This is a genomic window from Nonomuraea sp. NPDC048901 (assembly GCF_040649695.1).
In the GTDB taxonomy this organism is placed as follows: Bacteria; Actinomycetota; Actinomycetes; order Streptosporangiales; family Streptosporangiaceae; genus Nonomuraea.
Genome location: NZ_JBEZFW010000027.1, coordinates 1 through 113375 on the forward strand (window position 1 = coordinate 1; position 113375 = coordinate 113375).

107 protein-coding genes and 2 pseudogenes (1 of these 109 running past the window's edge) are annotated in these 113375 nt (G+C 70.1%); 57 read left to right on the forward strand and 52 right to left on the reverse strand.

Features of this window, described 5'->3' with window-relative positions; translation table 11 throughout:
* The 4 genes and pseudogenes from AB0C30_RS52265 to AB0C30_RS52280 all read right to left on the reverse strand — a co-directional run.
* Positions 1 to 357 (reverse strand): annotated as a pseudogene (locus tag AB0C30_RS52265) (hypothetical protein); the annotation flags it as partial.
* Positions 358 to 414: 57 nt separating this feature from the next.
* Positions 415 to 756, reverse strand: coding sequence for a TraR/DksA C4-type zinc finger protein (locus tag AB0C30_RS52270; protein ID WP_357958594.1), 342 nt, complete (start codon positions 754 to 756; stop codon positions 415 to 417).
* A 32-nt stretch (positions 757 to 788) separates the two neighbouring features.
* A complete protein-coding gene (locus AB0C30_RS52275; protein WP_357958596.1) occupies positions 789 to 1562 on the reverse strand; it encodes a rod shape-determining protein in 774 nt (257 codons plus the stop codon).
* 288 nt (positions 1563 to 1850) lie between these two features.
* The gene (locus AB0C30_RS52280) at positions 1851 to 2228 is read right to left on the reverse strand and encodes a hypothetical protein (RefSeq protein ID WP_357958598.1); all 378 of its coding nucleotides are present in this window, start codon (positions 2226 to 2228) and stop codon (positions 1851 to 1853) included.
* A 122-nt stretch (positions 2229 to 2350) separates the two neighbouring features.
* Between AB0C30_RS52280 and AB0C30_RS52285 the strand changes: the two genes are divergently transcribed.
* The gene (locus AB0C30_RS52285; RefSeq protein WP_357958601.1) at positions 2351 to 2683 is read left to right on the forward strand and encodes a hypothetical protein; all 333 of its coding nucleotides are present in this window, start codon (positions 2351 to 2353) and stop codon (positions 2681 to 2683) included.
* A gap of 37 nt (positions 2684 to 2720) precedes the next feature.
* Positions 2721 to 5012 (forward strand): protein translocase subunit SecD, encoded by a 2292-nt coding sequence (secD, locus tag AB0C30_RS52290; RefSeq protein WP_357958604.1) that lies wholly within the window; start codon positions 2721 to 2723, stop codon positions 5010 to 5012.
* Positions 5013 to 5101: 89 nt separating this feature from the next.
* Here the strand turns inward: secD and AB0C30_RS52295 are convergent, their stop codons facing one another.
* Complete coding sequence (locus AB0C30_RS52295) at positions 5102 to 5245, reverse strand: hypothetical protein (protein WP_357958607.1); 144 nt, start codon at positions 5243 to 5245, stop codon at positions 5102 to 5104.
* Positions 5246 to 5402: 157 nt separating this feature from the next.
* Between AB0C30_RS52295 and AB0C30_RS52300 the strand changes: the two genes are divergently transcribed.
* The 6 genes from AB0C30_RS52300 to AB0C30_RS52325 all read left to right on the forward strand — a co-directional run bounded on the left by AB0C30_RS52300 (position 5403) and on the right by AB0C30_RS52325 (position 13039).
* The gene (locus AB0C30_RS52300; protein ID WP_357958611.1) at positions 5403 to 6320 is read left to right on the forward strand and encodes an ATP-binding cassette domain-containing protein; all 918 of its coding nucleotides are present in this window, start codon (positions 5403 to 5405) and stop codon (positions 6318 to 6320) included.
* A 34-nt stretch (positions 6321 to 6354) separates the two neighbouring features.
* Positions 6355 to 8598, forward strand: coding sequence for an alpha/beta fold hydrolase (locus AB0C30_RS52305; RefSeq protein WP_357958614.1), 2244 nt, complete (start codon positions 6355 to 6357; stop codon positions 8596 to 8598).
* Between the two features lie 371 nt (positions 8599 to 8969).
* Complete coding sequence (locus AB0C30_RS52310) at positions 8970 to 10391, forward strand: alpha/beta fold hydrolase (RefSeq protein ID WP_357958616.1); 1422 nt, start codon at positions 8970 to 8972, stop codon at positions 10389 to 10391.
* A gap of 1 nt (position 10392) precedes the next feature.
* The gene (locus AB0C30_RS52315) at positions 10393 to 11466 is read left to right on the forward strand and encodes a sensor histidine kinase (RefSeq protein ID WP_357958619.1); all 1074 of its coding nucleotides are present in this window, start codon (positions 10393 to 10395) and stop codon (positions 11464 to 11466) included.
* Entirely contained in the window at positions 11463 to 12119 is a 657-nt protein-coding gene (locus AB0C30_RS52320; RefSeq protein ID WP_357958622.1) for a response regulator transcription factor, read from the forward strand. The genes AB0C30_RS52315 and AB0C30_RS52320 overlap by 4 nt, the downstream gene beginning before the upstream one ends.
* Before the next feature lie 203 nt (positions 12120 to 12322).
* On the forward strand, positions 12323 to 13039 hold the full coding sequence (locus AB0C30_RS52325; RefSeq protein ID WP_357958625.1) for an alpha/beta hydrolase: 717 nt from the start codon (positions 12323 to 12325) through the stop codon (positions 13037 to 13039).
* A 103-nt stretch (positions 13040 to 13142) separates the two neighbouring features.
* On the opposite strand, the gene AB0C30_RS52330 is transcribed toward AB0C30_RS52325, so the two are convergent.
* Positions 13143 to 16013 (reverse strand): BTAD domain-containing putative transcriptional regulator, encoded by a 2871-nt coding sequence (locus AB0C30_RS52330; RefSeq protein ID WP_357958628.1) that lies wholly within the window; start codon positions 16011 to 16013, stop codon positions 13143 to 13145.
* 158 nt (positions 16014 to 16171) lie between these two features.
* Here AB0C30_RS52330 and AB0C30_RS52335 point away from each other — a divergent pair, with 158 nt between their 5' ends.
* The 3 genes from AB0C30_RS52335 to AB0C30_RS52345 all read left to right on the forward strand — a co-directional run bounded on the left by AB0C30_RS52335 (position 16172) and on the right by AB0C30_RS52345 (position 19416).
* On the forward strand, positions 16172 to 16624 hold the full coding sequence (locus AB0C30_RS52335) for a carboxymuconolactone decarboxylase family protein (protein WP_357958631.1): 453 nt from the start codon (positions 16172 to 16174) through the stop codon (positions 16622 to 16624).
* A gap of 257 nt (positions 16625 to 16881) precedes the next feature.
* A complete protein-coding gene (locus AB0C30_RS52340) occupies positions 16882 to 18186 on the forward strand; it encodes an FAD-binding oxidoreductase (RefSeq protein WP_357958634.1) in 1305 nt (434 codons plus the stop codon).
* 12 nt (positions 18187 to 18198) lie between these two features.
* Positions 18199 to 19416: an SGNH/GDSL hydrolase family protein gene (locus AB0C30_RS52345; protein ID WP_357958637.1), complete on the forward strand. Its 1218-nt coding sequence runs from the start codon at positions 18199 to 18201 to the stop codon at positions 19414 to 19416.
* Positions 19417 to 19453: 37 nt separating this feature from the next.
* Here the strand turns inward: AB0C30_RS52345 and AB0C30_RS52350 are convergent, their stop codons facing one another.
* Positions 19454 to 19912 (reverse strand): rhodanese-like domain-containing protein, encoded by a 459-nt coding sequence (locus tag AB0C30_RS52350; protein WP_357958640.1) that lies wholly within the window; start codon positions 19910 to 19912, stop codon positions 19454 to 19456.
* A gap of 98 nt (positions 19913 to 20010) precedes the next feature.
* On the opposite strand from AB0C30_RS52350, the gene ftrA reads away from it, so the two are divergent.
* Positions 20011 to 20979, forward strand: coding sequence for a transcriptional regulator FtrA (gene ftrA / locus AB0C30_RS52355; RefSeq protein ID WP_357958643.1), 969 nt, complete (start codon positions 20011 to 20013; stop codon positions 20977 to 20979).
* Positions 20980 to 21084: 105 nt separating this feature from the next.
* On the opposite strand, the gene AB0C30_RS52360 is transcribed toward ftrA, so the two are convergent.
* From AB0C30_RS52360 to AB0C30_RS52370, 3 genes are read right to left on the reverse strand one after another with little or no spacing between them, the layout of a single operon-like run.
* The gene (locus AB0C30_RS52360; RefSeq protein WP_357958646.1) at positions 21085 to 22014 is read right to left on the reverse strand and encodes a superoxide dismutase; all 930 of its coding nucleotides are present in this window, start codon (positions 22012 to 22014) and stop codon (positions 21085 to 21087) included.
* A 12-nt stretch (positions 22015 to 22026) separates the two neighbouring features.
* The gene (locus AB0C30_RS52365; RefSeq protein WP_357958649.1) at positions 22027 to 22911 is read right to left on the reverse strand and encodes an SDR family oxidoreductase; all 885 of its coding nucleotides are present in this window, start codon (positions 22909 to 22911) and stop codon (positions 22027 to 22029) included.
* A gap of 2 nt (positions 22912 to 22913) precedes the next feature.
* Positions 22914 to 24197, reverse strand: coding sequence for an MFS transporter (locus tag AB0C30_RS52370; RefSeq protein ID WP_357958652.1), 1284 nt, complete (start codon positions 24195 to 24197; stop codon positions 22914 to 22916).
* Between the two features lie 79 nt (positions 24198 to 24276).
* Between AB0C30_RS52370 and AB0C30_RS52375 the strand changes: the two genes are divergently transcribed.
* From AB0C30_RS52375 to AB0C30_RS52385, 3 genes are all read left to right on the forward strand, one after another.
* On the forward strand, positions 24277 to 25176 hold the full coding sequence (locus AB0C30_RS52375; RefSeq protein ID WP_357958655.1) for a LysR family transcriptional regulator: 900 nt from the start codon (positions 24277 to 24279) through the stop codon (positions 25174 to 25176).
* Positions 25177 to 25301: 125 nt separating this feature from the next.
* On the forward strand, positions 25302 to 25550 hold the full coding sequence (locus AB0C30_RS52380) for a hypothetical protein (protein WP_357958658.1): 249 nt from the start codon (positions 25302 to 25304) through the stop codon (positions 25548 to 25550).
* Positions 25551 to 25807: 257 nt separating this feature from the next.
* Entirely contained in the window at positions 25808 to 27445 is a 1638-nt protein-coding gene (locus AB0C30_RS52385; RefSeq protein ID WP_357958661.1) for a phospholipase A2, read from the forward strand.
* A gap of 61 nt (positions 27446 to 27506) precedes the next feature.
* On the opposite strand, the gene AB0C30_RS52390 is transcribed toward AB0C30_RS52385, so the two are convergent.
* Entirely contained in the window at positions 27507 to 28202 is a 696-nt protein-coding gene (locus AB0C30_RS52390) for a CGNR zinc finger domain-containing protein (protein ID WP_357958664.1), read from the reverse strand.
* A 67-nt stretch (positions 28203 to 28269) separates the two neighbouring features.
* On the opposite strand from AB0C30_RS52390, the gene AB0C30_RS52395 reads away from it, so the two are divergent.
* The 4 genes from AB0C30_RS52395 (at position 28270) to AB0C30_RS52410 (ending at position 32929) form a co-directional block, all read left to right on the forward strand.
* Positions 28270 to 28659, forward strand: a complete 390-nt coding sequence (locus tag AB0C30_RS52395; protein WP_357958668.1) for a RidA family protein — start codon at positions 28270 to 28272, stop codon at positions 28657 to 28659.
* Between the two features lie 119 nt (positions 28660 to 28778).
* A complete protein-coding gene (locus AB0C30_RS52400; RefSeq protein WP_357958671.1) occupies positions 28779 to 29114 on the forward strand; it encodes a hypothetical protein in 336 nt (111 codons plus the stop codon).
* Positions 29115 to 29297: 183 nt separating this feature from the next.
* Positions 29298 to 32258, forward strand: coding sequence for a glycosyl hydrolase (locus AB0C30_RS52405; protein ID WP_357958674.1), 2961 nt, complete (start codon positions 29298 to 29300; stop codon positions 32256 to 32258).
* Between the two features lie 137 nt (positions 32259 to 32395).
* The gene (locus AB0C30_RS52410) at positions 32396 to 32929 is read left to right on the forward strand and encodes a MarR family transcriptional regulator (RefSeq protein ID WP_357958677.1); all 534 of its coding nucleotides are present in this window, start codon (positions 32396 to 32398) and stop codon (positions 32927 to 32929) included.
* A 61-nt stretch (positions 32930 to 32990) separates the two neighbouring features.
* On the opposite strand, the gene AB0C30_RS52415 is transcribed toward AB0C30_RS52410, so the two are convergent.
* Positions 32991 to 33740, reverse strand: a complete 750-nt coding sequence (locus AB0C30_RS52415) for an NAD(P)-binding domain-containing protein (protein WP_357958679.1) — start codon at positions 33738 to 33740, stop codon at positions 32991 to 32993.
* Positions 33741 to 33838: 98 nt separating this feature from the next.
* Between AB0C30_RS52415 and AB0C30_RS52420 the strand changes: the two genes are divergently transcribed.
* Entirely contained in the window at positions 33839 to 34453 is a 615-nt protein-coding gene (locus AB0C30_RS52420) for a TetR/AcrR family transcriptional regulator (protein ID WP_357958682.1), read from the forward strand.
* A 131-nt stretch (positions 34454 to 34584) separates the two neighbouring features.
* Here the strand turns inward: AB0C30_RS52420 and AB0C30_RS52425 are convergent, their stop codons facing one another.
* Both AB0C30_RS52425 and AB0C30_RS52430 read right to left on the reverse strand, forming a co-directional pair.
* A complete protein-coding gene (locus tag AB0C30_RS52425) occupies positions 34585 to 35766 on the reverse strand; it encodes an erythromycin esterase family protein (RefSeq protein ID WP_357958684.1) in 1182 nt (393 codons plus the stop codon).
* Positions 35767 to 35838: 72 nt separating this feature from the next.
* A complete protein-coding gene (locus AB0C30_RS52430) occupies positions 35839 to 36561 on the reverse strand; it encodes a haloacid dehalogenase type II (protein ID WP_357958687.1) in 723 nt (240 codons plus the stop codon).
* Positions 36562 to 36810: 249 nt separating this feature from the next.
* Here AB0C30_RS52430 and AB0C30_RS52435 point away from each other — a divergent pair, with 249 nt between their 5' ends.
* Positions 36811 to 37692: a nucleoside hydrolase gene (locus tag AB0C30_RS52435; protein WP_357958690.1), complete on the forward strand. Its 882-nt coding sequence runs from the start codon at positions 36811 to 36813 to the stop codon at positions 37690 to 37692.
* A gap of 17 nt (positions 37693 to 37709) precedes the next feature.
* Here AB0C30_RS52435 and AB0C30_RS52440 read toward each other — a convergent pair whose 3' ends face one another.
* Entirely contained in the window at positions 37710 to 38666 is a 957-nt protein-coding gene (locus tag AB0C30_RS52440) for a helix-turn-helix domain-containing protein (RefSeq protein WP_357958693.1), read from the reverse strand.
* 258 nt (positions 38667 to 38924) lie between these two features.
* Here AB0C30_RS52440 and AB0C30_RS52445 point away from each other — a divergent pair, with 258 nt between their 5' ends.
* On the forward strand, positions 38925 to 39569 hold the full coding sequence (locus AB0C30_RS52445) for a carbonic anhydrase (RefSeq protein ID WP_357958695.1): 645 nt from the start codon (positions 38925 to 38927) through the stop codon (positions 39567 to 39569).
* A gap of 81 nt (positions 39570 to 39650) precedes the next feature.
* A complete protein-coding gene (locus tag AB0C30_RS52450; protein ID WP_357958698.1) occupies positions 39651 to 40334 on the forward strand; it encodes an NmrA family NAD(P)-binding protein in 684 nt (227 codons plus the stop codon).
* A gap of 91 nt (positions 40335 to 40425) precedes the next feature.
* Here the strand turns inward: AB0C30_RS52450 and AB0C30_RS52455 are convergent, their stop codons facing one another.
* Positions 40426 to 40800, reverse strand: coding sequence for a nuclear transport factor 2 family protein (locus AB0C30_RS52455; protein ID WP_357958701.1), 375 nt, complete (start codon positions 40798 to 40800; stop codon positions 40426 to 40428).
* Between the two features lie 138 nt (positions 40801 to 40938).
* Here AB0C30_RS52455 and AB0C30_RS52460 point away from each other — a divergent pair, with 138 nt between their 5' ends.
* Together AB0C30_RS52460 and AB0C30_RS52465 are read left to right on the forward strand one after the other, a co-directional pair.
* Positions 40939 to 41946 (forward strand): YafY family protein, encoded by a 1008-nt coding sequence (locus AB0C30_RS52460; RefSeq protein WP_357958704.1) that lies wholly within the window; start codon positions 40939 to 40941, stop codon positions 41944 to 41946.
* Between the two features lie 129 nt (positions 41947 to 42075).
* Positions 42076 to 42300, forward strand: a complete 225-nt coding sequence (locus AB0C30_RS52465) for a hypothetical protein (RefSeq protein WP_357958707.1) — start codon at positions 42076 to 42078, stop codon at positions 42298 to 42300.
* Positions 42301 to 42337: 37 nt separating this feature from the next.
* Here AB0C30_RS52465 and AB0C30_RS52470 read toward each other — a convergent pair whose 3' ends face one another.
* Positions 42338 to 43486, reverse strand: a complete 1149-nt coding sequence (locus AB0C30_RS52470; protein WP_357958710.1) for a hypothetical protein — start codon at positions 43484 to 43486, stop codon at positions 42338 to 42340.
* A gap of 168 nt (positions 43487 to 43654) precedes the next feature.
* Here AB0C30_RS52470 and AB0C30_RS52475 point away from each other — a divergent pair, with 168 nt between their 5' ends.
* Entirely contained in the window at positions 43655 to 44608 is a 954-nt protein-coding gene (locus tag AB0C30_RS52475) for a DUF5829 family protein (RefSeq protein WP_357958712.1), read from the forward strand.
* Positions 44609 to 44658: 50 nt separating this feature from the next.
* Here the strand turns inward: AB0C30_RS52475 and AB0C30_RS52480 are convergent, their stop codons facing one another.
* A complete protein-coding gene (locus tag AB0C30_RS52480; protein ID WP_357958715.1) occupies positions 44659 to 45678 on the reverse strand; it encodes a saccharopine dehydrogenase NADP-binding domain-containing protein in 1020 nt (339 codons plus the stop codon).
* Between the two features lie 96 nt (positions 45679 to 45774).
* On the opposite strand from AB0C30_RS52480, the gene AB0C30_RS52485 reads away from it, so the two are divergent.
* Positions 45775 to 46770, forward strand: coding sequence for a helix-turn-helix domain-containing protein (locus AB0C30_RS52485; protein WP_357958718.1), 996 nt, complete (start codon positions 45775 to 45777; stop codon positions 46768 to 46770).
* 44 nt (positions 46771 to 46814) lie between these two features.
* On the forward strand, positions 46815 to 49505 hold the full coding sequence (locus AB0C30_RS52490; RefSeq protein ID WP_357958721.1) for a caspase family protein: 2691 nt from the start codon (positions 46815 to 46817) through the stop codon (positions 49503 to 49505).
* A gap of 9 nt (positions 49506 to 49514) precedes the next feature.
* Here the strand turns inward: AB0C30_RS52490 and AB0C30_RS52495 are convergent, their stop codons facing one another.
* The 4 genes from AB0C30_RS52495 to AB0C30_RS52510 all read right to left on the reverse strand — a co-directional run bounded on the left by AB0C30_RS52495 (position 49515) and on the right by AB0C30_RS52510 (position 51436).
* Positions 49515 to 49925: a VOC family protein gene (locus tag AB0C30_RS52495; protein WP_357958724.1), complete on the reverse strand. Its 411-nt coding sequence runs from the start codon at positions 49923 to 49925 to the stop codon at positions 49515 to 49517.
* Positions 49926 to 49935: 10 nt separating this feature from the next.
* Positions 49936 to 50376 (reverse strand): helix-turn-helix transcriptional regulator, encoded by a 441-nt coding sequence (locus AB0C30_RS52500; protein ID WP_357958727.1) that lies wholly within the window; start codon positions 50374 to 50376, stop codon positions 49936 to 49938.
* Positions 50377 to 50444: 68 nt separating this feature from the next.
* Positions 50445 to 50651, reverse strand: coding sequence for a tautomerase family protein (locus AB0C30_RS52505; RefSeq protein ID WP_357650494.1), 207 nt, complete (start codon positions 50649 to 50651; stop codon positions 50445 to 50447).
* Between the two features lie 50 nt (positions 50652 to 50701).
* Positions 50702 to 51436, reverse strand: coding sequence for an SDR family oxidoreductase (locus AB0C30_RS52510; RefSeq protein WP_357958730.1), 735 nt, complete (start codon positions 51434 to 51436; stop codon positions 50702 to 50704).
* A gap of 110 nt (positions 51437 to 51546) precedes the next feature.
* Here AB0C30_RS52510 and AB0C30_RS52515 point away from each other — a divergent pair, with 110 nt between their 5' ends.
* Entirely contained in the window at positions 51547 to 52236 is a 690-nt protein-coding gene (locus AB0C30_RS52515; RefSeq protein WP_357958733.1) for a TetR/AcrR family transcriptional regulator, read from the forward strand.
* Between the two features lie 244 nt (positions 52237 to 52480).
* Positions 52481 to 52930 (forward strand): hypothetical protein, encoded by a 450-nt coding sequence (locus AB0C30_RS52520; protein ID WP_357958735.1) that lies wholly within the window; start codon positions 52481 to 52483, stop codon positions 52928 to 52930.
* 21 nt (positions 52931 to 52951) lie between these two features.
* Here the strand turns inward: AB0C30_RS52520 and AB0C30_RS52525 are convergent, their stop codons facing one another.
* Together AB0C30_RS52525 and AB0C30_RS52530 are read right to left on the reverse strand one after the other, a co-directional pair.
* Entirely contained in the window at positions 52952 to 53275 is a 324-nt protein-coding gene (locus tag AB0C30_RS52525) for a hypothetical protein (RefSeq protein WP_357958737.1), read from the reverse strand.
* 27 nt (positions 53276 to 53302) lie between these two features.
* On the reverse strand, positions 53303 to 53743 hold the full coding sequence (locus tag AB0C30_RS52530; protein ID WP_357958740.1) for an Lrp/AsnC family transcriptional regulator: 441 nt from the start codon (positions 53741 to 53743) through the stop codon (positions 53303 to 53305).
* A 79-nt stretch (positions 53744 to 53822) separates the two neighbouring features.
* Here AB0C30_RS52530 and AB0C30_RS52535 point away from each other — a divergent pair, with 79 nt between their 5' ends.
* Together AB0C30_RS52535 and AB0C30_RS52540 are read left to right on the forward strand one after the other, a co-directional pair.
* Positions 53823 to 54566 carry an AzlC family ABC transporter permease gene (locus tag AB0C30_RS52535; RefSeq protein ID WP_357958744.1) on the forward strand — a complete coding sequence of 248 codons (744 nt, stop codon included), beginning with the start codon at positions 53823 to 53825 and terminating at the stop codon, positions 54564 to 54566.
* Positions 54559 to 54885, forward strand: a complete 327-nt coding sequence (locus AB0C30_RS52540) for an AzlD domain-containing protein (RefSeq protein ID WP_357958746.1) — start codon at positions 54559 to 54561, stop codon at positions 54883 to 54885. Before AB0C30_RS52535 ends, AB0C30_RS52540 begins: the two co-directional genes overlap by 8 nt.
* A gap of 993 nt (positions 54886 to 55878) precedes the next feature.
* On the opposite strand, the gene AB0C30_RS52545 is transcribed toward AB0C30_RS52540, so the two are convergent.
* Both AB0C30_RS52545 and AB0C30_RS52550 read right to left on the reverse strand, forming a co-directional pair.
* Positions 55879 to 56505 carry an NAD(P)H-binding protein gene (locus AB0C30_RS52545; RefSeq protein ID WP_357958750.1) on the reverse strand — a complete coding sequence of 209 codons (627 nt, stop codon included), beginning with the start codon at positions 56503 to 56505 and terminating at the stop codon, positions 55879 to 55881.
* 43 nt (positions 56506 to 56548) lie between these two features.
* Complete coding sequence (locus AB0C30_RS52550; RefSeq protein ID WP_357958753.1) at positions 56549 to 56992, reverse strand: SgcJ/EcaC family oxidoreductase; 444 nt, start codon at positions 56990 to 56992, stop codon at positions 56549 to 56551.
* 91 nt (positions 56993 to 57083) lie between these two features.
* Here AB0C30_RS52550 and AB0C30_RS52555 point away from each other — a divergent pair, with 91 nt between their 5' ends.
* Entirely contained in the window at positions 57084 to 57539 is a 456-nt protein-coding gene (locus AB0C30_RS52555) for a MarR family transcriptional regulator (RefSeq protein ID WP_357958757.1), read from the forward strand.
* A 116-nt stretch (positions 57540 to 57655) separates the two neighbouring features.
* On the opposite strand, the gene AB0C30_RS52560 is transcribed toward AB0C30_RS52555, so the two are convergent.
* Both AB0C30_RS52560 and AB0C30_RS52565 read right to left on the reverse strand, forming a co-directional pair.
* On the reverse strand, positions 57656 to 58318 hold the full coding sequence (locus tag AB0C30_RS52560; protein WP_357958760.1) for a response regulator transcription factor: 663 nt from the start codon (positions 58316 to 58318) through the stop codon (positions 57656 to 57658).
* On the reverse strand, positions 58315 to 59679 hold the full coding sequence (locus tag AB0C30_RS52565) for a histidine kinase (protein WP_357958763.1): 1365 nt from the start codon (positions 59677 to 59679) through the stop codon (positions 58315 to 58317). Before AB0C30_RS52565 ends, AB0C30_RS52560 begins: the two co-directional genes overlap by 4 nt.
* A 115-nt stretch (positions 59680 to 59794) precedes the next feature.
* On the opposite strand from AB0C30_RS52565, the gene AB0C30_RS52570 reads away from it, so the two are divergent.
* Genes AB0C30_RS52570 through AB0C30_RS52580 form a run of 3 tightly spaced genes read left to right on the forward strand, consistent with a single transcriptional unit; the run spans position 59795 to position 62435 of the window.
* Positions 59795 to 60706 carry an ATP-binding cassette domain-containing protein gene (locus AB0C30_RS52570; RefSeq protein ID WP_357958766.1) on the forward strand — a complete coding sequence of 304 codons (912 nt, stop codon included), beginning with the start codon at positions 59795 to 59797 and terminating at the stop codon, positions 60704 to 60706.
* Positions 60703 to 61230 carry a hypothetical protein gene (locus AB0C30_RS52575; protein ID WP_357958769.1) on the forward strand — a complete coding sequence of 176 codons (528 nt, stop codon included), beginning with the start codon at positions 60703 to 60705 and terminating at the stop codon, positions 61228 to 61230. The genes AB0C30_RS52570 and AB0C30_RS52575 overlap by 4 nt, the downstream gene beginning before the upstream one ends.
* 23 nt (positions 61231 to 61253) lie before the next feature.
* The gene (locus AB0C30_RS52580; protein WP_357958772.1) at positions 61254 to 62435 is read left to right on the forward strand and encodes an alpha/beta hydrolase; all 1182 of its coding nucleotides are present in this window, start codon (positions 61254 to 61256) and stop codon (positions 62433 to 62435) included.
* Positions 62436 to 62487: 52 nt separating this feature from the next.
* Here AB0C30_RS52580 and chrA read toward each other — a convergent pair whose 3' ends face one another.
* From chrA to AB0C30_RS52600, 4 genes and pseudogenes are all read right to left on the reverse strand, one after another.
* Complete coding sequence (gene chrA, locus AB0C30_RS52585) at positions 62488 to 63693, reverse strand: chromate efflux transporter (protein WP_357958774.1); 1206 nt, start codon at positions 63691 to 63693, stop codon at positions 62488 to 62490.
* Positions 63690 to 64376: a TVP38/TMEM64 family protein gene (locus tag AB0C30_RS52590; protein WP_357958777.1), complete on the reverse strand. Its 687-nt coding sequence runs from the start codon at positions 64374 to 64376 to the stop codon at positions 63690 to 63692. The genes chrA and AB0C30_RS52590 overlap by 4 nt, the downstream gene beginning before the upstream one ends.
* 539 nt (positions 64377 to 64915) lie before the next feature.
* On the reverse strand, positions 64916 to 65194 hold the full coding sequence (locus tag AB0C30_RS52595; RefSeq protein WP_357958944.1) for a hypothetical protein: 279 nt from the start codon (positions 65192 to 65194) through the stop codon (positions 64916 to 64918).
* A 172-nt stretch (positions 65195 to 65366) separates the two neighbouring features.
* Positions 65367 to 65903: pseudogene (locus tag AB0C30_RS52600) on the reverse strand (FAD-dependent monooxygenase); the annotation flags it as partial.
* A gap of 59 nt (positions 65904 to 65962) precedes the next feature.
* On the opposite strand from AB0C30_RS52600, the gene AB0C30_RS52605 reads away from it, so the two are divergent.
* Positions 65963 to 66550, forward strand: coding sequence for a TetR family transcriptional regulator (locus AB0C30_RS52605; RefSeq protein WP_357958780.1), 588 nt, complete (start codon positions 65963 to 65965; stop codon positions 66548 to 66550).
* A gap of 9 nt (positions 66551 to 66559) precedes the next feature.
* Here the strand turns inward: AB0C30_RS52605 and AB0C30_RS52610 are convergent, their stop codons facing one another.
* From AB0C30_RS52610 to AB0C30_RS52620, 3 genes are all read right to left on the reverse strand, one after another.
* The gene (locus AB0C30_RS52610) at positions 66560 to 67129 is read right to left on the reverse strand and encodes a hypothetical protein (protein WP_357958783.1); all 570 of its coding nucleotides are present in this window, start codon (positions 67127 to 67129) and stop codon (positions 66560 to 66562) included.
* A gap of 258 nt (positions 67130 to 67387) precedes the next feature.
* Positions 67388 to 68563 carry a winged helix DNA-binding domain-containing protein gene (locus AB0C30_RS52615; protein WP_357958786.1) on the reverse strand — a complete coding sequence of 392 codons (1176 nt, stop codon included), beginning with the start codon at positions 68561 to 68563 and terminating at the stop codon, positions 67388 to 67390.
* A gap of 6 nt (positions 68564 to 68569) precedes the next feature.
* A complete protein-coding gene (locus AB0C30_RS52620; RefSeq protein WP_357958789.1) occupies positions 68570 to 69187 on the reverse strand; it encodes a DinB family protein in 618 nt (205 codons plus the stop codon).
* 61 nt (positions 69188 to 69248) lie between these two features.
* Between AB0C30_RS52620 and AB0C30_RS52625 the strand changes: the two genes are divergently transcribed.
* The 3 genes from AB0C30_RS52625 (at position 69249) to AB0C30_RS52635 (ending at position 71157) form a co-directional block, all read left to right on the forward strand.
* Complete coding sequence (locus AB0C30_RS52625; RefSeq protein ID WP_357958793.1) at positions 69249 to 70253, forward strand: YafY family protein; 1005 nt, start codon at positions 69249 to 69251, stop codon at positions 70251 to 70253.
* A 114-nt stretch (positions 70254 to 70367) separates the two neighbouring features.
* Positions 70368 to 70781 carry a ribonuclease domain-containing protein gene (locus AB0C30_RS52630; RefSeq protein ID WP_357958796.1) on the forward strand — a complete coding sequence of 138 codons (414 nt, stop codon included), beginning with the start codon at positions 70368 to 70370 and terminating at the stop codon, positions 70779 to 70781.
* Between the two features lie 7 nt (positions 70782 to 70788).
* Positions 70789 to 71157, forward strand: a complete 369-nt coding sequence (locus tag AB0C30_RS52635) for a barstar family protein (protein WP_357958799.1) — start codon at positions 70789 to 70791, stop codon at positions 71155 to 71157.
* Between the two features lie 74 nt (positions 71158 to 71231).
* Here the strand turns inward: AB0C30_RS52635 and AB0C30_RS52640 are convergent, their stop codons facing one another.
* Positions 71232 to 72752: a helicase HerA-like domain-containing protein gene (locus tag AB0C30_RS52640; RefSeq protein WP_357958802.1), complete on the reverse strand. Its 1521-nt coding sequence runs from the start codon at positions 72750 to 72752 to the stop codon at positions 71232 to 71234.
* A 415-nt stretch (positions 72753 to 73167) separates the two neighbouring features.
* Here AB0C30_RS52640 and AB0C30_RS52645 point away from each other — a divergent pair, with 415 nt between their 5' ends.
* A complete protein-coding gene (locus AB0C30_RS52645) occupies positions 73168 to 74331 on the forward strand; it encodes a Cmx/CmrA family chloramphenicol efflux MFS transporter (RefSeq protein ID WP_357958805.1) in 1164 nt (387 codons plus the stop codon).
* A 174-nt stretch (positions 74332 to 74505) separates the two neighbouring features.
* Positions 74506 to 79968, forward strand: a complete 5463-nt coding sequence (locus AB0C30_RS52650) for a carboxyl transferase domain-containing protein (RefSeq protein WP_357958808.1) — start codon at positions 74506 to 74508, stop codon at positions 79966 to 79968.
* Here the strand turns inward: AB0C30_RS52650 and AB0C30_RS52655 are convergent.
* Positions 79965 to 80828, reverse strand: coding sequence for an NAD(P)H-binding protein (locus AB0C30_RS52655; RefSeq protein ID WP_357958811.1), 864 nt, complete (start codon positions 80826 to 80828; stop codon positions 79965 to 79967). The genes AB0C30_RS52650 and AB0C30_RS52655 overlap by 4 nt on opposite strands.
* Positions 80829 to 80958: 130 nt before the next feature.
* On the opposite strand from AB0C30_RS52655, the gene AB0C30_RS52660 reads away from it, so the two are divergent.
* From AB0C30_RS52660 to AB0C30_RS52685, 6 genes are all read left to right on the forward strand, one after another.
* Positions 80959 to 81672: a TetR/AcrR family transcriptional regulator gene (locus AB0C30_RS52660; protein WP_357958814.1), complete on the forward strand. Its 714-nt coding sequence runs from the start codon at positions 80959 to 80961 to the stop codon at positions 81670 to 81672.
* A gap of 619 nt (positions 81673 to 82291) precedes the next feature.
* Positions 82292 to 83140: an oxidoreductase gene (locus AB0C30_RS52665; RefSeq protein ID WP_357958817.1), complete on the forward strand. Its 849-nt coding sequence runs from the start codon at positions 82292 to 82294 to the stop codon at positions 83138 to 83140.
* Positions 83140 to 83754, forward strand: coding sequence for a TetR/AcrR family transcriptional regulator (locus AB0C30_RS52670; protein WP_357958820.1), 615 nt, complete (start codon positions 83140 to 83142; stop codon positions 83752 to 83754). Before AB0C30_RS52665 ends, AB0C30_RS52670 begins: the two co-directional genes overlap by 1 nt.
* A 638-nt stretch (positions 83755 to 84392) precedes the next feature.
* Positions 84393 to 85577, forward strand: a complete 1185-nt coding sequence (locus AB0C30_RS52675; protein WP_357958825.1) for a DUF2786 domain-containing protein — start codon at positions 84393 to 84395, stop codon at positions 85575 to 85577.
* 560 nt (positions 85578 to 86137) lie between these two features.
* Complete coding sequence (locus AB0C30_RS52680; protein WP_357958828.1) at positions 86138 to 87427, forward strand: cytochrome P450; 1290 nt, start codon at positions 86138 to 86140, stop codon at positions 87425 to 87427.
* Between the two features lie 89 nt (positions 87428 to 87516).
* Complete coding sequence (locus tag AB0C30_RS52685) at positions 87517 to 87870, forward strand: hypothetical protein (RefSeq protein WP_357958832.1); 354 nt, start codon at positions 87517 to 87519, stop codon at positions 87868 to 87870.
* Here the strand turns inward: AB0C30_RS52685 and AB0C30_RS52690 are convergent.
* The 6 genes from AB0C30_RS52690 to AB0C30_RS52715 all read right to left on the reverse strand — a co-directional run bounded on the left by AB0C30_RS52690 (position 87867) and on the right by AB0C30_RS52715 (position 93318).
* Positions 87867 to 88688, reverse strand: coding sequence for a penicillin acylase family protein (locus tag AB0C30_RS52690; RefSeq protein ID WP_357958835.1), 822 nt, complete (start codon positions 88686 to 88688; stop codon positions 87867 to 87869). The two genes, AB0C30_RS52685 and AB0C30_RS52690, sit on opposite strands and share 4 nt — an antisense overlap.
* Positions 88689 to 89035: 347 nt before the next feature.
* Entirely contained in the window at positions 89036 to 89380 is a 345-nt protein-coding gene (locus AB0C30_RS52695; RefSeq protein ID WP_357958838.1) for a penicillin acylase family protein, read from the reverse strand.
* 7 nt (positions 89381 to 89387) lie between these two features.
* A complete protein-coding gene (locus tag AB0C30_RS52700) occupies positions 89388 to 91607 on the reverse strand; it encodes an FtsX-like permease family protein (protein WP_357958841.1) in 2220 nt (739 codons plus the stop codon).
* Positions 91604 to 92296 (reverse strand): ABC transporter ATP-binding protein, encoded by a 693-nt coding sequence (locus AB0C30_RS52705; protein ID WP_357958844.1) that lies wholly within the window; start codon positions 92294 to 92296, stop codon positions 91604 to 91606. The genes AB0C30_RS52700 and AB0C30_RS52705 overlap by 4 nt, the downstream gene beginning before the upstream one ends.
* Positions 92293 to 92820, reverse strand: a complete 528-nt coding sequence (locus AB0C30_RS52710; RefSeq protein ID WP_357958847.1) for a PadR family transcriptional regulator — start codon at positions 92818 to 92820, stop codon at positions 92293 to 92295. The genes AB0C30_RS52705 and AB0C30_RS52710 overlap by 4 nt, the downstream gene beginning before the upstream one ends.
* Positions 92821 to 92871: 51 nt before the next feature.
* A complete protein-coding gene (locus AB0C30_RS52715; RefSeq protein ID WP_357958850.1) occupies positions 92872 to 93318 on the reverse strand; it encodes a MarR family transcriptional regulator in 447 nt (148 codons plus the stop codon).
* 86 nt (positions 93319 to 93404) lie between these two features.
* Between AB0C30_RS52715 and AB0C30_RS52720 the strand changes: the two genes are divergently transcribed.
* A complete protein-coding gene (locus AB0C30_RS52720; RefSeq protein WP_357958853.1) occupies positions 93405 to 94406 on the forward strand; it encodes a zinc-binding alcohol dehydrogenase family protein in 1002 nt (333 codons plus the stop codon).
* Between the two features lie 178 nt (positions 94407 to 94584).
* Positions 94585 to 94977: a hypothetical protein gene (locus AB0C30_RS52725; protein WP_357958856.1), complete on the forward strand. Its 393-nt coding sequence runs from the start codon at positions 94585 to 94587 to the stop codon at positions 94975 to 94977.
* A 36-nt stretch (positions 94978 to 95013) separates the two neighbouring features.
* On the opposite strand, the gene AB0C30_RS52730 is transcribed toward AB0C30_RS52725, so the two are convergent.
* Positions 95014 to 95598, reverse strand: coding sequence for a MerR family transcriptional regulator (locus AB0C30_RS52730; protein WP_357958858.1), 585 nt, complete (start codon positions 95596 to 95598; stop codon positions 95014 to 95016).
* A gap of 24 nt (positions 95599 to 95622) precedes the next feature.
* On the opposite strand from AB0C30_RS52730, the gene AB0C30_RS52735 reads away from it, so the two are divergent.
* Both AB0C30_RS52735 and AB0C30_RS52740 read left to right on the forward strand, forming a co-directional pair.
* Entirely contained in the window at positions 95623 to 97140 is a 1518-nt protein-coding gene (locus AB0C30_RS52735) for an MFS transporter (protein WP_357958861.1), read from the forward strand.
* A 102-nt stretch (positions 97141 to 97242) separates the two neighbouring features.
* A complete protein-coding gene (locus tag AB0C30_RS52740) occupies positions 97243 to 98367 on the forward strand; it encodes an AI-2E family transporter (RefSeq protein ID WP_357958864.1) in 1125 nt (374 codons plus the stop codon).
* Between the two features lie 17 nt (positions 98368 to 98384).
* On the opposite strand, the gene AB0C30_RS52745 is transcribed toward AB0C30_RS52740, so the two are convergent.
* Together AB0C30_RS52745 and AB0C30_RS52750 are read right to left on the reverse strand one after the other, a co-directional pair.
* The gene (locus AB0C30_RS52745) at positions 98385 to 99572 is read right to left on the reverse strand and encodes an FUSC family protein (protein ID WP_357958866.1); all 1188 of its coding nucleotides are present in this window, start codon (positions 99570 to 99572) and stop codon (positions 98385 to 98387) included.
* A gap of 47 nt (positions 99573 to 99619) precedes the next feature.
* Positions 99620 to 100639 (reverse strand): NAD(P)/FAD-dependent oxidoreductase, encoded by a 1020-nt coding sequence (locus AB0C30_RS52750; RefSeq protein ID WP_357958869.1) that lies wholly within the window; start codon positions 100637 to 100639, stop codon positions 99620 to 99622.
* A gap of 339 nt (positions 100640 to 100978) precedes the next feature.
* Between AB0C30_RS52750 and AB0C30_RS52755 the strand changes: the two genes are divergently transcribed.
* Entirely contained in the window at positions 100979 to 103102 is a 2124-nt protein-coding gene (locus tag AB0C30_RS52755; protein ID WP_357958873.1) for a S8 family serine peptidase, read from the forward strand.
* Between the two features lie 220 nt (positions 103103 to 103322).
* On the forward strand, positions 103323 to 103706 hold the full coding sequence (locus AB0C30_RS52760; RefSeq protein ID WP_357958947.1) for a VOC family protein: 384 nt from the start codon (positions 103323 to 103325) through the stop codon (positions 103704 to 103706).
* A 254-nt stretch (positions 103707 to 103960) separates the two neighbouring features.
* On the opposite strand, the gene AB0C30_RS52765 is transcribed toward AB0C30_RS52760, so the two are convergent.
* Together AB0C30_RS52765 and AB0C30_RS52770 are read right to left on the reverse strand one after the other, a co-directional pair.
* Positions 103961 to 105079, reverse strand: a complete 1119-nt coding sequence (locus AB0C30_RS52765; RefSeq protein WP_357958876.1) for a virginiamycin B lyase — start codon at positions 105077 to 105079, stop codon at positions 103961 to 103963.
* A 339-nt stretch (positions 105080 to 105418) separates the two neighbouring features.
* Entirely contained in the window at positions 105419 to 105970 is a 552-nt protein-coding gene (locus AB0C30_RS52770; protein ID WP_357958879.1) for a hypothetical protein, read from the reverse strand.
* A gap of 350 nt (positions 105971 to 106320) precedes the next feature.
* Between AB0C30_RS52770 and AB0C30_RS52775 the strand changes: the two genes are divergently transcribed.
* Positions 106321 to 106914 (forward strand): hypothetical protein, encoded by a 594-nt coding sequence (locus tag AB0C30_RS52775; protein ID WP_357958882.1) that lies wholly within the window; start codon positions 106321 to 106323, stop codon positions 106912 to 106914.
* A 4-nt stretch (positions 106915 to 106918) separates the two neighbouring features.
* Positions 106919 to 108013, forward strand: coding sequence for a hypothetical protein (locus AB0C30_RS52780; RefSeq protein WP_357958884.1), 1095 nt, complete (start codon positions 106919 to 106921; stop codon positions 108011 to 108013).
* Between the two features lie 299 nt (positions 108014 to 108312).
* Here the strand turns inward: AB0C30_RS52780 and AB0C30_RS52785 are convergent, their stop codons facing one another.
* The 4 genes from AB0C30_RS52785 to AB0C30_RS52800 all read right to left on the reverse strand — a co-directional run bounded on the left by AB0C30_RS52785 (position 108313) and on the right by AB0C30_RS52800 (position 112388).
* Positions 108313 to 110307, reverse strand: coding sequence for an aconitate hydratase (locus AB0C30_RS52785; RefSeq protein WP_357958887.1), 1995 nt, complete (start codon positions 110305 to 110307; stop codon positions 108313 to 108315).
* A 175-nt stretch (positions 110308 to 110482) separates the two neighbouring features.
* Positions 110483 to 110845, reverse strand: a complete 363-nt coding sequence (locus AB0C30_RS52790) for a DUF488 family protein (RefSeq protein ID WP_357958888.1) — start codon at positions 110843 to 110845, stop codon at positions 110483 to 110485.
* 60 nt (positions 110846 to 110905) lie between these two features.
* On the reverse strand, positions 110906 to 112147 hold the full coding sequence (locus tag AB0C30_RS52795) for an FAD-dependent oxidoreductase (protein ID WP_357958891.1): 1242 nt from the start codon (positions 112145 to 112147) through the stop codon (positions 110906 to 110908).
* Entirely contained in the window at positions 112137 to 112388 is a 252-nt protein-coding gene (locus AB0C30_RS52800; protein WP_357958950.1) for a transaldolase family protein, read from the reverse strand. Before AB0C30_RS52800 ends, AB0C30_RS52795 begins: the two co-directional genes overlap by 11 nt.
* A 581-nt stretch (positions 112389 to 112969) precedes the next feature.
* Between AB0C30_RS52800 and AB0C30_RS52805 the strand changes: the two genes are divergently transcribed.
* Positions 112970 to 113375, forward strand: partial view of a helix-turn-helix domain-containing protein gene (locus AB0C30_RS52805; protein WP_357958893.1) — the start only. The gene runs 707 nt beyond the window's last position; only the first 406 of its 1113 coding nucleotides appear in the window; its start codon is at positions 112970 to 112972; the stop codon falls past the right edge of the window.

The following is a 113375-nucleotide window of genomic DNA, read 5'->3' on the forward strand; positions in this document are numbered from 1 at the left end:
GGGGATCTCGGTGTCGGCGATGCGATTGGAGACCAGGCCCAGGTTCGCCTTGAGCCGGTCATGGCCGATCAGATCGGCCGCCGCGCTCGGCGAGGCGCACGGGGCGTCAGCGCCGGTCCCGGTCGCGGTCTCGACGGGGCGGACCAGGACCGCCGCGGCGCGGGCGGCGGCCGCCCACCGCACCGCCTCGGCGATCGAGGAGGTGCCGACGGCCAGGAGCAGATCACCGGTGACGTGGCGGTCGGTGGCATCCGGCACCGCCACGCTGCGCAGCCAGGCCGAGCGGGTCTCGGGACGGCCGCACAACCGTACGCCGTACCCGCCGAGCACGTTCACCAGGCGGTCCAATGTGATCATGTGCGGCTCCGGATGCCAAGAGGGGGCGGGGCGACCCCGCTCCCCTCTCACTGGTTGTCAGGCGGCCTCGTGCCGCCGCTGGCAGTCGATGCAATTGCGGGCCAGCGGCCGGATCTTGAGCCGTTCGAACGGAATGGCCGCCTGGCAGTGGCCGCAACGGCCGTAGGTGCCGGCCTCCAGCCTGTCGTAGGCCTGAGCGAGTTCGGCGACGGCGCGCTCGGCGGCGGTGATCGAGGCGAGGAGCTCCTGCCAGGTGCCGTCGGCGCCGCTACCGTCCTGCTCCTGTGCCCTCAGCCTATCCAGGTACCGGCTGCGCTGCTCCCGTTGCTGGGTCAGCTCCTGGCGCAGCGACTCAAGCTGCACGCTGCTGAGGTGTGAGGTCGCGTGGCTGTCGGTCATGATCGAAGGTCCTTTCTTGCGAAGCGAAGACGTCAGCGGACGCGCGGGGCGAGGGCGGCCGTCAGAGCCGGCTGCAGGCACAGGCGCATCAGGCCGCGGATGGTGGCGTGCTGCGGCTGGTGCGTCGCTGTGACCGGCAGGCGAAGCGCGGCGCGGAGGCGGGCCAGCAACTGCTCTTGGTGAGCACCGCCGCCGGTGACCGTCAGACCCCGCTCGCGCGCGGCCGGACGCGAAGCGGCGGGCAGGCGACGCACCAGGCCCGCCGTCATCTCGATGACGCCCTCTAGCGCATACGACACCAGCCCCTCGCCGGTGGTGGCGTTGAGCTGGAGGGCGACCGCGTCGGTGACGGCCCCGTCCGCGATGGCGACGGCCTCGACAATGCCCGCCCCCACGTCCAGGACCAGGCAGGGCCGGGAATCGAGGATGTCCAGGCCGGCGCCGACGGCTGCGGCCAGCGGCTCCTCCATCAGGCCCACTTCGCATCCGGCGGCCTCGGCGACCGCGGCGCGGACCGCCCGGCGATCGCCCGGCGAGGCCGCCACCGGCACGCCGGCCAGCACCCATCGCGGCCGGCTCCCCGATACCTGGGCGTCCTGCAGCAGCCGCTGCACCAGCCGCCGGCAGGCGTCCGGGTCGGCCACCATGCCGTGCCGGACGGGCCACAGCGCGGCCGCCAGGCCGGAGCCGGCCGGCGGCCGGGTGACCGACGACGGCCGGTCCACGATGGCGAACCCGCTCAATGACAGCGACCGGGTACGCGCGGTACCCAGGTCGAGCGCCACGAAGCGCTGCGCGGTGCTCACCTCGCACCTCCCGGCGATGCCGGATGTGGCCGCTCCGGCCGCGGCCAGGCGTGAACTGATTCGACAACGGACATGACGATGATCGGCTCCTTGCTGAGGCCAAAGGAAGGCAGTACAGGAACAAGGCAGTACAGGAACACGGCCCTGCTGCAGGGACCGCGAGAGGGCTCCGAAGGCGACGGCGAGCATGGACCAGCCCCACCAGGGCGCAGTCCATGGGCTCGGGACATGCGGCGTCAGGATCCACGGCACGAGCGGCCGCAGCCCTTCGGAGAGAGGTAGCGTCAGCTAGATGAGCGGCGGGCTGCGCGATCCCGCAGTGCGGTGCGCGAGCTGTTGCGGATCGCGGAGCTCATCGACCTTCGAGCCAGGCGACGCCGACAGCGCCAGATAAGCGGGCTCATCGTGACGCTCGCCGCGCAACGGCGGCCACAGCGCCAGCACGTGGTGCTCACGGGCGCTACCCGCCTGCGGGGGCAGACCGGGCACGTCACCGCCCCCACCGTCCGGGCTCCATGCCAGGCCGGACAGCGAATTCTCAGGCGCGATCGGGCCTTCGGCGCTCGCACTGCCGGTGGCGCCGGCCAGCACCAAGCACAGCAGGACCAGACCCATCACGCCGGCGAACGCGATGGACCCTCGTGGTGTTCTCCACGGTCCCGTCATAGGGCAGACCATAGCCCAGACGGCGCGAAAAAGGGCATGCCGTTCCATCGCAGGTGCGATCCGCGCCGGGGCCGGGGTACGGTGACCGCCAAGAGCCGACCCGTGACCTGTCAGGAGGAGACGTGCGCAGCAGACTGCCCGCCGTCCTGCTCCTGCTGCTGTCGACCTTCCTGCTGGACCCCGCGCCTGGCAGCGCCCAGCTGCCCGGCACCGCAACGCCTGCGACCTGGTGGAGCGGCCCGTCCGAGCACGCCGTGCAGGACGCGGCCCTGCCCCGGCTGCATCCCGCCCGCAGCGCGCCCGCGCTGCCGATGTGGCCGGCCGTACTGCCGTCCACCGAACGGCCCGGGCCACGGGCACGGCCCCTGACGACCCTCGCCCGGCCTTTCACCGCGGCACCTCAGCCGCCCGCCCGTCAGGCGCCGGCCCGAGCGCCACCCTCCACGACGCGCTGACGTCCCCTTTCCTTCTTCGACAGCCCGTGGAGGCTTCATGTCCCGCGCGCCCTTTTGGCGCGCGGTGGCGGCGTGCGCCATCGCCGCCACCGCACTGCTGTTCACCGTCACCACACCGCCACGTCTAGGGCTGGACCTGCGCGGTGGCACCCAACTCGTCTTCGAAACCCGAGACGCCTCAACAGTCAAGGCCGACGCCGAGGCCACCGACCGTGCCCTGGACGTGCTGCGCCGGCGCGCCGACGCGCTCGGCGTGGTCGACCCCACCCTGTTGCGCTCCGGCGATCGGCGCATCATCGTCGAGCTGCCCGGGGTGCTCGACCCCCGCCAGGCCGCCGAAGTCATCGGCAAGACCGCCCAGCTCACTTTCCACCCGGTCCTGGAACAAGCCGACGACACCAGCGCCGATCAAGGCACCCCCACCAGCAGAGGCATCGGCGCGTCCGGGCAAGTCCTGGCCGACGAAGGCGGGCAACGCCTGCGGCTCGGCCCTGCCGCGATCACCGGCGACGGGGTGAGCGACGCCGCCGCACGCAACGACCCGCAGCAGGGGCCGGGCTGGTTCGCCACCGTCGACTTCCGCGACGCCGCCGCCTGGCAGCGGCTGACCGGCGAGGCCGCCTGCCACAGCCCGAGCAACCCCCAGCGGCGGGTCGCCATCGTCTTGGACAACGAGATCATCTCTTCGCCCCAAGTCGATGCGAGCGTGCCCTGCCAGATCGGCATCCCCGGCGGATCCACCCAGATCAGCGGCTCCTTCACCCACCAGGAGGCACAAGACCTGGCCGTGCTGATCAAGGGCGGCGCCCTGCCCGTCCCGCTCACCTTGATCGAGCAGCGCACCGTCGGCCCCACGCTCGGCGCGCAGGCCATCGAGGCCAGCGCCAAGGCAGGCATCGCCGGTGTCCTGCTCACCGCGTTGTTCATCATCCTCACCTACCGGCTGTCGGGGCTGCTGGCCGCCCTCGCGCTGGCCGCCTACGGGCTCATCTCCTACGCCGCCCTGCTCGCCCTCGGCGCGACGCTCACCCTGCCCGGCCTAGCCGGATTCGTTCTGGCCATCGGCATGGCGGTCGACGCCAACGTGCTGGTCTTCGAGCGAGCGCGTGAAGAGTATGGCCGCGCGCCGCGCCGCGGCCTGCGCGCCGCCCTCGACCGAGGCTTCGCCAACGCCTGGAGCGCCATCGCCGACTCCAACATCACCACGCTCCTGGCTGCCGGATTGCTGTTCTGGCTGGCCTCAGGGCCGGTGCGCGGATTCGGTGTGACGCTGGCCGTCGGCGTCCTTGCCTCACTCGTCTCCGCCATGCTCATCACCCGTGTCCTGACCCACCTCATCCTCAGCGGGACCAGCCCCCGGCTGGCCCGGCTGTCCGGGCTGGCGGTGCACGGCCGGGTCAGGGCCTGGATCACCCGGCGCAACCCGTCCATGATGGCCGGGCGCCGACGGTGGCTGGCCGCGGCCGCCACCCTGGTCGCCGCAGCCGTGACCGGGCTGGCCCTGCACGGGCTCAACCTCGGCATCGAGTTCACCGGCGGTCGGATGCTCGAGTACACAGCCGCGCAACCGGTGAGCGCCGAGACCGCGCGGCAGGCGGTGGCCGAGGCCGGCCACCCGGCGGCCAACGTGCAAAGCTCCGGCACCAGCGTGTCCGTGCGTGCCGGCCAGATCAGCGCCGACGACACCGCCGCCATCGAGCGGGCACTCGATACCCACCTCGGCGAAGTGACCAAGCAACGCGACGAGCTCATCGGCCCCAGCCTGGGCGACGAACTGCGCCGCAACGCGCTCATCGCGCTCGCCGTGGCGCTGGCGGCACAACTGCTGTACCTGGCCGTCAGATTCCGCTGGACGTTCGGCGCCGCCGCCGTGATGGCCCTCGTCGTGGACACCCTCGCTGTGCTCGGCCTGTTCGCCTGGCTGGGCAAACCCATCGACGGGGTCTTCCTGGCAGCCATGCTGACCATCATCGGCTACTCAATCAACGACAAGGTGGTGGTTTTCGACCGCGTCCGCGAACTATGGCAGGCCTCGCGGCAGACACGCTTCCCCGGCATCGTCAACGCGGCGATCCTGCAGACCGTGCCGCGTACCGTCAACACCGGCCTGGGCGCCCTGTTCATCCTCACCGCGCTGGCCGTCTTCGGCGGTGACACGCTGCGCGACTTCGCCATCGCGCTCATCTTCGGCATCGTGGTGGGGACCGCGTCGTCATCGTTCGTGGCCGGCCCCCTCGCGATCGAGCTCGAACGCCTCAGCAAGCAACCCCCACCCCAGCCGCCCCAGCCGCGCAAACGCCGCCGGCAGGGCACGGGCGCGGTCCTGTAGCACCGCGCGGGGCGCCCGGTGGAACCATGCAGAGGAGTCATCCACGCCACAGGAGCGCCCCGCCCTCCGCCCCCGTCACCAGCGCCGACTCAGCGGGGCGGCAGCCGCACATCGACCACGGCGACATCCGGACGACCATGAACGAGCGCGTCGAGCAGCGAGCAGCACCAACGCGGCCACACGTTGAGCAGCAGCCCACCACCTGCGGCGATGAGGTGTCGAATGCCGGTCACGCCAGAAGTCTGCCCGATGCGCGGCGCGCGGTCGGTAGGTCTAGGCCTACCTCCGGAGGTGGGAATCTTCGCCCCGGCCGGTGGGCGCACGCCCATCGAGATCGACGGCCCGAGCCGGAAAGCTGGCGGCCGTCAATCGACGAAGGGAGGCCAGGCCGTGATCGAAGTGAGCGGGCTGACCATGAGATATGGCGACAAGGTCGCCGTGGACGACCTGACGTTCAGCGTGAAACCGGGACTGGTAACCGGCTTCCTCGGCCCGAACGGCGCGGGCAAATCCACCACCATGCGCGTCGTGCTCGGCCTGGAGGTGCCCCTCGCGGGCAAGGCCCTGGTGAACGCCCGTCCATACGCGTCAATGTCCAGGCCCATGCGCTCAATGGGAGCGCTGCTCGACGCCGGGGCTGTGCACGGGGGCCGCAGCGCGCGGGCGCATCTCGCCTGCCTGGCCCGCAGCAACGGCATCGGCCGGGCCCGGGTGGCCGCCGTGCTCGAGCAGGTCGGCCTGACCGGCGTCGCCGACGAGCGGATCGGCGGCTTCTCGCTGGGCATGCGGCAACGCCTGGGGATCGGGGCTGCGCTCCTCGGGGACCCGGGGGTGCTGATGTTCGACGAGCCGCTGAACGGCCTCGACCCGGAGGGCATCCGCTGGCTGCGCGACCTGCTGCGCTCGCTGGCCGACGAGGGCCGCACCGTGCTGCTGTCCAGCCACTTGATGAACGAGATGGCGCTCACCGCCGACCATGTCATCGTCATCGGACGGGGCCGGTTGATCGCCGACACCCCCATCGATGCCCTGGCCGGCCACTTCCAGCGCGACGTGCTGGTCCGCACGCCCGACCCGGCCCGCCTGACCGCCCTTCTGGACACGCACGGTGCGACAGTGATCCCCGAGGACGACGGCGCCCTGTCCGTACGGAATCTCGACGCGGCCAGAATCGGCGTACTGGCGCTCTCCGGCGGTATCGCGCTGGCGGAGCTGTCCCCGCGCGGCGCCTCCCTGGAGGAGGCCTTCATGCGGCTCACCGAGGACAGCACGGAATACCGGGCCGGTGCCGGGGAGGCCGTCCGATGACGGAATACAAGGCCGGTGGCAGGAAGGCCGTCCGATGATCGATGTGATCGCTTCCGAGTGGCTCAAGCTCCGCTCGCTCCGCTCGAACCTCTACCTGCTGGCCTGCTCGGTGGCGGCCGTCCTGGCCTGCGCCGGCGTGGCGTTCATGATCGGCCGCGGGTTCGACAACCAGTCGCCTGACGAGCGAATGACCTTCCCCGGCAACGGCGACGGCCTCGGCAACGGGATCGCGGTCGCCTACTTCGTCTTCGCCACGCTGGGCGCCCTCACGATCACCTCCGAATACAGCACCAAGATGATCCAGACGAGCCTGGTCGCCGTGCCGCGCCGGCACGCGTTATTGCTGGCCAAGATCCCGGGTCTGGCCGCGGTCGCGCTGGTGGCGGGTCAGATTCTGGCGTTCGCCATGCACGCGGCCGCCATGGTGGTGCTCGGCGACCGAGCCGGCCAGTTGCTCCGCGACGGCCAGACACTGGGCACGCCACTGTCGGAGCCGGGCGTGCTCGCCTCGGTGATCACCGCTGGGTTGTCGATGGCGGCGTTCGCCTTGATCGGGCTGGGCGTCGGGGCCGCCGTCCGCTCCACCCCCGGCGCCCTGGTCGTGCTGACCGTGATCATCGTGGTGCTGCCGGTGGTGGCCAAGACATTGCCCTCGCCCCTGCGCGCCCAGGTCGGCTCGTTCATGATCGAGAATCTGCCGCTCCAGATCGCGGGGGTCGGCGGCGGGCAGCTGTCGCCCGCGGCCGCGGCGGGGCTGCTGGTCGCGTACGTGATCGCCGCACTGACGGCGGGCGCGACGGCGATCACGCTCAGGGGACGCCGGATCAGGGCCCTGGCCATCGGTGCGGCTGTCACCGTCCTGGTGTCGGCGGTGCCCGCCGCCGCGTCCGGTTCGCCCGGCTCTGGCCCGTCCTCGCTGGACTGGGCGGCCTGCGCGGACAAGGAACTGTCCAAGGAGATGAGGTGCGCCTCGATCGAGGTGCCCGTGGACTGGTCCAAGCCATCCGGCAGGAAGATCCGCCTGACCGTCGGCATGCTGCCGAACACAGGTGTCCAACGCCGCATCGGCGCGGTGTTCGCGGTCCCCGGCGGCCCGGGCGGCTCTGGTGTCAAGGACCTGAGCAGGTACGCGGGCAGCTTCTCCGAGCTGCGCGAACGTTTCGACATCGTCACCGTCGAACCGCGTAACACCGTCGACAAGGGCGTGCTGCCGGACAAGTGTCTGATCGGTGGCCCGTGGATCGCTCTGCCCGACAGCCCTGCCGAGTACGCCGAGCTGGGCCGTCGCAACCGGGAGGCCGCGCAGCGCTGCCGCGCCGCCGACCCGGAGTACTTCGACCACCTCGACTCGGCGTCCGTGGCGCGTGACATGGAGGCGATCCGTGTCGCGCTGGGCGAGGAGCGGCTGAGCTTCATCGGCTCCTCCTACGGCGGTATCCCCAGCGTCACCTACGCCCGCCTGTTCCCCGCCCGCGTCCGGGCGGTGGTGGTCGACGGCACGATGAGCCCGACCATGGACAACGCGGAGTTCATCATGCTCACCAGCGAGAAGTCCTTCGAACGCTTCGGCGCCTGGTGCGCGGCGACCACCGCCTGCGCCCTGCACGGCCAGGACGTCGGCGACGTCTGGCGGGCGCTGATCAAGCGCGCCGACCGCTCGCCGATCCCGATCAGAGGAGAGCAGTCGCAGGTCGCCTACAGCGGGTTCGACATCAAGGAGGCCGCCGCACCCAGCATCATCTCGCCTGGTCAAAAGCCCGACTATCCGCGATGGACGCAACTCGCCGAAGCGATCAAACGGGCCGTGGGCGGCGACGCCTCCGGATTCGCCGACTATGTCCGGCAAGGCACGTACAGCCTCAAGGTCCCGTCGGTCGTCGGCGGGAACATGACCCACTGCCCTGATGGCATGGGATACAACTCCTACGAGGAATACCGCGAAAAGCGCCGTAAGGGGGAGCGGCTGCTGCCCAACTTCTCCGGTATCGAGTTGTGGCACCGGCTCGGCTGCGTCGGCTGGCCCACCCCCGTCACCAACCCGTTCGAGCCGCTGCCCACCAAGGGACTGCCGCCATTCCTCGGCGTCGGCTCCTGGACCGACTTCGTCTCGTCCGCGGACCTCGTACGGCACGTACCCGGCTCGGTGGCGGTCCAATACCAGTCGAACGGCCACGCGCTCTACAACAGCGGCGTCTCCTGCATCATCGGCCACGTCAACCGCTACCTGACCAGCCTGCGCCTCCCTCCACCCGGCACCGTCTGCCGCCCCGCCGAGTGAAGCTCTCAGCATGGCGGTGAACCTACACGCCTGGCCAGTGGCCTCCGGCAACGCCGAACAAGACATGAAGAGATGAGGTGAGCCGGCCGGCGGAAACACGCCCCTAGCCGCCGACGTGAACATCAAGAACCCCGGCGATCTCCCGCACATTGCCGGGGTCTTCCCGCTTCCACAACTCCTCATTTCTGAGAATGCGAGTGTGGTCATCGTCATGTTTAGCTACTAATCAGTCTTTACGGGTACGTCCGATGCAACGCGGGCGGAGGGCCATACCCAGGGCAGGCGCGGGTCGCCGCGCTCGCCAGTGCGCACGCGAGGATCTATCGAAAGGTGGACGACCGGCAGCAGGCCGTCCGGCAAGGCTGAGGGTCATGAAGAAGACGATCCTCGCCGTGCTCGGCACGATGCTGCTCTCCACGGTGGCGGCGGCACCGGCGACAGCGACGGCAGGCGCCAAGCTTTCCTGGCAGGACTGCGGAGACGGCCTGCAATGCGGCCGGCTCACCGTACCCGCCGACTGGGCCGTCCTCAAGGGTGAGCAGATCACGCTGGGGCTCGCCAAGCTGCCCGCCAGGGACCCGGCCGCCAAGAAGGGGACGCTCGTGCTCAACATGGGCGGCCCCGCCCAGCAGATCTCGGTCATGCGTCAGGCGAAGCAGGCCTTCGCCGACCTGACCCAATGGTTCGACGTCGTGGTCTTCGACCCGCGCGGATTCGAGGCGAGCACCGGGGTGCGCTGCCCCGACCCGGCGCCGTGGGCTGCGAACGCGGAGTGGGTGTTCCCCGACCGCGCCACCTACGCCCGGTACACAGAGCAGAACCACCGCTTCGGCCTCGGCTGCGCCGAGGCCGCCGGCCCGCTCGCGGGCAGCCTGGACTCCGGTCAAGGGGCCCACGACCTGGAGGCCGTCCGAGTGGCGCTGGGCGAACAGAAACTCCACTATTACGGCAACTCCTACGGCACCGTCCTCGGTGTGGCCTACGCCGAGAAGTTCCCCTCTCGTGTCGGCCGCATGTACCTGGACAGCCCGATCGACCACACCAACCGATCGTGGGCCGAATGGCTCCTGCCCAAGGCGAAGGTCAAGGAGGACAACCTCCATCGCTTCGCCGAGTGGTGCGCCACCGACCAGAGCTGCGCGCTCCACGGCCGCGACGTGCTCCAGGTGTGGGACGAGGTCATGGACCGCGCCGCCAAGCGGCCGATCCCCGCGCCCGGTGCCGGCGCCGGAGCAGCGGCCAGTGCGACCCTGATCGCCTCCCGCGCGACTGTCACGTTCGATGCGACGTGGCCCGAACTGGCCAAGTCCCTGGCCGAGGCGTCCGCCGGCGACGCCACCCGGTTCGCCAAGCCGTCCACCGGCGCGGCCGATCCGGACTTCAGCAGGATCACGATGTGCGCCGACTTCCCGTACCCGACCGCATATGGCGAGGTCAAGGCCATGGAGAAGCGGCTGAAGCGCGCCGCGCCGCGCATCGGCTGGACCATCGCGTGGCCGCTGGCCAACTTCTGCACCGGACTCCCGCGAAAGACGCCCTTCCCGCCCCATCCGGTACAGCCTCGCGGCCTGCCCCCGATCCTGATCGCCGGCGGCCTGTACGACGACGTGGCGCCGCCCGCGTACGCCCGCCGGATCACGGCACAACTCGACGGCGCCCGCTACATGGCGGCCAAGGGCGGTCACGCGCTCTACCTGAGCGGCAACCCCTGCATCCGCGATCATGTGCACCGCTACCTGACCACCGGACAACTCCCGCCCATGGGCACGACCTGCGGTCCGGCATCATCGTGACATGCGCTGGCTGAGGGAGGTTCTGCTCGTCGCCGGCGCCGCGACCGCTGCGGCGCTGCTGACGGCGCTGGAAGGGTCGGTCCCGCCCGACATGCCGCTCCTGATCGTCTTCAGCGTCGGCGTCAGCCTCCCCTTGTTCGTCCGGCGGGCGCTGCCGTTGACCGCCGCGGTGGCCTCCGCGGTGATCGCGCTGGCCGGGATGGTCCAACTGCACCGCTGGGAAGGGATGCTGGTCACGATGGCCGTGTTCTGCACGGCCGTCTACCACCGGCCGCGGCGTCCCGCTCTGGTGCTGGCGATCTCCACGTGCTGGGTGACGGGCATCGGCATGGTGACCGGCGGAAAAGGGTTGGCGCTCACCAGCATAGTGATCATGAGTGTCGCCCCGGTGGCCACGGGCTACGCGCTGCGGCTGCACCGGGACCGGGCCGGTCAGTCGCTGCGCGTGCAGCGGGCCGAGGCGGAGCGCGTGCTGGCCGAGGAGCGTACCTGGCTGGCCAGGAACGTACACGACAGCGTGGGCCACCACCTGACGGCGATCCGCCTGCAGGCCGCGGCGGCCCGGCGAACACGCGACGAGACCTCGGCGACGCGGGCCCTGGAAGTGATCTCGAACCTGTCGCTGTCAGCGCTGACGGAGGTGCGTGACCTGCTACGGACGCTCAGCGAGCACCCGGCCGCCCTTCAGCCCGGCACCGCCGACCTGGAGCGGCTGGCCGGGCAGCTCACCTCCGCCGGCCGAAGGATCACCATCCGCCGTACGGGGACAGCAGGAGTCCTGCCGCCGGCCGTCGACCACACCGCCTACCGGGTGGTCCAAGAGGCGCTGACGAACGTCGTACGCCATTCGACCGCGAGCGAGGTCACCGTCGACCTACGTCAGGACGATCGCGGCCTGCGCGTTGAGGTCCTCGACAACGGCGCCCCGGCGCCGCCGTCCCAGGCCGAGGGCCAGGGTATCCGCGGCATGCGGGAACGGGTGCGCCTGCTCGACGGCACACTGTCGGTGGGACCGGTCGAGACGGGCGGCTGGCGGGTCCGTGCCGATCTGCCCGGGGAAGGGAGCGCGTGGTGACGATCCGGGTGCTGGTCGCCGACGATCAGGAGGCGGCGCGGGAGGCGCTGCGGTGCATACTCGACGGCGAACCCGACATCGACGTGGTCGCGACGGTCGCCGACGGCGCCGAAGCGGTGCACCAGGCGCTGTGGCGGCGGCCGGATGTGGTGGTGATGGACCTGCGGATGCCCGGCATGGATGGCATCGCGGCCATTGACCGTCTCGCCGGCGCCCAATCCGCTTCCCGTGTGCTCGCTCTGACCACGTTCGACCTCGACGAGTACCTGTTCGGCGCGCTGCGCGCGGGAGCGGCCGGTTTCCTGCTGAAGGACAGTGATCCCGACGTGCTCGTCACGGCGGTCCGCGAACTGCACCAGGGCCGGGGGTTGATCGACCCGCAGGTCACCGGCCGCCTGATCAGCCGCTTCGCCGCACTGTCCCCGCGCCCCGCCACACCTGAACTCGACCTGCTGACCCCGCGCGAACACGACGTGCTACGCCTCCTGGCCCGAGGACTGAGCAACGGTGAGATCGCCGCGGCATGCACCATCGAGGAAGGCACGGTCAAAACCCACGTCAACCGGATTCTCACCAAACTCGGCCTGCGGACCCGCGTGCACGCCGCGATCTACGCCCACGAACACGGCCTCGTCGCCCGCGACGTTCCTTGACCGTCCGCCGGCCCTGGTGCCGCGTCAGGCATCGCTCGCCCTCGCGGAACATGAGCGGCCCCCTTGTGATAACTTCGGCGTCGCCGTGCACCGCATCAAACCGCAGGAGGTGAGACCGATCAACGCTGTGACAGGTCGGGGCTCCCTCCCTCGCATGGCCTAGGGAGGCCCGCGCAAGGCATCCCGAAAGGCGTGAAACGCGCATGCGCTTCATCTCTCAGACGTCTACCGACGGCGTCACCGAACGACCGTTCACCCTTGGCGAGATCCCCGGCGTACTGTGGACGCCGGACGAAGCCGAGCCCCGTGCCCTGATTCTCATCGGACACGGCGGCGGACAGCACAAGCAGGCCCCTGGCGTGGTGGCCCGCGCCATCCGGCTGGCGGCCGAGTCCGGGTACGCGGCGGCGGCCATCGACGCCCCCGCCCACGGCGACCGGCCCAAGAGCGCCGAACACGAGCGGATCATCACCGAGATGCGCGCCCGCATGGCCGGCGCGGGCGACCCGCTCCCCCTGCTGGCCGAGCTCCACACTCTGCTGGCCGCCCAGACCGTCCCGGAATGGCGCACGGTCCTGGACGCGCTCGGGGATGTCGGCCCAGTGGGCTACTGGGGCATGTCGCTGGGCTGCGCTCTCGGCATTCCGCTGGTCGCCGCCGAGCCGCGCGTCCGCGCGGCGGTGCTGGGGCTGAGCGGGACGTCGCCGGCCTCGGCCGAGGCCGCCGCCGGGGTCGCGGTGCCCGTGCTGTTCCTGATGCAGTGGGACGACGAGCGGGTTCCGCGCGAGGATGCCCTGGCGCTGTTCGACGCCCTGGCTTCGAGCGAGAAGACGCTGCACGCCAACCCAGGCAAGCACGGGGACGTGCCGGCCTTCGAGGCCGACAGCGCGTTGCGTTTCTTCGCCCGCCATCTGTGCTGATACCGCCGTCGACTGCGAGTCCGTCGTGGCGACCGTGGCCGGTCCGGCGGTAGGACATGTGCCGTTCGCAAGCGTCGTCGTACCAGTGACCGCCAGCCCCTGGTCACTTTCGGCGAGAGGTCTCCGGTACGGAGAGGAGCTGGGCGATGGCCTCGCGGGCGCGATTCTCCTCGCTCCGGTTGCTCAGCTCCACGGCCAGATCGAGAGCCGCGCTGTGCAGGCGTACGGCCTGGCCGAGCTCTCCCATGGTCGCCGCGATCTCGGCCAGGCTGTTGAGTGCCTTGGCCTCGCCTCGCCGGTAGCCGAAGAGCCGATAAAGCTCCAGCGCCTGCTCGTGATGGTCGCGCGCCTCGGTGAGCCGGCCCAGCCGGGTGCAGGCCACCCCGAGGTTGTCCAGAGCGTCGGCCTCACCGCCTCGGCTGCCGATCTCCCGGGACAGCTCCAGCGCCTGACGATGCAGGTCGGCCGCCCGCGCGTACCGGCCCAGCCGCTCGTGGACGATGCCGAGGTAGTCCAGCGTCACGGCCTCCCCGAACCGGTCGCCGATGTCGCGGAACAGTTCAAGGGCGCGCAGGTTCGCCTCCTTGGCCCGCTCGTGGTCGCCTTCGTCCGTACTCACCCTGGCCAAGCCGAGCAGCGCCCGCGCCTGACCTCGCCGGTCTTCAGCTGTACGGCAGGCGGCCAGCGCCCGGTCGAAGTGCTCACGGGCGACGTCATGTCGCCCCCGCACCTGATGCACCCAGCCGAGATCGGTCAGCGCCCGCCCTTCGTCGGCCGGATCCTCACGGCGCCGGGCGGCCCGCAGTGCCTTGCCGTACAGAGTGAGGGCGTCGTCGTGGTGGGCGTGGTCGTAAAGATAGCGGTACAGCGTGGTGGCCAGCAGGCTGGTGTGCGCCACGTCGCGATCGGCGGCCAGGACGAGGTTGGCTCGTTCGGCGTCCAGCCACGCCAATGCCTGCGGCGCGTCATGGAGCGGGACCGGTGGGAGCGTGGCTCGTTCGATGCGCGGTCGCCGGTGGGCGCTGTCGGGGTAGAGCACCTCCATGGCGGCCGCCGCAGTTGTCAGCTGGTGGCCGAGCAGCCGGGTCAGCGCCGCGTCCCTGGCCTGCGGCGGCTCCTGCTCGGCCACCAGGTCCGCGGCGTACCGGCGGAGCAAGTCGTGGAAGACGTACCGGCCGAAAACGCGCTGCTGAAGCATGTGCGCGTCCAGCAGGTCCTCCAGTACGTCCTCGGTACGCTCCATGGGGAGATCGGCGAGCGCGGCGGCAGCGTAGGGTTCGAAGTCGCGGCCGGGATGCAGTCCGAGCAGGCGGAAGAGCCGCTGCTGGTCAGCGGTGAGCTGGCGGTACGACAGGGTGAACGCAGCCGCCACGCCGCGTTCCGACCTGGCCAGCTCGGTGAGCCTGCGGCGCTCATCACGCAGGCGTTCGGCGAGATGGTCCACGCTCCAGCGAGGGCGGTGCCGCAGACGGGTGGCGGCGATGCGTACGGCCAACGGCAAGAACCCGCACAGCAGCAGAACCTCGGTGACCGCCTCGGGCTCGGCGGCCGCACGCTCGCCCACGATGCCGGTGAAGAGCGCCAAGGCGTCGGGCAGGGGCAGTACGTCCATGGACAGGGCCCGCGCGCCATCCAGGTCGGTGAGCCGCTGGCGGCTGGTGATGAGCACCAGGCTGTCCGAAGCGCCCGGCAGCAGGGGCCGGACCTGGGCGGCGTCGGCGGCGTTGTCCAGCACCAGCATTACTCGGTGGCCGGCCAGCTCGGCTCGCCACAGCGCGGCCCGCTCCGTCATGGACGCGGGGATGCGCTCGGTCGGCACGCCGAGCTGCCGCAACAGCACCTCCAGCGCTTCCCCGGGCTCAAGTGGCCGCTGGCCCGCTGTGTGAGCGTGCAGGTCGATGAAGAGCTGACCGTCGGGGTATCGCTCGGCGAGCCGATGCGCGGCATGGACGGCCAGCGCCGTCTTGCCGATGCCGGCCATGCCGTCGATCGCGGAGATCGTCACCGCCTGGCCGGCGGGCTCGCACAACTCCTCCACCTGGACGGAGCGGCCGGCGAAGTCGGCGATGTCGTAGGGCAGGAACGCCGCCTCGCGCCGGGCCGTGACGGCGGCGGGCAGCACGGCCTCCGCGGGCCTCGCCGTGGCGAGTAGGTCGGCCGCCGGGGGCCGGATCGTAGCGGCCGCAGACGGCTCACCGCGCAGGACGGTCTCCTCCACTGCCAGGAAGTCAGGGCCCGGATCCAGCCCCTGCTCATCGGCCAGTCTGCGGCGGTAGTCACGGCCGACGGCCAGCGCGTCCGTCTGGCGCCCGGCGCGGCGCAGGGCCAGCATCAGTTGCCCGGCCAGTCGTTCACGCAAGGGATGCGCGGTCAGCTCGGCGGCCAGCTGATCAATGAGCTCCTCGTGCCTTCCGGCGGCGAACTCGAGCTCCACCAGCCGCTCGATCGCGGCAAGCCGCCGATCCTCCAGCCGTGCCCTGGCGCTCTCGGCGAAATGGGCCTGGACATCGGCGAAGGCGGGCCCGCGCCACAGGGCGAGCGCTCCACGCAGCGTCCGTACGGCCGCAGCCGGCTCGAACCCCCGCTCGGACCCCGGCCCGGACCTCAGTTCGGACCTCGCCTCGGACTCCGCCTTGGCCACGAGCGTGGTGAACTCCTGTAGGTCGAGCTGTCCCGGCTCCGGAGTGATCACGTATCCGGCCGGCCGGGTCTCGACCAGGTGGCCCGTGTTCGCCGCGCGCAGCGTGCGCCGGATCGCCGTCAGCGCGGCGTGTACCTGTGCCCGGGCGGTGTCCGGCCGCGTCGGGCCCCACATCGCCTCGCTCAGCCGCTCGACGCTCAGCACCGTGCCGGAATGCAGCAACAGGTACGCCAGGAACGCACGGTGCCGCGGGGCGAGCGAAGGAAGCTCCAGGCCCTCGACCGACACCTCCACGGCACCCAGAACCACAAACCGTACATTCCAGCCGAGCATCGCAGGAGTCTATATCCGCGGCGGATCACCACATCGTCGATGCATCGCGGATGTATCAATCGCCCCCGTGATGCTGGTCGTACGGCGCGGCGGTCACATTTCCCCGCTCGCCTCAGTCATATGAGCGACAACGTTCAGAACTCTCCAGGAGACAGACCATGCAAGCACGCATGAAGAACCCCGCCATCGTCCTGCCCGGAGCCATGCAGGCGCTGATGAACCTCCAGAAGGCCACCGACCAGGCCGGGCTGCCCAAGGTCACGTCCGACCTGGTGCTGCTGCGGGCCAGCCAGATCAACGGGTGCAGCGTCTGCGTCGACATGCACGCCAAGGACCTGCGCAAGCAGGGCGAGAGCGACGAGCGGCTCTTCGCCGTGGCCGCCTGGCGCGAGGCCCCGTACTTCACCGACGCGGAACGCGCCGCGCTGGCACTGGCCGAGGCCGTCACCCGGCTCGCCGACGGCGGTCAGGTCGGCGACGACGTGTGGGACGAGGCCGCCGACCACTACTCCGAGACCGAGCTCGCCGCCTTGATCATGACGGTCTCCACCGTCAACCTGTGGAACAGGCTCAACGCGACCACCAGGCAGATCGCGGGCGCGGCATGGTAGCGGTCGCCCTCGTCACCGGCGCGAACAAGGGCATCGGCTTAGATGCTGCCACTGCTGCGCCGCTCGGCGGCGGGCCGCATCGTGAACGTCTCCAGCGAGCGCGGCTCGATCGGCCGCACCCTGGACCGGAGCCAAAGGCGCCGCACCGATCGTGGCCATGGCCCTGCTGGAAGCCGACGGCCCCACCGCCACCTTCGTCCAGCACGAAGGCCCTCTTCCCTCGTAGTCCCTGGTAATTCCTGAAGGAGATGACAGCTATGGATCTGCGTAATGCCGTCCGAGGGCGTGTACTGCTCCCCGGCGAGGACGGGTTCGACGAGGCGGCCCGGCCGTGGGCGGTGGGCGTGCACCAGCCGGTGGCCGCCGTGGTGACGGCCGAGAACGCCGCGGATGTGGCGGCGCTGGTGCGATACGCCCGCGAAGCCGGGCTGACGGTCACCGCCCAGCCGTCGGGCCATGGCGCCTCGGGCGATGTGCAGGGGGTGATCCTGCTGCGTACCGGCCGCCTGGACCGGGTGGAGGTCGACGCGGAGGCGCGTGTCGCCCGGGTCGGTGCCGGCGTGCGGTGGGGCCGGGTGCTGGCCGAGACCGGCAAGTACGGCCTCACCGGGCCGGCCGGCAGCAGCCCGGCGGTGACGGTCGCCGGGTTCGTCGCCGGCGGCGGGATCTCGTGGTTCGGCCGCAAGTACGGCTGGGCCGCCGACTCGGTACGCGCCTTCGAGATCGTCGACGCCGACGGCGAGCAGGTGCGGGTCACCGCCGAATCCGACAGCGAGCTGTTCTGGGCGCTGCGCGGTGGTGGCGGCGACTACGCGCTGATCACCTCGATCGAGCTGGCGCTGTACCCGGCGCCCAGCGTGTACGGCGGACGGATCGTCTGGCCAGCCGCCCGCACGGCCGCGGTGTTCGACGCCTTCCGCCAGGTCACCGCGGACGCGCCGCGCGAGCTGTCGGTGTGGGTCAACCGCGTGGCTCCGCCGCCGCCCGCCCCGCCGATGGTCACGGTGGACGTGACCTACCTCGGCGACGACGCCGAGGCCAAGGCGCTGCTCGCCGTCTTCGACGAGATCGGCGGCAGCCTCTCCGACAGCCGTGGCCTGATGGACCTCGCCGACCTGGGCACGATCGCCGCTGAGCCGATCGAGCCCAGCCCGATGCTGGCCCGTACCGAACTGCTGACCGGCCTGGACGAGGCGACGCTGGAGACGCTCGCCGGCGCCGACCTCGCGCCGCTGCTGAACCTGCAGGTCCGGCAGCTGGGCGGGGCGCTGGCCGAGGCCGATCCCGTCGGCGGCGCCGGTGGCGCGCTCGCCGAGCCGTACATGCTTTACCTGCTCGGCCTGCGGCTGCCCCACCTGGCCGATGCGGTGCGGGGCAAGCAGGCAGCCCTGGTCGAGGCGCTGGGGCAGGCGGTCAGCGGGCGCAAACCGTACACCTTCCTCGCGCCGGCGGAGAACGCCGCCCAAGCCTTCCCCGCCGGCGCCCTGGCCCGGCTGCGCGAGATCAAGCGCGACCGCGATCCCTATGGCGTCTTCCGCGCCAACTTCCCCGTCTTGGACTGAAGGAGCACCCACGTGTGGAAAATCGCGACCGCGGCCGCCCTGATCGCCGCATTGACGGCGTTACCGGCACCCGCCGACGCGGAAACCGGCAGGTGGACAGCGGGATGGGCGAGCGCCGTCCAGCAGCCGTCGGCCGACGTCTGGTATCCCACCTGGGCGGAGAAAGGTTTCGCCGACCACTCCGTCCGCCAGGTGGTGCGGGTCACCGCCGGCGGTTCGCAGCTCCGGATCCGGCTGTCGAACCGCTACGGCGGCAGCCCGCTCCGGCTGACCGGCGCGAGCGTGGGCAAGGCCGGCACGGGCGCCGCCGTGCAGGCGGGCACCCTCCGGCCGCTGACCTTCGCGCACTCCGCCTCCGTGAACATCCCCGCCGGCGGGCAGGCCGCCGGCGATCCCGTCCGGCTCGCGGTCAAGCCGGGCGAGCGGCTGACCGTGACGCTCTACTTCCAGGGCGCCACCGGCCCGGCCACCTACCACAACCTCGCGCAGGCCACCTCCTACCGGGCCACCGGCGATCACCTCCGCGACCTCGGCGCGACCGCCTTCGCCGAGACCAACAGCTCCTGGTTCTACCTGTCCGGCGTGGACGTGTACGGCGACGCGGCAGCGGTGGCGACCTTCGGCGACTCCATCACCGACGGGTACGGCGCCACCCAGGACGCCGACGACCGCTACCCGGACGCGCTGGCCCACAGGCTGGCCGGACGACGGCCGGTGGTCAATCTCGGCATCGCCGGCAACCGCCTGCTCACCGACTCGGCGTGCCTGGGTGAGCGGGGACTGGCGCGCTTCCGCTGGGACGTGCTCGACCGGTCCCGCGTCAAGAGCGTGATCGTGCTGGAGGGCATCAACGACATCCTCCTGGGCCTGCAGGAACCCACGCCCTGCACCACGCCCGCGGTCAAGGTCGGTGCCGACGACCTGATCGGCGGCTACTGGCAGCTCATCCGCGCCGCCCACGCACACGGCGTGCGGATCATCGGCGGCACCCTCCTGCCCGCCAAGGGGTACGCGTACCTCACTGACGAGGCCGAGCGGATCCGCGACGCGGTCAACACGTGGATCCGGACCAGCGGCGCGTTCGACGCGGTCGTCGACTTCGAGCGCGCCGTCGCCGACCCCGCCGACCCCGACCGGATTCGGCCCGGCTTCGACAGCGGAGACCACCTCCACCCCAACCCGGCGGGCTACCAGGCGATGGCCGACGCCATCGACCTGCGCACCCTATGAAGCCGGGGTCCGCGGTCAGCGGCCGCATGTGACCAGGTCAGCAGCCGCATGCGTCGGCGTGGACGGGAGCCGTCAGCGGGTCGGCGGGCCGCCTCTCCACGCCGGAGACGGTCACGACGGGGAAGCCCTCGCGCGCCCAATACTCGAATCCGCCGATCATCTCCTTGACCCGATAGCCGAGCCTGGCGAACTGCAGCGCCGCGCGCGTCGCGCCGTTGCACCCGGGCCCCCAGCAGTACGTCACCACGGTCACGTCGCGGGAGACGATCGATGGCGCGCGTGCGGCGATCTCCGCCGTGGGCAGGTGCAGCGCGCCCTCGATGTGACCCTGACGCCAGCTCTCCACGCTGCGCGAGTCGACCACGACGATGCTCGCATCGCCCGCGCTGAGATCGGCGTGGACATCGGACACGTCCGTCTCGAACGCCAGACGGGCGGAGAAATGAGCGACGGCGGCGGCCACGTCGGCGGCCAGCGTGGCAAGAACTGCTGACATTTCGGGATTACCTCCAACTCGTTCCTGCCATGAATGGTGCAGCGCGCCCCCACCGCCTCACGAGTGGCATGAATGCCTAATGTCGCTAATATCCAGCCATGCTCTGGCGCTATGACAGCAACCGCACCGTCTCGGTCCTGGCCTACGACGGCATGAGCCCTTTCGAGCTGGGGTGCGTCGTCGAGGTCTTCGGGCTTCCCCGGCCGGAGCTGGACGTCCCGTGGTACGACCTCGCCGTCTGCGCCGAGCACGACGGCCCGCTGCGGGCGGTCGGCGGCTTCACCATCCAGGCCACGTACGGGCTGGAGGTGTTCGCCGAGGCACGGACGGTGATCGTCCCGGGTGTGCCGGACGTCCGTGCCGAGGTCTCCCCCGCGCTCATCGACGCGGTGCGACGGGCGCACGAGCGGGGCGCCCGCGTCGTGTCGATCTGCTCGGGGGCCTTCGTCCTCGCGGCGGCCGGCCTCCTGGACGGCCGGTCGGCCACCACGCACTGGAGGTACGCCGAGCTGCTCCAGGAGCGTTTTCCGCAGGTGAGAGTCGATCCCGGCGTGCTGTACGTGGACAACGGCGATGTTCTGACCAGCGCGGGCAGCGCGGCCGGCATCGACCTGCTGATCCACCTCGTCCGCCGGGACCATGGCCCGGGCGTGGCCAACGCGGTGGCCAGGAGGCTGGTCGTGCCGCCGCACCGGGAGGGCGGCCAGGCGCAGTTCATCGAGGCCGCCGTCACCCCCGTCGAGGACGACGACGCCGTGGCCAGGACGATGGAATGGGCGCTGGCCAATCTCTCCCGCCCGATCACGGTGGCGGTGCTGGCCCGTGTCGCCGGGATGTCGCAGCGCAGTTTCGTCCGGCACTTCAACCGCAGGACCGGGACCAGCCCGCTGCGCTGGGTGATCGCGCAGCGGATCGCGGCCAGCCTGCCGCTGCTGGAGTCGGCCACGGCGCCGGTCGAGGAGGTCGGGGCCGCCGTCGGCTTCGAAAGCCCGGTGACCTTCCGTCACCACTTCAGCCGCTCGATGCACACCTCCCCGTCCGCCTACCGGAAGGCATTCGGCCGCTGATCCGCCCGGCCCAGATCAGCTCTTGCCGGGGAGCCGCGCGACGGCACCCGCGGCTACAGCCGAGACGAACGTGGCGGCGAGGTCGCGCCGGCTCACGAGCGCCGCTCAGGGGCGGGGGATGGCGACGGCGGTGTACGGGGTGGTGGGGGTCGGGCTGGTGTCGAAGCGGGCATTGGGGAGGTACAGCCGGGTCCCGAAGGCCGCCACGGTCGCCGGTACGTCGAACCGGCGATCACTCACCCGCCGCACGACGCGGCCGCTGGTGCCCGCCGCGTTCAGCCGCAGGACGGCCACGGCGTTGAGCCGGTTCTGCACCGCGTACAACGTCCGGCCGCGCAGCAACAGGCCATCGCCCTCCCGCAATGACTCGCCGTGCAGGTTGACCCGGCGGGTCTTGCCGGACCGGTCGACGCGGAACAGTCTGCCGGTGTTCGACTGCACAACGATCAGGCCGCGGCCGTCCGGAGTCGGGGTGATGCCGTTGGCGTTGAAGCCGTCGCCGTACACCAGGTCCCCGGTGAGCGGGATCCGCGCCGCGGCGGCGGGCAGCCGTCCGCCGCGCAGCGGCAGCTTGTAGAGCACCGGGTTGGTGGAATCGGTGAACCACGCGGCGCCCTGGGTGAGGATGACGTCGTTGACGAACGCCGGGCCGGTTGCCAGCCGGTAGGAGGCCAGCACCCGGCCAGTGCGGGAGTCGATGACGCGTGCGTCGCCGCCCGTGCCGCCCGCCACGAACAACCGTCCGCGCGGGTCGGTCTTCATCCCGAGGGACGGTGTTCCGGACCCGCGGCTGATGATCGCGCCGCGTCCGGTGCGCAGGTCGGCGCGGTAGATGGAGCCGTCGGCCATGGAGCCGATGAAGGCGAACGGGCCGGGGCCGATGGCGATGCCCTCGGGCTGGAAGCCGTCGGGTAATGAGATGGAGGTCGGAGACGTCCCGGCCCGCCGGTCCGCTGTCGCTCCGGCGGACCCGCCCATGGTGATGGCCAGGACGAGTGCGGCGAGAATCGCGCGAAGGCCCCTGATTGATCGCATGGTCTGATGCCTTCAGTTGTCGACGGCCGGGGCGAACGCGGCGGCGTGGTCGCGGGCGAAGTCGGCGACGTCGCGCGGCGGGCGCCCGAGAAGGTCGGCGACCGTATCGGTGGTGAAGTCTCCCCAGCCGGATTCATACGCCCGCGCGTACTCCTCCAGCATGTCGACGATCCACTGCGGAACGCCGTAGCCGAGCAGTGTCTTGCGCTTGGCGTCGTCGCTGACCGGCACGTGCGTGATGGATCTGCCGAGAGCGAGGCTCAAGTGGCCGGCGACCTCGTCGAACGTCAGCGAGCGCGGGCCGGTGAGGGTGTACGTCTGGCCGTGGTGGCGATCCGGGTCGTCGAGGAGCACGCGGGCCGCGCACTCGGCGATGTCGCGTGCGTCGATCATGCCGACCCGCGCCGCCGCCATGTTCAGCGAGAACGTGCCGGTGGCGGCGAGGTCGCCCGCCTCGTTCAGCAGGTTCTGCATGAACCAGTGGGGACGCAGGATCGTCCAGCGCATGCCGCACCGTTCGGTCTCCCGGTCCGACAGCGCGTGCAGCCTACCGCTGCGGTTCGGCGCGTCGTGTGCCGCGCCGACGACGGACAGGCGCACGACGCGCTCCACACCGGCCTGTCGGGCGGCCCACACGGCGTTCATGTTGTGCTCCGGAGCGCGCGGCCCGTTCGGGGTGAGCAGCCACACGTCCTGCACGCCCTCGAAGGCGGGCGGCAGCGACCGGGCGTCGTCGAGGTCACCGACGAAGACCTCGGCGCCCCGCTCGCGCGGGCCGGCCGCCTTGAACTCTTCGCGGACGAGAGCCCGGAGTCTCACATCGGCGCCTTCCAGCGCGTTGATCAGCGCGGTGGACACGGTTCCGGTGGCGCCGGTGATCAGTACGGTACGCGACATGCTCATTCTCCCTTGGTGGAGGTACGGACGAGGTTGCGGACGTCCTTCGTTGGCTTGCCTGTCGCCCGGGCAACGGTGACGCGCTCCAGAAGCCAGAGCACGAGGGTCCCGGCCGAGAGGGTGGCGCCCAGGACGCACACGCCGGTCCAGCCGCTGTTCGCCCAGACCGCCGAGGCCAGCGCGGACCCCACCGCGCCGCCGACGAACAGGGAGGTCATGAAGGCGGAGTTGATCCGGTTGCGGGCCTCGGGCCGGAGCGCGTACAGGACGTTCTGGCTGCTGTTGAGCACCGCCTGATGGGCCAGATCCAGCACGATCACGCCGACGAGCAGCAAGACCAGCGAGTGCGCCCCGGCCGCGAGCGCCGGCCAGGACGCCACCAGCAGGACCGTCCCGGCGCCGGAAACGATCTGTACGTACCCGCGGTCGGCCAGCCGCCCGGCCACCGTGGCGGTCAGCGCGCCCACGACACCGGCCAGCCCGAACAGGCCGATGGCCGACTCCGACCAGCCGTACGGCGAGCCCGCCAGCAGGAAGGTCAGCGCCGTCCACAGCACGCTGAACGAGGCGAGGCTCAAGGCGCCGATACCCGCCCGCCATCGCAGCAACGGCTCGTACCGGAACATCGCCGCCGTCGAGCGCAGCAGACCGACATAAGACTGGCGTCCGCCACCTCCGCCGTCCCGGCCATCGCCGCTGTCTCCGCCGAGCCGGGGCAGGAAGGCGCGCAGCAGCACGGCCATCAACGCCATCAGGATCGCGGTCACCCAGTAGACCGTCCGCCAGCCGCCCAGCTCCGACAATGCTCCGGACGCCGTACGTGCCAGCAACAGGCCGAGCATCAGCCCGGTCATCACCGTGCCGACCACCCGGCCACGCTCGGCCGGGGCCGCCAGCGTCGCCGCGAACGGCACCACGACCTGCGCTCCCACCGAGGTCAGCGCGGTGAGGGCCGTACTGACCAGGAGGACCATGCCGTTGGGGGCGGTGGCCGAGACCAGCAGGAACACCGCGGTCGCCCCGTAGAGCGACATGGCGAGCCGCCGCCGCTCCACCAGGTCGCCGAGCGGCACCAGCAGGACCAGCCCCAGTGCGTACCCGATCTGCGCGGCCGTCACCAACAGCGCCGCCCGCGATGACCCGATCCCCAGCTCCCGGCCGATCAGGTCGAGCAGCGGCTGCGCGAAGTAGTTGCCCGCGACGGCCAGCCCGGTCGCCACCGACATGAGCAGGAGCAGCCCGCGCGACAGGCCGCCGTCCGTGTTGTGAGGTCTCATCACCATCATGCCCCCACCTTGAGCGACAGGGGATCAATGAGTCCAACGCATGTTTGTCATCGGACCGATCGCGTATCACGATTGATCCATGGAACTGCAGCAGATGCGCTACGTCGTCGCGGTCGCGGAGACGAGCAACTTCACCCGCGCCGCCGAGCAGTGCCTGGTCGTCCAGTCCGCGCTGAGCCACCAGATCGCCCGCCTGGAACGTGAGCTGGGTGCCAAGCTGTTCGAGCGCACCAGCCGCCGGGTCCGGCTGACCCCCGCCGGCGCGGCGTTCCTGCCTGCGGCCCGCCAGGCTCTCGACGCCGCCGAACGCGCCCGCGCCGAGGTGGCGGCCGCCGCCGGCGAGATCCGCGGCCGGCTCGCCATCGGCGCCATCCCCACGGTCGCGGCGGTCGATCTGCCGGCCGCGCTGAAGGAGTTCCACCTGCGGCATCGGCAGGTACGGATCAGCCTCCGCTCGGGCGCGAGCGAGGATCTCATCGAAGGGGTGAGCCAGGGCACCCTGGACGTCGCCTTCCTGGGGCTTCCCCTGGGCGTGCGCCCCAAGGGAGTCCGCGGCCGCGAACTGGCGCGCGGCGACCTCGTCGCCCTGGTCGCGCCCGATCACCCGCTGGCGGACGAGCAGTGTGTGGACCTGCACCAGCTGTCGGACGAACCGTTCGTCGACTTCCCCGTGGGCACCGCCGCGCGGGCCCAGTCGGATGAGGCGTTCGCGGCGGCCGGGGTAAGGCGCGAGGTCGCCTTCGAGGTGACGACCGTGGACTTCATCGCCCGCCTGGTCCGGCAGGGCCTGGGCATCGGGATGCTGCCCGCCGCCTTCGTGGCCGAACTCCCCGATCTGCCCATCCTCCAGCTTCGCGACGCTCCCGCCCGCATGGAGCACCTCATCTGGAGCCGCTTCCAGCCCTCCCCCGTCGCCGCGGCGTTCCTGTCCGCCCTCGGCATCTCGGCGGCGGAATCCGCAAGCTCGCCGGATTCATGATTTATCCGGAATCCGCAGCGGTGGTTCCCGACGAATACGTCAAGAAAGCGCTCAACGCTTTCGGCGTCGCCTGCGCCGTCGAAGCAGTTGAGCGTTCCCCTTACCTGCTCTGATCGGGAGGATGTGTGAAGAAGAGGCTGCGGCAGCTCGCCCTCGCCTTCGTGGCGGTTCTGATCCTCGGGTTCGTCGCTCTGACGGTGGTGATCTTCGTACCTGAATCGCTGCCGTATGTGTTCATCGCCGTGGTGGCCATCCTTGTGGTGTGCGGCATCCTGTTCGAGATCTTCGTCCTGTCCGACCCGGAGCCCCTCGACCTACCGCCGCGATCGGCCCACGACGAGACGATGGAACGACGCCGCCGCGATCCCTGGTGACGCGACAGCACAATTGCCAATAACCAAAGTCAAGTCATTATTGTCGAAGCCGCCACAGTATCGCCATAAATTCGCTATAAACTCACCATACAGACCGCCGACCTGCGCAAACGCATGAATGAATCACCTCCAAGCTATAGCTCCATGGGCGATTTGAACATCGTCCTGCGAAATAGTCAAGCTCTTGTCAAAGCGATTTATTAGCACTTATCCTCCAGGTGATCAAATCACTTTTTCTCTTTTCCTGGAGGCACCACTTGCGCCGATTAGCGCTCCCCGTCGCCGTCACGGCGATGCTCCTCCCCTTCCTCGCCCCCGAGGTCTCCGCCGCCACGGTCACCTCGAAGGCCTCCGTCGCGGTGCTCGCCGACCCGCCGCCTGCCGACGTGCAGGAGATCGGCCCCGGCCAGTACTCCGCCGACACCAAAACCTTCAAACTCACCGAGCTGGACGTGTCCGCGGGCGCGATCAGCCGTAAGCACGGTGTGGCTCTGGCCGGTGGCGATCTGGCCCGGCCGCAGTCGGCCCCGTCCACTCGCCCTGAGCTGGGCGTCTTCGGGCCGAGCTGGCAGGCCGAGTTCGCCGGTGGGGAGATCAACCGGAAACTGGAGAACCAGAACGGCACCCTCGTCGTCACGGAACTCGACGAAGGGACCTCGACCAGCTACCCCCTGAAGAGCAGCGTCTCCACCCCTGACGGCGGCGGCATCCAGACGTACGAGGCCGCCGACGGATCCAAGATCACCGAAACCACCAAGTGGGACGCGGCCGTCGGCGCGATGCGCACCACGACGACCGAGACGTACGTAACGGATTTGGGTCCCCTGAACCCGGGCGCCGAGCCCATGACCTACCCCGACGGCACCCCCATCAGCGCCGCCGACCTCCAGCTCACCTACGTCTGGTCACGGTCGGCCGGGGCGCCGAGCGCCGACCCCTGGCGCGTGACCAGCGTCGGCACCGCCGCCCTCGGCAAGTCCACGATCACCTACGACGCCCAGGCCCGGGTCAGCACCGTCAAGGAACCGGCCCGTGGCGAGAACCCCGCGTCGGTCACCAAGTTCACCTACGCCACGGCCACCACGGCCGCCGGCACCTCCTTCGGCGACTTCGCGGGCCGGCTCAAGGAGGTCACCGTCGCGTACGGAACCCAGGCGCCGCAGACCGAGGCCAGCTACTCCTACGACCCGAACGGCCTGCTGCGCACCGTGACCGACCCCAGCGTCGGCGCCACCCAGGGGACCTACGCCTACGACCCGGTGGGACGCCTGTCGTCGATCGAGTCCGCCAGCAACGGCGGCTGGCAGCTGTCCTTCCCGGCGGGCGTCGCCGCTCCCCAGGTGACCGCCACCGACACCGACATGCCGGCCAACGGCGGGACGACCGAGGGCGCGGCCGGACTCGACGACCCCAACGCCACCGAGCCGCCGGCCAGTGACTTCCTGCCGGACGGCGTGGACCCCCCGCAGTCCTACCCGAAGAAGTGCGACACGGCCAAGACCTGGATGTGGTACACGAAGTCGGGCTGCTCGGCCTGGGCATTCCATGGCGGCAAATGGCGGAAGCCGAGCTGGAAGCGGACCGCCAGCGGCTTCAAGGTCAGGGGCATCGACTACGACCACTGCACGAAGCCGGGAGCGGACCGCCCCGCCGGGTTCGACTTCCGACCGGCCTGTGACTCCCACGACTACGGGTACGGCCTGATGACCAACCAGAAGAAGCACTACAAGTACTACCTCGACCGCACTCTCAGGCGGAAGGCCGACGTGGACACCCGCTTCTACATCACCTTGAAGGACAAGGTGTGCGGGGGCTACTTCTTCCTGGTGCGGGGCGCCTGCAGGAAGATCGCGGCAGTCTACTACGCGGCTGTTCTCCTCTTCGGCATGCCCTGAGAACGGGCGTGCGCAAGCCGTAAAACCCGCTGAGTAACCTTCCACGGGCCGGATGGCGGCATCAGCCGCCATCCGGCTCCGTGGTGCGCCGGGCGCGGTGCGCCCGGAGCTTGTGGCGGTTGCCGCAGCGCTCCATCGCGCACCAGCGCCGGGCTCCGGGGCGGGAGGAGTCGACGAACACGAGCGGGCAGTCGTCGCTCGCGCACTCGCGGATGCGCTCGGAGAGCGGCCCGGACAGCAGCTCGATCATCTCCCGCGCCAGCGTCGACAGCGCTTGCGTCGCCCGCACGGGCGACACCCACCCCGCGGTCGCGCCTCCGGCGACCGGCGCGGAGACCGGCTCGTGGACCGGCTCGTGGACCGGCTCGTGGACCGGCGCGGAGTCCAGCTCGTGGACCGGCTCGGGGATCAGCTCGGGGATCAGCGGTGCTTCGGCCGCGGCCCGGTTGATGGTCGTGACCGCCTCGGCGGGGAGAGGGCGACGCGCGGCCTGGGCGTGCGCCGCGTCCCAGATCGCCTGGCGGAGGGCCTTGGCCGCGGCCAGCTCGCGGACCGTCACGGGGACCGTCATGACCGCGGCCAGTGGCGGCTCGGCCAGCCATTCGCCGAGGTCGGCAGGCTGGTGCAGGGTTTCGAACACCGCGTAACGGCCCTCGCCGCCCGTGTGGGCGAAGTCCAGGCAGACCGCGCCGGCGTCGAACCAGAACGACCCTCCCTTGGGGTCGTGCAGCATCCGGCCGGTTGTGCTCGCGCGCATGAAACCACTATAACTGGTGTCGTACGAAACCACTATTACTGGTGTCAGCGTCCGAGGAGAGCGACACATGAGCACACGGCACATCAACCCCGAGGGACTCCACCGCAGTCCGGCCTTCAGCCAGGCCGTCGTGGTCGAACAGCCGGCCAAGACGATCTACATCGGCGGGCAGAACGGCGTCGGCGCCGACGGCAAGGTCGTCGGTCCCACGGTCGGGGAGCAGGCCAGGCAGGTGTTCCGCAACCTCACGACCATCTTGGAGAGCGAGGGGGCGAGCCTGGCGAACATCGTGCACTGGCGCATCGCGGTGGTGGACGGCCACACCTTCGACGAGGGCGTTGCCGCCTTCCAGGAGGTGTGGAACCGGGCCGACCCACCGCCGGCCATCACAGTCCACGTCGTCGCCGGCCTGGGCCCCGGGTTCCTCGTCGAGATCGACGCCGTCGCCGTCGTGTGACCCCCACGGGCCGATGGCCGCCGTGACATCTGTGCGGAGGCGCTTCAGCGCCGCCGCCCCCTGACGCTCGGTGAGACCGCCGGGAAGGACGACGGGTTCCCGCCCGTCTCCACGGCTCGGTGCACCAGCACCTGGACATCGGGCGGGGAGAGGTCGACTGGGACACCTTCTTCGCGACCCTGAACCGGCTCGGGTTCGCGGGCGGTGACGACAACACCATGACCCCCGTGACCAGGAGGCTGTGGCGGCCCTCGTACGCCATGCTCGTCGTCACCTCGGCCTGGGCGACCTGCGGGCCGTACAGGATGACCCAGTCGTCGGTGTCGCGCTCGAACCCGACCCGGACCGTCGCGGCGGCACCGCCCGTGATCAGCGGGAACGTCACCACCGCGCCGACCGTCAGGGCAGCGTGCCGTGGGCGCTCAGCCCGATCTGGCCGGCCAGCTTGCGCATGATCTCAAGCTTGCCGCGAAGCCGCGACGCTGTCGACCCGTTGTTCCCAGGTGTACGCGAGGGCTCACCAGTTTCCTCAGGACAATTTATTGTTTCCTCACGACATTGTTTTCTGCTGTCGCGCGCCTTAGTGTCGGTCCGGCGGGCACCCTCAGGGCCGCCCATTGACGTTCAGGGAGAAACGCGTGTCACTTGACGACCTCGCCCGCATGATCGCCGACCCGTCGATCGAGTTCCGGCCCGAGCTGCGCTGGTGGCTGGCGGAGGGGCTGCACACCGACGAGACGCTGGTCCGCGAGATAGACACCGCGCACCGGCTGGGTTTCGGCGGGATGGAGTTCCTCGCGATGGACGAGGGCGCCATCGACCACTCCCGCTACGGCTGGGGCGCGGAGGAATGGGTGCACGACTCCCAGGTGGTCGTCGAGGAGACCACTAAACGGAACATGTCGGTGAGCTTCACCTCCGGCACGAACTGGTCGAACGCGAACCTCCCCACGATCACCCCCGACGACCCGGCCGCGGCCCAGGAGCTCGACGTGGTGTTCGAGGACCTCGTCCCCTCGGGCTCCCGCAGCGGGGCGCTGCCGCGCGTCGACCTGGACGCCGAGCCGCCGACGCTGCACATTCCCGGCCACCGCGGCAAGATCACCGAGCAGCACCTGGTGGCCGTCGTGGCCGCCCGCCTGCTGGAGACCAGCGCGACGGGCGCGATCCTCGACCTCGACTCCGTCGTCGACCTCTCCGACCAGGTGCGGGACGAGGCGCTGGACTGGAGCGCGCCCGCCGACGGCGACTGGCGGCTCTTCGTCTTCTGGATGCACGGCACCGGGCAGACCGCCTCGCCCTCGGCGTCGGTCAACTACACCGTCAACTACCTGGACCGGGACGGAGTCGACGCGGTCATCGACTACTGGGACTCGGTCGTCCTCACGCCGGAGCTGCGCGAGCAGATCAGCCGCAACCCGCGCGCGCAGATGTACATGGACTCCCTCGAACTGTCCGTCTACGGCGCCGGTGGCATGTTCTGGGGGCGCACCGTCGCCCGGGAGTTCCGCGCCCGTCGCGGGTACGACCTCACCCGCTGGCTGCCCTTCCTGATCCGGTCCGCGCCCTTCATGGCTGTCAGCACGACCTACCACAACGACGTACGCGAGGAGCACCGCGTCACCGTCGAGAAGGTGCGCTTCGACTACGTGCGTACGCTCACCGACCTCTACATCGAGAACATGCTGCGCCCCTTCGCCGCGTTCCTGCACGACAACGGGATTTCGCTCCGCGCCGAGATCAGCTACGGACTGCCGTTCGAGCTCACGCGCCCGGGACCTGAGGTCGACGGCATCGAGACGGAGTCGCTGGAGTTCGCCGCGCAGATCGACGCCTATCGCTTGCTGGCCGGGCCGGCTCACCTGTTCGGCAAGCAGTACTCCTCCGAGACCGGCGCGACCACCCGCAACCACATGCTCGACCACCGCTTCTACGACCAGATCATCGCCACCCAGCTGGCGGCGGGGATCACCAAGACCGTGCTGCACGGCTGGGCGAGCACCGCGGGCGCGGAGGGCGTCACCCATTGGCCGGGACATGAGGGCATGTGGCCGATGTTCTCCGAGCGGTTCGACACGCGTCAGCCCGCGGCGGAGTTCTACCCGCTGTGGAACAAGGCGATCGGCCGCTACCAGTGCGTCCTGCGGCAGGGCCGGCCGCGGATCGACGTGGGGATCCTCCGTACCGACCACTTCACCGACAACACCTCAGGGGTGGCCCTCCTCGACCAGGACGGTCGGCGGATCCCGGACGAGGACGCCTACGGGCGCATGTGGATGCGCGACCGGGACAACCACTGGTGGCGGGACCTGAGCATGCAGGACGCCGGGTGGACCTACGAGTTCTTCGACGGGTCACTGCTGCTGCGCGAGGAGGTGTCGTTCGCGGACGGGATCGTGCAACCGCACGGCCCGGGCTACCAGGCGCTCGTCGTCTATCAGGACACGCTCGACCCGGACGTGGCGGTCAAGCTCCTGGAGTGGGCGCGGCAGGGGCTGAAGCTGCTCATCGTCAACGGCGCCACCGAGCTCAAGTGGCTCACGGCCGGCCAGTACACCACCCACCCCCGAGCCGCCGCCCGCACCCCGGGACTCGACGGCCGCGACGAGGAGCTCGCCCAGACGATGGCGCGACTTCGCGCGCTGCCGACCGTCGCCGAGGTGAACGACCCGGCCGGCACCGTCGAGGCGCTGCGCGAGCTCGGCATCGCCGGACGCGCCGAGTTCATCGGAGAGAACCGCAGCCTGCTCAGCCACCTGCGTGAGGACGGCGACCTGCTGCACCTGTACCTGTACCACTTCCTGTACGAGACCGGCGAGCCGACCACGGCCGAGATCGCCCTGCCCGGCACCGGGACCGCGCACCGGATCGACCCCTGGACCGGCGACATCCACCCGCACCCCGGCATCCGGCACGAAGCGGGGCGAACGATCATCACCGTGAGCTTGGCGCCCGGGGAGACCGCGCTGTTCACGATCGACCGCTCGGCGCGGGAGCCGGCGAGCTCCGAGCCCGTCGAGCCGCGCCTCCTCCAGGAGATCGCGGAGTGGACGACCACGGTCGAGAGCTGGGACGCCGGCGAGCTCGAGGTGATCAGCGAGGACCGCGGACTCGGCTACGAGACCCGGGAGGTACGGCCCACCACCGCGATCACCAGCCTCGACGGCGGCCACGGCCCGCTCCGCCCGTGGAAGGACCTCCCCGAGGTCGGTCCCGAGGTCAGCGGCGTCGGAGCATACGACGCGACGTTCACCTTCGAGGACGCGCCTGTCGCGGGAGCCAGGTATGTGCTCGACCTCGGGTCGACGGCGGGCGGTCTCGGCTCCGTCCAGGTCAACGAGGGCCCGGTCAAGGGCTTCGACACCTCCCGCCCGACCGTGGATGTCACCTCCGACCTGCGGCCCGGGGAGAACACGGTGACGGTCCGGGTGTCGAGCTCACTGAACAACCGGCTGCTCGCCCGCGGCTACTACGACTCGATTCCCGACATCGCCGCGCAGCTCGCCGGAGGCGCTGGGACGCAGCGGACCGAGGTACACGACCACGGCCTGCTCGGACCGGTGCGACTGCTGCTACTGCGCGAAGCGACGGCGAACTGAACCAGCCGGGAGGGCGGGCGGCGGGCTGGGTCGGGCGGGCGGGCGACCGGACGCGCGGGGCGCCTCGGCATCCGGTCGCCCGCCTGACCGACCGGCAGTAGGGTTCCGGGGATACAACGGGAGAGGGGAGGCACATCGTGACGCGGGCGCAACGCCACGAGCTGGACGATCAGGACATCGACCTGTCCTCCGTCATCGCCCCGGACCTCCTCGATCCGCGCGTCTCCCTCTCCTCGATCATCCACTGGGCGGACAGTCACGCGGTTCGGCTGGCGCTCATGGCCGCCGTCGAATTCCCCGTCAACGATTTGCCGATGTTCCTCGTCGTGAACCAGCTCAGCTACCGGGGAGCGATGCGCCCCAGTGACCTCGCGCTGGCCCTCGGAACAGGACGGGCCAATCTCACCAAGATCGCCCATCGCCTGCACGACGCCGGCCTCATCGTGCGTGTTCGCGAGCCGTCGGACGAACGCAGCGTGCTGCTCGCCCTCACTCCCCGCGGACGGGAGATCGGGGAGCGGATCATGGAGTGCGTCCAGCAGGACCTTGAGTCGCTCCTGGCGGACTGGAGCGACGAGGACGTGGACACGCTCAAACGCCTCCTCGCCCGCTTTGCCCGCGACACGATGTGGAAACTGCCGACGCCGAAAGGCCATGCCAGGTCGGGCTGAGATCTGCTGGTCACCACGACATCGTGACCGAGGTCATCAGCCCGCTCCCGGCCGCGTCGGGTTATGCCCCTGGGGAAAGCTTTCCGCCCGCCACGCCCCGGACGGCGCTGTCGATCAGTTCCTTCACCCGGGCGGCCGGAACCGGAACGCCCGGGGTCTCGAAGAACCAGCGGAACGCCTCGTCCTGGCCGACCCCCTCAGGCGCCTGCCCCGGGAAGTACGGCTGCACGTACACCGGCGTGCCCGGTTCGACGCGCCAGCTGTCGGCGAGCGACCCGGCGTCCACCGCGTCGTAACCGAGGACGTCCAGCAGCGCGGTCACCTCGGCCTTCGCGGCCGGGTCGTCACCCGCGATGGGCAGGGCGCTGCGGTCGGCGGCCCCGGCAGGCCGGGCGCTGGTGGACAGGCGGTGGAAGTCGATGTTGTTGAACGCCTTGACCAGGCGTGAGCCGGCCAGGTGCCGCTGCACCAGGGCGCTGGAGGTCAGCTCGTCGGAGTCCAGCTCGGCGATGCGGCCGTCGCGCTCCGGGTAGTAGTTCATCGTGTCGATCACGATCTTGCCCGCCAGAGCGGCGGCCGGCAGCTGCTCGTAGGCGTGCAGCGGAACGGTGGCCACGACCAGGTCACCCGCCTCGGCGGCCGCGGCCGGTGTAGCCGCGCGGGCCTGCCCGCCCAGCTCCGTCACGAGATCGGAGAGAGTCTCGGGGCCGCGCGAGTTGCTCAGAACGACGTTAAGACCGGCGGCGACGGCGAGGCGGGCCAGCGTGCCGCCGATCATTCCGGTGCCTATGAGGCCGAGAGTCTTGGTCATGGCGTCTCCATCTCAGTGGGGAAATTTACGGGACATCTGCAAGATACAGCACACATGCAAGAATAAAGACACATGTACGGTAGGCTAGAGTTGTGGATGTGACAACGACCAGAGACAGCAATCCCCCGAAGCTCGACCTGCGCGTGCGACGCACCCAGGCGGCCCTGCGGCGCACTCTGATCCAGCTCGCCGAGGAGCGGGACCTGTCGCAGATCAGCGTCGCCGACGTCGCCGAGCGGGCCGAGGTGAGCCGCTCCGCCTTCTACTCCCATTACCGGGACGTACACGAGCTGGCCGAGGCCGCCTGCACCGCCATGGTCGACGACTTGATCGAGTCGCTGCCCGCCCTCGCCTGCGAGACGGCGGACGAGGCGCCGGACCCGGTCCAGGCGCTGGCGGCGTTCTTCGCCAACCTCGCCGAGTACGCCGGTCTCTATCGCAGCCTGCTGGGGCCGCAGGGCAGCGCGCGCGTCATCGACCACGTACGCCGCCGGATCACCGCGACCATCCACCTCGCCGCATGCGCGTCACCGGTCGCGGCGCCTGAGGTCCCGCATGACGTACCCGCCGCGTTCACCGCCGGCGCGCTCATCGGCGTGGCCTCCGACTGGCTCCAGCGCGGCTGCCCGCGGACACCGAACGAGATGGCCGCGTCGACCTGGCCCCTCCTCGCCGCCCTCCACCACCTCGACGGCACACCCACCCACCACTGAGGCGGTCGGCTATCTCCCCCCGAAGGGGGCATTCCCATCAAGGGACCCCAGCCACGACAGGCCGTCACAGGGATTGAGGCGGTCGTCTGACAAACCACCCCCTTCGGGGGACGGCGGCCACGATGGGTGGCTCAGATTTCCTTGACGAACACGATGGCGTCGATCCGGTCGATGGCGGCCGGGTCAAGAGACAGGTAGGTGTGGTCGGCCGGCACGCGAGGCGTCAGCTTCCGGTCGAGGGTCGCGGCGAGGCGGCCGGGATCGATGACGGCGCGGGCGTGGGGCAGGGTCGACAGGAGTCCTTCTAGGGTGTCGGGAGGAGGGACGTCGGAGTCGCGGGTGCCGAAGGTGGCGGCGGCGAAGGCGTACTGGTCGCCGAGGTGGGTGCCGATGATGGCGCCCGCGCTCCACCACTGGAGCGACTGACCCGCGAACCACAAGTGACTCTTGTCGCGCTGCAGGTGGCGGTTGCCGGCGAACGCGAGCGTGGGGCCGCGACGGGCCTCGCGGCGGACGATGGCGTCGAGGTTGTCGGCCATCATCGCATCGCGCAGGCACATGAGCGTGCCGAGGCGGGTGGGCGCGGTGTCGGCCAGGCCGGCGTGATAGCGCAGGAGCCCGGCGGCGGTGCGGACGTGCAGGTCGGCGCGCCACCAGTCGTCGGGTGAGGTGGTGGCCGTCAGGTGGGGGGCGTGCGCGGTGAGCAGCACGCGCAGGTCGTCGGCGATCAGGCGCAGTTCCTTGGCCTCGGGGGTGCGGCCGACGGACTCGGTGGGATCCATGATGCCCCGGTCGATCCAGCGCTCGTCGGATCCGAGGAGTTCGTCAAGGGTCTCGCGGCTCCAGGCCAGGTCGAGGTGGGCGGCGAGGTAGTCGTACAGCGCGGTCAGGGCTGGGCGGGGACTGGCGACGCCGATCACCTCCAGCGGGGCGTCGAAGCCGTAGAAGCGGAGCCGCTCGTGCGGGGGACGCTGCTCGTTGTAGGCGCGCATCCAGCGCAGGAGCTCACGGTTGGCGGGTGAGGCGCCGAAACCGTGGCTGAAGCCGCGGCTCATCGCGTCGTCGAGGGTCGCGGTGCCGTCGGTGACGTACGCGTCGGCGACCAGGGCCGCGAGACAGTCGCTCTCCAAGGCGATCGAGCGGTAGCACTCGCGCTCGACGAGGTGGAGGAAGAGCTCGTTGCGCAGCTCGAGGAAGGCTTCGACGCCGTGGGTGGGCTCGCCGAGGCCGAGCAGGCGGGTGGCCGGAGACAGGAGCGCGGTGAGGGCGCCGCCGGCGAGGGGACGGGCGGCGTCCCGGCTGAAGGCCGTCATGCATTCGACTGTATCGTTGAACTCTTAGTTTAAACTTTGGCGGCCTTTCTGGCTGTTTACGAGCGCGTACCCTCAAACAGAGTTGTCGGCATCGACCGCGTCCGCGAACGCGCCCATGGACGTGAAGGTCCAGTCCGGGGTGACGTCGGCCGACGGCGCCGGCGTCGCTCCCCCGCCCGGGCTGTCATGGCGGCGGTCGATCCACACTGTCGGCAGGCCCGCCGCCTTGGCCGGCACGTGGTCGTGGAACAGGCTCTGCGCCACGTGCAGCAGCTTGCCGTCGGCCACCCCGAGCCGCCCGGCCTCGCTCATCAGCGCCTCGAAGTTGCGGGGAGACGGCTTGTAGGAGCCGATGTCCTCAGCGGTGAGGACGCTGGTGAAGGTGACGCCGAGGCGCTTGTTCGAGCCGGCGAAGGAGGCCCGGTCCACGTTGGACAAGATGATGAGCTTGTACCGGCGCGCGAGCCGCTCGAGCGCCTCCGCCGAGTCGGGGAAGGCCGGCCAGTCAGGCACGGAGACCGCCAGCCGCTCGGCCTCCTCGTCGCTGACCGGCACGCCGAGCTTCGTACCCAGGCCCCGCATCGCGCGGGCCAGGATGCGGGGGTAGAGGTCGCCGGGGTGCTCGACCTCGGCCTGCGCCTCGTGCGTCGCGTACGCCGTCAGCAACTGCTCGTCAGTCATCCGGAGACCATGCGTGCCGGCCCACTCACGCAGGACGGCCGCGATACCGGCCTCCCAGTCGATGAGGGTCCCGTAGCAGTCGAAGCTGAGGGCATCGAAATCGCTGAAGGTCACCGTGCACGCTCCTCTTCCGCACTGCGCCTTCCAGGTCGGCGAGCAGCCGACGGCACAGCTCGTCGGCGACGGCGCCCGCCACCGTAACCGGGTGAATCGACACGGTTAACCGTATAACAGGCAGCCAGGCGATCCGAGATCGTCTGCCAGTCGTTGACAGCGCTCCTCATTGACAGCGCCCCGAAGATCGGACAACCTACCGGAACGGAAGATTATGCGGCAGTGCATAATTATGCAACGGGAGCTGCGATGCGCAAGCGCAGAGTGATCATCAACACCGACGCCAAGAACGAGGCCGATGACCAGTTCGCCATCGTCCACGGGTTGTTGTCGCCGACTCTCGACATGCGCGGGCTCATTCCTGCCCATTTCGGCACCTGGCGGTCGCAGCGGAGCATGGAGGAGTCCCGCGAGGAGATCGATCTCCTGCTGGATCTGCTCGGCCTGACCGGCTCCGTCACCGTCGCGAACGGCGCGGCGACGCCGCTGCCGGACGAGCACACCGCCGTGGACTCCCCCGGCGCCCGGCTGATCATCGAGGAGTCGAAGCTCGCGAGCGAGGAGGATCCGCTCTATGTGGCCTTCCTCGGGCCGCTGACCGACATGGCCTCGGCGATCCTGCTGGACCCCGACCTCGTACGACGGCCGGTGGTGGTGATCTGGATCGGCGGCTCGGGATACCGCGGCTACGACGAAGGCTCGCGGATCGAGTTCAACCTCTCCAACGACATCCACGCCGCCAACGTGGTGTTCGACTCCGGCATGACCGTGTGGCAGGTGCCCAGAGACGTCTACACCAAGGTCTCGGTGAGCTACGCCGAGCTGGCGGAGAAGATCGGCGACGCCGGCCCGCTGGGCCGCTACCTGATCAAGCAGCTGCACGAGTGGAACGCGACGTACCACCCCGGCCCGATCGAGTCCCGCTCCCTGGGCGATTCACCGGCCGTCGCGCTGATGCTCTTCCCCGCGAGCGGAAACCTGCGCGTCAGGCCCGCTCCCCGCTTCGGCGCGGACGGCTCCTACCTGCCCGGCTCGAACCACCCGATCCGGGTCTGCGAGGAGGTCGACGTGCGCTTCCTGCTGGAGGACATGTTCGCCAAGATCCGGGCCTTCGGGCGCGAGCACGACTGACGCGCGGGTGTGACCGGTCAGGCGTCCGTCATCTCGTCCTTGTGACGGAACAGGCTCCGGTATTCCTGAGGCGAGGTGCCAAGGTGCCGATGGAACACGGCCCGCAAGGAAGCGGGAGCGCCGAGCCCGGTGAGGCGGCCGATCTGCTCGATGGGCACGGTGGTCGCCTCCAGCAGCTCGCGTGCCCGGTCGATGCGCGCGTCGGTCAGCCAGGCCATGGGCGGAGTGCCGGTCTCCTCGCGGAAGCGGCGGATCAGCGTCCGCCGCGACATATGGGCGCGTTCCGCGAGGTCGTCGACGGCGAGGGGCTTCGCCAGGTTGTCGATCATCCACTCCCGCAGAGGAGCAAGCACATCTCCGCTCGCTTCGGGGCGGAACTGTTCGACGAACTGCGCTTGACCTCCCCGTCGCCGTGGCGGCGCGACGAGATCACGTGCGCGTGTGTTCGCCGCCGCGGCGCCGAGGTCGGTGCGGATCAGGTGCAGGCACAGGTCGATCCCCGCGGTGACGCCGGCGGAGGTGAGGATATCGCCGTCGTCGACGTAGAGCTGATCTGGCAGGACATCGACGCGTGGGTAGCGCCGACGCAACTGCTCGGCCGCGCGCCAGTGTGTGGTCGCGGGGCGTCCGTCGAGCAGCCCGGCCGCGGCAAGGGTGAAGGCCGCGGTGCAGATGGAGACGAGCCGGGCGCCTCGGGTGTGGGCCGCCCGTAGCGCCGCCAGCAGCTCAGCTGACGGGGTCGCGTCAATGTCGTCGTAACCCGGAATGATCACAGTGTCGGCGTCGTCCAGCGCCTCGAGGCCGGCCGCGACGGTGATCGCGAAGCCGCACCCCGGCACCAGTCCGGTCTCGGTGTCAGCGCAGACCGTCAGCTCATAGTGGGGGTCCATGGTGAAGATCTGCGTCGCGGCACCGAACTCGAGCGGGAGCACCCCGGGCTGTACGAGCACTGCGACGTGGTGTCTGTCTGCCATAGTGGCACGATTGTAGCGCCGAATGGCATCCGTGCCACTTTTGCCCGGGTTCCGCCTCGTACCGTCGAGTCATGACCGATACCGCCGCCCTCTCGGAAGGGCCGCAGAACGACGTACTCGCTCTCCCGACCGGGCCGCTGGTTGAGGCGAGCCTCGCCGCGGCACGGGCCGCAGGTCCCCGAACGCATGGGACTGCTGACCTACCTGACCTACGAATGGCCCGTGGGGAGAGTAGGCCCACAAGAATTGGAGTCAAGCATGTCGAATTTTGTCGAATTCACGTTCAGCGGGCAGCCGGGATACAGCGAACCGGCGGTCCGGAAGATCGTCACCAGTTCGATTCCCGTCAGGACGATCGCCATCTACTGTTTCGACCCCCGGGCGGCCGGCGTCGCGCAAGCGGTGGCCGATTACTTCGGTGACGAGGTCTATCCTGGAGAACTCATTCTCGACGAGACCGGCCGGAAAATAGGTTCTACCGCGACGGTGTTCCCCCTCATCGTCGGAGGCGGACGCGCGGCGGACGCTCTTCGCTCGATCACCGTCTCCCAGCACCTGTTCGGAATCGAGCGGGTTGTCGTCGTACACCATTCCTTCTGTGGCGGGACCTCCTTCACGGAGGAGGGGATCATCGACGCGTGGAAGCGTGAACAGCACACCGATATCTCGTCCGTGTACGACTGGGACGGCATCCGCATCGCCGACTTCGAGAAGTCACTCAAGTACGACGTGAACCTGATCCGTAACAGCCAAGGCACGCCGAAGCACGTTGAGATTCATGGCCTCTTCTACAACGTCGATTCCGGCGAGCTGACAGAGGTCGTCCGGGACGTTCCCACCGAGGCCGCACCCGGGCCAGAACCACGAGAGGTGACGGCTCAGGCGTCAGGGGCGATCCGCTGAGCGGTCAGCGTTCTGCGGCGAACGACCATCCACCCCGCCGCACGCCGCTAATTCCAAAGAAGGAGTAACAACTAGACTTTGATGAAAGGGATCGATGCCCTGTACTTCACCTACCCGATCCGTCACGGCCTGATGGACGCCACGGCGAACGTGGCCCTGGCCGCGGAGGAGAGCGGCGTGCGGGCGATCGTGAACATGTCGCAAATCTCCGCCCGCCGCGACTCCGCCAGCAACGCGGCACGCCAGCACTGGGTCGCCGAACGCGTGCTGGACCGCTTCCCGGTGGCCGTCACCCACATCCGCCCGACCTTCTTCGCCCAGTGGCTGATCGACACCTGGGCCGACGGAACCGGCGAACTGCGGTTGCCCTTCGCCGACGGACGCCATGCCCCGATCGCTGAAAGCGACCAGGCAAGGGTGATCGCGGCCATCCTGGAGGATCCCGCCCCGCACGCCGGCAAGATCTATCCGCTGTACGGGGCGGTGGAGCTCAACCACTACGAGATCGCCGAGAAGATGTCGCAGGCGCTCGGCCGTCAGGTCACGTACGTGCCCATCAGCCTCGACGAGTTCAGGACCATCCTGGAGAACCGCGGCGCGCCGGAGCACCTCATCCAGCACCTTCTCGCCGTCGCGGTCGACTACCGCAACGGCGTCTTCGCCGGCACGAACGACCTGGTGAAGAAGATCGGCGGCGCCGACCCCCTCGATGTGGAGGGCTTCGTCGCCCAGAACCGGGCGGCCTTCGACCCGCACACCGCCTGAATGGCTGCCCGCGATGCGGCCGAGCAGCCCCGCGCCTCCTGACCGAGGCTGTCGCCGCTCACGTATGCGGTCCCGTCGGCGCGGGGCCGGGTCAGTGCTGGATGTCGCCTCTGGCCTTAGCCATCGGGAGCAGGTCGAAGACACTGATCACGCGCGTGATCTCGCCGTTCTCGACGGTGAGGTAGTCGATGCCGCGGAAGTCCTTCAGGATGGGCGTGTCGACGGCGTACACGGTCGCCGCGTTCGTGTCGTTGCCCAGGACGTCGATGACGGTGGCGCCGATGAGCGTGTTCGCGAACGGTTCGAGGAACCGGCGGTAGCCCTCTACTCCCTCGAACGTGCCGGTCGGGGCCTCGCACACGACGTCGTCGGCGAGCAGGCTCAGGGCCTTCTCTACGTCCTTGCTGGTCCACGCGCGGACGAAGTCCTCGGCGACCTTCTGGGCGAGCGCGTTCGTTGCGGTCACAGCACAGTTCCTTTCGTGGTGCTTTGTCCCTGGCAAGGCCGGGACGCTCGAAGCCGCCTCCTGTAGGTGGCTCGTCTGCCCGCAGCTTCGCCGAGGTATATGTCAGGTGCTGTCATATACATAGGTAAATTTGGAACCATGAGGTCCGAGCGCCTGCTGTCGATCATGCTGCTGCTCCAGACCCACGGCCGGCTGGCCGCCGGAGACCTGGCCGAGCGCCTGGAAGTGTCGGTCCGCACCGTCATGCGCGACATCGAGGCGCTGTCGGCGGCCGGTGTGCCCGTCTACACCGTGCGCGGGCCCCATGGCGGCATCGCCCTGCTGCCCGGCTACCGCACCAACGTCACCGGCCTGACCGCCGACGAGGCTCGCGCCCTGTTCGTCCTGCTGTCCGATCATGCTCACACCGAGCTGGGCCTGGGCCGGGCCCTCGGCTCCGCGCTGCGCAAGCTGATGGCCGCCCTGCCCGCCCCGCACCGGCCGGACGCCGACCTGGCCAGCCGTCGTATCCTCATCGACCCGGTGCGCTGGCGCGGCGGGCCGGCACACCCCGCCACCGGGCCGGCCGTCGACCTGGCCGTACTCCAGCAGGCGATCTTCACCGACCGGCGGCTGCGCCTGCGCTACCGGCACGGCCGCGACAACCGCGTCCGCTCCTACACGCTCGATCCGTACGGCCTGGTCAACAAGGCAGGCGTCTGGTACCTCGTCGCCGACCACCGCGGCGAGCCCGCACTCTTCCGAACCGACCGAGCCTTGTCAGCCGGCATCCTCGACGAGCCCGTACGACGCCGCGACGGCCTCGAATTGGCCGACGTCTGGGACGGCCTGCGCCGCCACATCGACGACATCCCCGCCCCACTGCCCGTCACGGTCAGCGTCCACCGGGACATCCTTGCCAGATTCCTGCGCATCCACGAAGCGGACCTGGCCGGGCCTCCTCCCACCGACCTCTCGCCGGACGCCGACGACCACCCGGAGCGGGTGCACGTCGAGCTGCGCTTCCGCTCCCTGGCCGCAGCCGAGGTACTGCTGGCCTTCGGCACCGACGCCGAAGTCCTCGCTCCGGCCGAACTCCGCCAGGCTCTGGCCCGTAAGGCGGCCGAGGTCGCCGCCCGCTACACCACCGACACCGATCACCGGTAGGGCCGCTCTTAAGATCATCCCGGAACTTTCCCCTACAGGAAGAGCTCACTCATGCGCACCATCTACGCCATCACCCATCCGGAGGCGACGCACCACGTCGAGGGCTGAAAGGTTGCCAAGCTGTCCGGCGTGGAAGCGACCCTGGACCGCAGGCTGCGGGAGAAATCCTACGGAGAGGCGGGGGGAAGGCCAGTGGCGTCCTGGATCAAGATGCCGATCGAGTCGGTCGGCCATGCCAGTTTCCGGGCGCCGTCCGGCAGCATCACCACGCTGCGCGAAGACGACTTCTTCCACAACCGTCAGGTCGTCATCCTCGGTGACACCCGCCATCTCGACTCCGCCGAAGCCGGCTGACCTCTACCTGGCCCGCCGAGCTCACGAAGCCCTGTGGTCACCAGGCCGCGCGCGGCGGGTCGCCCTCACCCGGACGCTGGTCGACTGTGATCGGCACCGAGGTGGCCGCGCCGTCGGTGAGGCCGACCCGGTAGGCGCGCCAGTCGTGCACATACAGGAGGTGCTCGCCGGTTCCGTCGACGCTGAAGCGCAGGCTCAGTGAGGCGCCGGGCGGCAGCTCCGGCCGGGCCAGGACCTGCGCCGGCCCGCCTGCCACGGGGACGCGTTCGACGACGTGCCCGGAGGCGTAGATCAACGCGCTGCCGTCGGGGGTGTGGGCCACCGACTCGATCGGCATGGCGCCCGTGGTGTTCTTGATGATCCGGGACGCGGCACTTTCCGGGTCGGCGTCCAGGCGGGCGAGGTCGAGCGAGGCGATGGCCCGGCCACCCAGCACGTACGCGAGCGAGCGGCCGTCCGGGGCCCAGGACAGGCCGGACACCATCGAGTGCGCCATCGTCTTCCAGTCCCGGCGCCGGCCGGTGGCGACGTCGAGCACGGAGATCTTGGCGCCACCTCCGATGAGCGGCGTGGAGTAGGCCAGCCGGGTGCCGTCAGCGCTGAGGGCGAGGTCGAAGACGAACGTCAGGTCGTCGGGGTCGGTCTGCGTGACGGCCACCGGCTTACCGGGCCGCCCGTCCTCGCCGAGACGTACCAGGAAGAAGCAGATGCGGGGCTTCTTCGGCTCAGTCCAGCCGGCGACCGCGAACGTGCGGTTGTCCCGGGCGGCGGCCACGAGGTGCCAGGAACTCTCAGCGCCGGGCGGCAGCGGGATGTTCGCGATGAACGACCCGGTCTCGGCGTTGTGCACGGCGGGCGGCACCGGAGTGAAGACGGCGGTCTTGGACCTGCCGGGGAAGTGGGTGAGCGGAGTGCGCGCGGAGACGAAGAACCGCGGCGGGCCCGTCGCGGTCAGGGGCGCTCCGGTCGCCATGGGCTCGGCCAAGGAGGTCGCCATCGGGAACGGGTGCCGTACGGGACCCGAGGACACCATGGGCGAGGGCAGCGACGGGACCACCGTGAGCGACGTCAGGGGCTGGGGTGCGCTGATGAGCGACACCCGGTCGGCGGCCGGATCGGCGCATCCGGCGACCAGGACGGCCAGGGCTAAACCGGTCAGGGCGGCGGACGTACGTGACGACGACATGTAGCGATCATCGCATGGGGCGGCAGCGACGCGCATAACACAGAGCGGCCGGGCGACATGGCGGTTGACCTGCGGATTCGCGAGGGCAGTGGGCATGGTTCCGGCGCATTGTTAGAGGTTTGTCAAATCTTCAGTGGATGTGATCTTCCCAAACCTAAGATCACCTCCATGCTGATTCACCGAACCTTACGGACGATCACCGTCCTCGCCGCGACGTTCACCGTCGCGTTGTCCGGGGCGGTCACAGGCGGCGCGAGCGCGGCGATGGCCGACGAGAGCCGGCCCAAGCCCGACCGTCAGCTGCTCTTCTACAACCACGCCTACAGCGTCGTCGACAAGGAGACCGCCGACGCGGTCGAGAACTCCGACTACCTCCGGAAGTTCGCCAACTTCGAGGTCCGCACCACGACCGGTGGCGGGATGACCTGGAAAGGCCGCTACCTGAAGGGCCGCGAGACCTATCTGGAGCTGTTCTCGGTGGGCGACCTGCCCGGCCAGGACGCCGAGTTCGGCTCCGCCGGGCTCGGGACCTCGGTCGAGCGCGCGGGGGACCTCGCCACGGTGACCGAGCGCCTGAAGGCCGCGGGGATCGCCAACCCGTTCCCGTACCGCCAGACCCGTGACTTCGGCGACGGGGTCAAGGTGCCGTGGTTCGACACCATCCGTACCACCGGCGACCAGTACGACGCCTTCGACCCGTGGGCGATGGAATACCTGCCGGAGTACTTCGCCGACCCGCGCAGCAAGACCGAGCCCGAGAGCTTCCCCGGCGACGTCGGCCGGGAGCGCTACCTGCCCGACGACTACCGCGACCACCTGATGCGTGACGTGACCTCCATTCGCATCGGGGTGCCCGCTCGTGACCTCGCCAACACGGTGCCGCTGCTGCGTGCCGGCGGCTTCACCGTCCGGACGCTTCCCGGCGGTGGCGTCGTCGCCGAGGGCGGCGGCACCCGGATCCAGCTGGACTCCGTCGCGCGCGAGCAGGCCGGCCTCAAGCAGATCCAGATGTCGCTCAACAAGCCCCTGCTGTCCATGACCGAGGAGCGGATCGGCCGGTCCACCCTCGCCGTCGGCCCCGGCGCGCGCGCCGTGTGGACCTTCGACGCGCCCGCCAAGTAAGCATCACACCGCCGCTGTCCTTCAGGCCCGGCGCGGCGCGATGGATGCGGTCAGTGCGGAAGCTCCACCGACAGGTGCGGGCTCAGCGCCCGGAGGAAGTCCGCCGCGTCGAACATCGCGCCCGCCGAGGCCAGGCCCGTCGTCCGGGTATGCCCGGCGAGGATCCGCTGGACAGCCTCCACCGCCAGAGGTGCGGTGATGGCGTAGATGTCCTGGCCCCGGGCCGTGGCGCGGCGCTCGACGCCGCCCGCGCGTACCAGGACGTCGACGACGAAAGTCTGGTTCGACCGCCCCAGGGCGTCGACCGGCTCCGGCGCCGGCGTGTCCTCCCGGGCCAGGTCCCTCGCGGCTTCGACGGTCATGTAGGTGCGGACTTCAGGCACGGCCAGGTGACTTGGAACGGTGACGACATCGGCCATGGTGAACTCCGCGATCACCGCCCGCCGGCCCAGCGGCTCTGGAAAGAGCCAGTCCTGCTCCACCGCCTTGTCGTCGTGGTATTGCAACGCGCCGTCCGTGAACCGCACCCGACGGCCCCCGCGACGCTCATGGGACACCTGTCCGGCCGCCCGCGTGCCCGCGGTTGGACGCCAGCTGCTCAGCCCGTACGCGACGTGCGCCTCGTCCGCGGCGGTCCACTCTCTCATCGCCGCGGTCACCAGCAGGTCGCCCAGCCCACCGTAGAAGGCCATCGCCGGCACCACGGGTCGGGTGGCCGCCGTGTGGTCGGCGAACATCGCGGCGTTCGCCTCGATCTCGGCCGCGACGTCGACGTACGGGATCCCCGCGCGCGAGGCCGCCTCGACGACCGGGCCGCCCGTCACCGCGAACGGTCCCGCGCAGTTGATCACGGCCGCCGCACCGGCGAGCGCCCGGTCCAGTGCGCGCGCGTCGTCCACGCCGGCCGGCCGCACGACCACGTCGGCCCACTCGGCCGCCAGCGCCGCCAGCCGAGCCGCGTCCCGGCCGGAGATGACAGTGGCGATGCCACGCCTGCGTAGCTCGGCGACGACGAAGCGGCCGGTGTGCCCTGTCGCCCCGTAGACCACCACTGCGACCGTCGTGCTCATGGTTCCCCCATCTCGATGTTCTGAGGGCCTCAGTCTCGCGGTGGGCGGGACCCGACGGTGAGGGTCCGGAACGCCATCATGCGTACACTTTCGGACATGCCCACCGTCGCGCTGCTGACCGCCGGTCACCTGCTGCACTTCGAGCTGGGGGTGGCCTACGAGATCTTCGGCAATCCCCCGAGCGAAGCCACGGAGGGCTGGTACGAGGTACTGCTCTGCGGGCCGGGGCCGGTGCGGGTCGGCCCGTTCATGGTCGAGCCCGACTGCGGGCTGGAGCGCTCGGCCGGTGCCGACACGGTGATCGTGCCCGCGTGCGCCGACATCGACGATCCGCCGCCGGCGGAGCTGGTCGAAGCCGTACGCGCGGCCCACGAGTCGGGGGCCCGGATCGCCTCCCTCTGTACCGGAGCGTTCGTGCTCGGCGCCGCGGGCCTGCTGGACGGCCGGCGGGCCACCACTCACTGGGCTCACACCGCGGAGCTGAGCGCCCGCCATCCACTGGCCGTGGTCGATCCGGACGTCCTGTACACCGACAACGGCAGCGTGCTCACCGCCGCGGGCAAGGCCGCCGCCGTGGACCTCTGCCTGCACCTCATCCACCTCGACCACGGCGCCGCCGTCGCCAACTCCGTCGCCCGCCGCCTCGTCATGCCACCGCATCGGCCCGGCGGTCAGGCCCAGTTCGTGGCCACGCCGATGCAGGTCCGGGGCGACCACCTGCTCGCCGACCTGTTCGCCTGGGTCCGGCAACGGCTGGATCAGCCGCTGACGGTGACCGACATGGCGCGGAAGGCGAACACGAGTCCGCGCAATCTCGGCCGGCAGTTCCGGTCAGTGGCCGGGCAGACGCCGCTTCAGTGGCTCCTGACCCAGCGCGTACGCCGTGCCCAGGAGTTGCTGGAGGCCACCGACGAGAGCGTCGAGGCGGTCGCCGTCGCCACCGGCATGGGCACCGCCACGACGCTGCGGCGCCAGTTCAAACGGATCGTCGGAGTCCCACCTGACAGCTACCGGCGCTCCTTTCGCAGCGCGGATCGAGCAGGCTCGCTCCGGTACGGAGAAGGTGACGGTATCGAGATGAGCCCCGGATAGGCTCCACTCGACGCAGCCCGGATCCTTTCCCTGTGGGAGCCGCTATGGCGGGTGGAACGAACCAGCTGAACCTGTGGGTGGTCGACGACTCCGCGGATCCGCAGGAACTGGACGAGCTGACCGCCGCGCTCCGCGCCGAACTGCTCGACATGGATGTCATGGTCAGCCTCTCCCAGGCGGGTGCGACGCCGCCGGGCAGCAGGGCGATCCTGTCCTTCGCCATCGGCGGCCTGACGGTCGCGCTGGCGGGCACCGAGTTCCTCGGCGCCATCGTGGAGGCGGTGACCGCCTGGCTGACGCGGCACCGGGATCGTTCGGTGAAGATGAGTCTCGACGGCGACGTGCTCGAGGTGACCGGGGTGTCGTCGGCGGATCAGCGCCGGCTGATCGATGAGTGGCTGGCCCGCCGCCAGGCGCGGCAGGAGCTCACCGAGGCCGCTCCTCGCGGCGGCCGGCGAGTGGCGCTGATCGTGGCCTGCGACGACTACCGCGACTCGGGGCTGCGCCGGCTGCGCGCGCCTGCCATGGACGCCGACGCGCTGACCCGGGTGCTGGGCGATCCCGCGATCGGCGATTTCGAGGTGCGTACGCTGGTCAACGAGCCCACCCCGGTCGTCACCGAGGCGATCGAGGACTTCTTCGCCGACCGCGATCCTGACGACCTGCTCCTGCTGCACTTCTCCGGGCACGGTGTGAAGGACGACAGCGGGGATCTGTACTTCGCCACCTCCAGCACCAAGCTGAACCGGCTCGCCGCGACAGCGGTGCCGGCCGACTTCGTCAACCGGGGGATGAGCCGCAGTCGTTGCCGCCGCATCGTCCTGCTGCTCGACTGCTGTTACGCGGGTGCCTTCGCGCGCGGCGCGATGCCGAGGGCCGGGTTCAGCATGCACGTCGAGGACCAGTTCGGCGGGCGTGGGCGCGTCGTCATCACCGCCTCGAACGCGCTGGAGTACGCCTTCGACGGCCTCGACCTGGCCGACGACCGGCAGCCCGCTCCGTCCGTGTTCACCGGTGTGCTCGTCCAGGGGCTGGAGACCGGCGAGGCCGATCTCAACCAGGACGGGTATGTGGGCATCAATGAGTTGTACGACTTCGTCTACGAACGGGTGCGCACGATCACCCCCAAGCAGACGCCGGGCAAGTGGACGTTCGACGTCCAGGGTGATCTGGTCGTCGCCCGGCGGGCCCGCCCGGTCGAACGGCCCAGCGAACTGCCCGCCGAACTACGCGAAGCGCTGCAGAATCCGATTCCCACGGTGCGCACCGCCGTTGTCGGGGAGCTGGAGCGCCTGCTGCGCGGCGCACATGCTGGGCTCGCCCTGGCCGCGCGGATGGCCCTGCGGGAGCTGGCCGACGACGACAGCCGCATGGTCTCCGCCGCCGCCGCCCAAGCCCTCGCCACCGCCGGGCCGGGCACCACCGCTCCACCCGAACGCACCGCTCAACCTGCCCTCACCGCCGAGCCCGAACCCGCCGCCGAGCCCGAGCCCACCGCCACGTCCCCGGCGACCGCCGAACCGGAACCCGCCGCCACGTCCCAGGCTCCCGCCACACCGGTCGAGCCCTCTCCCCCGCCTCAACCAGCCAGCCCAACTCGGCAGCCCGTCACGCTGAAGCCATCTGCCATCGCGGGTTCGATCGGCGCGATGTGGCGGCGGCGGCCCCGCGTCGTTCTCCTGGCCGGGCTCGCAGTGGTCGTCGGAGCGACAGCCATCACCACAGCACTGCTATACGGATCAAACCATGACAGCAGCCACGAAAGCGGCAGCGGTGGCGTCGAGGCGCCGATGACGTCGGTGGCGTTCAGTCCGGATGGCAAGACCGTCGCGATGGCGAGCTACCTCAAAGGCGACCTCTGGCTACGCGACGCGTCAACGGGAGCCGCCCTGTCCACCCTCAACGACTCAGGCAACACCAGCGGCCTCTACGGAATGGCCTTCAGCCCGGACGGCAAGAAGATCGCCGCTAGCCGCGCCGACAACTCGATCCACCTGTGGGACGTCCGCACCGGTGCGTCGATCACCGACCTCACCGGTCACACCGAGGGCCCGCTGACGAACGGCGGTCGTGCCAGTGTCGTACGAGCCGTCGCCTTCAGCCCGGACGGCAAGACCCTCGCCAGCGGCGGCATCGATCAGACCATCCGGCTCTGGGACGTGGCCACCGGCCGCACCCGAACCCTGATCACCGGTCACACGGGCGAGGTCACGGCGCTGGCTTTCACGCCCGACGGCAAGACCCTGGCCAGCGCCAGTGAGGACAAGACGATCGGCCTGTGGAACCCGGCGAACGGCCACACCAAGGGCACCCTCACCGGCTCCCAGGACGGCATCCACTACCTGGCCATCAGCTCGGACGGGAAGACACTGGCCAGCTCCAGCGGGGTCACGTACGCCATCCAGATGTGGGACCTGACGACCCGTACCAGCAAGGACCTCAAGACCGGACACACCGACGGGGTCGGCCCGGTGGCGTTCAGCCCGGACGGCAAGACGCTGGCCAGCGGCAGCTTAGACAAGACGATCGTGCTGACGGATGTCGCCACCACGCGCCCGCTCGACACACTGACCGGCCACAGCGGGCAGATCGCCGACCTGGCCTTCAGCCCGGACGGCAGGTCTCTGGTCAGCGGCGGCTCCTACGACGGTACGGCACGCCTCTGGGATATCGCGACCCGTCGCTCCCTCGTCATGACGGTCGCCTCCCCCACCCCGACCAATTCCAGAAGCTGAACGCGAGTATTACGCCTTGGGCGCCTGCTGGATCCGCACCAGGTTGCCCGAGGGGTCGCGGAACGCGCTGTCGCGCGGCCCCCAGGGCTGCTCGATGGGCTCCTGCAGCACCTCGGCGCCGGATGCCCGGACCCGCTCGAAGGTCGCGTCGAGATCGTCGGTGCTGAAGATGATCATCGACAGGACGCCCTTGGTGAGCAGTTCCTGCAGGGCGTCGCCGTCGGCCTGGGAACGGCCGGCGTGTGGTTCGGAGAGCACGATTTCGAGGTCCGGCTGGGTCGCGCTGCCGAGCGTGACCCAGCGGAACCCGCCGGAGGCGACGTCGTTGCGTACTTCAAGGCCGAGCGCGTCGCGGTAAAAGGCGAGCGACTCGTCCACGTCGTTGACGGTGATGTGGCAGTAGCGGAGTGCGATGGTCATGTCGCCCACGTTAGGCGGCGGCGACGCGATCCGCTTCTCCGATCCTGCTCGGCGGGTTTCGTGTCGGCCGCGTGCGCACCTTCGCCACGCACGCGGGCATCGCCGCCTCAACGCGGTGCTCCCGGCCGCGGTACGCGCTCGGCGTCTCCCCCACGACCTCGGTGAACCGCGAGCTGAACGAGCCGAGCGACGTACAGCCGACCGCCATGCACGCGTCGGTCACGCTCATGCCCTCGCGCAGCAGCGCCATCGCCCGCTCGATCCGGCGGGTCATGAGATAGCTGTACGGCGTCTCGCCATAGGCCGCCCGGAACCGTCGCGAGAAGTGCCCCGGCGACATGAGCGCGTGGCGGGCCATCGCCGGCACGTCGAGCGGCCGCGCGTACTCCCGGTCGATCAGATCGCGCGCTCGGCGCAGGTGCGCGAGATTAGCGAGGTCTTCCGGACTCATGGGACGAACATACCACCCCCAAATGGCCCTTTACCTGCACGAATGCCACTCGCGGGTGGGACAGGTGCTCAGCTTCGGCCGAGCATCTCAGCGGTGAGGATGTCCCCGCCGAGCCCCCAGCCGCCATCGGGGACCTCGTCGATGAGGACCAGGGTGTTCGCCCGGGCCCGCTCGCCGTACACGGCCGCGTAGGCGTCGGTGACGGCGTCGATGAGCTTCTTCTTGGATTCGGGGGTCAGGGTGTCGGCGGGCACCTTGAGGTTGGCGAACGGCATGGTGTTTTCCCTTTCGTGTGGATGATTCAGAGATGAGCCTTCGGCGGACGTCAGATGATGCCGCCGTTCGCGCGCACGACCTGCCCGTTGACCCAGTGCCCCGCGGGGCCGGCCAGGAAGGCGACGACCCGGGCGATGTCCTCCGGGGTGCCGAGCCGCGCGAGCGGGGGCTGGTTGGCGAGCCGCTCGATCGTGGCCTCGTCCTTGCCCTCGAGGAACAGGTCGGTGGCGGTCGGCCCCGGCGCGACCGCGTTGGCCGTGATGTCCCGCCCGCGCAGCTCGCGGGCCAGGATGAGGGTCATCGCCTCGACGGCACCCTTGCTGGCGGCGTACGCCCCATAGTTGGGGAGCTGCAGGCCCACCACGGAGGTGGACAGGGTGACGATCGCGCCTCCGGCGCGCACGCGACGCGCGGCCTCCCGCGCCATGACGAAGGTGCCGCGGATGTTGGTGCGGTGCAGGGCGTCAAGGTCGGCGAGGTCGAGGTCGGCGATCGGGGACAGTGACAGCCGTCCCGCGGAGTTCACGACGACGTCGACCCCGCCGAAGACCTTCTCCGCCTCGTCGAACATCGCCGCGACCGCGGCCTCGTCCGCCACGTCGGCCTGCACCGGGATCGCCCGGCCGCCGGCCGCGGTGATCTCCTTGACCACCTCGGCGGCGGCCGCGGCCGACCCTTGGTATCCGACGACGACCGCGGACCCCTGTGCCGCCAGAGTCGTCGCGATCGCCCGGCCGATCCCGCGGGAGCCGCCGCTGACCACTGCTACGCGCTGCTCGTTCATGGAAACCCCTCCATTCGTATCGTCGATACGCATCAGCGATATCGCCGCTAAGGCACGACGGTAGCACGGTCTTCGTATCGTCGCTAGCGCTGTGGCGTATCATTGGTCGCATGACAGGAACGGACTCCCTTCGCACGGCGATGATCGAAGCCGCGGAGCGTCAGCTGGCGACCTCCTCGGACAACGAGATCGCCACGCGGGCGGTCTGTGAGGCGGTCGGTGTGAGCCAGCCCGTGCTCTACCGGCTCTTCGGCGACAAACGAGGACTCCTGGACGCCATCGCCGACCACGGATATGAGAGGTACGCCACGCTCAAGGCCGCGCAGGAGCAGACAGCCGATCCGGTGGCCGATCTGCGCGCCGGCTGGGACGACCACATGGCGTTCGCAAGGGAGAATCCTGCCCTCTACCAGCTGATGTTCACTCCCCGGCCGTGGTCTCACTCTACTGCCCGGGATCGCGTGTTCGACTTGCTGGTGGCGACGCTCGTACGGTGCGCGGCGACGGGCGCGCTGAAGGTCGAGCCGCGGACCGCCGCCCAGCTGATCCTGTCGGCGAGCATCGGCAACGCCCTCAACCACATCGCCGGCCCGGCCCTGTTCGACGACCCCGCGCTGTCCCATCGCATGCGCGACGCCGTGTTCTCATACGTGCTCACCGAAACAACCGCTCAAGAGGACGCCGACCCGCTGCGTACCGCCGCACTGCGCCTGCACGCGCAACTCGGCCTCGGGGGCACCGACGCCCTCGAACCGGCCGAGGTCGCCCTTCTCCTGCGCTGGCTCGAACGCCTCACCTAACGTTTTGGTGGCTGCCGGCCCGGACGGCCGGCGTCCGGTCCGCCCATGGGCGGGCGCGCTCCAGCTGCCCGGCCAGGCGGAAGAGGATGCCTTACGTCCGAACCCGGTGTCACGCATTCGGAAAGCTTCATGTCATCATCCCCGCATCCACAGGATGCCATGGCAGCGTCGATCAGCCGGGGCGGCGCTCTGGCTTCCTGCCGTGCTCGTCGTCACGCCCCCGAATCACCCTGGAGAAGTCATCATGACCGTGCCCGAACACATCGCGACCTGGCGCGACGCTCGCTACGACATGCCCGTCAGTCGGCAGCTGGCGCGCTACGACGAGCTGGCCGCCAAGCACGCGTCGGCTCGCGCCCGGATCGAGCTGGTGACCCGAGGGATCTATGACCCCGACCGGCACGGAGCCGAGGACCGTCCTCCCCTTACCGTGGCCGAGCACATCGAGCTGCTGGGGCTGGCGGAGTGCATCGCGCGTACCGTGCGTCATCCCGCCAACATTCACCACGCGGTGCTGGCCGGAGTCACCTGGGCCGACATCGCCCGCATCGTCGACTCCGACGAGCGCACCGTACGGCGGGACTACCAGCGATGGGCCGACGACCAGCACGACCTCAACCGGCAGGACCCCGACCTCGGCATGACCGCCGACGAGCACGTCGCCGCGACCGCCAGAGCTTCGACGGGGCTCTGAGACCGGCCCAGCACCGCGGGGTCATGTGTCGCGCAGGATGTCGAACGCCTGGCGGGCCGGCCGCCGCGCCGACTCCAGCGTCCGCTCCTCCTCGGGAAGGGCGTGAAAGGCGAGCACGGTGGCGCACAGCGCGCCCACATTGGCGCGGGACAGCACGGAGGCGCGCAGAGCGAGCGCCTGCTCGTCCTCCTCGCTGCCCGCCTTGACCAACCGGTCGCGCAGCGCGTCCATGAGGCAGCCTTCGAGTTCCAGCAGCACCGGCTGCGCGGACCTGGTCGGCTGGGAGAACATCTGGCCCGGCAGGCCGCTGAACAGGATGGCGACCCCCGCGCACGACCTGCCCATCCCGGCGGGCTGGGCAGGTCGTGCGCGCTATGGAGCCGGCTTGAGGTTCTTGAGCGTGAAGTGCGAGGTGATGCCTCGGACGCGCGGGATGGTCATGACGTACTGGCTCAGAAACGCCTCATAGGCGGCCAGGTCGGCCACGGCCACCCGCACGAAGTAGTCGGGACTGCCGAACAACCGCCGCAGCTCGACGACCTCCTCAGCCCGCGCCAGGGTCTGCTCGAAGTGCTCGACCGTCTCCGCGTCCTGGGCGTCGAGCGTCAGGTCGACCAGGACCTCGAAGGACCGGCCCACGGCGGCGGCGTCGATGACCGCCCGGTAGCCGCGAATCACGCCCTCGGCCTCCAGCCGCTGAACGCGCCGCAGGCACGGCCCGGTGGTGAGCCCGACCCGCTGGGCCAGCTCCACGTTCGTCAGCCGCCCGTTTCGCTCCAACTCGGCGATGATTGCTCTGTCAATCGAGTCCACGAAAGAATATTGCACCGCAGACCTCTGGCTGAGCAATATCCGCAACCACATAACAGCCGTTTTCCGGCACCCTAGAAGGGTGCAAGATGTACTAGTCCCGACCGCGGTGACCCCCGCCCACACCACCCGGCGCCAGCAGATCGCCGCGGGTGTGCGCGATTCCTTCTCAGCTGGGCTGGGAATTTTCCCGCTGGGGATCGCCCTCGGCCTGCTGGTCCTCCAGGCCGGCCTGCCCGGGTGGCTCGCCCCCGCCCTGTCCTTGGCCGCTTTCGCCGGCTCCCTGGAGCTCCTGCTGGTGGGCATGATGGCCACGGTCACACCGCTCGCCGCAGTCGCGCTGACCGTCCTGGTGGTCAACTTCCGGCACGTCTTCTACGCCTTCTCCTTCCCGCTTCACCTGGTCAAGAACCGGTGGGCGAAGGCGTACGCCGTGTACGCGATGATCGACGAGGCGTACGCCGTCAACGCCTCCCTCCCCGAGTCGGAACGCTCGGCGGCCCGGCTGCTGGCGATGCAGATCTCCTGCCAGACCTACTGGGTCGGCGGCGGCCTGGTCGGCGTCGCCATCGGCGCGGCCCTGCCCGCACCGATCAAGGGCCTGGAGTTCGCCCTGTGCGCCCTGTTCACGGTGCTCACCCTGGACGCGTTCCGCTCCCGCCGCGAGATCCCCTCCGTGCTGCTCGCCGCGGCCAGCGTGACCGCCGCCCTCATCGTCACCCCGGGCGTCGCCATGTTCACGGCGCTGCTGCTGTTCGTCGCCCTGCTGCTGGCCCGCCACGCGCTCACCGCCCGCCGACCCGTCCCGGAGGCCGACGATGCCTGACCTCGCCTACATCCTCGCCGTCCTCGCGATCGTCTTCAGCATCACCTTCGCCCTGCGCGCCGTCCCCTTCGCGGCGCTGCGCACGTTGCGCGGCTCGGCCGCCGTGGCGCAGCTGTCGGTCTGGATGCCGGTCGGCATCCTCGCCATCCTCGCCCTGACCGCCCTGCACGGCACCATCACCGCCGACCCGCACACGACGCTGTACGCGTTGCTCGCGGTCGCCGTAACCGCGGTCATCCACCTCGCCTCAGGCCGCCGCACCATCCTGAGCGTCGGAATCGGCACCGCCGTCTACGTCGTCCTCGTCAACGCCTTCTGAGCTTGTCTTTCAACCGCTGATGCGGCGCCAGGTTTGCCTGGGGCTTCACACCCCCAGGCAAACAGGTCAAGTGCCTTCAGACCCGCTGGCGTTACTACTCGGCCCGAACAAAGTCCACTGCACCCTTGGAGGCCGCTGTCGAGGTGTCGCAGCCGGCATCGCCGATCGGCACCGCCCTCACGTCAAAACCAGGAGGGGCATCGGGAAATAGGGCCCACCTGGGCCCCTCAGGGCTGATCTGTACGGGCCCCAGACCACCTCCTGGTAGCCAGTTGCGGACTCGCAAGCAATAATTGTCTCCGAAGTAAATAGCAGCCGTGTGCCGCCAGCCTGAATATTGCCCGGCCGGAATCAGGGCATCGTAACAACCCTGGCGGTAAATACAGCTGGCCCCCCTCCAGACCTCGACGGCGCCGAGGGCGATCGTGCTCGTATTGTGAACCCCGTTGTCCGTTGGTGAGGCCGCCGATGCGGAGGGTGCCGCACTAGCCAGAAGACCTGCTGTCATGGCGATCGCGGCAGCCCATGCCATTCTCTTCATTTCCTTCTCCCCTGCCTGGTGATTTCCCGCTAGATCTTTCCGGTGAACCACATGACGAACGGCACTTGTAGAATCGCGCCCAGGGCAATGGCTGTTTTTCTGATCCGCCACCCGACCGGGCGCATTGCGGTTCTTTCCTGCGATGAAGAACGGCTATTGCGAGAAAGTTAACACGTTCGCTTCTATGGCACCTAGGACAACAATGGGACATTTCGCGGGCATGTGAGCCTCTCACATCGCGCACATAGAAGGAATGCGTAGAGCGACGAATAGCCTCGGTACGCCCTTGTCGCCGTTCCGGCACGCGCGCCATCGCAGATCCCGTCAACCATCGCTTCGCCGCCGCCGCGCCAGGCCGCAGCCGTCGGCAAAGGTAGCGGCTCATCGAACAAGAACGGGCGGCGAGTTGCTCGCGAAACTTCGTCCGTAGTCAGTCCGTAGTCACTCCGCAGTCAGGAGGAGACGGCGACCGCGGTCCGATAGCTGCGAGGGTCGTCGATCGCGTCCAGGGCGAAGGCGGCCAGATCGGCGCGGGAGGTCTGGGAGCCGACCCTGGCGGTGGCACCGATGGAGACGCGGGGATGGCCGGTGGCCGGCCGGTCGGTGAGCCTGGTGGGGCGTACGGCGGTCCAGGCCAGGCCGCTGGTGGAGAGCAGATCCTCCATGCGGGCCATGTCGGTGTAGGTGTGCCGCATGAGGCGGTGCAGGAGGCGGGCGGCCAGGCGGGTGCCCGGTCCGGCGCCGGTGGGGACGCCGAGCCCGGCGGAGGAGATCACGACCAGCCGGGCACCGGGCTTGAGGGCGGAAATGATCTCGGCCGTGCCGGTGGAGTAGACGGCGGTGGGTCCCCGTCCGGCGGCGCCGAGCGCGGAGATCACCGCGTCGTGGTCGTCCAGCAGACCCTGAAGCGAGCCGGGGGCCAGGATGTCGGCGGTGCGGATGGTGAGCCCGGGCTCGGTCATTTGGAGGGCCTGGGCCCGGCGGGCGATCGCGGTGACGCGGTGTCCGGCGGCCAGGGACCGCTCGACGATGAGCCGTCCGGTACGGCCGGCCGCACCGATGACGGCGATGGAGCTCATAGGTGTATTCCTCCCCGAGCGTCGGCGGGCTATTGGGTGGCGGTTACTGGGCGGCGGGCTTGGTGGCGGGCTGGAACTTGAAGGAGACGGCCTCCATGAGCCCCTTGTGCTTGGTCTTCTGGACAGCGGCGATGCGCCACTGGCCGTCGGCCTCGCGGACGAGGGTGTAGGTGGCGAGCTTGCCGAGCTTCTTGGGCGTGCCCTTGACGACCTCGCCACGGGTGACCACGACGGCGGTGTCGGCGCCGTAGCGGCGGATCTCGAGGATCTCCATGACCAGTTGGGTGCCCTTGAGGAAGCTGTCGAACAGGGCCTGGTGGGCGCGGCCGATCTCGGCGCCGCCGTGGTACACGGTACCGACGAAGGTGACGTCGGTGGCGTCGTCACTGAAGCAGGCGCCGTAGGCCGCGCCGTCTCCGCGATTCCAGGCGTCCTGGCTGCGCTGGAGGACGGTACGGATGGCGGCGAGGTCGATCGTGGTGGTCATGGCGATACCCTCTCGTGATAGCTTCTAAGGAGCAGTTACTTCCTTAACGAAGTATCTTCTCCGAAGAAGAGAATATGAAGCGGAGGATCGCGTGTCAACCACACCGGGACGATCGGACGCCGGCCGGCTCTACCGCCGCTACCTCAGCGCGGTGATGCTGCACGGCCAAGCCAGCGCCAAGGCGTGCGACCTGGGCGCTACGGATCTGTACGCGCTGAACATCCTGGAGCTGACCGGCCCGATGACCCCCGGCGAGCTGGGCACGCGCACCGGGCTGACCACCGGGCCGACCACCCGGCTCATCGATCGGCTGGAGCAGGCCGGCTATGTACGCCGTGTTCCGGCACCCGACGACCGCCGCAAGGTGATCGTCGAGCCCATCGGCAAACCGGCCGAGCTCGACCAGGTCATGGCCCCCGCCCGGCAGAAGGTCGGCGCGATCCTCGCCGGCTACTCGACCGAGCAGCTCGACGTCCTCTTCGACTACTTCGACCGCGCAACCGATGCCTACCAGGAGGCCGCCGAGCTGCTGCGATCCGACTCCTGAGCCGTCTGCCCCAGGAGGTAGCGCTGACGTCCGTCATGAACTCGCCGGCCGACAGGGGGGTCGGCCTGTCAGCTGACGTCCCTCGTGAACTCACCGGCCGGCAGGAGGCCGGCCCGTCAACGGGATGGGAACACCAGGCCCGCGTCGTAAGCCATGATGACCAGCTGTATTCGGTCACGGGCGCTCAGCTTGGCAAGCAGGCTGGCCACGTGTGCCTTGGCGGTGCCAGGGCTGATGTGCAGCCGGGCGGCGATCTCGGCGTTGGACAGGCCGCCCCCGACCAGGGCCAGCACCTCGTGCTCCCGTTCGGTGACGCCCACGAGCCGCCGCGCCTCGGGAGAAGGGGCGCGAGCCGGACCACGGGTGAAGTCCTCGATGAGGCGGCGGGTGACGCCGGGGGCGATCAGGGCGTCTCCGGCGGCGACGACGTGGACGGCGGACAGGATGTCTTCCAGCGCCATGTCCTTGACCAGGAATCCGCTCGCTCCCGCGCGCAGGGAGGCGTAGACGTTGTCGTCGTCGTCGAAGGTGGTCAGCATGATCACGCGGGTGGTCTGGGACTCGGCGAGGATGGTCTGGGTGGCCTCGATGCCGTCCATGCCCGGCATGCGGATGTCCATGACCACGACGTCGGGGCGCAGCCGGCGGACGAGCTGGACGGCCTGGGCTCCGGTCCCGGCCTCTCCGGCGACCTCGACATCGGGGGCGGCGTCGATGACCATGCGCAGGCCCGCGCGGATCAGCGGCTGGTCGTCGGCGAGCACGATGCGGATCGTCACCGGGCCTCCATCAGGTCGATGTCCGCGTCCTGGCCGAGTCCGCTTGGCGCGAGCGGCAGACGTGCGGTGACGCGGAAGCCGCCATCGGGCCGGCGGCCCGCGCTGAAGCCGCCGTTCAACAGGGCGACCCGCTCGCGCATGCCGACGATCCCATGCCCGTCGCACTCGCGGACAGCGGCGTGTCCGTCGTCGATGACGTCGATGCGTAGTTCCTCTTTCCCGTAGTCGATCACGACCCGGCAGTGGTCCGTGTTCGCATGGCGGAGCACGTTGGTGACCGATTCCTGGATGATGCGGAAGGCGGACCGATCGACGGCGGCGGGCAGCGAGCGTGGCTCTCCGTGCCGGCGCACGTCTACGCGGACACCGGCGGCCATCGTCGTCTGCGCCAGCCGGTCGACGTCGGCCAGCCCCACGGGAGCAGCCGGCTCAGCCAGGCCGGAATACCCACCCTCAGCCAGGCCAGGACGCCCGCGCCCGGTCGAGCCGGGAAGCCCGTGCTCAGCCGGGCCAGACTGCCCGCGCCCGGTCGGGCCAGACTGCCCGCGCCCGGTCGGGCCAGACTGCCCGCGCTCAGTCGTGCGGAGCACGCCGAGCAGGTGCCGCAGCCCCTTCAACGTCTGCCTGCTGGTGTCCTCGATCGCGTCAAGCGCCTGGCGCGCCTGCTCCGGCCGGCTGTCGATCACCCGGGCGCCCGCGCCGGCCTGGATGGCGATGATGCCGATGCTGTGCGCGACCATGTCGTGCAACTCTCGCGCGATGCGCAGCCGCTCGTCGGTGACCGCCCGAGCCTCGGCGTACGCGCGCAGTGCCCGGTCGTACTCGCGCCGCTGCCGGATGAACATCCCGGCCAGCCAGGCGACCAAGACGGCCAAGCCGAGCAGGAGCGACAGCGCGAGGAAGCCCGGCGCCGAGGCGCGCAGGCCGTCGCGCAGCAGGTCCAGCTGCCAGGCCGGCTGCTGCACGATCAACGCGGCGGCGGCCGCCGCCAGGCCCGCGCGGCGCGACCGGGTGGCGGCGAAGAGGCAGACCATGACGTCGGCCGCCGGGAAAAGCGGCCAGACCCCCTGGGCCGGGTAACCCAGGAAGGTCGCCACGACGATCTCGGCCAGCAGCACCGCGAGCACCATGGCCGGCCGCTGCCGTGCCCAGGCCAAGGGGACGGCCATGGCGACGGCGAACCCCGCATGCGCCGCGCCCACCGGGAACAGGTCTTCACTGTCGGTCAGCGTCATGGCGTACAGCAGGGGCACCAGGGCCGCGACGCCGCCCCAGATGAGCAGCGCCCGCACGCCGGAGGGCAACCGTGACCAAAGGGGTGGTCTGGGCGTTTTGTCGCGCACCCGGTCGATCGTAGTCATCCGCTTCCCGTCGGGCATCGGCCTGTGGGCGTATGCCCGCAGGCCACCCCCGCGCCGCGGAAACCGTCCCACGGCCAGATGGGGCGCCTCTGGGAGCTGCGACAGCGTTGACCGGGTGATCGAAGTCAACGGACTGACCAAACGCTACGGCGCGGTGACGGCGGTGCGGGACCTCACCTTCGCCGTACGACCGGGGCACGTCACAGGGTTCCTCGGCCCGAACGGCGCCGGCAAGAGCACCACCTTGCGCATGATCCTCGGCCTGAACCGCCCCACCGCGGGCACCGCCACCATCGACGGCCGCCCCTTCGCCCGCCATCGCGCCGGGCTGCGTCATGTCGGCGCGCTGTTGGACGCGGGCGACGTCCATGGCGGCCGCACCGCCGCCGCTCACTTGCGCGCACTGGCGGCCGGCAATGGCCTGCCCCGCCGCCGGGTGGCCGAGGTGCTGGAGGAGGTGGGCCTGGCCGGAGCGGCGCGCCGCCGGATCGGCGGGTTCTCGCTCGGCATGCGCCAGCGGCTCGGCATCGCCGCCGCTCTGCTGGGCGACCCGCCCGTGCTGCTGTTCGACGAGCCGATCAACGGCCTGGACCCCGAGGGCGTGCGCTGGGTACGCGGCCTGTTCCGGCGCCTGGCCGCCGAGAAGCGCACCGTGCTGGTCTCCAGCCACCTGATGAGCGAGATGGAGAACACCGCCGACCGCCTGGTCGTCATCGGGCGAGGCGAGTTGATCGCCGAGGAGAGCCTGGCCGACTTCGCCGCCCGCGGCACCGGCGCGTCCATCGCCGTACGTACTCCCGACCCTGCCGAGCTGGCGGCGGTCCTCACCCTGGAGGGCGCGCACGTCCGGCCGGACGGCGGAGAGGCCCTGACCGTGACCGGGCTGAGCGCCGCCCGCGTCGGCGAGCTCGCCCATCAGCGGCGGATCATGCTGTACGAGCTCGCCCCGCGTACCGCCTCGCTGGAGCAGGCGTTCATGGAGTTGACCGCCGACCGCGCCGACTACCGAGCCGGGGCCCCGCGATGACCGGCGGCCGATTCCGCGACCTCCTGGTCGCCGTCCCGGCCCGCCACCGCGTCGTGGCCGCCAAGCTCACCGTCGTCGCCACGGTCACGCTCGCGACCGGCACGCTCGTGTCGCTGGGCACGTTCGGCGTCAGCCAGGCCGTCCTGTCCGGCCGCGGCGTCGCCGTCTCGCTCGGTGACCCCGCCGTCCTGCGCGTCCTGGCCGCCAACGCGCTGCTGGCACCGGTGTCGGCGCTGACCGGCTTGGGGATCGGCGCGCTGCTGCGGCACACCGCCGCCGCCATTGTCGCCGTCTGCGCCGCGCTGGTCATCGTGCCCACCTTCTTCCAGCCCAATGTCCATCAGTGGCTCAACGACCTGTACGCCCTGGTCCCCCTCTATATCTGGCGCACCTGCCTGGGCCTGCCCCAGCTCCGTGACGACCCCGCTCTGCCGACGGTGGCCGGCTCTTGGGCCGCCTTCGCGCTTTGGCCGCTGGCCGCCGCCGTCGTGACCTTGATCGTCGTACGTCGCCGTGACGTATGAGCGCCCTAACGAGGAGAAATCGCATGACACTGGCCCGCTTGCCGGCCGTTCCGTTGACGGCCTGCCTCACCTTGATCGCGGTGGCCGCCACCACGACGACCGCGACCGCGACCGGAAACCCGGCCCCCACCGCGACCGTGTCCGGAAAACCGGCCCCCACCGCCGTCCGGCTGGCACTCCCGCGCCCGACCGGCCCCGACGCGGTCGGCCGCGACATCCTGCACCTGGTCGACAACAGCCGCAAGGACCCCTGGGTGCCCGACTCGGGCCCACGCCAACTCATGCTGTCGATGTACTATCCGGCCCGCTCCGCGACCGGCGCCCCCGCCCCCTACATGACCACCACGGAGGCCGCCTCGCTGCTGCGGCGCAAGGCTCCCGGCGTCGAACTCCCTCCCGAGACCGTCAGCGCCACCCGCACGTACGCCCGGACCGGCGCTCCCGCCAAGCGCGGCCGGTATCCACTCGTCGTCCTCTCCCCCGGCCTCGGCCTCCCGCGCGCCAGCCTCACCTTCCTGGCCGAAGACCTGGCCAGCCGCGGCTACGTCATCGCGCTGCTCGACCACGCCTACGAGTCCTCCGGCACCACCCTGCCCGACGGGCAGACCATCACCTGCGCCCCTCTGTGCGACCAGCCCAAGCCTCCAGAGGGCGGGCAGGCGACCATCACCAAGAACCGGACCAAGGACGTCTCCTTCGTCATCGACGAGCTGGCCGGTCGGCACCCCGCCTGGAAGAAGTCCCGCATGATCGCTCCCAAGCGGATAGGCATGGCCGGCCACTCCCTCGGCGGCGACGCCAGTGCCGCCACCATGGCCGTCGACAAGCGCGTACGGGCGGGGGTGAACCTGGACGGCACCTTCCACCCCGCCGTGACGCTCGACCGGCCCTTCCTGCTGCTGGGCAGCCAGGCCGACCACGTCCCCGGCAAGGACGACACCTGGGATGCGAGCTGGTCCAAGATGAGCGGCTGGAAGCGCTGGCTCACCGTGGCCCATACCAGCCACACCAGCTTCACCGACCTGACCATCCTGCAGAAAGCGGTCGGCATGTCAGCGCCTGACGAGCTGTCGCCGCAACGCTCCCTCGAGCTCACCCGCGCCTACGTCGGCGCCTTCTTCGACCTGCACCTGAAGGGCAGGAAGCAACCGCTGCTCAACGGGCCGTCACCGGCCGACTCCGAGGTCGCCTTCCACAGTCCCTGACTCGCTCAGCGTCGGTCCCGCTCCGCGCACTCGGCGGGGCGGGGCCGGGGCGTCAGAACAGCAGGGTGTGCGCGATGCCGATGGCGGCGCCGCCGGCGATGAACCAGGCGTTGTTGAGCCGCGTCTTCCACAACAGTACGAGCGTGACCACGGCGATGACCGCGGTGAGCGGGTCGATGATCGCGGTCCGGCCCAGTTCGTAGGACACCCCGGCCATGAGAGCGAGGGCGGCGGCGTTGAGGCCGTCGAGCAGGGCGGAGGTCCACTCGCTGGAGCGGAGCTTGTCGGTGAGTTTGGTGAGCAGGCCGACGAAGACGAACGAGGGCAGGAAGATGGCCACGGTGGCCAGGAACGCGCCCAGCGGCCCAGCGATCATGTAGCCGACGAAGGTGGCGGTGGTGAACACCGGCCCCGGGGTGACCTGGCCGACCGACACGGCGTCGATGAGCTGCTGGTTGGTGATCCAGCCGAGCCGGTCGACGAAGTCGCCGCGCAGGAAGGCCAGCAGCACGTAGCCGCTGCCGTACAGCACCGAACCGATCTTCAGCATGGTGGCGAACAGCTGAAGCAGCTGGCCGCCCGTGGGGTCGCCGAACACCGGCAACCCACCGATCATCGGGGACCCGCCGAACGTCAGCAGTGGTGCGGCGAGCACCCCGTGGGCCGCGCCCCGGCCCGGCGGGCGGCGCAGGGCTCGGGCCGTGGCGGCCAGCGCCGCCCCGGCCGCCAGTACCAGCAGTTCGTTGACGCCCAGCAGGTACGCGGCCAGCGCGGCGGCCGCCAGCACACCCAGCCAGACGGTCTTGACCACGGTGCGCAGCATGCCGAACAGCGCGTGCGCGATGATCGCGATCACCGCCGGGACGATGCCGTACAACAGACCCTCGGCCGCCGGCGTGCTGCCGTAGGTGACGTACGCCCAGGCCAGGGCCGTGACCATCAGCGCGGCCGGGAGGATGAAGCACACCCCGGCGGCGATCAGGCCGCGCCACCGGGCCCGGTCGTAACCGAGGTGGATGGCCAGTTCGGTGGAGTTGGGGCCGGGGATGAGGTTGGTGGCGCCCATCAGGTCCACGAACCGCTGGTCGCTGACCCAGCCGCGGCGGCGTACCAGCTCGTCGCGCATCATCGCGGTGTGCGCGGCCGGGCCGCCGAAGGCGATCAAGCCCAGCTTGAGGAACACCAGCGTCACCTCACGCAGCCGACGCCGGGCCGCCACCGGGTCCTGCCCGTGCGCTCCGGGCTCGTCCTGGCTCACCTGGACCCGGCCGGATCTTCCGCGTCCGGCTGCTCGACGCCGAGCCGACCGTCGACCAGCAGGCCGGCCAATCCGATCGCGCCGCAGATCACGGTGACGACGACCAGCGCAGGATCGGTACGCCCGGTGAGCGCGTCACCGAGGAGGACGACCGCGATCGTGCCGGGAGCCACACCGACGGCCGTGGCGACCAGGAAGGGCACGAGCCGGACCGACGACACGCCCGCGCAGTAGTTGACCAGCGGAAAGGGAACCGGCCCGATCAGCCGCAGCGACCCGACGGCGAGCCAGCCACGACGGGCGAGGCGCCGGTTGACCGCCGCGACCGCCGGGTGGGTCAACCGCGCGGCGACCGCGTCGCGACCGATCGCGCGGGCGAGCAGAAAGGCCAGCGCCGCGCTCACCGTGGTCGCGCAGAGCGCGATGGCGATGCCGGTGACCGGCTCGAACAGGAGCCCGGCGCCGAAGGTGAACGGGGACCGCGGGAAGGCGATGGTTACCAGCGCATGCGTGACGAAGAACATGAGAGGAAGCCACGGACCGGCCGCCCGTGCCCAGTCGCGGATCTGTTGGGCGTCCGGATACGGAACGAACAGCGCGATCGTCACGAACGCCGCGAGCAGCACCACGACCCCGATCAGTCTCGGAGTACGGAGCCATCGCGCACGGCGGCGTATCAGCATGGAAGGTGCTTTCAGTTTTACGCGGAGCGGGCTGGAACAGCTCGATGAGATTACCAGCGGGGTCGGCGAGCAGTGATCGGTTGTGACGGATAGTAATCGTGAGGTAATTTTCTGTCATAGCCGGGTGCCTGACTGGCGCTCGGTCCCCGCCCCCGTTGGTGTCCGCACCAACGGGAAAGCGTCCGGCGGGGCGGTGGCCCAAGAGGCGCACTCCCTCCAGGAGCGCGCAGTCAGGCCCCGACAACGCGGTTCTCACCCACGGTCCGCCCGGCTTGCCGGACAGACGCGGCTTCGGCTTCCACCGAATCACTACCCGGCCCCGATCGGGTGCGACGAGACTACGCCGATGTCGCTTTATCTAGGTAAACACAGGGAACCGAAGACGCTCCAATGCGTCGTGGCGGCCGATCCGTGGTGGCGAGGAACCTCGCGGATCTTGTCGCACAACGTGATCACGTAGTCGAAGCCCGTGACCGCGTCCAGCGACTGCGGCCGCCGGGGTTCGAGGTCGATGCCGTAGTCCTCACGCAGAGTAACCTTTAGGCGCGCCAGAGGGCGGCGAGTTGCCGGACGGCCAGCCGGGACGGTACGGCGCGGAACAACATGTCGCGCACCCAGGCGGCGGCGCCGGTCTGGGAGGTCAGCCGCGATTGCCGGGACGCCGCCCGCATGATGCCGTTGGCCCTGGGCCTGCGCTCGGCGTCGTAGCACAGGAGCCGCTGGGCGACGTCCACCGGTTCGGCGCCGGTCAGGTGGCGGGTCAGCGCGGCCGCGTCTTCGAAGGCCTGGCTGGCGCCCTGGCCGAGGTCGGGTGGCATGGCGTGCGCGGCGTCGCCGAGAAGTGCGATCCGGCCGGCCGCGTACGAGGGCAGGGGTTCGGCCAGGCAGGCGATCGGATCGACATAGATGGCCGAACATCGCCCCGCTGCGACGGTCGACCAGCTGGCTGGCGAGCAGTTCCGGCGCCAGGCCGGGAGGGCGGGGCAGCATGCCGCGCAGGTCCAGCCGGCCGGTCCGCCGCAGCCCGGGATGGCCGGGGAAGAGCTGCGCGCGCAGCCTGCTGCCGATGCCGTCGGCCGCGATCACCGCATCCGCTCTCGTGATGGGGCCGCCATCGCTGATCACGGTCACCCCGGTGGGGTCGGGTTCCAGGCGCTCGACCAGGGTCACGGTGCGCACCAGGTCGGGGGGTAGCGGGGCGCGTAGCGCCTGGTGCAGTTCCGCTCGTTCGATCATGACGGGCGCCCCGATCTCCTGCTGCGCCTGGGTCAAGTCGGTGACCAGCAGCGGCCGTCCCCGCCGGTCCCGCAAGCCGCCATGGGTCGCCCGCATGACGTGCCCGCGAACATCGCCGGCCAGCCCCAGCGCCTCCAGCGCGCGGAGCCCGTTGGGCATGACCACGATCCCGGTGCCCGCCTCCCGGAGCTCCGCGCCGCGTTCGAAGAGCGTCACCTCGTGGCCCAGGCGGTGCAGCCCCACCGCCGCCGCCACTCCCCCGAGCCCGGCACCGACCACCGCGATCCTCATGGGACCTCCTCGCCGATTCACTACGATCGTACTAGTACGACTATTGGTAGCATGGCCGCATGCCGCCGACCAATCCGGCCCGTCGCCGAGCTCTGACCGATGCCGCCATCGAGCTGCTGGCGTCCTCGGGCGTCCATGGGCTGACCCACCGTGCGGTGGAGAAGCAGGCGGACCTGCCACCAGGAACGGCCTCGAACTATTTCCGCAGCCGGGAAGCACTGCTGGTGGCCGCCGCCGAGCGCATCGTCGAACTGCATCACGCCGACACCGACCAGGCCATCGACCGGGCCGCCGAGCAGCCCACGACGCTGGTCGACCTGTGGACGCAATCGCTGCTCACAGCCGCGACCACCCTGCGCGACCGCTACCTGGCGATCTTCGAACTGCAGATGGAGGCCGCGCGCCGGCCGGCGCTCGCCTCGGCGCTCGCGAGCCTGCAGGACACGGCGTCGCTGCTCACCGCCGGCTACCACGACAAGCTCGGCCTCACCATCCCGCGCGAGAGGATCCCGGCCCTGATCACGCTCTACGGGGGTGCGCTGTTCACCCTGGTCGCCGCGCCGCCGGGGAGCGTCAGCAGGGCGGCCGTCCAGAACGTGGTCGAGGTCATGGTGCACGGCTGCGCCGTACCTGAGGACCGGCGATGAGGTGATCGCTCAGCGCGGCGCGCTCAGGAGGCCGTCGACCTTCTCGGCCGGGTACGGCGTCGTGCGAGCAACGCCGAACAACTCCCAGTAGAAGTCGTTCATGACTGCCGCGACAGGTGCGTACCGGCGGATCACCGCGGCGACGGCCGGCGGAGCACCGACGGGGTCCGCACCGGCCGCGCACGCGCGGATGTACGCGTTGCGCCGCACGGGCCCGCCCTCTCGTGGCACCGCCACCCCGCAGATGTTGGTGACGAGCCAGTTGACCAGCTGCATCAGCGCGTAACCCGTGTCATGCGTCGCGTTGCGGGCCAGAAACCCGCTCTCGCGGGCGGACAGGTCGAACCGAGGGGAGGTCGCCAGCCCGAAGTCGGCGATGTACAGGCGTCGGCCGTCGGTCAGGACGTTGCCGAAGGGGGCGTCGAAGTGCGTCAGCCCATGGCCGTTCATGAACGCCACATCGGCCGGCAGGCGTGACCCGACCATGGCGCACGCCGCTACCGCTGCGTCCCGGCCGGCGGCGAGTTGTGCGGCGAGCCAGTCATGGAGGCTGTGCGGGATGAATTCCTGAAAGAGCACGACGCAGGCGGTGGCTCGCGCAAGGGCGTGCAGGCGTCGCCGTACCGCCGGTCACTGCGCAACGCCAGCGCGCTCGCCACAGCGCTGTATCTGCCAAGACGCTCACCCCGGGACATGTCCAAGCCGCGCGGTTCCAGCGGGTGACCTCCTTCATGATCGGCTCGCTTGAGCAGACGCTACACCCGCGCGCCGGCTGCGCCCTCTCCAGGGATTTCTGACGATCCCGTGCTCAGGGGAAGCGGCTCGCGGGTGTAGCGGTCAGCGGGGAGACGCGTCGATCTGTACGCGGTCGCTCTCGCCGTCGGAGAGGAACGCCGCCAGCTCCTGCCCCTGCTCGGCGACCTCAGCCCGGTCGGCTCGGGAGAAGCCGCCCAGCGGGGTGACGATCACGGTGCCCGCCTGGACGCTCCAGGTCGCGGCGACCCGGCCGTCGACCAGGACAACTCGGGCCCCGGCGACCGACAGGAGGCGGTGGGCGTCGTCGATGATCCGGCCGCGGTCGTGGTAACCGAGGAGCGCGTTGTCGAACGCCGGCAGGAACCGTACCGGGGCCGGTGTGTCGGGGTCGGGGCGCGGCGCGTCGGGGAGGTCCAGCAGGACCCGGCCGCGCTCGTCCCGGAAGGTGACCAGCTCCTCTCGTATCGCGGCCACCGCGCCCGGCAGTCCGGCCAGGCCGCACCAAGCCCGTAGGTCGGCCGAGGCCGCCGGACCGAACGCGGCCAGATAGCGTCGCACCAGCGCTTGACCGACCGGATCGGAGCCGACTGGATCGGAGGCGTTCGGATCAGAGCCGACCGGATCAGTGCCGACCGGACCGGAGCCATTCGGACCGGAGCCGTTCCGGGCCGGTGGGTCGATCTCACGCCCCAGCCAGGAGGAGAGCAGGACGTTGCGTACTCCCGCCCTCGAACGCCACACCCCACGCGGCGGCAGCTGCGCCATCGGGATGAGCGCGGCGACCAGCATCTCGCCCAGGGCCCGCGGCCCCGGCTCTGGCCAGCGCTCGGCCAGCGCCCGCGCGAGCTCGCTCATCGAGCGCGGCTCGTCGTCGGCCATCACCGCCCGTCCTGCCGCCGCGAGCTCGTCGAGATCCACCCCGGCGAGCTCGCGGCGATAGGTCCCGAGTACGCGTTGACGCAGCATGGCGTCATGGCGGCCCCGCCAGGCCAGGACGTCGTCGGCGGTCAGGAGGTGGACGGTGCGGCGCATGAGGTGGGTACGCACCACGCCCCGCCGGATGAGCAGGTCCGAGAGCGCCGCCGGGTCGAACGCCCGCAACCGCGACCAGAGCCCGACGAACGGTTCCTGCGGCTCCTGCGCCTGCAGGCCGCACAGGTGCGCGACGGCGTCGAGCACCGGCATGTCGGCGCGATCGAGCAGCAACTGCCGGGCGAGCGTCGCGCGGTTGAGCGCCCGGGTGTCCAGAACGGTCATCGCCGCTCAGGTCGACTTCTGACCGTCGAGCGTTTCGCGCAGGATGTCGGCGTGCCCGGCGTGCTGGGAGGTCTCGGCGATGACGTGCATCAGCACCCCGCGCACGCTGCGCACCGCGCCCGGCTCGTGCCAGGGTGCCTCCGGTAGCGGCTGCGTCGCCGACAGGTCGGGGACGGCGGCGACGATCTCCGCGGTGCGGGCGGCGACCTGCTCGTAACCAGCCAGGATCCCGGCCAGCGTGTCGCCGGGCAGCATCTGGAAGTCGTTCTGGTGGTCGATCATCCACTGCGGGAACTCGCGTGCGGTACCGGCCGCGATGTCGGCCCAGGTGACGCCCTCGGGCAGGCCGTACGTCATCGCCGACGGGCCGTCGACCACGAAGCGCAGCCACGTTTCCTCCATGGACGCGACGTGCTTGACCAGCCCGCCCAGGCACAGCGCGCTGACCGTCGGGCGCTCGCCGAGCTGCTCGTCGCTGAGCTCGCGGACGGTGTTGATCAGGGCCGATCGGGCGTTCGCGATCGCGGCGAGCAGGTCGCCCCGCTCGGCGTCGAGGGTTACGGGGGGCGTGGTGGTGGCGGTCACGGCGTTCGGGCCTTTCGCGTTGTCGTCGTTGTCTGGCACACGACAACAGTCGCAGAGGTAGCGGACAGGGAGTGGCCTCTTCTCCGGGCAAAATGAGGTCATGCCGAAGACTTCCGCGCGACTGCTGTCGTTGCTGTCGCTGCTCCAGACGCGCCGGGAATGGCCGGGGGCGCTGCTGGCCGAGCGGCTGGAGATCAGCCCGCGCACCGTACGCCGCGACGTCGACCGCCTGCGTGAGCTCGGCTATCCCATCCTGGCCTTCAAGGGGCCCGACGGCGGCTACCGGCTCGACGCAGGCGCGGAGCTGCCCCCGTTGCTGTTCGACGACGAGCAGGCCGTCGCCCTGGCCATCGCGCTCCAGACCGCCGCCACCTCCAGTGGGGCGGGCATCGAGGAAGCCGCGGCGCGCGCGCTGAACACCGTCCGGCAGGTCATGCCCGCACGGCTGCGCCACCGGATCGACACCCTCCAGATCACCGCCGTCGAGCGGCCGGCGCGCCGACCGGGCCCACAGGTCGACAGCGGCGTCCTCATGGCGATCAGCGCCGCCGTCCACGCCCGGGAGGTGCTGCGCTTCGACTACCCACCCGGTGTGGACGACGACGGTATGCCGACCCCGCCGCGCCGGGCGCAGCCCCATCACCTCGTCACCTGGGGCGGGCGCTGGTACCTCGTCGCCTGGGACCTCGACCGCGAGGATTGGCGCACCTTCCGCGCCGATCGGATCACCCCGCGCACCCCTACAGGGCCCCGCTTCACCCCGCGCGAGCTGCCCGGAGGCGACCTGGTCGCCTTCGTGACCAGCAAGTTCCGGGGCGTCGACAGTGCCGGCAACTGGCCCTGTCGCGGCGAGGTGATCCTCGACCTACCCGCCGCCGCCGTCTCCCGCTTCGCCCACGACGGAGTCGTCGAGGAGCTCGGCCCGAACCGCTGCCGGCTCGTCCTGACCTCGTGGTCCTGGACCGGCCTGGCCGCCACCCTCGGCAGGTTCGACGCCGACATGGAGGTCGTCGGCCCGGCCGAGCTCAAGAACGCCTTCGCGCGCCTGGCCCGCCGTTATGCCAGCGCGGCAACCGACATAGCCGCCCCGCCGGGTACAGAGTGATTGAGCAGGAGCCGTCCGCGAAGTGTTCACCTTCCCCTTGGCATTCTTTGCCGTGATTTGACCTGAGATGAGCGGCGAACATGACCATGTCTGTCACCCTCCGAAGGAGGCCTCGTGCACACACAGCCGCGCCCCCGCCCTTCCTGGCCGGTACGACTGACCGTCGTCCTCGCCGCCATCACCTCCCTGGTCGGCCCGGTCGGCATCACCCCCGCCAACGCCACGGTCTACAACTCCTGCACCATCTCCCGCTGCGCCGACGCACGCTCGGCCAACTCGATCTGGGCCGCCAAGAACTACCCCACCAGCAGCGGCTGGTACGCCTGGACGGACGGCAGGTACAACTACACCGGCGGGCGCTTCTACAACCGGGAAGGCCAGCTGCCCAGCGGCGCCACCTACTATGAGTACGACGTTTACTCCCGGGCGCGGGGTGCCGCGCGTGACGCGTACCGGATCGTCGTCAACCGCAGCAGCGGTGTGACGTGGTTCTCCCCCAACCACTACACCGACTTCTACCGGCTCTAGGACCGCCATGACCGCCGCCGCACATCCGCCGCCGCACTGGCTGACAGTGTCCACCGGCCCTGCGCCGACGCTGGTGGATGGGCGGGCCTGCCGGACGCGTGCCGCCTTCTTCGAGGAGGTGGCACGCGCCCTGCGCCTTCCCGGCCACTTCGGCCGCAACTGGGACGCGCTCACCGACTCCTTGCGCGATGTCGGCGCGGTCACCCTGATCGTCGGGCACGCGGAGGAACTGCTCAGCGCCGAGCCTCCCGGGCAGCTCGCGACCCTGCTGGCCGTCCTTGCCGACGCGGCCAAGACGGGGCTGACCGCGACCCTGTGCACCGACCCCGGCCACGAGGCCCTGCTCCGGCAGCGGGTCGCCGCCGCGCTGGCCTGAAACCCCGGGCCGCGCCCTCCCAGGCTCGGGCGGCTTCATATGCGCCGGCGCGGGCCGGGTCCGCGTGCGTTGATTCAGCGTCGCCCGCGACGGGCGGTACCGAAGATGGATCTGGTGATCTCCCGGCCGAGGCTGGAGGCCGCCGACCGCGCCAGGGACTGGAACTCCTTCGACTCCAGCACCCGCTCCAGCATGGACTGCTTCGCCTCTCGCTCCGGCTCTCGCTCCGGCTCTCGCTCCGGCTCTCGCGGGGTTTCGCGAGCGGGGCCCTTGGGAGGCTCGGCCAGTTTCGCGGACAGGATCTCGTAGGCCGACTGGCGGTCGACCGCCGTACCGTACTTCCGCTGAAGTGGCGAGGCGGCGATAACGCCTTGGATCACGTCCGGGCTCGACGGTCCCATGAGCGTCTGAGGGGCGCGCAGCCGCGTCCAGGCGACCGGGGTCGGCGCGCCCGTCTCGGACAGGACCGTCACGACGGCCTCGCCGATGCCGACCTCGGTGAGCAGCCGCTCCAGGTCGTAGGAGGACGCGGGAAAGGTCGAGACGGTGGCCTTGAGCGCCTTGGCGTCCTGGGGGGTGAAGGCTCGCAGGGCGTGCTGCACGCGCGCGCCCAGCTGGGCCAGCACGTCCGTCGGCACGTCGTTCGGCGTCTGGGTGACGAAGAACACGCCCACACCCTTCGACCGGATCAGCCGTACGGTCTGGGCGATCGACTGCAGGAACGCCTTGGACGCGTCGTCGAACAGCAGATGCGCCTCGTCGAAGAAGAACACGAGCTTCGGCTTGTCGACATCCCCCACCTCGGGGAGCTCGTGGAACAGGTCGGCGAGCAGCCACATCAGGAAGGTGGAGAAGAGCTGCGGCCGGTCCTGTACGGCGGGCAGCTCGAGAACGGAGATCACCCCATGACCGTCCGGCGTCACCCGGAGCAGGTCGCGCACGTCGAACTCCGGCTCGCCGAAGAACGCCTCCGCCCCCTGCGCCTCGAAGTTGGTCAAGGCACGCAGGATGACCCCGGCCGTCGCCGCCGACAGCCCGCCGATGCCGCTCAGCACCTCCGGCGTGGTGGTCAGATACCGGATGACCGCGATCAGGTCTTTGAGATCGAGCAGCGGCAGCCCTTGCTTGTCGGCGAAGTGGAAGATCAGCCCGAGAGTCGACTCCTGCGTCTCGTTGAGCCCGAGGACCTTGGCGAGGAGGGTCGGGCCGAAGGCGGTCATGGTGCCGCGGATCGGGATGCCGTCTCCCAGACCGCCCAGGGAGAAGAACTCCACCGGACAGGCCGCGGGCTGCCAGGTCTCGCCCACCTCGGCGGCGCGCCGGGTGACGCGCTCGGAGGCCGTACCCGGTGAGGCCAGGCCCGACAGGTCGCCCTTGATGTCGGCGAGGAAGACCGGGACTCCCTGGGCGGCGAGCTGCTCCGCCATGAGCTGGAGGGTCTTGGTCTTTCCGGTCCCGGTGGCGCCGGCGACCAGTCCGTGCCGGTTCAGCATGCTCAGGGGGATGCGGATCCGCTCGGCGGAGTCGGCGGTGCCGTCCTCGCGCACCAGGGCACCAAGCTCCAGTGCCGCTCCTTCGAAGTCGTACCCCTTCATCGCTTCTCCCCTCCGGACGTCCACCGAGGGGTCGTGCGCATCATGCTCACTTCGCAGGTGCGAAAAACCCGCGTCTGGGCAAAAGCGATTATGCGCTGGACGAGTTCTGTGACATTTGACTATCGTGTGGCCTATGTCCAGTCCTGAGGCGTCAAGACGCTAGCCACCGGTTCTTCCGGTGGCTTCTCGTGATGTCACGCGGCAGCGCCGCCCCCTGAGGCCAGCGCGCCCTTTCGTCACTCCCGCCGCCGGATCACCGTCGTACGGACTGATTCGTTCCAGGAGTTCCGCCCCTGTCGTGGTGCCGGACCTGGTCCTTTCCTTTCACGCGGTAGCGCCCGCGTCCCTGATGGACGCTGGTGCGCGCCGCGTCGTCCTGTGATGCCCTTTCAACGCGGCCTGGAGTCTTTCGCTCATGCCCTTCGCCATCTACATCCTCGGACTGGCGGTCTTCGCCCAAGGAACGTCCGAGTTCATGCTCTCCGGACTGGTTCCGAACATCGCCGCTGAACTGAACGTGTCCATCCCGGCCGCCGGCGCGCTGACGTCCGCCTTCGCCGCGGGAATGATCGTGGGAGCGCCGCTGATGGCGGTGCTCAGTATGCGCTGGCCACGTAGACGGGCACTGCTCGTCTTCCTGGTCGCGTTCATGCTCGTGCACGTCGCCGGCGCCCTCACCGCCAGCTTCTCCGTGCTCCTGGTGACCAGGGTGCTCGGAGCGCTGGCCAACGCCGGCTTCCTCGCCGTGGGGCTCGCGACGGCGGCCGGCATGGCCCCGCCGAACGCCAAGGGGCGGGCCACCTCCATCCTGCTGGGCGGCATCACGCTCGCCTGCGTCGCCGGGGTGCCCGCCGGTGCCGCGCTCGGTCAGACGTTCGGCTGGCGGTCGGCGTTCTGGGCCGTGGCCCTGATCTCCCTGCCGGCCGTCTTCGCCGTGCTGCGCTCGGTGCCGGACGTCGCGCCGGCGACGGGGGACCCCCGCGCGGGGCGCGAACTCCGGGCCCTGCGCGGCCCGCGGCTGCTCGTCGTGCTGGTGCTGGCCGCGCTGGTGAACGCCGCCACCTTCTGTACGTTCACGTACCTGACCCCATTGGTCACCAACGTGAGCGGCTTCTCGCCGGGCTGGGTGCCGGCGGTGCTGGCGCTGTTCGGTCTCGGGTCGTTCGCCGGGGTGACCATCGGCGGGCGCCTGTCCGACACGCGGCCGACGCTGGTCCTGATCGCGGGCGGGATCGCCCTGCTCGCCGGGTGGGCGCTCTTCGCCGCCACGGCCGGCAGCCCGGTCGCCACGCTCCTGCTCGTCTTCGTCCAGGGGACCCTGTCGTTCGCCGTCGGCTCGACCCTGATCGCCCAGGTTCTGTACGCGGCCACCCAGGCGCCCTCGCTCGGCGGCTCCTTCGCGACCGCGGCCCTCAACGTGGGCGCGGCGGCCGGTCCCGCCATCGGCGGCGCCACCATCGCCGCCGGGCTCGGCTACCACTCGCCTCTGTGGGTCAGCGCCGTGCTGGTGGCGGCGGCGTTCGCCACAGCGGGCCTCGCCGAGGCCGTACGGCGTCACGCTGTGGTGGCCGCACGGTAACCTAGGGCCACCTGGCGCGCTCGCGCACGCGTGCTTTTGGTCGTTCCCTACAACTGTGGAGCCTTGGTGTGCTCCCTCTGCGACATTTCCCTACGAGCCGGCAGAGGCAAGGCTGTACAGGTGCGGGGGGTGCCACAGGGAAGGCGCGCACAGTCAACAGGAGGGCTCGGTCGGGTGTTCAGTCGTGTCGCCATCGTCAACCGTGGTGAGGCCGCGATGCGGCTCATCCACGCAGTCCGGGAGCTGGCCGCGGAGACCGCGACACCGATCCAAACCGTCGCGCTGCACACCGACGTCGACCGCGCCGCCACGTTCGTGCGCGAGGCCGACCTCGCCTACGATCTCGGTCCGGCGTCCGAGCGCCCGTACCTCGATCTGAAGGCGCTGGAGCGCGCGCTGGTGGAGACCGGGGCCGACGCCGCGTGGGTCGGCTGGGGGTTCGTCGCCGAGGACCCGGCGTTCGCGGAGCTGTGCGAGAAGATCGGCGTCACCTTCGTCGGGCCGAGCGCGGAGGCCATGCGCCGGCTCGGCGACAAGATCGGCGCGAAGCTGCTCGCCGAGGAGGTCGGCGTGCCGGTCGCGCCGTGGAGCCGCGGCGCGGTCGAGACCCTGGACGCCGCCCTCGCGGCGGCGGCCGAGATCGGCTACCCGCTGATGCTGAAGGCGACCGCGGGCGGCGGCGGGCGCGGCATCCGCGTGGTCACGGACGAGGCCGAGCTCGCCGACGCCTACGAGCGCACCAGCCAGGAGGCCGCTCGGGCGTTCGGCAGCGGCGTGGTGTTCCTGGAGCGCCTGGTCACCGGCGCCCGGCACGTCGAGGTCCAGGTGATCGCCGACGGCCAGGGCACCGCGTGGGCGCTCGGCGTCCGCGACTGCTCGGTGCAGCGGCGCAACCAGAAGGTCATCGAGGAGTCGGCCTCGCCGGTGCTCAGCCCCGCGCAGACGGCCGAGCTCAAGGCGTCGGCCGAACGGCTGGCCGTAGCGGTCGATTACCGGGGCGCGGCGACCGTCGAGTTCCTTTACCACCCCGGCGACCAGCTGTTCGCCTTCCTCGAGGTCAACACCCGCCTGCAGGTCGAGCACCCGATCACCGAGTCCACCACCGGGTTCGACCTGGTCAAGGCGCAACTGCGGGTGGCATCCGGCGGCCGGCTCGACGGCGCGCCGCCGGTGGAGCGCGGGCACGCCGTCGAGGCCCGGCTCAACGCCGAAGACCCCGACCGCGACTTCGCGCCCTCCCCCGGCCGCATCGCCCGTCTGGACCTGCCCGCCGGGCCGGGCATCCGCGTGGACACCGGCGTCAGCGAGGGCGACACCATCCCGGCCGACTTCGACTCGATGATCGCGAAGATCATCGCGTACGGCGTCGACCGCGACGAGGCCCTCGGCCGGCTGCGCCGGGCCATGGCACAGACCACGGTGATCATCGAGGGCGGCGCGACGAACAAGAGCTTCGTGCTCGACCTGCTCGACCAGCCCGAGGTGATCGACGCCAGCGCCGACACCGGCTGGATCGACCGCGTCCGCGGCCAGGGCAGGCTCGTCTCCCACCGGCACTCCGCCGTCGCGCTGGCGGCCGCCGCCATCGAGGCGTACGAGGAGGAGGAACGCGCCGAGCGGCAGCGGCTGCTGTCCACGGCGTTCGGCGGCCGCCCGCAGGTGCAGCACGAGAGCGGCCGGCCGCTGGACCTCAAGCTGCGTGGCGCCGGCTACCGCGTGCGCGTCGCGCGGGTCGGCGCGCACCGCTTCCGCGTCGGCGTCCAAGCGGGTGACGACGTCCGCACCGCCGACGTCGAGCTCGAGCGCTTCGACCGGCACACCGGGCGGATCATCGTCAACGGCACCCCCTACCGCCTGCTCACCGGCACGCACGGGCCGATCCACCTGGTCGAGGTGGACGGCGTGACGCACCGGGTCAGCCGTGACGAGGGCGGCGTCGTCCGCTCGCCCGCGCCCGCGCTGGTCGTCGCCACGCCGCTGAAGGTCGGCGCCGAGGTCGAGGCGGGCGCTCCGGTGCTGGTGCTGGAGAGCATGAAGATGGAGACGGTTCTGCGGGCGCCGTTCAAGGCGCGGCTGAAGGAGTGCGTCGTCTCCGTGGGCAGCCAGGTCGAGACCGGTGCGCCGCTGCTGCGGCTGGAGCCGCTCGCCGACGACGCCGCCGAAGCCGCGAGCACCTCGGCCGCCGCGTCCGTCGAGCTGGACCTGCCCGCCGCGCCGGGCGAGATCCCGGCGTGGAAGCGCGCCGCGCGCGGCCAGGAGGACCTGCGCAGCCTGCTGCTGGGCTTCGACGTCGACCCGCACGACGAGGGCGGGGTGCTCGAGGACTACCTCGCCGCGCGCCGGGCGGCCACCGAGGAGGGCCATCGGCCGCTGGCCGAGGAGCTCGCGCTCATCGAGGTGTTCGCCGACCTGGCCGAGCTGAGCCGCAACCGGCCGGCGGGCGAGGACGGCGGCGCCGGCCACGTCTACAGCGCTCGCGAGTACTTCCACACCTACCTGCAGAGCCTCGACGTCGAGCGGGCCGGGCTGCCGGCGGCCTTCCAGTCCAAGCTCGCCAAGGCGCTCGGGCACTACGGCGTCACCGACCTGGAGCGCTCTCCCGAGCTCGAGGCCGCGGTGTTCCGGATCTTCCTCGCCCAGCAGCGCGCGTCCGCCGACGCCGCGGTGGTCACGACGTTGCTGCGCGCCTGGCTGCGGGAGTCGCCGCCGGACGAGACGCTGCGCGAGCCCGCCGGTCTCGCGCTGGAGCGCCTGCTGGCCGCGACTCAGGTCCGCTTTCCCGTGGTCTCCGACCTCGCGCGCGGCGTGGTGTTCGCCTGGTTCGCCCAGCCGCTGCTGCGCCGCAACCGCGCCCGCGTCTACGCCGACGTCCGCAAGCACTTGCGCCACCTGGACGCGCACCCCGACGCGCCGGACCGCGCCGAGCGCATCGCCGAGATGGTACGCACCACCGAGCCGCTGGTACGCCTGCTCGGCCAGCGGCTCACCCGCGACAACCTGGACAACGCGATCATGCTGGAGGTGCTGACCCGGCGCTACTACGGCAACAAGGGTCTGACCGGCGTCCGCACCAGCCAGGCCGCGGGCTGCACGTTCGTGGTCGCCGAGCGCGCGGGCTCCCGCGTGGTCTCCTCCGCGGTCGCCTTCGAGGATCTGGGCAGCGCGCTGCGCGGGCTCGCGGAGCTGGTCAGCGGTGAGGACGCCGTCGACGCCGACATCTATCTCGCCTGGGAGAGGCAGCCGGAGGGCTCCGAGGCGATGGCGGCCGCGCTGCACGAGGTCATCAGCGCGCACCCGCTGCCGAGCCAGGTCCGCAGGCTCACCGCCACCGTCGCGGGCAGCGGCGGCACGGTGATGCACCACCACTTCACCTTCCGCCCGTCGGACACCGGGATGACCGAGCAGCGGCTGATCCGCGGCCTGCACCCGTACATCGCGCAGCGGATGCAGCTGGAGCGGCTGAGCAAGTTCGACCTGACCCGGCTGCCGTCCTCGGACGAAGAGGTCTACCTCTTCCAGTGCGTGGCGCGAGAGAACCCGTCGGACGACCGCCTCGTCGCCTTCGCCCAGGTGCGCGACCTGACCGAGCTGCGCGAGCACGACGGCCGGCTGGTGGCGCTGCCGACGGCCGAGGACACCATCGCCACCTGCCTGGACTCCATCCGCCGCGCTCAGTCGCGGCGGCCGTCGGAGAAGCGCTTCAACACCAACCGGATCGTGGTCTACGTCTGGCCACCGAGCGGCATCACCCGCGCCGAGATCGAGATGATCGCCGCGCGCGTACGGCCGACGACCGTGGGCGCCGGCCTTGAGGAGATCCTGTTCATCGCGCGGCAGCGCGACCGGACGACCGGCGAGCTGACGAAGATGGCCGTACGCATCACCTTCGACGCCACCGGCGGCACCGACCTGACCATCGGCGAGCCGTCGGACGAGCCGGTCGAGCCGCTGGACGACTACCGGCAGAAGGTGCTGCGGGCCAGCAGCCGCAACACGGTCTACCCGTACGAGCTGACCGGCCGGCTCGGCGACTTCGTCGAGTACGACCTCGACGACGACCACGCGCTGGTGCCGGTCGACCGGCCGAAGGGGCGCAACACCGCGGCGATCGTGGCGGGCGTGGTCACCACGCCGACCCGCCGGCACCCGCAGGGCGTCACCAGGGTCCTGCTGCTCGGCGACCCGACCAAGTCGCTCGGCGCGCTGTCGGAGGCGGAGTGCCGCCGCGTGATCGCCGCGCTGGACCTGGCCGAGCGGATGCGGGTGCCGCTGGAGTGGTACGCGCTCTCGGCCGGCGCCCGGATCTCCATGAAGTCCGGCACGGAGAACATGGACTGGGTGGCCGCGGCGCTCAAGCGGATCGTCGAGTTCACCCAGGACGGCGGCGAGATCAACATCGTGGTCGCGGGCATCAACGTCGGCGCGCAGCCCTACTGGAACGCCGAGGCGACGATGCTCATGCACACCAAGGGCATCCTGGTGATGACGCCGGACTCGGCGATGGTGCTGACCGGCAAGCAGTCACTCGACTTCTCCGGTGGCGTGTCGGCCGAGGACAACTTCGGCATCGGCGGCTACGACCGCGTGATGGGCCCGAACGGGCAGGCTCAGTACTGGGCGCCCAACCTGGCCGCCGCGCGGGACGTGCTGATGTCGTACTACGACCACACGTATGTCGCGCCCGGCGAGCAGGGGCCACGGCGGGCGAAGACCACTGACCCCGTCGAGCGCGACATCTCCGACTTCCCGCACTCGTTGCCGGACAGCGACTTCACCACCGTCGGCGAGATCTTCTCCATCGAGGCCAACCCCGACCGCAAGAAGCCGTTCGACATCCGTACCGTGATGCGGGCGCTGTCCGACCAGGACCACCCGGTGCTGGAACGCTGGGCGGGCATGGCCGACGCCGACACCGCGGCGGTGCAGGACGTGCATCTCGGCGGCATCCCGGTGTGCCTGCTCGGCATCGAGTCACGGGCGGTGCCGCGGCGCGGGTTCCCGCCCACCGACGGCCCGGACACCTACACCGCGGGCACGCTGTTCCCGCGCTCGTCGAAGAAGGCCGCGCGGGCGATCAACGCGGCCAGCGGCAACCGGCCGCTGGTGGTGCTGGCGAACCTGTCGGGCTTCGACGGCTCGCCGGAGTCGATGCGGAAGCTGCAACTGGAGTACGGCGCCGAGATCGGCCGCGCGATCGTGAACTTCCGCGGGCCCATCGTGTTCTGCGTGATCTCGCGCTATCACGGTGGCGCGTTCGTGGTGTTCTCCAAGGCGCTGAACCCGAACATGACCGTGCTCGCGCTGGAGGGCTCGTTCGCCTCGGTGCTCGGTGGCGCCCCCGCCGCCGCGGTGGTGTTCTCCGGCGACGTCAACGTCCGCACCGCGGCCGACCCGCGCGTACGGGACCTGGAGGCTCGCACCGCGGCCGCCGCCGGCACCGAGCGCGCCGCGTTGACCGCGGAGCTCGACGAGCTCCGCGCGTCGGTCCGCGCGGAGAAGCTCGGCGAGGTGGCCACGGAGTTCGACCGGGTGCACAACATCCAGCGCGCGGTCGAGGTCGGCTCCGTGGACGCCGTGATCCGCGCCGCCGAACTCCGCCCACGCATCATCGAGGCCATCGAGTCGCGTCTGCGTTAGCCCTCTGTGAGCGCCGCTTTCATGACGTCCCGCAGGGGCGTCGGCGGGTGGCCGATCAGGTCGGCCAGCGCCGGGCCGACCTGGGCGAACTCGCCCTGCCTGCTGGCGGCGAACATGCCCACGAGCATCCGTGCCCGCGGCTCCGGCACGCCATGGGAGAGCAGGTTCGCCACGTACTGCTCGTCGGTGATGGTGACGCGCCTGATCGGGCGTCCGGTGAGTTCGGCGGCGATCTCGGCGACGTCGCCGAGGTCGAGGGCTTCGGAGCCGGTGAGCGGCGGGGTCGGGCCGTTGAAGCGGCCCTCGTCGGCCAGGACGATCGCGGCGGCCTCGGCCAGGTCGGCGTGGGCCGTCCAGGAGACCGGCCCGTCCTGCGGCGCGGCCAGTTCGCCGGTCCGCAGGGCGTCGCGCAACAGCATCAGCGTCGTGGTGGCGTAGAAGCCGTTGCGCAGCGAGGTCCAGGCGACGCCGGACTCCCCCAGCGCCGCCTCGGTGGCGGCGTGGTCGGGCATGGGCGCGAAGAGCGAGGACGGGTTCGCGCCCATATGGCTGGTATAGAGGATCCGGCGCGCGCCGGCCCCCCTGGCCGCCGTGATCGCGGCGCGGTGCAGACTGAGCGCCGTGTCGCCGGTGGCGGCGGCGGACACGATCAGGACCTGGGAGGCGTCCTCGAAGGCGTGGGCGAGGCTCGCGGGCTCGGCGTAGTCACCCCGGCGGACGCGGACGCCCCGTTCCCGCAACCACTGTGCCTTCTCAGGGTCGCGGACGCTCACCGCGACCTTCTCGGCGGGGACGCGTTCGAGCAGATCCTCCAGAATCGCCCGGCCGAGCTGTCCGCCGGCCCCGGTAACGATGATCATTATGACCTCCAGTTGTCGCCTTGCAGCAGAGTCGCCGGGGTCAGATAAACTCCCGCGCATCACTGCTAACGAGACGGACGTTATCACCGATAAATAGTGATGCTAACGCGAATCTGTTATCGTTGCCACCATGGATGCCGATGACGTCGACGCCGGGGGCGGCCCTCGCGAACGCATCCTCGCCGCCACGGCCAAGCTGCTCGCCGAGGGCGGCCGGGAGGCCGCGTCGACGCGTGCGGTGGGCGCCGCAGCAGGAGTGCAGGCGCCGACCATCTACCGGCTCTTCGGCGACATGCGGGGCCTGCTCGACGCGGTCGCGGCCGAGGGCTTCGCCGCCTACCTGAGCAGCAAGACCGACCGGGAGCCGACCGCCGACCCGGTCGAGGATCTCCGTGCCGGCTGGGACCTGCATATCGGGTTCGGCCTGGCCAACCCGGCCCTGTACCTGCTCATGAACGAGCCCCGCCTCGGGGACGTCGCCGCCCCGCCCGCCGCCGTCGCCGGCGAAAAGGTCCTCGCCACGCACATCCGCCGGATCGCCGAAGCGGGCCGGCTGCGCGTCAGCGAGGAACGCGCCGCCCACCTCGTCCAGGCCGCCGGCCTGGGGGCTACGGTCACCCTGATCACCATGCCCGCGGACCGTCGCGATCTGGAGCTGTCCGTCCTCGCCCGCGAGGCGGTCATCGCCGCGATCACCACCGACGCTCCGGCGGCCACGCCTCCAGGCCCGGTCACCGCCGCGGTTACCCTGCGCGCCGTCCTGCCCCGGACCACCGTCCTGACCGACCCGGAGCAGCGCCTCCTGGAAGAGTGGCTCGACCGCATCGCCGACCCGGCCACCTGACGGTCCCCCGGGGGATTCGTCACACAACCGTCTCGGTCCGTGGTGGCTGGGGTTCTTTGAGAGGGATGCCCCCTGCGGGGAGAGGAAGACAACGGTCGGTCGTGACGCGTCATGTACGGGGCCCGCCGCCCCGCACGCGCCCGCCTCGTGTACCACAAGGTGACCATGAGCTCCCTGGCCTTCGCTTCGGGCACCTAGGAATCGGGGCGACGGACTGGGGGACCTGGCGGCGTCGGACCTGGACGGCGGAGCTGAAGTGCTCGCACGCCGAGGCGCAGCCGCGGTCGGTGAGCACCACCAGCGGCAGGTTGAGCAGCGCGACGCTGTCATCGGGTCTGCATGGACTCGCACCTGCCGTCCACGGCGCACTGGTACGCCGTGACCTTGCCGCATCCAATTGGGAGGCCGAAGGGAGACCGCCAGTTTCGGACGCCTCCCCCACAGCCACCGCCCGAGGCACCAGAACGGCAGTGGTTTCGAGACCGCCCGCCGCCTGACCGAGGCCGGGGCGGTCCCGCAAGCACTGTCAGAATCTACGTGGTGATGATAAAAATCGACACTGTGTAGACTTTGAGATGGGGAGCAGTCCAACTCCTCGCGAGTCTCCTCAGGAGGAACAATGCAGAGGCAGAACTGGCTCATCACCGGCGTCAGCACGGGCCTTGGACGTGCCTTCGCCCAAGCCGCCCTGGCCGCCGGTCACACCGTCGTCGGCACGGTCCGCTCCGAGGAGGACCTGCGGGCCTTCGAAGGGCTCAAACCCGGGTACGCTCACGGCCGCATCCTGGATGTGACCGACGACGCCGCCGTCTCGAGTGTGATCACGGAGGTGGAACAGAGCGTCGGCCCCCTGGATGTCGTCATTGCCAACGCGGGCTACGGCCTGGAGGGCACCTTCGAGGAGACGCCGCTGGCCGACGTGCGGCGGCAGTTCGAGGTCAACGTGTTCGGGACAGTGGCCACGCTGCAGGCGGCCCTGCCCCACATGCGCCGGCGGCGCCGCGGGCACCTGATGGCCGTCACCTCCATGGGCGGGCTGATGGCCGTGCCCGGCATGTCCGCCTACTGCGGCAGCAAGTTCGCCCTGGAAGGCATCCTCGAGGCACTGGGCAAGGAGGTCGCACAGTTCGGGATCCATGTGACGGCGATCGAGCCCGGCTCCTTCCGCACCGACTGGGCCGGACGGTCCATGACACGCACCGCGCGGTCCATCGACGACTACGACGAGCTGTTCACCCCCATCCGTGAAGCGAGGCAGAAGGCCAGCGGGAACCAGCTGGGCGATCCGGCCAAGGGCGGGGAGGCCGTCGTGCACATCGCGTCGGTCGACCAGCCGCCGGCCCACCTCGTCCTTGGCTCGGATGCGCTGCGACTGGTCACTGCCGCGCGCAAGGCTGTGGACGAGGACATCCGCGCATGGGAGCCCCTCTCCCGTACGACCGACTTTGCCGAGGGTGCTCAGCTCTGATGCCCAGCCACCACTCCGCGCGGAGCCGGCGCGCCACCGAACGCAAGGGCGATGTCCGGGAGAGGGCCATTCTGGACACCTGCGAAACTCTACTGGTGCAAAAGGGCTACGACGCCATGACTGTCGGCGACATAGCTCAGGGCGCCGGTATCACCCGCGGCGCCCTGTATTTTTACTTCGGCTCCAAACAAGAAGTGGTCACGGCACTCGTGGCCCGAACCGTTGAGCATCTGTGGGAGCGGTCCCGGGCCACTGCAGAGACCGACGAGCCGCGCCAGGCCATCGCAGCAGCCATGCAGCGCACGGTTGAGCTGTGGGATGAGCACGGTCTGGTCATGCGCACGGCGATCGATCTGTCGTTGACCGTGCCGGAGATCGGCGAGCTGTGGAGCCACACGGCTGACCTGTTCATCACGGCCATCACCGCTGTCCTGGAACGAGCCGGCGTTCAGGCCGGCACCGAACCAGAACAAGCGTCAGCGATGGCACGCGCCCTGTGCTGGATGATCGAGCGGACCTTCTACCACGCCTCGCAGGAATCCCGCGAGAATTTACAAAAGGCATCTTCGACCTGCGAACACATCTGGCTGACCAGCGCCGGTCTCACCACCTGAATGAGGCATCTGGCCTGGAAGTGAAGGCGCAGACATGCTGGCGCCGGCACATCCCAGCCCGAGATCAATCTGATCGAGAACCGCCGTACGACCGCCTCGGGCGGGGTTCGGGGGCCGGGAAGAGTGGCCGCCACCGCGTGGCGAGGTCGAGGTGGGAGTTCATGTCCAGCTCGACTCGGCCGTAGGGGTTCACGTGGGTCCAGAACAGTGGCGACAGGGCCCGCCGGTCGGCGTCGGTGGGCCGCTTCTGCCACTCGCCGTACGTACCGTGCGGCCCAGTTCCTCGATCGCCCGGTAGGCGGGGTGCTTGGGCCCGCCGCCCCCCCGCACCGCCTTCAGCACCAGCCGCGCGGCCGCTTGGCGCTGTCGTGATACAGCTGCGGCAACACCGAAACGTAGGTGCCGGCGGTCAGCACGATGCTGGCACGCCCCAGCGTGCCCTGCACTGGGTGGCATAAGAGCGGACAAGCATTCTCCGCAGCTTGAGGACCGGGACTCAAGCCGACTTGCGCCGGTCGGGACGACAACACAGCCGGGGTCGGTCTGGACCTCGCCGCCTTCCGCCGCGCCGGTGAGCAGGGGACGGTGCTCCGTCACGGTAGGGTTCTGGCGGACTTTCTATAAGGTGGACGGCACGTGTGAGCAAGGCCAATGAGCTGATCGGCGCGGCGATGGAGGCGCTTGCCAGCGAGGATCAGGCGGCCTTCGACTCCGCTGCCGCCTTCCTGGCCGACCGGGACGACGCCGATCGCGTGCTGGTGGAGGTCGTGACCCGTGCGATCTCGGGGTTGTGGCGGAACGGCTGGCAGCCCGCCGACGTGGTGAGGATCGCGGCCAGGCGGCTGACCGACTGGCACGGGCGGGCGGCGGCCGACCTCATCGCCTGGGAGATGCGGGCCTATGAGCCGGCCACGGTTGATGAGCGCTGGCGCGACCAACTCGCCGGCTTGGAGGCCGCGGTGTGGTGGAAGGGCGGCTACCTGGCGGCGCGGCAGGCGCGCGACGGGGCCGGCCGTCTGGTGACCGTCTCCGGTGTGCTGGAACTGCTGGGGTTGCTGACCGGGCTGCCCCGGCTGGAGTCGTTGAGCCCGCCGCCCGGGGCCGCTCGCCGTACGGTCCAGGCACGCTCGCACGTGGTCAGTGAGAAGACGCTCGGGCGGGTGCGGGCGCTGCTTGCCAAGGCGGAGTCGACGGCGTACGAGGCGGAGGCGGAGACGTTCATGTCGGCGGCGCAGAGCTTGATGGCGAAGTACAGCATCGACGCGGCGATGCTGGACGCGCAACCAGGCGGAGGTGAGGCCCCGGCGGGCATCCGGGTCGGCATCGACGCGCCGTACGAGCAGCCCAAGGCCGTGCTGCTCAACCTCATCGCCGAGGCCAACAGGTGCCGGGTGATCTGGTCGAAGGAGCTGGGGTTCGCCACTGTGCTGGGGTTCTGGGCGGACCTGTCCTGGGTGGAGATGCTGTTCACCTCGCTGCTGGTGCAGGCGCAGACCGCGCTGGTGAACTCGGGCACCAGAAAGCACGGCACCGGCCGATCGAGGAATAAGACGTTCCGCCAGTCGTTCCTGTCGGCGTTCGCCTCCAGGATCGGGGAGCGGCTCGCCGAGGCCACGGCGGCCGCGGTCTCGCAGGAGAGCGCCAGCCGGGGCACCGACCTGGTGCCGGTGCTGGCGGCCCGCGAACAGGAGGTGGAGCAGGCGGTCGAGCGCATGTTCCCGAACCTGGTCTCGCATGCGGTCCGCACGTCCTGGGACCGGGAGGGCTGGGCGGCGGGCCGTACCGCCGCCGATCAGGCCAGCCTCGGGGCGCGAGACCGATAGCGCTCCGGGTGCGGGGGACCAGGCGCCCGTGTGGCCGGGTATCGCCGACTCCAGGGCCGCTCGCGGATGCGCGCCGCCGCGGGCCTCGCCGGTGTTGTCCACGTTCGACGAAGGCGAAGGCCGCGTACGCCATGGGGACGATCCCGCGCGCCGAACACCAGGGGATCCAATGCCGCGCGGAGACGACATCAGCGTGTCCTCTCGAGAGGCGGTCCGAAAGGTGGTCATGAACAGGGCCTCGATGCTTTCGTCGTCCCCTCTTGCAGCAGGCCCAGCCGCAGTTAAGGAGCTGGCACTCCCGGAGCGGTCCATCAGGCTGGAGCCTTGCCATGACCAGCGGGATACGTGATGCTTACTGACCTCTTATGTGAATCGGCCGAAAGCTCCCAGAGCGCATCACTCGTGCTGTTACGTCTGCACCGACGTGGCGACGGGAGCAACCAGAGAGGTAGTTCGTCCCCGTGACCCATGGCCCGTGGCCCCAGCAGCCTGCGCAAACATCACCGTCGACGCCTATTGAACCGCTGCTGACCAGGGAATACGACGCTGATCCCGCGCTCGTGCACGAGCGCCTGCGCGCCACGTACGGACCGGTCGCCCCGGTCGACCTCCTCGGGGTGCCGGTCTGGTTCGTCCTTGGCTATGAGGAAGTGTTGCGCGTCCTGCAGAACACGGGCGGCATCTGGAGCAAGCACGTCGACAGGTGGCAGGCCAACATCGAGGGGCGGCTACCGGCGGATTGGCCGCTGCTGCCCGTCTTCCAGGTCAACAGCTCGGCCTTCCAGGAGGGCGCGACGCAGCGCGAATTGCGGGGCGCGTGGACCAGCGCGCTCGCGCCGTTCCAGAACCCCGGCCACCTCCAGGCGCAGCAGTTGGAACGTTCGATCGTGCGGTACGCCGACGACCTCCTCGACACGCTGGCGGAGGGCGGTGCCACGGGATGGGCGGATCTGGCGGCGCAGTACGCGCGGCCACTCCCCCTGATGGTCGCCAACCGCATGCTCGGCTTCGCCGCCTCACGTGGCGAGGACGTCGTGATGGATCTCTGGCGGATGATCGACGCCGGGCCGGACGCGCCCGCGGCGTTCGAGCGGCTGTACGCGGCCATGACGGAGCTCGCGGCGAGCAAGCGTGAGAGCCCCGGCGACGACCTGCCCTCCTACATGATCGAGGCGAAGCCGGACTTCACGCTGGACGAGCTGGCCCGCGAGCTGCTCATGCTGCCCGGCCTGCTGGACTTCACCGCCAGCCTCGTTTGCAACGTGGTCGTCGAGGTCATCTCCAATCCGGATGTCCGGGAGAGCCTGTCCGTGGGTTCGATCGACGAGACGGTCAACCGGGTCGCCCTGCTCAATCCGCCGATGGCCAACCTGACCTTCCGGTTCCCGATGACGGACGTGAAACTGGGCAACTACACGATCGCCGCCGGGGATCCGGTCATGCTCTCGGTCGCGGGCGCGCACGCCGACCCGCGATTCGCCGGGGCGATCGATCGGCAGGCCATCCGCAGCACCCGCGCTCATCTCGCCTGGGGCGCGGGGCCGCACAGCTGCCTGGGTCAGCGGCTCGCGACCCAGATCACCACCATCGCCGTACGCCGGCTCTTCAACAGGTTCTCCAAGATGAAGCTGGCGCTACCGGCCGACCAGTTGCCCTGGCGCCCCTCTCCCTTCATGCGGGCGCTGCGGTCCCTGCCCGTCCAGTACGAACTCGCCAGCCCCCACGTCCCCGCGACCGCCCCCGCTCCCGTGGACGTGCAGCCGTCCCCGGCGGGTGAGGCCGCCACCGGTCAAGGGGCGCCCCGTTCCGCGCTGTGGAACTTCCTGCGCGGGCTGCGTCGCGGACGATAGACCCTTCAGGTGGAGGGGTCGCTCCACTTACCGTGCTACGGTATCCCGGTAACTGGATAACCCACTCCAGTTACCGGGATGGAGGATTCGTGCCCTACAAAGGACCCCTGCCGAAGCAAGTGGTCACCCGTGTCAACGCCTGCGCGAGCGCGCTGCGCTCCTCTCCTCGCTGGGGCAGGCTGGTGCGCAAACACCTCACGATCGTCACCTACACAGGACGTCGCTCGGGACGTGTCTTCAGCACACCCGTCGCCTACCGGCGGGCGGACGACGTCGTCACCATCGGCGTGCAGATGCCGGACGCCAAGAAGTGGTGGCGCAACTTCCTGGACGAGGGCGGCCCGATATCGCTGGACCTGGACGGCGCCGACCGCACCGGGCACGCGGTCGCCCGGCGTGACGGAGCGGGCCGCGTCACCGTCACCGTGCGCCTCGACGGCTAGAAGCAGCCCTCTCCCTCGGTGCAGCCGGGAAGCGGGATCGAGGCGTAGCGCTGCGCCTGGCCCGGAGTCAGCGTCAGGGGGACGCGGTTGGTCTGGAAGAAGAGCACGGCGTCGGCCAGGGCCTGCCGGACCGTCGGATCCTCGCCCTTGAGCCCCCGAGGGGTGGTCAGCGGACGCGCGGGATCGAACGGCACCCGCCAGGGACTGAACCTGGGCTCTCCCGGCTTGGTGGGACGCTCGAGCCGGGTGTAGAACTCCCGCCACAAAATGGCCCCCTGGCCGTCGAGAGTGGCACGCCCGTTCCAGTCGCCCAGCGTCCGGCAGGCCTCGCGCACGTTCACCCCCTCGCCTTCGGAGGTGGTCGGCTCGGGGTTGGCCCGGCACATCCGGAGCAGGTCCGAGCGCATGAGCTCGAAGGTGTGGTTGCGCTTGCCGTACGCGGTGGCCTGCAGCGTTTCCAGGGTGAAGCCGGGCGCGCCGAGGCCGTCGGCGCCGGATCGCCGCTGGGCGATCATGTCCAGGCTGACCCGGGGGCGCGGCTCCAGCTCGGTACGCGCCTTACCCCACGCCAGCGGATAGCCGGTCAGCGGTGCCGAAGGGTTCGTCATCCAGAAGGTGTTGTTGGAGTTGGCCACGTAGTCGGCGCGGGTCAGCCTGGGCTGCTTGCCCGGTCGGAAGATGCCGGGCACCACGGCGTCGCCGTCCTTGCCCCACCGGCACGCGGAAGTCGAGCCGTCCAGGACGTATGCCTCCAGGCCCGGGATGGGCGAGGGCTTGGCGCAGTGGCGCGCCTTGGCGCCGGTGGCATGGGGGACCACCGAGGTTTGACGTGCTCCTCGCCCTGAAGAGGCGGGGATTCCCGTGCTGCTTACGCAGCAGTCCGTGCCGCGTAAGCAGCACGTGCTGTGGAACAGGATGCTTGACGCCTCACTGACCCGCCTACCGGCAAGTCTCCACGTCCTGTCACCGCCCGTCCGGCGGCCTCGTCATACCGATGAATCCAGGAAGCGATCTCACGGCCAGCTTGGTTATCGCTTGCCCGTTCAATCACGGAAACCTTACCGTACGTGATTGAAGCGTCGCAAGCAGTTTCGATCACTGCACGCTCACGCCCCAGAGGGCACTCACACGTGGGCCTACACCATCCCGCCTGAAGACAGGAGCACTAGCCCGCATCTCGGTAGACGTCGCTGGACAGGTTGGTGACCGGGCGGACCGGGTCGTCGGACATGGCCGTGGCGCCGAAGTAGCGGGACCGCTCGCCCCGCATGGTCACCACCCACGAGGCCAGCACGCACAGGTTGTCCTGCGCGAAGGCGTAGCCGTACCCGAACCCGAGGCCGCCGTAATCCTTGGCGGAGATGTGCGGGATGCCGTACTCGGTGCGCCGGATCGTGGCGGAGTAGCGCTCGTCGGCGGCAGCGGCGGACGGCGCGGTCGCGTTCACTACCACGGAGGAGGCGAGCACGAACAGCGCGACCAGCACGGCCGGTCGCGGTATGAGCTTCATGTGGCTCCTATTCGAAACGGGCGTTGTCGGGCGCGGTCAGGCGCCTGAGCAGCGGCAGGCCGGCGAGAATCACCAGCAGGGAGGCGGTCAGGCCGCCGCCGACGGTCGCGAAGTAGACGGGGCCGGGCAGCGCCAGGGCGGCCTTCTTCATCGCGAGCTGGCCTATGAGCGGTTCGGCCACGCCGAAACCGGCGCCGGCGGCGAGCACGGCGGCCAGGACGAGCGGCAGCGCGGACTCCAGCAGCACCACCTCGGCCAGGGTCCGGGTGGGGGTGCCGGCCAGCCGCAGCAGGGTGAACGGCTGCCGGCGTTCGACCAGCCCGCCGCCGACCGCCACCACGAGGCTGCAGCCGCCGACGATGAGGGTCAGGGCGACGACGGCCAGCGCGATGTTCTGGCCCTGGGTGTACAGGGTGGCTCTGACCTGGGCGACCTCGGCGAAGGTCATCGGGGCTTCGACGGTGTGCTCGGCCAGCAGCGTGCGGAGCCGCTCCACCGCCGCCGGGTCGGCCGTGGAGATCAGGATCGCCTCCATGGCGAGGCCGGTGGTGGAGGAGACGGATCGGCTGCCGGCTCCCGCGACGGGCAGGATCTTGTCGATGGTGAGCGGGTTGTCGGCGCCGGCCACGCGGTTGAAGACGCCCGCCACGGCGTGCGCGTCCGCCGGGCACCGCCCGAGCACGGGGAAGCGGGCCAGGCTCGCGCATTCGACGGCGGTTCGCGGGGGCGGCGGGCCGTCCGTGGGCATAGGGGCGGCCGCCGGCTCCGCCAAGGCGTAGATCGGCAGTATGTCCACGCCCGGGAAGCCGCGCAGCCGGGCGAGCACATCCTTCTGCGCCTGCTGGGACAGCCCCGCGCTGCCGGGCCGGTCGAACTGGGCGCGCAGTACGTGGTTCAGCGCTCCCCCGGCCACGGCCCGCTGGCCGGACAGCACCGCGGGGACGATGCCGGCGAGCGCCGTACCGACGAACACCGCCAGCATGAGCCCGCTCACCGCGCGGAAGGCGGCCTTGGGGTCGGCGGCCATCCGCTGCGCGGCCAGCAGCGTCGCCGCGCTCCGGGTCCGCCGGGCGGCCAGGCGAGCGGCCCGCATCGTCAGCCAGGGACCGGCCAGGATCAGCCCGACCATGATCAGGGCGAGCCCCGCCACGGCCAGCACGGTGTCGAGGTCGTTGCCGCCGCGGAACACCGGGCCCGCGAACAGCCCCAGCCCGGCCAACAGCGGGATCACCCGCCACGCCCTCGGCGCAGGCGCCGCGCCCTTCCTGGCCACTCCGAGGGGTGAGATCCGCACCCTGCGCAGCGACCATAGGGCGGCGCCCGCCGCGGCGACCGGCACGCAGGCGAGCACGGCCGCGTACTGCCAAGGATGTGGGGCGATCAACTCGGGAAAGAAGCGGACACCGGTGATCCGCACCCCGGCCAGCGCGGGCCGTACGACCTGGAAGAGCGCCAGGCCGGCCAGCGCGCCGAGCAGCGCGCCCAATGCGGCGTCCACCGCGGCCAGCACGTTGATCTGCCGGGAGGTGGCGCCCACCAGCCGGATCGCCGCCAGGCGGGTCTCACGGCGGGCGGCCGCCAGCCGGGTGGCGGTGCCCACGAGCGCCAGCAGCGGGACGACCAGCGCGATGGCGCCCACGCCGAAGCCGAACCGGTAGATGTCGGCGTAGCCATCGGTCGCGGGCCCGGTGGCCACCGTGTCGACCTGCGCGGCGCCGGGCATGGCGGCGACCTGCCCCGATGTCCGCCCCACCACGATGGCCAGCTCGTCGGGCCCGGACAGCCCGGCCTCGCCGATCAGCCCGGCACGGGTGCCGGGGAAGCGATCGGCGAGTCGCTCGCGCGGCGCCGAATCCAGCAGCCTGGCCAGCGCGGGCGAGGCGTAGTACTGGCCGGGAGCGGGCATGCGGGACAGGCCGGGGATGACCGGTGCCCGGGCGCCGAGCGCGGCGGCGTCCAGCCTCGTGATCGTCTGGCCGGCGTAGTAGTCCTCGTGCAGGTTCCACAGCGCGCCGTCGGCGGTGGCGTCCAGGGCCCAGCCGTTGGGGGCGGTGCCGCGCGTGCATTCCCAGCACTGGCGGTCGTTGGTGGCCTGGAAGGCGTTGAAGAGTGACAGCGTGCCCAGCAGCACCGCGACACCGGCCGCCACCCCGCCGACGATCAGCGCCAGCCTTGCTGCCGCCTCCCTGCCGCTGCTCAGCGACAGCCGCAGGCCCAGCCGGATCATCGGACGATCCCGCTGGCGTACGGGTCGGTGACCCGGCCGTCGCGGACGACGACCTCCCGGTCGGCACAGGCGGCCACCCGGGCGTCGTGGGTCACCACGATCACGGTGGTGCCCTCCTGGCGGGCCAGGCTCACCAGCAGCTCCATCACGTGCTCGCCGGTGAGCGAGTCGAGCGCGCCGGTCGGCTCGTCGGCGAAGACGACCCGCGGCCCGGTCACCAGCGCTCTGGCGATGGCCACCCGCTGCGTCTGCCCGCCGGACAGCTCCCCCGTACGCCGGCCGCCCAGGTCGGCCAGCTCCAGCCGTTCCAGCCAGGAGGCGGCCCGCGCGTAGGCACGACGGCGGCGGGTACGGCCGAGCAGCAGCGGCAGCGCCACGTTGTCGGCCACGGTCAGCTCCGGCACGAGCTGGCCGAACTGGAAGACGAAGCCGAAGGCGCTGCGCCGTAACTCGCTGCGGCGGCCGTCGTTCAGCGTGTCCAGGCGCCGCCCGTCGAACCACACCTCGCCGCTGTCCGGGGTGAAGATTCCGGCCAGGCAGTGCAGCAGCGTCGACTTGCCGGAGCCGCTGGGCCCCATGACGGCCAGGACCTCGCCCGCGCTCACCGACAGGCTGGCCTCGCGCAGCGCGGGCGTGTTGCCGAAGGCGCGGCTGATGCCGTCGGCCCGCAGCACCGGGTTGACGATCATCGTTCGCGCACCGCCGCCGTCAGCGCGTCCAGCCGGGCCTGGGTGACGTCGATCCACCGCAGATCGGCCTCGAGGCGGAACAGCCCGTGATCGGCCAGCAGCGCGTCGACCAGGTTGCCGGCGCGCTTGATCTCGGTCAGCTCGCGCATGCGCCGCAGATGCGTCGCCCGCTGGGCGTCGAGGTAACCGGCCGCGTCGCGGCCCAGCATCAGGGCCAGCACGACCTTGGTGAACAGCACGGTCTGCAGGTACGGCTCGGCCGCCACCGGCTCGGCCAGCCACTCCTCGACCTCGCCCGTGCCCACCGGGGTGATGGCGTAGCGCTTACGGTCGGGCCCGTCGCCCGGCTCGCTCGCCCCGGCGGTGATCTTGCCGTCTCTGGCCAGCCGGCCGAGCGTGGAATAGACCTGGCCGAAGGGCAGGGGCTTACCGCGGCCGAAGAAGGTGTCGTAGTCGCGTTTCAGGTCGTATCCATGGCTCGGCTCCCGTTCCAGCAGGCCGAGCAAGGCGAGGGGGACGCTCATGGGACGCCACTATACCCCGAGGGTATATACGACGGGGATAACGACATCCACTCAGCCCGATGTGGGCCGGACCCCCACGACGGCAGTGGCGAGCCGGGTGAGCTGGGCGCGCTGAGCGGCGGAGAGGCGGTCGGTGAGCCCCATGACCCGGCGGCCGATCTCGGCGGCGCACCCCTCGGCGAACCGCCTGCCCGTAGGGGTGAGGGAGACCAGCACGGCGCGGCCGTCATGGGGGGAAGGCGAGCGCTGGACCAGTCCGCGCTTCTCGGCGCGGCCGACCAAGCCGGTCATGGAGGACTTGTCCAGGCCGAGGTAGCCACCGAGTTCGAGCATGCCGCACTGCCGGTCGCGCAGGATGCCCAGCAGCCTGATCTGGATGATCGACAGGTCGTGCTCCGCGCCGGCCTCGGACAGGACGCGCTGGACCAGGAAGGACAGCTGCACCAGGGCGTCCACCGTGTTCAGGGGCCCGTCGGCCGGGGTGGAATCGGTCGTCATGGGGTCAGCCTACTTGACCTAGTACGTGGCACAAACTACTTTCAAAGTAGTACGCGCCACAAACCAACTACGGCAGGAGAGCCCTCATGCGCGCCGCAGTCGTCCACTCCTTCGACGCCCCGCCCCGCTTCGACAATTTCCCGACCCCCACCCCCTCAGGGGAGCACGAGGTCCTGGTCGACGTGCTGGCCGCCGGGCTGCACCCACGGGTGCGCTCAGCCGCGAACGGCAGCCACTACACCTCCGACGGCACCCTGCCCCTGGTGCCCGGCATCGACGCGGTCGGCCGTACCGCGCAGGGCGAACTGCTCTACTTCGCCGCCCCCGACACCGCGCTGGGCACCATGGCCGAGCACGCCGTCGTCGACCGCCGCCGTGCCATCACCCTGCCGGCGGGCACCGATCCGGCCGCCGTGGCCGCGGCCATGAACCCCGGCATGTCCTCCTGGGTAGCGCTGCGCCGCCGCGTGTCCTTACCGCCCGGCGGTTCCGTCCTGGTCATGGGCGCCACCGGCAACGCCGGACAACTCGCCGTCCAGATCGCCAAACACCTCGGCGCCGCCCGCGTGATCGGCGCCGGCCGCGACCCACTACGCCTCGACCTGCTGAAGAGCCTCGGGGCCGACGAGGTGGTCAGGCTCTCCGACCCCGACCCCGGCTCCGGCTCCGGCTCCGGCTCTGACTCCCACGACGTCGCCGAGCGGCTCGCGCGGGCGGCCGCGGACGTCGACATCGTCATCGACTACCTGTGGGGCCGGCCCACCGAGCAGGCCATGCCCGCCCTGCTGACCGCCCGCTCCGACCGGTCCAAGGCCCTGGCCTGGGTCCAGATCGGCTCCATGGCCGGCCAGGACCTAGCCCTGCCCTCGTACCTGCTGCGCGCGGCGAACCTGAACATCATGGGCAGCGGCCAGGGCTCCCTGACCACCGCCGGCATCATCGCCGAACTGCCGTCCCTCGCCGCGGAGATCGCCTCCGGCGCCTTGGCCGTGGACCCCCTGCCCATGCCGCTGGACCAGGTCGAGCAGGCATGGAACACCCCGACCGCCCCCGGCCAACGCCTCGTGCTGACCCCTTCTCGCCGGTGATCCGTTCTCCGCGGAGCCGCCGCCGGGCGACCGGTGGCGTCTGAGGAGATCGCCGCCGCAGGCGTCCGGGATCCCAGAGCGAGTATCTAGGTGAAAGAGACTGGGCCCATGACGAGGACCCGGACTCCGTGATCTGGAAGTGATCGCGCCCCGACGTGGCGGCGGTTAACCTGATCATGTGACGGATGCGATCCCGGTCGAGCGTATGCCGACCGCCATGCGAGTCGCCATGTTCGTCCTGACGCTCGATGTGGCCTTCAGCCTCTTGGGGCTCGCCATCATGATCGGCACGGTCGCTTTCGCCTTCAGTGGGCCGTTTCTCCTACTGCTGCTCTACAGCGCCGTGATCACAGCGTTCATGTGCTGGCTGCTCGCCCGCTGGACTTCGCGGCGTAAGCTCGTCCGCTGGGGTGCCATCGCCGTCGAAGGGGTCTCGGTCGGTGGTTCCCTCCTCAGGAACGCGATCGACGGCGGTTTCGGCTGGACCACGCTGCTCCCGGCCATGCTCCTGCCGCTGGTGCTCGTCATCATGCTGCTCACGCCTTCGGCGGCCCGCTGGTTCGACCGCTGATGACATAGCGGACCGCGCAGGTTCGCTACAGCACGCTCAGTGGACGCCCGCTTGGCGGTCAGACGCTTGGCGGTTGGGTGCCTTGGGTGCCCAGAGCTGGTCGGCGTCGCCGGCGGCGAGCCGGCCCCGGTAGACGTCGATCTTGTGGTCGATGAGCCGGAGGTTCTCCTGCAGCTCGGCCATCTTGGCGAGCACGTCGGCGCGGTGGCCCTCCATGAGGGCGAGTCGTTCCTCCTCGTTGCCGTGTCCGGCGGAGACGAGTTCGGCGTAGCGCCGGATGGCCTTGATGGGCATGCCGGTGGCCCGCAACCTGGTGCAAATGGTGATCCACTCGAGGTCCAGCTTGCGATAGCGCCGCCGGCCGCCGGCGGTGCGGTCGACGGCGGTGACGACCAGGCCGGCGCGTTCGTAGTAGCGCAGGGTGTGCGCGCTGACCCCGGTGAGGCGAGCGGCCTCGGCGATGCTCAGGCCGGCGTCAGGGACAGAGCGGGTAGGGATAGAGCGGGTAGAGACAGCGGAAGCAGGGGCAGAGCGGGCAGGGCCGGAGCGGGCAGGCTCGGGTTCCGGCTGCGACTCGACCGGCTGCGGCTCGACTTCCGGCTGCGGCTTGACTTCGAGCATGCTCTAAATCCTAGCGTCGTGGTCATGAGTGACTCAATGCGGCCGAAGGCGACGGCCGTCGAACGCGGGCCGGTGTCGCGTGACGTGCCCGGCCTCAGCCGGCGCCGTCGATACCTGGTGCTCGCCATCTGCTGCGCCAGCATCATCGTCGTGGTGATGGACATCTCCATCGTCAACGTGGCGCTGCCCGCGATCCGTCACGACCTCCACACCTCGGTGTCCGGCCTGCAATGGTCGGTCGACGCGTACACCCTGGTGCTGGCCGCCTTTCTGTTGCTGGCCGGGTCCACCGCCGACCGGGTGGGCCGTCGGCGGACCTTCCAGGTCGGCCTCGCCGTCTTCGGGCTCGGCTCGCTGATGTGCGGCCTGGCGCCGAGCATCGGCTGGCTGATCGCCGCGCGTACGCTCCAGGCCGTCGGTGGCACGATGCTCAACCCGGTGGCGATGGCGATCACCGCCACCACGTTCCCCGACCCGGCCGAGCGGGCCAGGGCCATCGGCATTTTCGGCTCGATGTCCGGTCTGTCGCTGGGGCTGGGTCCGATCCTCGGCGGCGCGCTGGTCGACGGCTTCGGCTGGCGCTCCATCTTCTGGATCAATGTGCCGATCGTGGTCGCCGCGATCGTGTGCACGGCGCTGTTCGTTCCCGAGTCCCGCGCCGCCCGTGCGCGCCGCTTCGACCCGGTGGGCCAGACGCTGGTGATCCTGGTGCTGGGCAGCGTCGTGTACGCGATCATCGAGTCCGGCAGGTCGGGCTGGACCTCGCCGGTCATCCTCGGCCTGCTCGCCGTCGCCGTGCTCGGCGTGCTGGGCATCCTCGGGTACGAAACGCGCCGTGCCGACCCCCTGCTGGAGCTGCGCCTGTTTCGCAGTGTGCCGTTCAGCTCGGCGATTCTGATGGCGTTGTTCGCCTTGTGCGGGTTCGGCGCGTTCCTGTTTGTGACCACCCAGTATCTGCAGGACGTACGCGGCATGTCGGCGCTGACGGCCGGGCTGTGCCTGCTTCCGGTCGGCGGGCTGGTCGTGGTGCTGTCCCCGCTCACCGGGCGGGTGGTCGGAGCGCGCGGTCCGCGCCGGCCGCTGGTGGTCGCCGGGGCCGCACTGGCGCTGGGCGGCGGGGCGTCGCTCTGGCTCGTACCGGCCACCCCGCTGCCGGCCGTACTCGCGATCTATTTGCTGTTCGGCGTGTTCCTGGGCACGGTCAACCCGCCGATCACCAACACGGCGGTGTCCGGTATGCCGCGCTCGATGACCGGGGTGGCCGCCTCGTTGGCCTCCACCGGCCGGCAGACCGGCACCAGCCTGGGCGTCGCGATCTCCGGCACGATCGTCGGGTCATCCGTGGCTCACGGCGGCACGGCGTTCACCGGCGCGGAGCACGGCGTGTGGTGGCTGGTGCTCGGGCTCGGCGTCGGCGTCCTGGCCCTGGGACTGCTCAGCACCGGGCGCTGGGCCTCGGAGACGGCCGGGCGGGCGGCGGCGCTGTTCGAGGGGATGGACCGGGGCGAACATCCACAAACCGCCTCTCTGAGCCACCGCTGATCGGCGCTGGTGATCGGCGTCGTCCGATGCATGGCGCCACGCCTCGGCAAGCTGTGACCCCCGGCACGGTATGAAGCGAGGACTCCGGGCAGAGGAGCACCCGTGCCGGAACACTCTGATCCCCCTACCGCGCAGGCCCCGGGCGATGCCAGGGCCGTTCGAGAGGAACCCTCGCCGTTACCGTTCGGCCGCCCCGGCCGTCCCTTCGGCAGCAACCCCTTCCTCTTCGGCTTCACCGCCGCGCTCGGCGTACTGGCCGCCTGGCTGCTGGTCCAGGCGTTGACCGCCGCCGTCTCGATACTGATCTTGATCGTGATGTCGCTGTTCCTCGCGGTGGGGCTCAACCCCATGGTGGAATGGCTGGAAGAGCGGCACCTGCCGCGCTGGCTGGCGATCACCCTGGTGTTCGTCGCGGTGATCGCGTTCTTCGCGGTCTTCGTCATCGCGGTCGTGCCCGCCGTGTCCCAGCAGAGCGGCCAGTTCGTCGAGCAGTTGCCCACCTACATCAGCCAACTGCAGAACAACCCGCAGGTGCGCGAGCTCGATCAGCGCTTCGGCCTGCTGGAGCAGGCCCAGGCCTACCTCACCGGCGGGCAGGTCGGACAGCAGTTGTTCGGCGGGCTGCTCGGTGCGGCCAGCGTCGTGGTCAGCGCGGTCTTCTCCGCCATCACGGGACTGATCTTGACGCTGTACTTCCTCGCCGCACTGCCCTCCATCATCCGGGTCGGCTATCGGCTGGTCCCCAAGAGCCGGCGACCGCGCGTACAGATGCTGGGCGATCAGATCTTCAAAAGCGTCGGCGGGTACGTGGCCGGGAACCTGCTCATCTCCCTGATCGCCGGGGTGACCACGTTCATGTTCCTGTCGATCGCCGGCGTGCCCTACGCGCTGCCGTTGGCCATCATCGTGGCGATCACCGACCTGATACCGCTGATCGGCGCCGGGATCGGGGCGACCATCGCCATCTTGGTGTCACTGTTCGTGTCGTTTCCGGTGGCCATCGCCACGCTGGTGTTCTTCATCGTCTACCAGCAGATCGAGAACTACCTGATCGCGCCGCGGGTGATGAAGTCCTCCGTCGACGTACCCCCTGCCACCACCATCGTCGCCGCGCTGATCGGCGGTGCGCTGCTCGGCGTGGTGGGCGCGCTGCTGGCCATCCCGGCGGCCGCCGCCCTCCAGCTGATCACGGCCGAGGTGGTGCTGCCGCGCCAGGAACGCCACTGACCTTGCGGTTGTGGTTCTCAGTGAGGGCCCTGGGCAGGCGCGACCATGGTCGGGTCGTGTCCGTCGGCCAGAAGGATCATGATGCGGTGGGCGTCGGTGAGCAGGCTGCCGCTGACGGCCCAGCCCTCAGGGTGGTCGACCCGACCGGCCTGGATTTCGGCGCTCATCTCCTCGTGGATCCCGATGGCCCGGGCTTGCGCGCGGGCCAGTTGGTCCCGGATGGAGTCGGGGTCGTCGGCGTGCCGTACCTGAAGGGTCAGGATGTCGGCGAGCCGGTCCAGCAGGTCGGCGTAGTCGCGGGCGAACGCGTCGCTGACGTCGGCCGAGCCGGACGGCGGGGTGTGACTGTGGTCGAGGTGGGCCAGAGCGTGGATGATGGCGCCGATGTGGGTGCTGACGGCGGCCATGGTCCGCAGGTGCGGGGTGTGGTCGCGGCCGGGTGGCGCGGTGAGGCGGCGCAGGTTGTAGCGACGGCTCTCGGCGCCGGCCGCCACGGCGGCCTCGGCGGCGTCCAGGCGCTCCGTCAACCGCGTGGCCTGGGCCTGCCACTCGGCCAGGCCGGACAGGTCCCAGCCTTGGCGCAGCCCGTCGGCCACGTCGCCGAGCAGCGCGGCACCCTGTTCGGCCAGGCGCCGGAAGGCCGCGTCGGGGCGGCGGTGATAGAGCGGTGGCCACAGCAAGGTGTTGATGGCGGCCCCGCTCACCGCGCCCATGGCGGTGGCGATGATGTAGGCCAGCAGGTAGCGCTCCTGAGAGGCGGCTCCGAAGGAGAGCATCAGGACGGCGGTGGTGGCCACGTCGGAGCCGTACCTGCCCATCCGGCGCCAGCGCGCGGCCAGCAGCGCGGGTGGGATGACCAGGACGAGGCTGAGCGCGGTCAGACCGATCAGGGAGCCGATGCTGCCGGCCAGGATGACCCCTGCGGCCACGGCGGCGACCCGGCGTAACCCGTTGGTCAGGGTCTGGTACACCGTGGCGTGCACCATGATCACGGCCGTGGCGGGGGCGATCCAGATGCTCTCGTGCGGCAGCAGCCGGCTGGCCAGGAACCAGGCCAGCACGGCGGCCAGGGTGGCTTTGCCGATCTGGCGGGCCTGCAGCCGTTGGTGGGAGTCCTTGGTGGCCAGCCCGTGCCAGCTGCCGCGGATGTACGCGAGCTCACCGCGCAGCGCACGGGCGAGTCGGCCACGCCAGGTACGGATCACGAAATGTCATGATATGTGCCGCGAGGACGGCGACCTGCCGCGATGGTTCACAGACCGTGGCGGCTTTCGCCCATCGCCAGTTCGCACAGACGCGCTTCGGCCTCGGCCGAGAACGGGTCCCGGTAGGCGGCCACCGCCTCTCGGGTCTCCTCGGCGATCAGGTCGGCGTTGATCTGGGCCGCCGCGGTGGCGCCCGCCGCCGCGGCGGTGCCCACCTGGGCGACCAGATCGCTGACATTGCCAGCGACCCAGATCCCGGGCACGTCTGTACGGCCGGTCGCGTCAGCGGGGATGTACTCGCCGGCTCCCGTGGGATGTTCGACCGGCCGCAGCCCGAGCGCCGCCAGGAACCCGGCGCGCGCCACCATCCGCGTGGCGACCGCCATCACCTCGCGGCGGACCAGGGTGCCATCGCCCAGCCGTACTCCCACGACGCGGTCCTCGACGATCTCCAGGGACGCCACCTCGCCGGGCACCACGGTGATGCCGCGAGCGGCCAGCCGCTCCGCCTCCTCCTCGTCCGGCGGCGGCATGGTGTGGGAGAAGAGCGTGACGTCGGCGCTCCACTGACGCAGCAGCAGCGCCTGGTGCACCGCCATCGGCCCACTGGCCAGTACGCCGATGGCCCGGTCACGAACCTCCCAGCCGTGGCAGTACGGGCAATGAATCACATCCCGGCCCCACCGAGCCCGCAGTCCCGGCACGTCCGGCAGTTCGTCGACCAGGCCGGCGGCCACCAGGAGCCGGCGCGCCCGGACGGACCTGCCGTCGGCCAGCGCCACGGTGAACCCCTTGGCGTCCCGCACCGCCGTGGCGACCTCCCCGGCCACTACGTGACCGCCATAGCCGCGAACCTCGGCCCGGCCGCGCTCCAGCAACTCGGCCGGCCGGATCCCCTCTCGGGCCAGCAGCCCGTGGACGCCCTCCGCCGGGGCGTTGCGCGGGGCCCCCGCGTCGATCACCGCCACCGACCGCCGCGCCCGGGCCAGCATCAGCGCCCCGCTCAACCCCGCGGCGCCACCGCCGACCACCACCACGTCATAGCCGTCCTTCAGCTGATCGGTCACCTTGACCACCTCCGCGACGAACTATGCGACCCCACGAGCCACAGCCGCAAACTCTGTTGCCGATATGGCAAAAGGCGCGTCTGCGACTTCCGTGGTAGGCCACACCCACGGTGTCAGCGAACGGAGTAGAAGCGGCTACCGCGGATGGTGGACCGCCGGTTCAAACCAGGGATTGAAGACGGGCCGCCGATCTCTCCATAGATTTCGAGCACCGTTCCTTTCCTCGAAGTCCCCTCCTCGCCGGGGGAGCCCCGCGCTCCACGAAGAGTGATCCTCGACCCCCGGCACTCGTCCAGCGGGACCGCGAGCGTCTTCACCCAACGACGTAAGGAGAGCTTCATGAGGCGATTAGCCATCGTCACGGCGGTCACCGCGGTGATCCTGCCCCTGCTGGCCGTCCTTCCCGGGCAGGCGGCCGTCGCCGCCACGGCGTCGGACAGCGACCAGCCCGTCGGCCCCGGCCAGTACTTCGCCGACACCAAGACCTTCGAGCTCAACGAGATCGACGCCTCGGTGGGCGCGATCGGCCGCAAGCACGGCGTGGCCGCCATCGACGGCAGCCTGGCCCAGCCGAAGGCGGTGCCGGCCTCCCGCGCCGACCTGTCGGTGTTCGGGCCGGGCTGGCAGGCCGAGTTCCTCGGCGGCATGACCGGCAGGAAACTCGAAGTCCTCAGCGACGCCGTCCAGGTCACCGAGCTCGACTCGGGGGAGAAAACCCGATACGCGCTCAAGAGCAGCGTCTCCTTCCCCGACGGCGGCGGGGTGCGGCGCTACGAGGCCGAAGGCGGCGCCAAACTCACCGAGACCACCCGGTGGGGCGGGACGCCGTGCGTGCTCAGCTTCACCAGCGCCCAGCTGGCCGGGCTGGAGAAGGTACGGGAGCTGAACGGCGAGCTGCCCATCGTGGCGGCCAACCTGAGTCTGGGCGGCGGCCGGAACACCGCGCCCTGCGACGGCGACCCCCGCAAGCTGGCCATCGACAACCTCCTGGCCGCCGGGGTGGCCACGGTGGTCGCCGCGGGCAACGACGGCTACACGGACGCGATCAGCGCTCCGGCCTGCGTCTCCTCGGCCATCGCCGTGGGCAGCACCACCAACGAGGACGCGGTCTCCTCCTTCAGCAACCGCGGCCCGCTCCTGGACCTCTTCGCTCCGGGAACCGACATCATCTCCTCGGTGCCCGGTGACGCGTGGCGCTCCATGAGCGGGACGTCCATGGCCGCCCCCCACGTCGCCGGCTCCCTGGCCGTGCTGCGCCAGGCATTCCCCAACGCGAGCGTGACCGAGCTGGAATCGATGCTCAAGGAGAACGGCAGGAGCATCAGCTATCCCGGCGCCACGACGCCGCGGATCCAGCTCGACGACGCCGCCCTGGGCGCGACCCCGAGACCGGGGCCCGACCAGTACTTCAACACCCGCGGCCGGATCCTGGACAGCGTCCAGCTCAGCGCCAACTCCACCATGGCGGTGCAGGTCGCCGGCGTGGCCGGACTGCCCGCGACGGGGATCCGCGCGGTCGCGCTCAACATCGCCGCCAAGGGCGACTGGTTCAACTCGGGCTCCCTGGCGGTGTACCCCTCCGACGAAGCGGAGCCGGAGAGCAACGTGCTCTTCTACGACAGCAACCGCTACACCTCCACCATGGTCATCGCGAAGGTCGGCGCGGACGGGAAGGTCAAGGTGGTGAACAGGAGCGGCGCACCGGTGCGCGTGACGCTCGACGTCCACGGCCACACCCGCGCCCAGGCCGACGGCGCCGTGGGCGGCACCTACATGCCGATCTCCCCGGTACGGCCGGCGGAGCGGACCGTCATCCCGGCCTGGGGCAACGTCCAGCTGGCCACCTCCAGCATGTCCGGCGTCCCCGCCTCCGGAGTGGACACGGTCGCGCTCACGGTGATGGTCAAGAGCGCCGCCACCGGGACGATACGGGTCTACGCCGCCGGGGACATCTATCCCATCGACGCCAACATCGACTACCCGGCCAACACCGCGGCGCAGTTCTTCACCATCGTCAAGCCCGGCCCCGACGGGAAGATCAACCTGCACAATCTCGGCGCCAATACGGTGGAGATCTCCGTCGACGTGAGCGGCTACTACACCTCGGCCCAGCGGGGATCGACCACCAAGGCGATCCGGCCGGCGTCGGTGGCCAAAGCCGTCACCATCTCCGCGGGCGGCACCCGCGTGCTCAGGTTCACCGGGGTGCCGGACATCCCCTCGTCCGGCGTCGCCGCCGTCGGCTTGTCCGTCGCCGCGAAGGCTAGCGCGGCCGGGATCGTCTCGGTGGTGCCCCAGAGCGGCCCGAACACCGTCCGGGTGGTGGCGTACCCGGCGAGCAAGGACACCAGCGGCTTCACGACGGCCGCGCTGCGGCAGGACGGGACGGTCGTGCTGAAGAACGAGGGCACCTCGCAGGTGACCGTCTCCGTGGACGCCTACGCGTACTTCCCGGCCCGATGACCCGTCGTTCATGCTCCCCCGATCGCGCCGGCACCGAGGTGGAAGGAAAGCGTAGTCCAGAGCGAGCCCTTCGCGATTGCGAGGGAAGATCGGGGACGGGCCTGCGACCGGGTTCTGACCATGGGGAATCTGCCGCGGACAGCAGCTCTTTCCAGCCGGGAGATGCCCAGCGAGTCTCCCTTCCAGAGGCCGCCCCCGAGTGCGGTCGGCGTCGGTGGTGATGTTCGTCCGCGATCTGGACGTCAGCGTGGATTTCTACCGTGAGCTCCTGGGGATGGAGGTCAGGGTCCGCAGTGCCACCGCGGCCCTGCTGGTCAGCGCGGACAGCCTCCAGGTTTACCTTCGCGCAATGGGTACCAATGCCCCCCACGTGCTGGGCACCGTCGGCATTCAGTACGTGATCTGGACCGCGGCTGACGAGCAGGACCTGCGGAGCTGCGAGCAGTTCCTCAAAGACGCAAAAGCCCATGTCCACACGCGGACCAGTGGCGGCTTCACCCTGGTTGAAGGCAGTGATCCGAGCGGCGCCCCGGTGATGGTGGCATTTCCTGGCCCGGACTTGGCGATGCGCCATGGGATCATGACGCGGATCTATGCCTGGTGAGGACATGCCTGTCCGTGCGTAGCCGCGCCGAGGGCCGGGCCGTCGTCCGATTCGGTCAACGGCCGGTCATGTTGGGCCGGCGCTGATCATCGGTTGCATCAGCCGCCGCAGGACCTGCCGTGCGGCCGTCGAGCGCCGCGCCGACCGTTGGTCCGGATGAAGGATCCGGGACCTGCCCACCGGATGCGAAATCTTCGGACGAGAGGTGGCCGACAGCCGCGCCACGCAGGCGATGAGGCTGCCGGCCGGTCTGGTCAGGGGGTGACGATGGCGAGCTGGTCGACGGGGTTCTCGGTGACCCAGAGGTTGTCATCGGATCCGACGGCGATCTGCATGGGGCCGGCGTAGCTGGTCGGGAGAGCGTATTCGCTGATGGTGCCGGTTGTGGTGATGTTGGCGACGTTGTTGGCGCTCTGTTCGACGAACCACACGTTGTCGTCCAGGCCGAGGGCCATTCCCCAGGGGAAGCTGTTGGGATCGCTGAGGGAGTAGTCGGTGAAGCTCCCGGCGGTGGTGGCCTTGCCGATCCTGCCTTGGGCGTCGGAGTACCACAGGTTGCTGTCGGATCCAGTGACGATCCCTATGGGCAAAGCGCCAGTGGGACCGGCGTACTCGGTGACGGTTCCGCTGGTGGTGATCTTCGCGAGACTGCCCAGAAGGGGCTCGGTGAACCACAGGTTGCTGTCGGGGCCAGTGGTGATGAACATGGGGTAGGCGCCGGAAGTGGGCAGACTGTATTCGGTGATCGTTCCGGCCGTGGTGATCTTTCCGACCTTGTCGGCGTTGGTCTCGGTGAACCACAGGTTGCCGTCCGGACCGGAAGTGATGCCCCATGGGTAGGCGCCGGAAGTGGGCAGACTGTATTCGGTGATCGTCCCGGACGTGGTGATGCGCCCGATCTTGTTGGCGTTCGCTTCGGTGAACCACACGGCGCCGTCAGATCCGGTGGTGATGTGGCCGGGCTGTGAGTCCGCGTTGGGCAGGCTGTATTCGGTGTACACGCCGCCCGGGGTGACTTTCCCGATCTTGTTGGCGTAGTTCTCGGTGAACCAGATGTTGCCGTCCGGACCGGAGGTGATTCCGACAGGGCTCGCTTGGTTAGTCGGTACGGAGCTCTCGTTGATCGTCGGTGTGCGCAGGGAGTCGGCTATGCGCATCGGGGCGTTCGCGTGCCGGTCGGCGGGCGGGAAGATGCACCGGATGTGCCTATGGTGCGGCCGCTGCTTGAGCATGAGGCAGAGCTTGACCCAGGGGCGTAGGGGCGAGGGGAGGTGGGGTGGCTTGGCGTCGGATGCGGCGGCTGGTATGTGGGCCGCCAGGAGCAGGGCCATGACGGCGAGTGGATATCCGAGGATTCTGGAGCGTCGACGCATGACATCCCCTTTCAGGAAGAATGGAAATATATCGGCTGAATGAGCGGCTTTTACCGCCACAAGCAATGCCCGGAATGCTCGAATATCCGCCGCGAACACCGCCGAATAATCGATACTTCGGACATTCCTCACCTCCGCCCGGCTCAGCCGTCCCAATATCTCCCGGCGCCACCGTTCCACCTCGGCCGTCTTCGTTTGTGGCCGGTCATGAGTCCGCCAATTCACCGGCCGGGTTGCCAAAGCAGTGGGCGGGCGGTTAGTGGGAAATGTCGGCTTCGCCGCAACGAGCCCCTATGAAGACGTCGAACCGGGGCCCGCGCGATGGCGGGAAGCGAGTGATCAGGTAACCGTATGGGTGATGACGCCGGTGTAGTGGCCAAAGACGGCCGCGATCGGGACGCTGATCACGAGTGTCGGCTGCCAGCTGGTGGTGGTGCTGAGCGGCGCCTTGGTCCCCTTGAACGCGATCACCGGCGAAGACAGCGGAACCTTGTCCGCCGCGGTGGGCTGCCCCGGGACGCGGGTGCCACCGCCCGATTGGCTGGTGGCCGGGCCGGACCAGTACGCGACGTTGCCTTTAGTGATCGTCTCGCCCGCGCTCCCGCCGCCGGTGGTGAAGTTGGTGGACGTCACCGTCGCTGTCCAGGTCAGGGACCCGTTACGGGAATCCTCCACGGTGATCGTGCCCATGCCGGCGCTGCGCGTGTTGCCCTGAGTGCCGTTTCCCAGGCTGGCCGAGGCAGGCACGGTGATCGTGAGGGTGTTGACGTGCAAGGCGAACGTGGAGTTCGTCGCGGCACCGAGGGCACCGGCGGCGGCCACGGGAACCGCGGGAGCACCGAGCCCGAGGCTCACGACGATCGACGCCATCAGCGAGGCGAATGTCCCCACGTATCTCCCTCGATTCCGATGAATCTGCATGAGCCGGACCGCCGACCGTTCAGGCGACAAGCGAATGCCGTCGGCAGTCTAATTGGCGAATGGCGGGCCGCGTTCATAGGGCAATCCCCGCGTCCGGTAAATTCATCGCCAAACATGATGCAGGATTTGGGCGGACACCTCACAGAACGGGGGCGACTACCAGGCCAATCACGGCATTCGAAGGCTTGGCGTTTTTTGGTGGGGCGATTAACTGTATCGGCAGAGGAGTCGCTTTCGCTCCATGTTAATGTTCCCGCATCCTGCGCCCGGAGCGGGCCGGGGGTTTTCGATGTCTGCGAGTTCAAGGAGAATTCACCAGCATGAAAGCACTTTTGCGGACCGGCCTGGTGGGATTGGCGGGGGTGATGACGCTGGGAACGCTGACCGGAATGCCGGCCGAAGCCGCCACCTGTGCCAACAACACGGCGTGCAACACCACGGTCACCTTCGATGTGACCGTGGGTGCGCTGGAGATCACCGTGCCCAACAGCACGGTCGACCTGACCAATGACGCGGCACCGGGCGGCTACTCCTCCGGCCAGCTGGGGGCGGTCACCGTGAACGACGCGCGCGGCTCGGCCACCCCCACCTGGACGGCGTCCGTGACCTCGACGGCCTTCACCACCGGCGGCGGTGACGACCCCGGGGAGACCATCTCCAACGCCAGCGTGTCCTACTGCTCGGGAACCGCCTCCGCCACGAGCGGCAACGGAACCTTCACCGCCGGCCAGACCGGCTGTGCCGCACCGCCTCCCGCGACGGGACAGGCCTTGAGCGCCTCGCGCACCGCCTACAGCCATTCGGGCGGCACGGGCAGCAACTCAGCGACATGGAACCCGCTGATCACCATCGCAACCGCCCTGAGCAACGTGGCAGGCCAGTACACCGGTACGATCACGCACACGGTGACCTGACCACGTGGGCCTGCGCACCATGCCGCTCTCCTCGCCGCCGCTCTCCTCGCCGCCGCTCTCCTCGCCGCCGCTCTCCTCGCCGCTGCTCTCCTTGTTCGGGGCGCTGACGCTGCTGCTCAGCTCGGTCAGCGCCCCCGCCCTCGCGCAAGGCGGATCGGGCGGTTCTGACCCGTCCCACAGCGCCCCCCGCGGCGTCATCGGCATCAAGCTGCTGGAGGCCTCCGCCAACCGTCGCGACGATCCCCGCGCCTACCTGTACATCGTCGACCACATCAACCCCGGCTCCAAGATCTCCCGGCGCTTCGAAATCGAGAACACCTCCAGCAGCCCCCAGCGCATCACGGTCTATCCCGGTGCGGCGGAGATCCGCGACGGCAAGTTCGTGCCGTCGCCGGAGCGCGACGCCAACGAGCTGAGTTCGTGGGTGTCCATCAACCGCACCGAGCTGGTCGCGCCGCCGCACAGCCACATCCCGCTCAAGGCGACGATCAGCATTCCCCAGACCGCCACCAAGGGAGAACGGTACGGCGCCATCTTCGCCGAGGCGACCTCCCCAGCCGCACCCGGCTCCGCTCCCAACGTCCAAATGATCAACCGGGTCGGTATCAGGATCTATCTCGACGTCGGCCCCGGTGGTGACCCGCCGTCGGACTTCCGCATCGACCGGCTGACCCCCGGCCGCACGGCCGACGGCATGCCCGTCGTCCAGGCCGCGGTGCACAACACCGGACAGCGCGCCCTGGACATCAGCGGGCAGATGCGGCTGAGCGAGGGGCCCGGCGGACTCGGCGCCGGACCGTTCCCAGCCCAGCTGGGCACCACGCTGGCGATCAACGCGAGTGCACCGGTCTCCGTCGTGCTCGACGAACGGCTGCCCGAGGGCCCGTGGAAGGTCGAACTCCTGCTGGAAAGCGGCCGTATCCACCGCACCGTCACCGCGACACTCCTCTTCCCCGGTAAACCCGCCAGCTGGGGTATCCCGGCATTGATCGACTCGTCTTGGCCGTGGGTCCTCATCATCGGCCTCGTCACGACGGTCGTGGCCACTCTGGTCCTCGCCCTGTGCCTTTCCCGGCGACGTCGAACCCGCCTCACCTAGTCCGCGACCACCCGCCGCCTGGGGCGGGTGACTAGACGGTACAGCGCAGAGGGAGTCCGTCGATGACCCCGACTGCGCTGGACGGCACTCTGATCCCCATCGACCGCTACCCACCCTCGCCGACCGGCAATTCGCTGAGATCACTTCACTTAGTTCTCCTTTGAGTGCGCCGCTAACGCGGGGAGAGGGGAACGTCGCCGATTACGCTGGGGGCCGGCGGTAATGCGTCGGAGCACGCGGTCAGCCGACGTGAGCCCGGCTCCGCAGACGGATGGCGGATGCGGCGGCGGCTTGTTGTTTTACCGGGCGTCGTGCGAGGTAGGCGGTACGGGTGATTGACTGCTTTTTCGCGCGCGGAGCCAGGGAATCAGCCCACCGGCCAGCAGCATCGCGATCTGCCGGTCGGACAGTCGGTGTCGGGTGGAGTACAGCTGGTCTCGGCTGGTGTTGTGCACGGTGATCTCGGTGCCGCCGGAGGCGATCGCGTGCCGTACGTCGTCCAGCACGAGAACATCGCCCTGTTCGACGCGGTGGTAGTCGTTGGGGTCGGCGAACTCCAGCGCGAGCACGCCGAAGTTGGCCAGGTTCTGCCAGTGGATGCGCGCGAAGGACACCGCCAGCACCACGCGCAGGCCGAGATAGCGGGGGGCGATGACGGCGTGTTCACGCGAGGAACCCTGTCCGTAGTTGGCGCCGCCGACGACGATGTGCCCGCTGCCGTGGGAGGCGTGTGCCCGGCCGACGTAGTTCTCATCGATGGGGGCGAAGGTGAACTCGGCCAGTTTGGGGATGTTGCTGCGGTAGGGCAACACCCGCGCTCCGGCGGGCAGGATCTCGTCGGTGGAGACGTCATCGCCGACCTTGAGGGCGACCGGCGCCTCCATGTGGTCGGGAAGTGGCGGGAAGTCGGGCAGCGAGGAGATGTTCGCTCCCTTGATCAGTTCGGCCTGACCGGCGTGCGTCGAGGGCGGCGGTTCGAGCATGGCGGTGTTCACGCTGGACTCGGCCGGCAACTCCAGGTGCGGATGGTCGATGCCGAGTAGGTGCGGCAAGTCGCGAGGGTCGGTGATCTGGCCGGTGAGAGCGGCCGCGGCGGCGGTCTCGGGGGAACAGAGGAAGACCGAGTCCTCACGGGTTCCGGACCGTCCGGGAAAATTGCGGGGGACGGTGCGCAGGCTGTTGCGCCCGCCGGCCGGCGCCTGGCCCATGCCGATGCACCCCATGCAGCCGGACTGGTGCAGCCGCGCACCGGCCGAGATCAGCGAGAACGTGGCACCCATCTTCGTGAGGTCCTGGAGGATCTGCCGCGAGCTCGGGTTGATGTCCAACGACACCCTCGGATGCGCCTGCCGCCCGGAAACGATGGCGGCGACGACTGCGAAATCGCGCAATCCTGGGTTGGCTGACGAGCCGACCACCACCTGGTCCACCTGCCGACCGGCCACCTCGCGCACCGTGACCACGTTTCCCGGTGAGCTGGGCAGCGCGATCAGCGGCTCCAGACTCGACAGGTCGATCTCGTCGGTGACGTCGTAGGTGGCGTCCGCGTCGGCGAGCAGTTCGACGAAGTCGTGCTCGCGGCGTTCTGCCCGCAGGAACTCCCTGACCTGATCGTCGGCCGGGAACACCGTGGTGGTCGCGCCCAGTTCGGCCCCCATGTTCGCGATCACATGCCGGTCCATGGCGGTCAGATGCGCCAGCCCAGGGCCGTGGTATTCGATGATCCGGTTCACGCCGCCTTTGACGCCGTGTCGGCGCAGCATTTCGAGAATGACGTCCTTGGCGCTGACCCAGGCCGGCAGTTCGCCAGTTAGCCGAACTCCCCAGATGTCGGGCATCCGCAGGTACACCGGTTCACCGGCTATCGCCATCGCTACCTCGATGCCGCCCAGGCCGATCGCCAGCATCCCCAGCGATCCCGCCGCCGGTGTGTGGCTGTCGGAGCCGACGAGCGTCTTGCCGGGGATGCCGAAGCGCTGCATGTGGGTCGGGTGGGAGACACCGTTGCCCGGCTTGGAGTACCACAGTCCGAATCGATGGCAGGCTGAACGCAGAAAGGTGTGGTCCTCTGCGTTCTTGCTGTCGGTCTGCAACAGGTTGTGATCGACATACTGCACCGACACCTCGGTGCGTGCTCGGTCCAGGCCCAGCGCTTCCAGTTCGAGCATCACCAAAGTGCCGGTCGCGTCCTGGGTGAGGGTTTGGTCGATACGCACTGCGATCTCTTGCCCGGCGGTCATATCGCCGGACACCAGGTGAGCTGCGATCAGTTTCTGCGCGATGTTGTGCCCCATGCCGCGCCTCCTGGCCCTGCGTCAAAGAGTCTGCTCTCGCCTCCGCGCGTTGGCCGCGCCGATGGCGTTCCGGCCTGTTGCCGGTGATCAGGTAGGCATCGTGGTGGTGCGGGCTGACGGCTGATGCCTGTGCGTATCGGCCCTACGAGCACGGCCGTCCTGCCGGCGGCCGTGGTCACTGCTGGAGCAGTTCGGCGAGCACGGCGGCCTCGCTGATCTCCGGCTGTTTGGTCGCGGTGAGCAGGGTCAGCACTCCGCTGTTCGCGAGCTCGCGCAGGTGCGTCACCGCGGCTGCCCGTTCGGGATCTGCCAGTTCGCTGCGGTAGCGGCGGCCGAACTCCGCGAAGAGCTCGGGATCGTGGTGATACCAGGTACGCAGCTCTGTCGACGGAGCGACCTGTTTGCACCATTCGTCGAGGCCGGCCTTGATTTTGGTCAGCCCTCGCGGCCAGATCCGGTCCACCAGCACCCTGGTGCCGTCGTCTCCCGCCGGCTCCTCATAGACCCGGCGCACCTGAACCTTGCCCTTGCCTGCCATGGTTGCCTCCTCACGGTCGTGCGCGTCCCTGTATGGCGGGCGCCTTCATCCGTCTCCTGCTTAGGGCGAAGCGCCGACCAGCGAGCCCAGGGGTGTCCTGGGATCGCCCAGCGCGCTGGTGTCCACTCGTTCGCCCGAACGTACGAGATCTTGGATGGCGTCGTTGACGTCCCAGATGTTGACGTTCATACCGGCCAGCACCCGCCCGCCGCGCAGCCAGAACGCGACGAAGTGACGCGTCTGTACGTCACCGCGGAAGGTCACCTCGTCATATTCGTCAGGTTCGACGTAACCGGAATACTCCATTCCGAGGTCGTACTGATCGGTAAAGAAGTACGGCAGCCGGTCGTAGCGGACGTCCTGGCCGAGCATGGCCTTGGCCGCGACCTGCGGTTGGTGCAGCGCGTTGGCCCAGTGCTCGACGCGGATGTGCTTGCCCAGCAGACGGTGGAAGGCGTTGGCCACGTCGCCGGCGGCGTAGATGTCCAGGTCGGAGGTGCGTAGTCGCGCGGTGACCTGGACGCCGTTGTCCACCCTTAGCCCCGCGGAGAGCGCGAGCCCGCTGTTAGGGATGATGCCGATTCCGACGATGATCGCGTCGGCGTCGACCTGGCTGCCGTCGGCCAGCCGGACGCCCACGGCCTGGCCGCCACGGCCGACGATCTCGGCGACCCGCACGCCGCAGCGCAGGTCGACACCGTGCTCGCGGTGCAGCCCGGCGAAGACCTCGGCAACCTCGCGGCCGAGCACCCGCAGCAGCGGCAACTCCGCGCTCTCCAGGACGGTCACCTCGGCTCCGGCGGCGCGGGCGGCGGCCGCGGTCTCCAGCCCGATCCAGCCACCGCCGATGATCGCGACCCGGGACGCGGTTGGGAAGACCGCCTTGAGCCGGTCGCTGTCTTCGACCCTGCGCAAGTAGAGCACACCATCCAGGTCGGCGCCCGAAATCGGTAGCTGCCGCGGGGAGGAGCCGGTGGCCAGCAGCAGCTTGGTGTAGCCGATCCGGCTGCCGTCGGACAGCCTCACCTCGTGCTCGGCGGGGTCGATGCCGGTGACCGCCGTATCGAGGAGCAGATCGACGTCGTGCTCGCCGTACCACGGCTGCGGGTGGACGTAGATCTCCTCCCGCTCGGTTCTGCCCAGCAGGTAGCCCTTCGACAGCGGCGGCCGCTCGTAGGGGCGTTCGCTCTCCTCACCGACCAGCACGATCCGCCCCTGGAAGCCCTCCTCCCGCAGGGTCTGGGCGGCCTTGGCCCCCGCCAGACCGGCTCCGGCGATCAGGTAGGTCATGTCAACGGCCATGTCCAGCACCTCTGTCGGTTGCTCGTGGGGTGGTGGCCAGATGCTCGCGCAGCCGGTCCCAGCTCGCCTCGAACGCGGCCACTCCCTCGTCTTCGAGCCTTTGCACGACGTCGTCGTAGTCGATGCCCAGCCGTCGCAGCCGCTCGAGTATCTGCTGGGCGTGCTGGTAGTGCCGGACGCTGCGGGCGCGCGCCCGCAGCCTCCAACGCCGTCCAGCGTGGCGAGGCGAGCGCTGACAAATCCCGTCCGGCCCGCAGGGCGCGTTCCATCCCGTCGAGGAAAGCGTTCATCACCGCTTCGTAACGGGACAGGGAGAAGATCAGCGTGACGTTGACGCTGATTCGATCTGCCAGTGGATCGGCCATGGCCTGGCTCCCTTTCCTTTCGTGCGGTGATGTACATCTACGCCCTTCGTTCAGGACTCCACCAGGGCCGCCATCCCTCTTATGACACCGACGCTACGCCGGGGGACGTCAAGCCGAGTTCTGGTGGTTTCCATGACGATGGAGGCCTTCGTCCACCTCCCGGGAAGCACTGAGGCCTACCGGTCAGCGAGCACTCCGCTGGACGTGACAGGGTCAAGATGTTGGCTGTTCTGCAGAGGTCGCTCGACCGGTATGGATAGCTCCTCCGGTCGCGCGGCAGATGGACGGCGGGGTGGACGTGCCAGTGGTGGCTGTCGCCGGGGCGGCGTCGCGCGTTCCAGGAAGTGGAGCAACTCGACGGGCACAACCGAGTAACTCATCCACCTCAAGCTCAGATGATGTATGCATCCGAATGCCCTTAGTATCCTGTGATCATGGCGGGTACGAAGAGGTCGCGATGGTCAGGCTGACCCGGGCGCAGCAGCAGGAACGCACCAGGGCGGCCGTCCTGGCCGCCGCGCGGGCAGAGTTCGGCGAGCGTGGATACGCCGACGCCAAGGTCGACCGGATCGCGGAGCGGGCGGAGCTGACCCGTGGCGCGGTCTACTCGAACTTCCCGAGCAAGCGCGCGCTCTACCTGGCGGTCCTGGTCGGCTCGATCGAGCACTCGGACGCCCCCGACGACTCGATCGCGCACGCGGACGCCCCTGAGGCGCCGTCGCCACCCGGTCTGGCCGAGGCGATGGGCGCGTTCGCCCGCGGCTGGCTCGAACGCCTGCCGCTGGCCGGCGACACGCCCGCCGACGGGAGCCTGCGGCTGCGCTCGCTGGCCGGGGTCTTCGACGACGAGCCGGGCCGCACCG

Bases quoted from the DNA above. Each gene is read 5' to 3' on its own strand.
- AB0C30_RS52735 (WP_357958861.1), top strand. From the start codon at position 95,623: ATGAGTGACTCAATGCGGCCGAAGGCGACGGCCGTCGAACGCGGGCCG.
- AB0C30_RS52375 (WP_357958655.1), top strand. From the start codon at position 24,277: ATGGAACTGCAGCAGATGCGCTACGTCGTCGCGGTCGCGGAGACGAGC.
- AB0C30_RS52480 (WP_357958715.1), bottom strand. From the start codon at position 45,678: ATGAGCACGACGGTCGCAGTGGTGGTCTACGGGGCGACAGGGCACACC.
- AB0C30_RS52705 (WP_357958844.1), bottom strand. From the start codon at position 92,296: ATGATCGTCAACCCGGTGCTGCGGGCCGACGGCATCAGCCGCGCCTTC.
- AB0C30_RS52450 (WP_357958698.1), top strand. From the start codon at position 39,651: ATGAAAGGGATCGATGCCCTGTACTTCACCTACCCGATCCGTCACGGC.
- AB0C30_RS52615 (WP_357958786.1), bottom strand. From the start codon at position 68,563: ATGACCGTTCTGGACACCCGGGCGCTCAACCGCGCGACGCTCGCCCGG.
- AB0C30_RS52760 (WP_357958947.1), top strand. From the start codon at position 103,323: ATGTTCGTCCGCGATCTGGACGTCAGCGTGGATTTCTACCGTGAGCTC.
- AB0C30_RS52425 (WP_357958684.1), bottom strand. From the start codon at position 35,766: ATGACGGCCTTCAGCCGGGACGCCGCCCGTCCCCTCGCCGGCGGCGCC.
- AB0C30_RS52775 (WP_357958882.1), top strand. From the start codon at position 106,321: ATGAAAGCACTTTTGCGGACCGGCCTGGTGGGATTGGCGGGGGTGATG.
- AB0C30_RS52660 (WP_357958814.1), top strand. From the start codon at position 80,959: ATGGATGCCGATGACGTCGACGCCGGGGGCGGCCCTCGCGAACGCATC.
- AB0C30_RS52580 (WP_357958772.1), top strand. From the start codon at position 61,254: ATGACACTGGCCCGCTTGCCGGCCGTTCCGTTGACGGCCTGCCTCACC.
- AB0C30_RS52460 (WP_357958704.1), top strand. From the start codon at position 40,939: ATGAGGTCCGAGCGCCTGCTGTCGATCATGCTGCTGCTCCAGACCCAC.
- AB0C30_RS52445 (WP_357958695.1), top strand. From the start codon at position 38,925: ATGTCGAATTTTGTCGAATTCACGTTCAGCGGGCAGCCGGGATACAGC.
- AB0C30_RS52645 (WP_357958805.1), top strand. From the start codon at position 73,168: ATGCCCTTCGCCATCTACATCCTCGGACTGGCGGTCTTCGCCCAAGGA.
- AB0C30_RS52500 (WP_357958727.1), bottom strand. From the start codon at position 50,376: ATGAGTCCGGAAGACCTCGCTAATCTCGCGCACCTGCGCCGAGCGCGC.
- AB0C30_RS52415 (WP_357958679.1), bottom strand. From the start codon at position 33,740: ATGACCAAGACTCTCGGCCTCATAGGCACCGGAATGATCGGCGGCACG.
- AB0C30_RS52550 (WP_357958753.1), bottom strand. From the start codon at position 56,992: ATGACCACCACGATCGACCTCGCCGCCATCCGTACCGTCCTCCAGCGC.
- AB0C30_RS52655 (WP_357958811.1), bottom strand. From the start codon at position 80,828: ATGATCATCGTTACCGGGGCCGGCGGACAGCTCGGCCGGGCGATTCTG.
- AB0C30_RS52625 (WP_357958793.1), top strand. From the start codon at position 69,249: ATGCCGAAGACTTCCGCGCGACTGCTGTCGTTGCTGTCGCTGCTCCAG.
- AB0C30_RS52510 (WP_357958730.1), bottom strand. From the start codon at position 51,436: ATGAACGAGCAGCGCGTAGCAGTGGTCAGCGGCGGCTCCCGCGGGATC.
- AB0C30_RS52795 (WP_357958891.1), bottom strand. From the start codon at position 112,147: ATGGCCGTTGACATGACCTACCTGATCGCCGGAGCCGGTCTGGCGGGG.
- AB0C30_RS52395 (WP_357958668.1), top strand. From the start codon at position 28,270: ATGAGCACACGGCACATCAACCCCGAGGGACTCCACCGCAGTCCGGCC.
- AB0C30_RS52280 (WP_357958598.1), bottom strand. From the start codon at position 2,228: ATGACGGGACCGTGGAGAACACCACGAGGGTCCATCGCGTTCGCCGGC.
- AB0C30_RS52435 (WP_357958690.1), top strand. From the start codon at position 36,811: ATGCGCAAGCGCAGAGTGATCATCAACACCGACGCCAAGAACGAGGCC.
- AB0C30_RS52520 (WP_357958735.1), top strand. From the start codon at position 52,481: ATGACCGTGCCCGAACACATCGCGACCTGGCGCGACGCTCGCTACGAC.
- AB0C30_RS52785 (WP_357958887.1), bottom strand. From the start codon at position 110,307: ATGGGGCACAACATCGCGCAGAAACTGATCGCAGCTCACCTGGTGTCC.
- AB0C30_RS52765 (WP_357958876.1), bottom strand. From the start codon at position 105,079: ATGCGTCGACGCTCCAGAATCCTCGGATATCCACTCGCCGTCATGGCC.
- AB0C30_RS52490 (WP_357958721.1), top strand. From the start codon at position 46,815: ATGGCGGGTGGAACGAACCAGCTGAACCTGTGGGTGGTCGACGACTCC.
- AB0C30_RS52310 (WP_357958616.1), top strand. From the start codon at position 8,970: ATGAAGAAGACGATCCTCGCCGTGCTCGGCACGATGCTGCTCTCCACG.
- secD (WP_357958604.1), top strand. From the start codon at position 2,721: ATGTCCCGCGCGCCCTTTTGGCGCGCGGTGGCGGCGTGCGCCATCGCC.
- AB0C30_RS52495 (WP_357958724.1), bottom strand. From the start codon at position 49,925: ATGACCATCGCACTCCGCTACTGCCACATCACCGTCAACGACGTGGAC.
- AB0C30_RS52505 (WP_357650494.1), bottom strand. From the start codon at position 50,651: ATGCCGTTCGCCAACCTCAAGGTGCCCGCCGACACCCTGACCCCCGAA.
- AB0C30_RS52440 (WP_357958693.1), bottom strand. From the start codon at position 38,666: ATGGCAGACAGACACCACGTCGCAGTGCTCGTACAGCCCGGGGTGCTC.
- AB0C30_RS52315 (WP_357958619.1), top strand. From the start codon at position 10,393: ATGCGCTGGCTGAGGGAGGTTCTGCTCGTCGCCGGCGCCGCGACCGCT.
- AB0C30_RS52370 (WP_357958652.1), bottom strand. From the start codon at position 24,197: ATGATGGTGATGAGACCTCACAACACGGACGGCGGCCTGTCGCGCGGG.
- AB0C30_RS52545 (WP_357958750.1), bottom strand. From the start codon at position 56,505: ATGAGCTCCATCGCCGTCATCGGTGCGGCCGGCCGTACCGGACGGCTC.
- AB0C30_RS52470 (WP_357958710.1), bottom strand. From the start codon at position 43,486: ATGTCGTCGTCACGTACGTCCGCCGCCCTGACCGGTTTAGCCCTGGCC.
- AB0C30_RS52515 (WP_357958733.1), top strand. From the start codon at position 51,547: ATGACAGGAACGGACTCCCTTCGCACGGCGATGATCGAAGCCGCGGAG.
- AB0C30_RS52340 (WP_357958634.1), top strand. From the start codon at position 16,882: ATGGATCTGCGTAATGCCGTCCGAGGGCGTGTACTGCTCCCCGGCGAG.
- AB0C30_RS52720 (WP_357958853.1), top strand. From the start codon at position 93,405: ATGCGCGCCGCAGTCGTCCACTCCTTCGACGCCCCGCCCCGCTTCGAC.
- AB0C30_RS52635 (WP_357958799.1), top strand. From the start codon at position 70,789: ATGACCGCCGCCGCACATCCGCCGCCGCACTGGCTGACAGTGTCCACC.
- AB0C30_RS52565 (WP_357958763.1), bottom strand. From the start codon at position 59,679: ATGACTACGATCGACCGGGTGCGCGACAAAACGCCCAGACCACCCCTT.
- AB0C30_RS52525 (WP_357958737.1), bottom strand. From the start codon at position 53,275: ATGGGCAGGTCGTGCGCGGGGGTCGCCATCCTGTTCAGCGGCCTGCCG.
- AB0C30_RS52325 (WP_357958625.1), top strand. From the start codon at position 12,323: ATGCGCTTCATCTCTCAGACGTCTACCGACGGCGTCACCGAACGACCG.
- AB0C30_RS52605 (WP_357958780.1), top strand. From the start codon at position 65,963: ATGCCGCCGACCAATCCGGCCCGTCGCCGAGCTCTGACCGATGCCGCC.
- AB0C30_RS52475 (WP_357958712.1), top strand. From the start codon at position 43,655: ATGCTGATTCACCGAACCTTACGGACGATCACCGTCCTCGCCGCGACG.
- AB0C30_RS52730 (WP_357958858.1), bottom strand. From the start codon at position 95,598: ATGCTCGAAGTCAAGCCGCAGCCGGAAGTCGAGCCGCAGCCGGTCGAG.
- AB0C30_RS52390 (WP_357958664.1), bottom strand. From the start codon at position 28,202: ATGCGCGCGAGCACAACCGGCCGGATGCTGCACGACCCCAAGGGAGGG.
- ftrA (WP_357958643.1), top strand. From the start codon at position 20,011: ATGCTCTGGCGCTATGACAGCAACCGCACCGTCTCGGTCCTGGCCTAC.
- AB0C30_RS52350 (WP_357958640.1), bottom strand. From the start codon at position 19,912: ATGTCAGCAGTTCTTGCCACGCTGGCCGCCGACGTGGCCGCCGCCGTC.
- AB0C30_RS52305 (WP_357958614.1), top strand. From the start codon at position 6,355: ATGATCGATGTGATCGCTTCCGAGTGGCTCAAGCTCCGCTCGCTCCGC.
- AB0C30_RS52715 (WP_357958850.1), bottom strand. From the start codon at position 93,318: ATGACGACCGATTCCACCCCGGCCGACGGGCCCCTGAACACGGTGGAC.
- AB0C30_RS52485 (WP_357958718.1), top strand. From the start codon at position 45,775: ATGCCCACCGTCGCGCTGCTGACCGCCGGTCACCTGCTGCACTTCGAG.
- AB0C30_RS52695 (WP_357958838.1), bottom strand. From the start codon at position 89,380: ATGAAGCTCATACCGCGACCGGCCGTGCTGGTCGCGCTGTTCGTGCTC.
- AB0C30_RS52790 (WP_357958888.1), bottom strand. From the start codon at position 110,845: ATGGCAGGCAAGGGCAAGGTTCAGGTGCGCCGGGTCTATGAGGAGCCG.
- AB0C30_RS52330 (WP_357958628.1), bottom strand. From the start codon at position 16,013: ATGCTCGGCTGGAATGTACGGTTTGTGGTTCTGGGTGCCGTGGAGGTG.
- AB0C30_RS52700 (WP_357958841.1), bottom strand. From the start codon at position 91,607: ATGATCCGGCTGGGCCTGCGGCTGTCGCTGAGCAGCGGCAGGGAGGCG.
- AB0C30_RS52575 (WP_357958769.1), top strand. From the start codon at position 60,703: ATGACCGGCGGCCGATTCCGCGACCTCCTGGTCGCCGTCCCGGCCCGC.
- AB0C30_RS52335 (WP_357958631.1), top strand. From the start codon at position 16,172: ATGCAAGCACGCATGAAGAACCCCGCCATCGTCCTGCCCGGAGCCATG.
- AB0C30_RS52710 (WP_357958847.1), bottom strand. From the start codon at position 92,820: ATGAGCGTCCCCCTCGCCTTGCTCGGCCTGCTGGAACGGGAGCCGAGC.
- AB0C30_RS52540 (WP_357958746.1), top strand. From the start codon at position 54,559: ATGCCTGACCTCGCCTACATCCTCGCCGTCCTCGCGATCGTCTTCAGC.
- AB0C30_RS52755 (WP_357958873.1), top strand. From the start codon at position 100,979: ATGAGGCGATTAGCCATCGTCACGGCGGTCACCGCGGTGATCCTGCCC.
- AB0C30_RS52640 (WP_357958802.1), bottom strand. From the start codon at position 72,752: ATGAAGGGGTACGACTTCGAAGGAGCGGCACTGGAGCTTGGTGCCCTG.
- AB0C30_RS52360 (WP_357958646.1), bottom strand. From the start codon at position 22,014: ATGCGATCAATCAGGGGCCTTCGCGCGATTCTCGCCGCACTCGTCCTG.
- AB0C30_RS52270 (WP_357958594.1), bottom strand. From the start codon at position 756: ATGACCGACAGCCACGCGACCTCACACCTCAGCAGCGTGCAGCTTGAG.
- AB0C30_RS52595 (WP_357958944.1), bottom strand. From the start codon at position 65,194: ATGCCACCCGACCTCGGCCAGGGCGCCAGCCAGGCCTTCGAAGACGCG.
- AB0C30_RS52670 (WP_357958820.1), top strand. From the start codon at position 83,140: ATGCCCAGCCACCACTCCGCGCGGAGCCGGCGCGCCACCGAACGCAAG.
- AB0C30_RS52365 (WP_357958649.1), bottom strand. From the start codon at position 22,911: ATGTCGCGTACCGTACTGATCACCGGCGCCACCGGAACCGTGTCCACC.
- AB0C30_RS52590 (WP_357958777.1), bottom strand. From the start codon at position 64,376: ATGCTGATACGCCGCCGTGCGCGATGGCTCCGTACTCCGAGACTGATC.
- AB0C30_RS52665 (WP_357958817.1), top strand. From the start codon at position 82,292: ATGCAGAGGCAGAACTGGCTCATCACCGGCGTCAGCACGGGCCTTGGA.